This window comes from Mesorhizobium sp. Z1-4 (assembly GCF_004000235.1).
In the GTDB taxonomy this organism is placed as follows: domain Bacteria; phylum Pseudomonadota; class Alphaproteobacteria; order Rhizobiales; family Rhizobiaceae; genus RCIO01.
The window spans coordinates 1-115343 of the sequence record NZ_RCIO01000003.1 but is presented as its reverse complement, the minus strand read 5'-3'; the positions used below and the strand labels follow the sequence as shown (position 1 = coordinate 115343).

Sequence of the window (115343 nt, the reverse complement as noted above, 5' to 3'; positions counted from 1 at the left end):
ACCCTCTGCCACGCGTCACATCCGGTCACCCCGCTGTCACCCGCATGTCATGCCCCGGCGCTAGCTGCATTCAACTTCGTTGAGAGGGCAGCGAATCATGACCGACCTTTCCGTTGATATCGGCCTGCGCAAAAACAGGCGCCTGGGCGAAGCGCTTTACCAGCACAACGCACTGTCCAAATCGGGTTTCTCGGAGCGGCTGTTCGCTTTCCTTTTCTCCGGCCTCGTTTATCCGCAGATCTGGGAAGACCCCGATGTCGACATGGCAGCGATGCGGCTTGATGCCAGCCACCGCGTGGTCACCATCGCATCCGGCGGCTGCAACATCCTCGCCTATCTCACCCGCTCGCCGGCGAAGATCGATGCCGTCGACCTCAACCCGCATCATATCGCCCTCAACAGGCTCAAGCTGGCGGCGCTTCAGCACATGCCGGGCTTCGACGAATTCGAGGCGCTGTTCGGCGGCGCCGGCGACCGCCGTTCGGCACGGCTTTATGATCGCCACGTGGCGCCGCATCTCGATGTCGCAACGCGATCTTATTGGGAAAGCCGCCGCTGGACCGGTCGTAGACGCGTTTCGGCGTTCAAAGGCAATTTCTACCAGACCGGCTTGCTCGGCGCCTGCATCCGCAGTGGCCACTGGATCGCCCGCCTGCATGGCGTCAACCCGGCCGAGATCATGGAAGCCAAGACCCTGCGCGACCAGCGCCACTTCTTCGAAGACCGGCTGCGCCCGCTTTTTCAGCGCCCCTTCATCCGCTGGGCAACCAGTCGCCGCGCCTCGCTCTACGGGCTGGGCATCCCGCCGCAGCAATATGATGCGCTGATCGGCACCGAAGGCCATTCGATGGCCGAGGTGATCTCGCGCCGTCTGGAAAAACTCGCCTGCGATTTCCCGCTGCGCAAAAACTATTTCGCCTGGCAGGCCTTCGCGCGCCGCTACGCCAGACCCGGCGAAGGCGACCGCCCGGCCTATTTGGAACCGCGGAACTTCGAAACGATCCGCGCCGGGGTGAGCCGTGTCAAAATCCACCATGCCAACTTTGCCGAACTGCTGCGTGTCCGCCAGGCAGGCACCGTCGACCGTTTTGTACTGCTCGACGCCCAGGACTGGATGACCGACCGGCAGTTGGAGGAGCTTTGGCGCGAGATCACCCGCACCGCAGCGCCCGGCGCGCGCGTCATCTTCCGCACCGCCGACGAGCCGTCTCTGCTGCCCGGCCGCGTGCCAGCGACGATCCTCGACAAATGGCGCTACGAGGCGGACGAGTCCGCCCTCCACACCGCCAGCGACCGCTCGGCGATCTATGGCGGCTTCCACCTCTACGTGCTGCGCGACGCATGAGCCTGACAGACGCACCATCCGGTCACGCCGCGCTGATGGACGGCGTCTACCGCAATCAGCGTCACATCTACGATTTGACGCGCAAATATTACCTGCTTGGCCGCGACCGGCTGATTGCGGAGCTCGATGTTCCGGCCGGTGGCAGCGTACTGGAAATCGGCTGCGGCACCGGGCGCAATATGCTCAGGGCGATGAATCAGTTTCCCAACGGTCGCTATTACGGCCTTGATATTTCCGAGGAAATGCTAGCCACCGCGCGTGCATCTCTGGAGCGCCATGGGCCTTCTTCGCCGGTCAAGCTGGCCGCGGCCGATGCAACCGCGTTCGACGCCCACGCGCTGTTCGGCGTCGAAAAATTCGACCGCGTCTACATCTCCTATGCGCTTTCCATGATCCCGGATTGGCGGCTCGCGCTGGCCCGCGCGGCAGATTGTATTGCCGAAGGCGGATCGCTGCATGTCGTCGATTTCGGCCAGCAGGAGCGCCTGCCCGGCTGGTTCCGCGCAGTGCTGCAAAGCTGGCTGGCAAAGTTCCATGTCGAGCCACGCGCGGAACTTTTCAGCACCATGAACGACGAAGCCGTCCGCATCGCCGGACGGGCGCACTGTAGGCCGCTCTATCGTGGCTATACCTGGTATGCCGTGCTCACGCGCGCGGCGCACACACCCTAGTCGAGCGCCTCCACCAGCGCCTGCACCATGGCCTGCGGTTTGTAGCCGCGATTGGCCGGTGTCAGCCCCAGGCGCACGACCACCAGCCCCCTGGACGGGATAATCGTCGTGGTCTGTCCGTCATGGCCGAGCATCCAGTAGGCGTCGTCCGGCAGCGTGAACCCGGTATCGGAATGCTGATCCTCCGGCGTTGTCCCGCGCGGCCCATGCAACCACACCTGCCCGCGCCCGTAACCGCCCTCGGATGCCGGCGCCTCTTCATGCATCCATTCCACAAAGCCGGGCGGCAATACCAGTTGGCCGTTCCACACGCCGTTCTGCAGAAGGAACTGGCCGAAACGCGCCCAGTCATGTGCGTTGGCATATAGATAGGACGATCCGACATAGGTGCCGCGCGCATCCGTCTCCAGTACGGCACTTGTCATGCCGAGCCGCCCGAACAGCGCCTCGTGCGGCCAGCGAAGTGCGGCCTGCGGGTCCTCGAACGTGTTTTGCCAGATGCGCGAAAGCATCACGGCTGTGCCGCTCGAATAGTTGAAATGCTCGCCCACCGCCGCCACCATCGGCTTGTCGGACGCGAAAGCCGCCATGTCCGGCTCGAGATAGAGCATGCGTGTTACGTCGGCGACGTCGCCATAATCCTCGTTGAATTCGAGTCCGCTCGACATCGCCATGAGATCGGCAAGCGCGATCTCGTCCCTGTCGTCGCTGCTCCAGATTTCGAGCAGGCTACGCTCGGCCAGATCGAGATCGCCTGCATTGATCACCGTGCCGACGATCGCGGCATTCACGGTCTTGGTCATCGACCAGCCGACCAGCGGGGTTTCGGCGGTGACCCCCTCGCCATAACGTTCGCCGACAATACGCCCATTGTGCACCACCACCACCGCGCGCATGCCGGGGCCGGTCATCTGCGGATCGTCCAGAATGGCGTCGACCGCCGGGTTCTGCGACGGCTCGACACGATTGCCGAGCGGCCAAAGCGCAGCGAGCGGCGCGGGCCGGTCGATTTCAAGCGAAGCGGCTTTCGCGGCGGCAATGTCGCCATCGGGCGCGGCAGCGCAGCCAAGCCCCGCGCGATGCACCGAGGTCGCGGAGCCGAAAATCCCGAACAAAGCCGCCGAGACCGTTTCCGCCTCGCGATCCACGTCGATATCGATCAGCCGCAGGACCGGATGTCCCGGCGCCTGCACGTCATTCACCAGCACATCGTCGGCGTCGCGGCCCGCAACGAAAACGTTGGAGCAGACGATCTTCGACGCATAGCCCGTGCCCACAAGGATCAGCGCCGGCGGCGCGATGAACATCCATGCAGCGACGCCGACAACAGCGGCAACAACCAGGATAATCATCCATTTCAGGATCTTGGCGGCGATGCCCATGTCATTCTCCCTGCGCTGGCCGGAATCATGCCCCGCAATGCGTCGGATACCATTGGGCGGCGAAAGCCAAAAAGCAATCGCATTCGGGCATCCAAAGCCGCCGCTCGTGACTTCCTCGCCAACCCGCCCTATTTCGGACCACTGTGGCCGCTAGCCGATTCGGCGGCCAATGGGCGGAGGTGCATATGTGGAGAGGCAGAATTGCCGCTACCGCAATCGTTGCGGCAATCGCCGCCGCCTGCACCTCGTCCGGTTACGACATTTCCGATCTCGCGCCTCAGGCATCCGGCCGCACCTCGGCGCCGGTCGGCGGCCCGCGTTATGCCGACAACGACCCGCATGAATGGGCCGGCCGCACGCCCTGGACTTATGCCATACACGGCACCGACGTCGCCAAATACCAGAACGAGGTCGACTGGCGCGCCCTGCGCCGCAACGGCATTTCCTTCGCCTTCATCAAGGCCACCGAAGGCGGCGATCTCGTTGACGAGCGTTTTGCGCAAAACTGGCGTGGAGCAAAGGCGGCGGGCATCCCGCGCGGCGCCTATCATTTCTATTATTTCTGCCGCACGGCGCAGGAACAGGCCGCCTGGTTCATCCGCAACGTGCCGCGCGAGGCAGCTGCGCTGCCGCCGGTGCTCGACATGGAATGGAACCCGGCCTCGCCGACCTGCAGGCTGCGACCGCCGCCCGCCACGGTGCGGGCCGAGATGCGCACCTTCCTCAACATCGTCGAGCGTCACTACGGCAAGAAGCCGATCATCTACACCTCGATCGATTTCTACGAGGACAACGGGCTGGCGAGCTTCCACGGGTACCCGTGGTGGCTGCGCTCGGTCGCCGCCCACCCGATCGAGCGTTACGGCGGCCGCTCCTTCCTGTTCTGGCAATATACCGGCACAGGCGTGCTGCCCGGTGTGGAAGGCGACGTCGACATCAATGTCTTCCACGGCTCCGCCGGCGAATGGCGCGAATGGTTGCGCAACAACACCCGCTGACCGCGACTGGACCCATCACATGGTCATGCTAGGGTCAGCGTTGATTTGAATTGGTACCCGCACCCGAGAGGTTGAACATGAAAATTCCCGCCCTGGTTCTTTCCGCCACGCTAGGCCTCTCGGCCCCGGCCTTCGCTCAGCAATGCGGTGGCGATTTCGGCGCCTGGAAAAATCAGGTCACGCAGGAAGCCCAGCAGGCGGGAATTGGCCAGCGCGGCATGACTGCGCTCGGCGGCGCGCGCATCGACCAGAAGGTGCTGTCGCGTGACCGTGCGCAGGGTGTCTTCAACCAGACCTTCACCGAATTTGCGGGCCGCATGATCAGTTCCTACCGGCTGAAGAACGGTGCCGCGAATATCAGGAAATACGCCTCCGTATTCGCCAGGGCGGAGGCCGATTACGGCGTGCCGGCCGCCGTCATCACCGCCTTCTGGGCGCTCGAAACCGATTTCGGCGCCGTCCAGGGCGACTTCAACACGCTGAACGCCATCGTTACCCTGGCGCATGATTGCCGCCGCCCCGAAATCTTCCGGCCGCAGATCTTGCCGCTGCTCAAGCTGATCGATTCCGGTGCCTACCCCGCCAACGTCACCGGCGCCTGGGCCGGCGAGATCGGCCAGACCCAGATGCTGCCCTCCGACATTCTGACCAAGGGAGTGGACGGCGACGGCGACGGCAGGGTCGACATGAAGAACTCGGTGCCGGATGTCATTCTGACCACCGCCAGCAAGATCAAATCGCGCGGCTGGCTTCCGGGTGTTCCGTGGATGGAGGAGGTGCGCGTGCCCGCCTCTCTGCCATGGGAACAGACGGGCATTGTCACCCGCCTGCCGGTCTCGCAATGGGCCGCCTGGGGCGTGACCAGACGCGACGGCAGCCCGCTCACCAACACCAATCTTGAGGCCGGGCTGGCGCTGCCGATGGGCCACAAGGGCCCCGCATTTCTGGTCTACCCGAACTACAACCTCTATCTCGAGTGGAACCAGTCCTTCATCTACACGCTGACGGCTGCCAACCTTGCGACCCGTTTCACCGGCGCACCGAAATTCGACCCGCGCAATCCCGAACGCGGCCTCGACACCGCGTCGATGAAGCGGCTGCAATCGACGCTTGAAGCCCGTGGCTACGATGTCGGCGGCGCGGACGGCATTCTGGGCGAAAAGACCCGCGCCGCCGTGCGCGACGAGCAGCTGCGCCTCGGTTTCCCCGCCGACGGCTGGCCGACGCCTGCTCTGCTTTCGAAGCTTTAGAAAGTAATAACCGAATCCGCTTTTACGCGAATTCTTTCTACGCTTACAGCGATCCGACGCTATGATAAAATTGATCTAGCGGAGATTGCGACAATTTGTTTCGGATAATTGTTCGGCTATTGTTTGGAGGCTTGCGGCGAGAACGCCGCAAGTCACTGGTAGTCGTAAGTCGAGAGGTCCAGCCCGCTAGACCTGAAACGATCATTCGCGGGCGCTGTTGGGTCATTGACGGCGACACAATCATAATCGACAAAATTCGGATTCGACTTGCCGGGATCGACGCTCCGGAACTCGAGCACCCTTGGGGCAAGAAGTCGAAGTGGGCGCTGGTCCAGCTTTGCAGAGGCCAGATTATTACGGCACACGTTCGGCCGGACTTGTCTTATGATCGTGTCGTCGCCGAATGCTACTTGCCGGACGGTCGCGACCTGTCGGCAATTTTGGTCAGTTCCGGGCTTGCGCTCGACTGGCCCAAATTTTCAGGCGGCAAGTACCTGCATCTGGAAACGGCCGACGCACGACGGAAACTATGGCGCGCCGATGCGCGGCAAAGAGGCCGGCTTCGTTTGTAGAGCCGTGGCCCGCTGCCAGCGGACGGCTGGCCGACGCATGCCCTGTTTTCGAAGCTTTGGAGCCGAACCTGAGCTGAAGCCGGCAGGCTCAGCCACATGCCTGTAAAAGCCGGTACGGGTGCAAAGGATCCCGTCCGGCGGACAGGATCATGTCTTCTAGCGCCGTTGCATTCGAGTTATCCGCGTCTTCGCCGGAACTCGCGGCAACCACCCCGCTTACCCATTGCCCAAAGCTCATTTCACGGCCGGACTCGGGGTCGAGGTGGTCCTGTGCCCACGCAATTCCGGGTCGGATACGCTTCGACGCCAGTGGTTCGACCTCGCGTAGCCGCAGCTTGGCGAGAAAGTCGTCCGACAACGCGTCAATGATCTCATCGAGCTCCGAAAGCCGCGCATACAAAACTGCGGCATCCGATCGAAAATACATGCGCGGATGGGCCAGAACCTTGACTGCGTAGTCCTCCGCGATGCTGTCGATGACATCCACCAGACCGGTCAGCACAGTCGGGGCCGCCGATGGCGAAATCGCGAAATAGACCTTGACCCGTTCCGCAACTGGCACGCTGGCAAGCCCGCCTTTGGCTGCGGACATGAAACCGGGCGATTGCGTGAGCGAAAACGCCAACGTCTGCGCATTGTCGGGTCCGCATGTTTCATTCGCCCGGCTTCGGCAGGTGAAACTCCTTTGCCCGCCTGCGAAATTGCCGCCGGCCACACAGGCAGCGGATTTGAGCGATGTCGCACGATAGACCGATACCCCGCTCGCCACCCAGTTCACGAAATCGCCGTCGAGGAACGAGACGGGGATGTTCCTCAGATTGCGGCGCGCCGAGTAGACGGAAAAATAGACATGCCGAAGCATCTCGCTTTCTGATTTGAAGCTGGAGCGAAGCGCCGAAGAGCTCGCCTGCATGATTGCATCCTGCAGCTGCTCCAGTGAGTGATCCGGCATACCGCCCATCGACTAACCCATGTGCAACTTGCTCTGCCCGATATGCTTCACGACTTCGATCACGGCCCGGTCCAGCGGGTCGAGCTGCCGCTTGAACATCAGCCCGGAGGCAACCTGTTCGAGCATGTAAAGCTGGACCATCGTCGCGAACGAGTGTGTACTTGGCGCTGGAAGTCCGTGTCGATCCAGCAGTTTGGCATATTCGTGAAAGAGTTGCTGTGCCGCCGCGAACATCTGGGAGAACGAGGGCGTTTCCTCTTTCGAGGCGATCGTCGCGGCAAAAAACACCATCCCGACGCAGCTGGCGATGCTCCATCCCGCCGGCCCGCTGGAAAAGAGTTCCCAGTCGATGAGGAAGACGTCGCCGCCCCGAAGCAGAACGTTGTCGAGCTTGATATCGCCGTGGGTCGGCGCAAGCGGCAAATCATCGACGAGGTCAACCGCCTCTTGCGAGACGATGCCGCCTTCCTGGATCGTTCTGAAAAGCTCCTCAAGGGGTGCATTGCAATCCAGAACCTGGGAACAATCAGGTTCCGGAAAACAAAACGGAACCGCGCGTTTCGGCACTCGGTCCACGAGATCCCGCCGCACATCGAGCACGGCGAGCGAAGCCGCCATGCTGTGGATCGGTGCGAAGAAATCCTGCAGCCCGTTCAACACCGTATCCCTCAGCGTTGCAGCGTCGGGCAGGAACGGAATAACCGAGACGTCATGGGCCGCAATCGAGCGGACACCCTCAATCAGCCCTGGCATTCCAGCGATTGCTTCATATGCGAAGGCTTCGCCCCCATTCGACTTGCCGTTCGATTGCTTGACGAGATAGCTCCGTCCGTCTGCGGTCTCGCACACGAACATCCGGTTGCGGCCGCTTTGCAGGTGAGGCCGAACGCCGGTCACTCGCGAAGCAGGACAGAACGTGCCGACGATCGAGCGGGCCCGTCGACTGTTAAGCCGAAAGGCGCCCGCCGACGATTCAGCAGCCAACTACCGTTCTACTACTTGCAGGTGATGATGGGATGGCTCGCGGTTATCGTGATCGTGGTGGTAAGTGTGATCGTTGGACCGATCACAATTTCGCCGCCGACCTCGTTTTTGGCCTCCGCGAGCAAGATGTCGAGCTCCGCAAGATCGGACTTGGAAGGCCCTGCCGCCTCCGGCCCCGAAGCGATTGCTTGAATGTCTGTCTGCGCTGCAACAGATTCCAGCAAATCTGAAAGCGCTTTCTGCTCTGCCTGGTTGAGGTCTGAATAGAAATTCTGCAGCTTGCTTGAAAGCGATTTAGCGGTTTCGAGGCTACTCGGCATAGTTTCCTCCCAACAGATGAAGCTAATATATGCAAGTTGGTCGAGACATGCAGAAAATGCAATCCCCAATTACCGCAAGAAGCAATCTTGAATTTAAGAATCTCCCAAAACATCCAGCTTTGAAGATCAGTCAGAAACTAGTCATCATAATAACTTAACGATGCATCACTATGTTCACCAGCCGGCCAAACGGGTCGCGTACGTAGAAGCGGCGCACGCCCCATGGTTCGTCGGCAGGGCCGTACTCGACTGCAAATCCGGCTGACCTGCAGCGCCGCAGGGCCTCTTCGACATCGTCGACCTCGATTGACATGTCCGGCACCGGCGTGCCGGACCCGCCTTCGCTCATGACGCTGATCTGAACCTTCATGCGCTCTTCGGCGCCGAAGGTGACGATCCAGCCCATGTCCATGAGGACATCAAGCCCGAGTACGTCTTCGTAGAATGCGCGGGCGGCTTCCACTTTGTCAGCCGCCAGATTGGTAACGATCCGCTTGACCTTCATCGTTCGAACCTCCGGCAGCTGCGTTGAGATTAGGACCGGCCTGAAATGAATGACAACACGCGCTAATCCGCCATCGTTTCCAGGCTGGCGAAGCCCTGCGGTGCGTCGCCCTCCTCGAAGGAAGTCGTCACTTCCACGAAAGTGTCGGGATAAAACCCGTTGAAGCGCGTCCTGAGTGACAGTGAATACGCGCCGATATGGCCGATCTCGATCCAGTCGCCGGTGTCGATCGTTTCAGGCAGCCAGAACGGCCGCGACAGAATATCGACGCTGTCGCAGGTCGCCCCGCACACCTTGAACGGCACGATGTTTTCCGCCTTGCCGTTGCGCGAGCGGATCGCGGGGTCGGGGATGAAACGCGCCGGCAAGGTGATCTTGCCGGTCCAGCTGTCCGACAGCGAGGCCCAGATACCGTCATTGATGTAGAGCCGCCTGCCCTTGCGCAAAAGCACGCGCACAATGAGCGAGAAGGCCCGCGCCACAATCACCCGCCCCGGCTCAGCCACCAGCGGTACCTCGTCGAAACCCCATTCGGTAATGTCGGCTCTCAGCCGCGCCATCAGTTCGTCCTGCGAAGGCAGGTCCGGCGCCTTGCGGTTCGGGTCATGGCCGTATTCGGCCGGGAAACCGCCACCGACATCGAGCCCGGCAATCGGCGCATTGCAGCGGTTGCGCACCCAGTCGGCCGAGGCCAGCGCCCGCTCGTAAGTTTCCGGGTCGTTGATCTGGCTGCCGACATGGAAGCAGATGCCGACCTTGTATCCGGTGCGCGCCAGCCGGTCGATGAGCTCCACCGCGGCGGCCGGCCCGGCGCCGAACTTCTTTGACAACTCGTATGCGGCACTGCCCTTGGTTTGTATGCGCACGAACACCGTCATCGAGCCCGGATCGATGTCGAGCGCCCGCACGACCCGCGTCAGCTTGGTGACTTCGTCTTCATGGTCGATTGCGATGACACGGATGCCGTAATGCTCCAGCGCCAGCCTTATGTCGGACTGTGCCTTCACCGGGTGCATGTAGAGCATCTCCGCCGTGGGCGCGACCGAGCGCACGGCGGCGAACTCTGCCGGCGAGGCCACATCGAACGTATCGACCCCGGCTTCCGCAAGCGTCTTCAGCACCAGTTCCTCGCCATTGGTCTTCACCGCATAGGCGGTCTTGCCGGGAAACAGCTCCATGAAGCGCCTGGCATCGGCCTTCAGCACCTGCGGGCGAAAACAGTAGACCGGGTCGTCGGGCCTGAGAGCCAGGGCGGTCTCGCGGGCGTTTTTGAACGTCTGCACGGGAATCCTCTGATGGTGCGTCGAGCCTATCAGCAGCCCGCGCTGCGAAAAAGACGCCTCTGCCAGCCATGCACCGCTGGCTGGCCCTGTTCCGTTTTCGGGTGGTACGGGCAAAGGCACGCGCTACGATCCCTCTTCCCGTATCGACCACTGGCTATCAACGTGACACCTCAACCGTCCATTTCCGCCCGCGACTGGTTCCTGATCCTGCTGCTCGGGGCCATCTGGGGCGGCTCGTTCTTTTTCGCCCGCATCGCGGTTCAGGAAATCCCGCCGCTGACGCTGGTTCTGTTGCGTGTCTCGCTCGCGGCTGCAGCCCTTCATCTCTACCTGGCGCTGCGCGGGCCGTCCTTCCGCGCCGCATTGCCGCTGGCGCTGAGCTTCGTCGGAATGGCAATGCTCAACAACGTGATTCCGTTTTCGCTGATGTTTGCCGGTCAGACGGCGATCGGCGCCGGACTGGCTTCGGTTCTCAATGCCACCACACCGTTCTGGACCATGCTTCTCGCCAATGCCTTCCTGGCAGACGAGAAGCTCACGCGCCTCAAGGTGATCGGCGTCGTGCTCGGCATCACCGGTACTGCGGTGATGGTCGGTCCGGGCATCGTCGCCGGGCTTGGCGGCCCCGTATGGGCCAAGCTGGCGCTCGTCGGCACCGCACTGTCTTACGGATTTGCGTTCATATTCGCGCGCCGGTTCAAAGGCGTAGCGCCCGAACTTCTGGCCACCGGCCAGCTCACCGCCTCGACCATTATCATGATACCCGTCGTGCTGGCGCTGGACGGCGTATCTGGCTTCATCGGTGTCTCGGCGGGCGCATGGTGGTCGGTCGCCGGCCTCGCGCTTCTCGCCACGGCATTCGCATATATCCTATATTTTTCAATACTTTCGTCGGCCGGCGCCACCAATGCATCGCTGGTTACGCTGATTGTCCCGGTAAGCGCGATCCTGCTCGGCACCGCCTTTCTGGGCGAACGGCTGGAGCTGTTCGAAATTGCCGGCATGGCGCTGATCGGCTTCGGACTCGTCGTTGTGGACGGCCGTCTCTTCACCAGCCGCCGAAATGCGAAACCGCAGGCAGGCTGACGTTGGGGAACCGTTTTTTCGGAGCTCGGACTAAAGAAAATTGTCAACAGCTGCCAATCCGGGAATTTCACAATGAATTGGCGCGCCTAGACGAAAGTCTTAGACGGAATTTCCCTGGCCGCGCTGCATTGCAGCATAATATCCGCTTGTTTGCCGCCGCTTCTGACTTAGACTCGCACGCATAGTCGATAGAGGAGGCTATGACATGGGACTTTCCAGACCTATCAACGCACTGGTGTTCTGTGCCGTATTCGCTTTCATAGGCGCAGCCGTCGTGGGGCTGCTTCCCTGAGGCCCACCAATCAGGGACTGAAATCAGGAAAGGCCGGCTTGAAGCCGGCCTTTCTCATTCAGGCGGCCGCGGCGTCCGACCCGCCATTGGCCGGCTGCGGCCTGATCCCGATCATATGGCAGATGGCGAAGGCCAGATCGGCACGGTTCATCGTATAGAAGTGAAAGTCTGAAACGCCGCGCTCGATCAGGTCCAGCACCTGCTCGGACGCAACCGCAGCCGCGACCAGAGCATGCGTCTGCGGGTCGTCCTGAAGCCCGTCGAACCGCTCCGCCAGCCATGCCGGCACATGCGCGCCGCAACGCGTGGCGAAACTGGCCACCTGTTTGAAATTGTGCACCGGCTGGATACCCGGCACGATCGGGATGTAGATGCCGGCGCGGCGCGCACGCTCGACATAGCGCTCGTAAAGATCGTTATCGAAGAAGAACTGGGTGATCGCGCGCGTCGCGCCATTGTCGACCTTGCGCTTCAGCATGTCGAAGTCGGTCGCGAAATCGGGGCTTTGCGGGTGCTTTTCCGGGTAAGCGGCGACCGAGACGTCGAAATCGCCCTGCTTGCGAATCGCGCCAACCAGCTCGGCGCCGTTGGAATAGCCGTCGGGATGCGGGCGATAGCGCGCGCCCACCCCCTCCGCCGGATCGCCGCGCAGCGCGACGAAGTTGCGAATGCCCATCGCGACAAACTCGGCGATCACCTCGTCCACCTGGCCCCGGCTTGCGTCGACGCAGGTCATGTGCGCTGCGGGCACGAGGCGGCTTTGCGTAAGAATGCGGTTGACCGTGCGGGCCGTGCGTTCCCGCGTCGAGCCGCCGGCGCCATAGGTTACCGAAACGAAATGCGGCGCCAGCGGCTCAAGCCGCTTTACCGTCTCCCAAAGGCGCGTTTCCATTGCCTCGCTCTTCGGCGGAAAGAACTCGAATGACACACGCACCCCGTCGCCAAGATCGGGGCGGCGGGAAAATCGAAACTGGGACATGTCAGGCCGTCTCCGTAGGCGGTGATTGGGGTGTGTCGGTGTCGGCGATCAGCAGCCTGCGGTCGCGCGCGAACCAGAGTTTTACCGTGAGCCCGGGGGCTGCGGCGGCGCGGCGGTCGAAATCGCGCTTTTCGAGAAGCTCCAGGCCGGCCTCGGAAAGCCATTCCTCGATCTGGCGGTCGGAAAAGCCAAGCTTCACATGCGCATGTTCGTCGCGCAGAAATTCGAGCCCGTGCGGAGCGAAATCGACGATCAGCAGCCGTCCGGCGGGCCTCAGCAATCTTGCAGCCTCGGCCACCGCAAGCGCGGGATCGTCCAGATAATGCAGCACCTGATGCATGGTCACCAGATCGGCGGAATCGCGCTCCACCGGCGGTGCGTAGAGGTCGCCCTGCCGCACCTGCGCGTTGGTGATGCCGGCACTGTCGAGATTGGCGCGTGCGACCGACAGCATCTCGCGCGACAGGTCGATGCCCATACCGCGCCGGTAGAGCGGCGCAAACAGTTCCAGAAGCCGGCCGGTGCCCGTGCCGAGATCGACCATCGACTGGAAAGGCGCTTCGCCGACCAGTTTCAGCATCGCCGTCTCGACGGCCTGGTCGGGCACGTGCAGCGAACGGATACGGTCCCAGCTTGCCGCATTGGCACTGAAATATTCCGACGCGCGCTTTTCCCGCCGCTTCTTGACCGCCGAAAGACGCTCAAGGTCGCGGCTTACCACGGGATCGGCGAGGTCGATCCGCGCAACCACACCGCCGATGAACTCGCGCGCTGCCTCGCTGTCCGACAGCCGGAAATAAGCCCAGGAGCCTTCCTGGTACCGGTCTATCAGCTGCGCATCGAGCAGCAGCTTGAGATGGCGCGAAACGCGCGGCTGCGACTGGTTGAGCACCTCCGTCACGTCGGAAACCGTGAGGTCGCCGCGCGACAGAAGCGTCAGGATGCGCAGGCGGCTGGATTCGGCTGCCGCCTTCAAGGTATCAACCATCGCATCGAGCGCGACGGAGGTCCGGCTAAGCATGGCTTCTCCCATCAGATATAAAGATATCTTTATATCATTTTCAAGCGAGCGGCAAGACCTGTCCGGAATGCGACGGGGAATAGCGCAATGAGCCAACGGCGCGAAGGCGAGACAGCCCTTGATTTTGACCCTGCCGAGCTGCAGGGCGACGGCCATATTGTCTTCATCGGGCGTGTTTCATCGCCATGGAAAAGCCGGGACGAGTGCCCGAAGAACATGGCCGACGCGCGCGAGACGGGCAAAACTGCCAGCCTCACCATCGATGCGCCCTACCGGCGAGGGCTCTCGGGTCTGGAGCGCTACACCCACGTCGTGCTTCTGAGCTGGTTCGACCGCTCGCGCCGTGACCTGATCCTGCAGAACCCGCGCCATGCGGATACGCCGCGCGGCACCTTTTCGCTGCGCTCTCCGGTGCGGCCCAACCCGATCGGCATGCATGTCGCAAAGCTCGTCTCGCTGGATATCGAGACCGGCATTCTCGAGATCGACGCAATCGACCTTCTCGACGGCACGCCGATCATCGATGTGAAGCCCTATTTCGCCTCGATCGACGCTTTTCCGGATGCCGCGAAATCATGACCGCACGCACCGGCCGGCAGCGCGCAATTGCGAAGGCGCTGACCGCACTCCTGCCAATCGCGCCTTATGCCGACATCGAAGCGATCCGTGAGGCGGCACTTGCACGCAAGATGCGCGAACTGCCGCCGTCGATCGCTGTGTGGATCGCAACGGTGGCGCATGTGCGCCATGTTCACACGCAATACGACCAACTGCTCGACGAGGGTTACGACCGCGATGCCGCGCGACACTTCGTAATCGACGAGATCAACCAGGTCCTGACGGCTTGGAGGGCGACACGGTTGGTGGAGGAAGATGAAGACTAAGGCAGTAGGGCGGTATTTGATGAATGTTGAACATCGCAACCTTCAGCCAACTCAATGCCTTACTGACTTACTGCCCTATTCCCCTATTCCCCTACTCCCCTAACTGTAGATCCACTGCTCCGGTATCCGCACCGAGACCTTCTCCCCGCGCTTGACCGTGCCGGGCTTTTCCACCCAGCCGACCAGCCCGCGCAGCCTTTTTGCAGCCTTTGGGAAAAGCAGCGAGCCCGCCTCATGGTCGCGCATATGTGCGTTTTCAGCTACCGCGCGTCCGGCGACACGGCACGGGCCATTCTGCGCGTCGACCTTGATCGTCACGCCGCCTGAAAAGAACAGCAGCGTGCCGGCCGGCAGCATGGAAAGCTGCGGCACGCCTGAGATCAGGAGATTGGCGCCGACCCATTCCGGCCGCACTTCACGGATTTCCATACCCCGCGCGATCTGAGCCAGTTCGTCGGGCGCGACGATCGAAATCTGCCGTTCGTTGCGTATTTCCGTCCCGCGCGGGTACCAGGGCTCGCGACCGCCCGAGCGCCGCGTGGTGCCGGCATGAAAGTCGCCCTCCACGCCTTCGAAGGTAAGCGTGAGCTCATCGACCTCGCGGCTCTGGAAATGGCCGAAGGGCGCGTCGTAGACACCCGCGACCTCACCCAACAGCTTCTTGGCCGGAACGATATCGGGACCATCGTCCCGGCGCGCGAATGTATCGAGCATCGAACTTCCTCCTTTGACGGCGTGCAAGATGCCACGCAGAGGCGTCAGGTCCAGCGAATATGATTGATGCGTAGCGGCGCGCCGGCTGATGGCTCACATCATGCGCAGCAGCGCACCGCCGATCGAATAGCCGGCGCCGAACGCGCACAAAAGCCCGTGCTCGCCGGGCTTCATATCGGCATGTGTGCGCTCCATCGCAACGATAGCACCGGCGGCCGCCGTATTGCCGAGTTCCTCCAGCACCGTCGGCGCCCTGTCCTGGCCGACCTCGTGGCCGAAAGAGAGTTTGAGGATCATTGCATTCATGCGCGCATTGGCCTGGTGCAGCCAGAAGCGGCGGATGTCCTGCGGCTTGTGACCGTGTTCGTCGAGAAAATCGACGATGAACTTGTGGCCCGCCACCGTCACTTCCTTGAAGACCCGGTTGCCGACCTGCTTGATCATGTTGCCGGCCATCGGCACCGACGAGGTATCCTCCTGTGCGGCGCGGTTCAGGAAGCCGAAATTGGTGCGGATATTGTTGGAGAACTGTGTCCAGGTGCGCGTGTCGACAATCTCGAACCGCCCTGCCCGCTCTTCCTCGCCCTCCAGCGCCTCGACGAGCAGCGCCGATGAGGCGTCGCCGAAGATGAAATGCGTCTGCCGGTCGCGGAAATTGAGATGCCCGGTGATGATCTCCGGCGTCACCACCAGCACACGCTTCTGCGCGCCCGTGCGCACCAGATTGAACGCCATGTGCAGGCCGGCCGCGGCCGACGAGCAGCCCAGGCTCATGTCGAAGGCCGAACCCGACGTGCCGAGCTCTTTCTGGATTTCGATGGCAATTGCCGGATAAGGCCGCTGCTGATGCGATGCCGAGCAGATCACCATGTCGACTTCGGACGCCTCGACACCGGCGTGTTTCAGCGCCTTCCTGGCGGCTGCGACGCCGAACTCCGCCATGATCGAGATCTGGTCGTCGGGCCGCTCGGCAATGCGCGGCGTCATACGGTCGGGATCGAGAATGCCGTCCGGCACCAGCACGTGGCGGGTTTTCACGCCTGATGCATATTCGATGAATTCGGCGCTGGAACCCGGCAGCGGCTCCAGGCCATCGGCCTCGCGCTTCACATTCTCCTTGGCGACCCAGGCATTGAAGCTCGCCACGAGCTCGTCATTGGTGATGACATGCTCCGGCACTTCGACGCCGATGCCTGAAATGCAGGCGCGCTGCAGAAGCCTGTGTTCCCCGTGCCCGGCGCCGCCTGCCAGCACCGTGTCGTCAACCCGCCTCAACATATTCATCGCCTGTTGCTGCCCTTCTCCGCATTCGCATCGCGGCGCACGGAGCTACACGTCCCACTCGGCTGTTAACAACCTAGTGCGAAACGCCCGTGAAATTCCAGGCAATTCTTTCATACGGCCGTATGCAAAGCGTTACCGGGGGCGAGGCTCGTAGGAGTCCCGCAATGCCTAAGTTAAATCATTCATTGATTGTTCAAAAAAGATCTGAAAAGATCGGGTCCGTTCAGATCGCGGGAGGCGAGAGGTGAGCCAACAAAAGCAGATTCCAATCAGCATAGAGGTGTTCGCAGCAATTTGGCGCAATCACCGTGCCGGAGAGCAGACTGAGGATGAGATCCTAAGAAGACTGCTGCTTGCTGACAGCGGCCGCAACCGCCAGGGGCAGCAAACTCCAAGAACTCGACGAAAATGGATCGATGACGTTGTCGACGGGTTTCGACGTATAGGCGGGAAAGGCTCCTATAACGCCATCTATGAATCAGTCAGGATCGTACGCAAAGAGAGCGGCTACCGGATACCGCCCTCCTTTGAAGCGATCGTTCGACGAGAAGTCGAAAACCACTCCTCAGATTCGGACGCCTTCCTAGGCGGACGCGATCTATTCCACGCCCCTAAGGGAAAGGGCTCAGGTTACTGGGCCCTTCGCTAACCTACCTTGTCAGCCGCTTATACGTCACGCGCTTCGGGTTGACCGCGTCGGGTCCCAGCCGGCGTACCTTGTCGGCCTCGTAATCCTCGAAATTGCCTTCGAACCACTCGACATGGCTGTCGCCCTCGAATGCGAGGATGTGAGTGGCCAGACGATCGAGAAACATGCGGTCGTGGCTGATGATGACGGCGCAGCCGGCGAAATTCTCCAGCGCGTCCTCAAGTGCCGCCAGCGTCTCGGTGTCGAGGTCGTTGGTCGGCTCGTCGAGCAGGATGACGTTGCCGCCCTCCTTCAGCATCTTGGCCAGATGCACGCGGTTGCGCTGGCCGCCCGAAAGATTGCCCACCTTCTGCTGCTGGTCGCCGCCCTTGAAGTTGAAGGACGAACAATAAGCGCGGCTGTTCACCTCGTGCTTGCCGAGCTTGATGATGTCGTTGCCGCCCGAGATTTCCTCCCACACGGTCTTCGACCCGTCGAGATGATCGCGGCTCTGGTCGACATAACCGAGATGCACGGTGTCGCCGATGACGATTTCGCCGGCGTCCGGCGCTTCCTTGCCGGTCAGCATGCGGAACAGCGTCGTCTTGCCGGCGCCGTTCGGCCCGATCACACCGACAATGCCGCCGGGCGGCAGCTTGAAGGTCAGGTCGTCGATCAGCACCTTGTCGCCATAGGCCTTGGTCAGGCCGTCGATCTCGATCACCTGGTTGCCGAGGCGCTCGCCGACCGGAACGATGATCTGGGCGTCGCCGGGCCGCCGGTCGGCAGCCGCTTTGACCAGCTCGTCATAGGCCCGGATACGCGCCTTCGATTTTGCCTGACGCGCCTTGGGGCTCGCCGCGATCCACTCACGTTCGCGCGACAGCGCCTTCTGGCGGGCGCCCTCTTCGCGCTCCTCCTGCGCCATGCGCTTGGACTTCTGCTCCAGATAGGCAGAGTAGTTGCCTTCGTATGGAATGCCGCGGCCGCGATCGAGCTCGAGGATCCAGCCGGTGACATTGTCGAGGAAGTACCGGTCGTGGGTGATGATCAGCACGGAGCCCGGATATTCGCGCAGGTGCTTTTCCAGCCACGCCGTTGTCTCGGCGTCGAGATGGTTGGTCGGCTCGTCGAGCAGCAGCAGGTCGGGCTGTGACAAAAGCAGCTTGCACAACGCAACGCGGCGCTTTTCGCCGCCCGAAAGCTTGGATACGTCGGCATCGCCCGGCGGGCAGCGCAGCGCTTCCATGGCCATCTCGACCTGGCTGTCGAGGTCCCAAAGGTTCTGCGCGTCGATCTGGTCCTGCAGCTTGGAGGCCTCGTCGGCCGTCTCGTCGCTGTAGTCCATCATCAACTCGTTGTAGCGGTCGAGGATCGCCTTCTTGGCCGCGACGCCTTCCATCACATTGCCCATCACGTCCTTGGACGCATCGAGCTCCGGCTCCTGCGGCAGATATCCGCAGGTTGCGCCCTCCGCGAGCCAGGCCTCGCCGGTGAACTCCTTGTCGAGACCGGCCATGATCCTGAGCACTGTCGACTTGCCGGCGCCGTTAGGCCCCAGAATGCCGATCTTGGCGTCGGGGTAGAAGGAAAGGTGGATATTCTCCAGCACCTTCTTCTGGCCATAGGCCTTGGAAAGTCCGGACATGTGATAGATGAACTGGCGTGCCATGGCGCGCGCGATCCTCGTCGAGCAATGAATGGGAATTCGGTCGCGGCGTATGTAGGCGATGTAAGGCGCCGGAGCAATGCGCTGAATTGCAGCGCGGAACGCGTCACCCTTGGGCCTGTCCCAAGGGTCTGCTCGGCTTTCAGCTCCAAAATCGCTGGCGGCTTGCCGGTTTCACCTCAGCAGATCCTCGGGACAGGCCCGAGGATGACGGCCGTAACGAACGCTACCTGCCCACCACTTCGTCCAGCAGCCATTTGCCGATCGGCCACGTCGCCTTGAAGTGACCCTCTGCCACATCGGCAAAGTCGCGCTTGGTTGCGGCTGAAAACGGCAGCTCCAGCCCGGCGTAGAGTCCTTCGTGAAGCAGATAGCCGGCGCGGTCGTGGGCCGCGTCGTAGCCACGCGGCACCGTCTTGCGGCTGGCGCCGCCGATATTATAGGGCCTGGCCTTCTCCACCCTGGCTACGGCCGCTTCGAGCGCCTTGCCTGAACGCTCATTCACGACGGCATCGCGGTATTTCGCGATCAGCTCCTTGTTCAGCACATGCATGCCCGAGCCGAGGAAAAGCGTCGCCGCCGTCACCCGCAGGTAGAATCCTGGCTGATCCCACCCACGCTTGTCGCCATGCCAGAACCAGAGGTCGAGATGGTCCTTGTAGGGCGTCTTGTCCTTGGAAAAGCGCGTGTCGCGATTGATGCGCGAGATCGAGCCATTGATCTTCGGTTCGGCTCGAACGCCCGGCGAGATCGCCCGCAGGCGCGGCCCCATCTCGTCGACAAACGCCCTGCCCGCTTCCACATAACCCGCTTCGTAGCGGTCGCGATTGGCCTCGAACCAGTCGCGTTCGTTGTTTTTGGCAATGTCGGTCAGAAAAGCTGCCGTCTCGGCTGGAAACGAAAATGCCATGGCGTGCCTCCGCTGGCTCGTCGCGTATTCACCCCGACGGCTGCGGCGCGGTCAATATGGCCCTCACATCACTGCTGACACCGACCGCGTAGCTTTGCGGGGTGTCGGGTCGAATGTAGCGGCGCACCGAGATATGCGGCGAACCGTCCACTGCAATGCGCGCAATGTCGTCGGGAATGATCGCATAGCGCCCGCGCGCAAAGCGCACCGGAATGCCAAGCTCGGGAAACACAATCGCGATGAGTTCGGCACAGGTCAGTCGCGCGCCGTCGCGCACGTCGAAATTATAGTCGAACGGCGTTCCCAGATATTCGAACAGCGCCGCATATTTTGCCCTTTGCCATTGAGCGCCCCGGTTGCGCAGGCGCAGGATCACGATTTCGTCGACATCGATGAGTTCCGAAAACGGCGAAAGCCGCACCGCATCGCCGGCCGATTCCAGAACCGGCCGCCCGGCCGCGAGTTCTTTCGTGAAAGGCCGCACCTGCGGCAGCGACAGTGCGCCCGCATGCCGCATCTCATCTTCCGTTCCCAGCCACACTATCGCGTGCGTGAAATGGCTGGTGATGAGAGCCCGCGTCAGCGCCGGGCGCGAGCGCACCAGCACAATGTCGAGCGGCTTGAGTTCGGATTTGACGAATTCGGTCAGACCCTCACGATAGATCAGTTCGCCATGCGGCGCAGCAAGGTTGCGCACCACTGGCGACAACGCACCGCCGAAGGCCTGCGTCAGCGCAAGCAGCGGTCCGGTGCGTCCATCCCTTGCATAGGCAGGCGCGTCATCCTCGACGAAATAGATCTTCTGTGTCGCGCATCCTGCAAGCAGGAGCGCAAGCAGCACAGCCCCAAGCCCCGGCCCGAGGTGATATCGAGCACCCTCCGCCATGTCGAAAGGCTAGCATCGGCCGCGACCGCCGTCACGCTGCGGTTCCGCAGCATCTTGGTCATGGATTGCAACAGCGCATGGTGTTAGCGTCGGCGCAACCGCCGAACAGCTGACACCGGGAGACAACCATGAACATACGCCACATTTTCCTTGCAGCAGCCCTCGCTTTGGGCACGTTCGGATTTGCCGGTGCAGCAGAGGCTGCAAAAAGCTGCAAAGCCTCCGTCACCGCCCCGCGTGTAAAAGGCCACCCTACCCGCGTCACGGCCGAAGTCGCTGCTGCCACGGTCTGGTCGACCAGGGTCGCTAGCATTTACGGCACCCGCTACGCCAACTGGACAAATGCGAGCAACAGAAGCTTCGCCTGCTCGAAATACACGACCATGCTCGGCATCAACGCCTGGCGTTGCCGCGCTACAGCGCAGCCTTGCGTTTACAACTGACAGGCGGCTGATCCGCGGCGGGAAGGACCAGATGCCGTTTACTTCGCAGCAATCGCTGCTCTCCCCGACCGGCGCGCAGCTAAATCTCTATACGCGCGAAGCGGATGGTGCGGCGCGTGGCGTGGTGCAGATCAACCACGGTCTGGCCGAACACGCCGCACGTTACGCGCGCTTCGCCGACTTTCTGGCGGCGCGCGGCTTAGCAACCTACGCGCACGATCATCGCGGCCATGGCGGTACGACCGCGCCCAATGCACCGCCGCGCATGTTCGGGCCGCACCCTTCCGGCGACAAGGTGATCGCGGACGTGGAAGCCGTTCATGCCCTCATCGCCGAACGCCATCCCGGCCTGCCGGTCGTCACCTTCGGCCATTCCATGGGCGGGCTGATCGCGATGAACCACACGCTGCGCAATCCGGGGCGTGCCGCCGCTGCAGCCCTCTTCAATGCGCAGTTCACCCCAGGCCTCGCGGTTGCCGGCGCAAAGGCAGTGCTTGCCTGGGAACGGTTTCGCCTTGGCTCCGATGCCGCCTCACGCATCATCCCGCGGCTCACCTTCCGGGCATGGGCAAAACAAATCAGAAACCGGCGCACCGAATTCGACTGGCTTTCGCGCGACGCGGATGAGGTCGACAAATATGTCTCCGACCCGCTGTGCGGCTGGGACGCCTCGGTCGCGATGTGGACCGACCTTTTCGGCTTTATCGCCTATGTCAACGACGACACCCATTTCAACGGGCTGCCGCAAGACAAGCCTTTCTATCTGGTCGGCGGAGCACACGATCCGTCCACGGAAGGCGGCAAGCTGGTCACCCGGTTTGAAAAACGTCTTCGCGCAAAGGGCTTTTCGAATCTGGTATCAAGGGTTTATCCCGAAACCTGCCACGAATGCCTGAACGACATTAACCGAGACGCCGTGATGCAAGATTTCGCTTCCTGGGTCGAAAAAATTATCGGATAGGCACAATTGGCCCAGTGCATGCACCCGCCGGCATGCTATGGCCCGCCCATACCGCAACCAACTGACTGCATTATGTCAAAACCTCCCCTTCACGGAATCCGCGTCGTCGAACTCGCCCGCATCCTCGCCGGCCCCTGGGCCGGCCAGCTGCTCGCCGATCTCGGCGCCGACGTTATCAAGGTCGAAAACCCCGACGGCGGCGACGACACGCGCAAATGGGGCCCACCCTTTGTGAAGGGCAAGGACGGCGAAGACCTTTCGGCCGCCTATTACCATTCGGCCAATCGTGGCAAGCGCTCCGTCGCCATCGATTTTTCGACACCCGAAGGCACCGAAAAGCTGAAGCAGCTTGTCGCCTCGGCTGACGTGCTGATCGAGAACTTCAAATTCGGCGGGCTGAAGAAATACGGGCTCGACTATGAGAGCCTGAAACCGCTCAACCCGCGCCTGGTCTATTGTTCGATCACCGGTTTCGGGCATTCGGGCCCATATGCGCCGCGTGCGGGATACGACTTCATTATCCAGGGCATCGGCGGACTGATGTCGATCACCGGCGAGCCTGGCCGTGAACCTCAGAAGGTCGGCGTGGCCGTCTCGGATATCTTTACCGGTCTCTACGCTGTCATCGCGATCCAGGCTGCGCTGCGCCATGCGGAAGCGACCGGCGAAGGCCAGTTTATCGACATGGCCCTGCTCGATTCGCAGGTGTCGGTGCTCGGCAACCAGAACCTCAACTACCTGATATCGGGGAATCCGCCGGGGCATATGGGCAACGCCCACATGAACATCGCCCCCTATGAGGTGGTGCCGGTGAAAGACGGCCACATCATTCTGGCGGTCGGCAATGACGGCCAGTTTCAGCGCTTCTGCAAGGTCGTCGGGCTGGACCAAATGGCCGGACAGGAAGAGTTTGCCACAAATCCTGCCCGTGTCACGCACCGGGTGGCCCTGCGCGAGAAGATCGTCGAAGCGCTCGCCACCTGGAACCGCGACGATTTGCTGCCGAAACTCGATGCCGCGTCGGTACCGGCAAGCCCAATTAACAACATTGCGCAGATGTTTGCCGATCCCCAGGTCGTTGCCCGCGGCATGCTCATGGACCTGGATGACGGGCACGGCAACAAACTGCCCTCGGTGCGCGCACCGATGGTCATGCATGGCACACCTTTGAACTATGAACGCCCCAGCCCTCGGCTGGGCGAACATACGCAGGAGATATTTGCCGAATTGGAGAAGAAGAAGAAATGAAGTCCGGCGGCAAGCTCATAGTCGAAGCATTGGAAGCAAACGGCATCAACCGCATTTTCTGCGTCCCGGGTGAAAGCTATCTGGACGTTCTGGATGCGCTTCACGATTCGCCGATCCAGACCGTCGTGTGCCGCCAGGAAGGCGGGGCGGCTATGATGGCGGATTGCGCCGGCAGACTGACGGGAAAGCCCGGCATCTGTTTTGTGACCCGCGGTCCCGGCGCCACCAACGCCTCGGCCGGCGTCCACATCGCGATGCAGGATTCCACCCCGATGATCCTTTTCATCGGCCAGGTCGCACGCCACGCGCGCGACCGCGAAGCCTTCCAGGAAGTAGATTTCCGCGCCTTTTTCGGGCCGATCGCGAAATGGGCGGTCGAGATCGACGACGCAAGCCGCATCCCCGAGATCGTCACCCGCGCCTTCGCGGTCGCCACTTCCGGACGGCCGGGTCCGGTGGTCGTGTCGCTGCCGGAGGATATGCTCAGGGACGAGGTCGATGCCCCGGCGGCACTGCCTTACACCCCGGTCGAGACTTTCCCGGGCCCTGCCGCGATGGAGCAGCTTGGCAAACTGCTTTCCAGTGCCGAACGCCCCTTTGTCATCCTCGGCGGATCGCGCTGGACCGACAAGGCCGTTGCCGGTCTGGCGGACGCGCTTCAAGCCTGGAACCTGCCAGCTGGCTGCACATTCCGTCGCCAGTCGCTGTGCGATCATCTGCATTCGAGTTATGCCGGGGACATCGGCATCGGTCCCAATCCGGAGCTGGCGGCAGCCATCAAGGAAGCGGACGTGGTGCTGATGATCGGCGCCAGGTTCGGCGAGATCCCGTCATCGGACTATTCCCTGCTCAAGTCGCCCTATCCCGACCAGAAGCTCGTGCATGTCTATCCAGACCCGGAAGAGCTCGGCCGCGTCTACAGACCCGAGCTCGCCATTAATGCTTCCCCCGCTGCCTTTGTCGAAGCTTTTGCCGCACTTCCTGCACCGGCGTCGCCCCGCTGGGCGTCCCGCACCGAAAAGCTGCACGCCTCCTACCTGAAATGGTCGACGCCGCCGCAGACCGGGCCCGACGACGTCCATATGGGCCCCATCATGGAGTGGCTGGAATCCACGTTGGCGCCCGACACCATCATCTGCAACGGCGCCGGCAATTTCGCCACCTGGGTTCATCGCTTCCACCGCTTCAGGGGATTTGCCACCCAGGCCGCGCCGACATCGGGATCGATGGGCTACGGCCCGCCGGCCGGCGTTGCCGCCAAGATGCAGTTTCCCGAGCGCGACGTGCTGGTCTTTGCCGGCGACGGCGACTTCATGATGCACGGACAGGAGTTCGCGACCGCGATTCAGTATGATGTTCCGCTGGTCGTTCTTGTCATCAACAACGGCATCTACGGCACCATCCGCATGCATCAGGAGCGCGACTATCCCGGGCGCGTATCCGGCACCGACCTCAACAACCCGGATTTCGCCGCCCTGGCCAGGGCCTATGGCGGCCATGGAGAAACCGTCGAAGCCACGGCCGAATTCATGCCGGCATATGAGCGCGCGCGCGCCAGCGGCAAAGCGGCAATCATCGAGATAAGGCTGTCGCCGGAAGCCATTACCCCGGTGCGCACCATGACGCAGATCAGGGAGGGTCGCTGACCGCCGATATTTCTCCGCTGGTGCCTTGAAACGCCGTAATTCGCGCGGCATGTATAGGCCCTGTCACCCGGGCCGGGCCCCTCTGGCAGGCGAGGCGTCGCCTGTGATGTCGGCTTGATCGACAACGCGCTTACGCGGCGCGACCTGAAGCATCATCTTGTCGACACCTCCTTCCATCCATGGCGCTGCCGCCCGTGCGGACGGCGATGCGCCCTTTGCGCAGTTGTTCCGTTTCACCGCGCAGCAGTGCCTGCGCCTGCCGGCGAAAGGCTGACGCATGGACCTTTTCACCCATGAGGGCTTCATCGCGCTCCTGCAGGTTATCGCCATCGACCTGGTGCTTGCCGGCGACAACGCGGTTGTCATCGGGCTTGCGGCTGCCGGCCTGCCGCCGCAGCAGCGCAGCAAGGCCATTCTCGTCGGCATCATAGCCGCTACCGTACTGCGTATCGGTTTTGCGTCGGTAACGGTGCACCTGCTCCAGATCATCGGGCTTGTGCTCGTCGGCGGGCTGCTGCTGCTTTGGGTGTGCTGGAAGATGTGGCGCGAACTGCGCACCAGCCATGCCGAGGTCCATGCCGCACAGGAGGCACTGGCCAATGCCGACCTCAATGCCGACGGCACCATTGCCGCTGGAGCGCCCCAGAAGACCTTCCGTCAGGCGGCCATCCAGATCGTCATCGCCGACGTTTCCATGTCGCTGGACAACGTGCTCGCCGTCGCCGGTGCCGCCAGGGACCATCCCACCGTCCTGGTCATCGGGCTTGTCTTGTCGATTGCGCTGATGGGGTTGGCGGCAGCCTGGATCGCGCGGCTGCTCGAGCGCCATCGCTGGATCGCCTATATCGGCCTTGCCATCATATTCTACGTGGCGATCGACATGATCTACCGCGGCTCTACCGAGGTTCTGCCGGTTATGACTTCGATGCTTTGACGGTCAGCCGCTGCTGCCGGAAAACGAGATCGCCGCCAACAGTCCGGCGGCGATGCGAAGTCCCGCGCCTGCCGCAACGGTCATCTGCGGCAGGATGAGCCATTCGAGTGTCCAGGCAGCGCCCGAACGCTCGTTTTCATGCACCAGAGCCTGATGCATGCCGGCGACAAGCGTCGCATTGAAGCGGGCCAGTGCAACAAGCGCCTCGGCTCCCACCGGATTGACCTTGTGCGGCATAGCGGACGACCCGCCACCGCTGGCAAGCCGGATTTCGCCGACTTCGTTTTGCGCCATGAGCGCGATGTCCTGCCCCGTCTTGCCAAGCGAGCCTGTGACGAGTGACAGCCAGGACGCATACGCAGCGATCCCGTCCCTCTCGCTGTGCCTTGGACGCTTTGGGGCGCCAAGCCCCAGCTTTGTGGCAAGTGCCTGAGAAACCGCGTCCGCCTTGTCTCCAAGCCGGTCCAACGTACCGGCAGCGCCGCCGAAATGGAGGATCGCAACGTCGCGGCGAATATCCGGCAGGCGCTCACCGCATCGCGCCAAAGGCTCGCGCCAGCTGGCGATCTTGCGCGATGCCGGCACCGCAATTGCGGCCTGCATGCGGGTATGCGCCATAACCTCCAGTTGCCCGAAGCGTTTATCGAGACCGGCAAGTGCCGCATCGATCGTTCCCAGTCTCTCGGCAAACAGGGCGAATGCCTTGTTCAGGCGCAGTGCGAGGCTGGTGTCGATGACATCCTGGCTGGTTGCGCCGAAATGAACGTGCTTGCCGTGTTCGCCCGCCGCCGCGCGCAGCTGCCGCACCAGCTCCGGCACGACCACACCATCGCGGGCGGTAGCCTCGCGCAGCGCCGAGGTGTCTGCCCGAAACCCGGCTACGGCTTTTTCGATCGCAGCCGCCGCATCTGCCGGAATGACGCCTGCCGCCGCTTGCGCGCTCGCAAGTGCGGCCTCGAATGCCAGCATGGCGTCGAGATCGGCTTTCGCCGAAAACAGTTCCGCGGTTTCCGCGTCGCCCAGGAAACCGGCCAGAAATGGGTGGTCGAAGCTCGAAACCGTCAATGTGCCGCGGCTCAGATGTCGAAAAACACAGTTTCTTTGTCACCTTGCAGGTGAATGTCGAAACGGTAGCCGTTTCCGTCGCGCGGCGCCAGCAAAGTGGGCACCCTCACGCGATGTTCGATCCGAGCCAACACCGGGTCCTCGGCATTCGCCGCTTCTTCATCGGCGAAATACATGCGCGTGGATAGCCCTAGATTGATGCCCCGCGCTACGATCCAGAAGGTGATGTGCGGAGCCATCAGCCGCCCGTCGCGAAACGGAACGCGCCCGGGTTTGATCGTCTCGAAGCGGAATTCGCCGTCCTGCATATTGGTCGGGCTGCGCCCCCAGCCGGTGAAGTTCGGATCGGCCGAGCCGCGCATTTCAGCCGGGCTGTTGTAGAGCCCCTCGGCATCCGCCTGCCAGATTTCCACCATCGCGTCTTTCAGTGCTGTGCCGGAGCCATCGAATATCTGTCCGGTGACGGTGATGCGTTCGCCCCTGGTCTTGTCGTTGACCATCGATATGCCGAGGTCGGCCTCGTATACGCCCTCTATCTCGGCGAAATTGGGCGTCAGCCCGATATGCACATAAGGCCCGGCGGTCTGCGATGCCGATTCCTTCAACCTGCCCAGCGGCTGCGCCATCTCAGCTTCCCTCCAGACGGTTTTCGAACATGGTGGAGCGCCGTCCCCGCAGCACGATGTCGAACTTGTAGGCCCGCGCGTCCATCGGCAGCGTCGCTTCCATGTCGAGCGCCGCGACCAGTCCCTCGATTGCCTCGCGTCCGGGGATCGTATCCACGATCGGGCATTTCCAGATCAGCGGATCACCCTCGAAATACATTTGCGTGATCAGCCGCTGCGCAAAGCCGTGGCCGAATATCGAAAAATGGATATGCGAAGGCCGCCAATCGTTCACCCGGTTCGGCCAGGGATAAGGCCCGGGCAGAATCGTCCTGAAGCTGTAATTGCCCTCCTCATCGGTGATCGTACGGCCGCAGCCGCCGAAATTGGGGTCGAGCGGCGCGATGTAACCTTCCTTCCTGTGCCGGTAGCGGCCGCCAGCATTGGCCTGCCAGAATTCAAGCAGCGCGCCGGCGACACCCTTGCCGCGTTCGTCGAGCACGCGGCCGTAAACGATGATGCGCGGTCCGATCGCGCTTTCGCCAGGTTTGGCAAAGTTGTGGATCAGGTCATTGTCGAACTCGCCCAGAATGTTATGGCCGAAAACCGGGCCGGTGATTTCGGATAGCGTGTTGTCGAGCGAAATCAGCGCTTTTTGCGGCGCGCGCAGCACCGAGGTCTTGTATTGCGGCGCGAATGCTGGCGGGTGCCAGCCCAGGTCGCGCTGGAAGAACGATCCCGTTTCGGGTTTGCTGTTCGATAATACGCTCATACGCTGCCCCCATCGAGTTCTTCGAACACCTGATTGACGACCTTCATGGCATGGTTGGCGCGCGGCACGCCGGCATAGATCGCCACATGCAGCATCGCTTCCATGATGTCGTCGCGGCTGGCTCCGGTGTTCACGGTGGCGCGCGTGTGCAGCGCAAGCTCCTCGAAGTTGCCGAGCCCGGCGAGCAGCGCCAGCGTGATCATCGAGCGCTCGCGCTTGCTGATTGTGCCGCGCGACCACACGTGCCCCCATGCGGCTTCGGTGATGAGTTCCTGAAATGGCTCGTCGAGCGGTGTCTTGGTTGCTTCCTTGCCGTCGACATAGGCAGCGCCCAGCACCTCGCGGCGTGTCTGCATGCCCTGCCGGTAGCGTTCGTTTCGTTCCTTGCTCATTCGCTTCTCCTGACGCGGCGGCCTAATAAGGCAACCCGACATAATTTTCGGCCAGCGCGGTCCGGGCCGCGCGCGAGCTGATGAGGTAGTCGAGCTCGGCTTCCTGAATGCGTTGGCCGAACGCACCCTGCTCGTCAAAGCGGTGCAGCGTGGTGGTCATCCACCAGGAAAAACGCTCGGCTTTCCAAATGCGCGACAAAGCCTTTGCCGAATAGGCATCGATGCCCGCATCGGATTTCTCGGCGTAATGCTCGCGCAGCCCATCGAAGAGGTACCGTACGTCGCTGGCGGCGAGGTTGAGCCCCTTCGCCCCGGTTGGCGGCACGATGTGCGCCGCATCGCCTACCAGAAACAGCCGCCCGAAACGCATGGGCTCAGCCACGAAGGAGCGCAGCGGCGCGATGGATTTTTCGAATGATGGAGTGGTCTTCATGCGCTCCGCAACATCGGCGGGCAATCGCCGGCGTATCTCGTCCCAGAAACGCTCGTCGCTCCAGTTTTCCACCCTGTCGTCCAGCGAGCACTGCACGTAATAGCGGCTGCGCGTCATCGACCGCATCGAGCACAGCGCGAAACCGCGCGGGTGGTTGGCGTAGATCAGCTCATGGCTGACCGGCTCGACCTCGGCCAGGATGCCCATCCAGCCGAACGGATAGACACGCTCGTAATTGGTGATCGCGTCGGCAGGCACTGATTTGCGCGAGATGCCGTGAAAACCGTCGCAGCCGGCGATGAAATCGCAGTCGAGCCGCTGTTCCTTGCCGCCGTGCTCGAACGTTACAAAGGGCGCGTCGCCATCGAAGCCCTGCGGGCTCACATTCGCGGCTTCGTAGATGGAAGTGCCGCCGGTCGCCTCGCGCCTGTCCATCAGATCGCGGGTCACCTCTGTCTGCCCATAGACCATGACGCGCTTGCCGCCGGTCAGGCCATGCAGGTCGATGCGGTGATGGGCGCCATCGAACGCGACATCGAACCCGTCATGCGGCAAGCCTTCGGCGTGCATGCGCTCGCCCGCACCTGCCTCGTCCAGCATGGCGACCATGCCCTCCTCGAGCACGCCGGCCCGCACCCGGCCAAGCACGTAATCTTTCGAGACGCGCTCCAGAATGACATTGTCGATGCCGGCGTCTGTCAAAAGCTGCCCCAGAAGCAGCCCCGACGGACCGGAACCAATAATCGCGACTTGCGTCCGCAAACCGCCCTCCTCTGCGACCCGGGAATTACCAGCTTGCGGCGATCACCCGCGCGCGGCAATGGACAATTCCGTCATTCGATTGCACTAATGGAACATGGACAAACATCGCAATCGGGTTCCGAACTATCGTCTATACCGCGAGGAACGTGGAGAAACCGGGGATTTCTGGCTGCATTGCGAGACGATCCCCGAACGCACTTCGCTGCACAATTACGAGATCACGCTGCACCGGCACGACACGCTGTTCCAGCTTTTCCTGCTCACGGCGGGCAGCGGCGAAGTTGGCGGCAACGACAGGATCGGGCGCATCGAAGCGCCGTGCGCGCTGCTGATCCCACCCGACGCGGTGCATGGCTTCAGCTTCGCCCGCGACGTTGACGGAGTGGTGATTACCGCCCTGGCGGACAAGCTGAAGGCCGTCGCGGCGGGAGACCGGCGCGTGGCGGAATTCGTTTCGCATATGCGCGCTGTGCCGCTCGTATCGCCGGCAGGTGCGGCGGCAATTCGGGCATTGAAAGCACTGGAGGCGGAGCTCGCCGCGCCCGCCGCCGGGCGGCTGGCCATGCTGGAAGCACTGATGACGCAGGCGATCGTCAGCCTCGCGCGCGCGGCTATCGCGAGCAATCCGCAGAATTCGCAGGCAAGCGGCGCACGCGCGCAGCGCATCGACGACCTGATGGCCCTCGTCGGCGCGCATTACCGCCAGCACCGGCCGGTAACCTTTTACGCCGAGCGGCTGGGCATCACCCCCACCCATCTCAACCGCGTAGCGCGCGCTGAAACCGGACTTTCGGTGCAGGGACTGCTGACGCAGCGCCTCGTGGAGGCGGCGCAGCGCGATCTCGTCTTTTCGCCGACCCCGGTCAACAAGATCGCATATGCCCTGGGTTTTGCCGACCCGGCCTATTTCAACCGCTTCTTCCGCCGTGCGGTAGGCACGACGCCCGGCGCATTCCGTGCTGCCGAGCACCGGCGCATGGCTCTCCAATAAAGAAAGGGGCGGTTGCCCGCCCCTTTCAGCTTCCGGCATTCCGGAATTTTACATCGCGTCTGTGATGTCCGACGTCCAGGCGCCTGACGGCTCTTTCTCGATGATGCCCTGCTTGAGCACGGCATCGGCGGTGCGCTCATAGGCGTCGACCGGCAGCTTCGCGTCCGGCTCGCCGATCAGCTTGGCCACCTCGCCCATCATGCGGACCTGGTGGTTTTCATCCTGGCCGCCATTGTCCATGACGATCGAGGCAGCTTCCTCGGGATTGGCGATTGCATACTCCCAGCCCTTCATGGAAGCGCGCACGAAACGCACCATCTTGTCCTTGAATGCGGGGTCGGCAAGGTCACCTTCCATCGCATAGAGACCGTCTTCAAGCAGGTCGACGTCCAGCGCCGAATAGTTGAAAACGATCAGGTCGTCGGCCTGGTAGCCGGCATCGATGAGCTGCCAGTACTCATTGTAGGTCATGACCGAGATGCAATCCGCCTGCTTCTGGATCAGCGGTTGCACGTCGAAGCTCTGCTTCAGCACGGTCACGCCATTGTCGCCGCCCTCGGTCGAATAGCCGAGCTTGTTCATCCAGGCATAGAACGGGTACTCGTTACCGAAGAACCAGACACCGAGCGTGTGTCCCGGGAAGTCCTCGACGGTCTGGACCGGTCCGTCTTTCGGGCACACAAGCTGCATGCCGGCGTTCTTGTAGGGCTGCGCGATATTGACCAGCGGCACGCCCTTGTCGCGCGCGGAAAGCGCACCCGCCATCCAGGTCACGATCACGTCGGCGCCGCCGCCGGCGATCACCTGCTCCGGCGCGATATCCGGACCGCCCGGATTGATCGTCACATCAAGGTCTTCCTCGGTATAGAAGCCCTTGTCCTTGGCGACGAAATAGCCGGCAAACTGAGCCTGCGCGACCCATTTAAGCTGCAGCGTCACCTCATCGGCGGCAAGCGCCTGCGCTGCGGCCAGTGAGAATGCACCTGCCAAAGCTGAAATCATAAGTTTTTTCATCATACTTACCCTCTGAAGTTGGCCTATCCACCACGGATAGACGGGTGCCAGAACGTGACCGCTCTTTCTGCGAGAGCAATCACGCCATAGAAGACGGAACCGGCGAGTGCGGCGACCGCGATTTCCGCCCAAACCATGTCGACATTCATGCGTCCGACTTCGGTCGAGATGCGGAACCCCATACCCACCACCGGTGTGCCGAAGAATTCCGCAACGATAGCGCCAATCAGCGCCAGCGTGGAGTTGATCTTGAGTGCATTGAAGATGAATGGCGCCGCCGCCGGCAGCCGGAGCTTCAACAGTGTCTGCCAGTAGCTGGAGGCATAGGTGCGCATCAGGTCGCGTTCCATGCTGCCGGAAGCGGCGAGTCCCGCGACAGTGTTCACCAGCATCGGGAAGAACGTCATCACAACGACGACCGCAGCCTTCGACTGCCAGTCGAACCCGAACCACATGACCATGATCGGCGCGATGCCGATGATGGGCAGCGCCGAAACCATATTGCCGATGGGCAGCAGCCCGCGCCGCAGAAACAGGAAACGGTCGGCCAGCACCGCAACAACAAAGCCCGCACCGCAGCCCATGATATAGCCTGACAGCACGGCCTTGAAGATGGTCTGATTGACGTCGGCGGCAAGGATCGGGATCGAATTGGCCAGCCGCGCGCCGATAGCGCTCGGCGGCGGCAGCAGCACGAACGGCACGCCGGCGCCGCGCACGATGGCCTCCCACATGATCAGAATCCATATTCCGAACAGCGCCGGCACAATGAGCCTGATGGCGTAGTCCGGCAGCTTTCCGGCCGGACGCATCGCCGAAAGCACGGTCACGAGTTGCCAGGCGAGCAGCCAGGCCGCGATCAGCAGGAGGAAGTATGCCGTTCCGGCCGTACCTTCGCCGCCCGCTATGCCGTTGATCAGCATCCACGCGGTTCCGTGGGCGGCGACGAACAGCGCGATCGCAGAAACAAGCGGCCCCGGCCGCAGGCTGGCCACAAGCGCACCGGCAAGCAGCAAAATGACGGCCGACAAGGCGAAGCCGCTGCCGGCCATCGACGCCGTGCCGCCGGCCGCGGGCAGCGCGATCAGCGCCGCCAGCGCAGCAAGCGACGCGAGCATAACCTGCCAGGAGGGGCGCAAACGCGTCATGCCGGCCTCACCCCCATGGCGCGCTCCGTCATCCGCCCGACGGCGCCGACCGTGGTCACGAGCAGAACCGCGACCACCGAACCCGCGACCAGCGCTGCAAAAATGTCGATCGTCTGGCTGTAATAGGCGCCGCCGAGAAGCTTGGCGCCGATACCCGCCACGGCGCCGGTCGGCAACTCGCCCACAATCGCTCCGACAAGGCTCGCCGCGACGGCCACCTTCATCGAAGCGAACAGAAACGGCACCGATGCCGGCAACCGGAGCTTCCAGAACACGTTTGCGCGACTGGCATTGTAGGTGTGCATCAGATCGAGATAGGCGGTTTCGGGCGACCGCAGGCCCTTCACCATGCCAACGGCCACCGGGAAAAATGACAGATAGGTCGATATCAAGGCCTTGGGGATCAGCCCTGTCAGCCCGACCGCCGCCAACACCACCACGATCATCGGCGCCAGCGCCAGAATGGGGATGGTCTGCGAGGCAATGATCCACGGCATCAGGCTGCGGTCGAGCGCCAGCACGTGTACGATGCCGACAGCGATCAGAATGCCCAGCACGGTGCCGAACAGAAAGCCCAGCAACGTCGACGAAAGCGTCACCCAGGAGTGGTAGACGAGGCTGCGCCCGCTGGTCACTTTGCGCAGGAACGTGTTTTCAAAGAAGTTCACCGCCACCTGGTGCGGCGCCGGCAGTGTCGGCTTCGGCTGCGACATGGTCTGTCCGACAAACTCGGTAAATGTGGTTTCCGTGCCGGTGCGCTCATTCAGGTTGCGCTGAAACGGCGCGTTCATGAAATAGGCGCCGAGATACCAGACCACCACGATGCCAGCGAGGATGGTGAGAACCGGGAGGTACCTGCTCATGCCGCGCTCCGCCAGCGCATGAGAAGGGTCGGCACGCCCTCCTCGGTGTCGTCGTCGCGCCGTTCGGGCACCTCGTGAAAACCCTCGCGTTCGTAGAACCGCCTGGCAGCCACGTTGAGCTCGAAGACGGTAAGTTCGAGCTGCGCCGGATATTGCAGCTTCAGCTCATCCAGCAGCATTTTGCCCAGCCCGCTCCGGCGATAGCCGGGTGCGATGTAGATCGCATACAGAAAGCCGTCCGCAACGGAGACATAAGCTGCAATTTCGCCGCCCACATCGGCAACGAGCACGGTGCGCTTCTGCAAAAGCTCGGGCGTAAAGAAGCCGGCAAGCTCGTCGCGCGATTTGGTGCGCGACAGCCACTCGGTCTGGTCGATGTAATCGTTGATGATCACCGCGCATGCCGGCAGATCGGCCGCCGTCGCAGGGCGGATTGCGGGCAGCCTCCCCTGAGCGCACTCAATCGTCATAGCTGTGCCCTGCCCTCAGACCATCGCGCACGCGCGCCGCAATGGTGAGGAATTCCGGCGTCTCGCGGATGTCCAGCGGCCGCTCCGCCGGCAAAGTCGATTCGATCACGTCCGTCACGCGCCCCGGCCGCGGGCTCATGACAACGATCTTTGTCGACAGATAAACCGCCTCGGGAATGGAATGGGTAACGAAGCAGATCGTCTTTTGGGTGCGCGCCCAAAGCTCAAGAAGCTGCTCGTTAAGATGATCGCGCACGATCTCGTCGAGCGCGCCGAAAGGTTCGTCCATCAGGAGCAGGTCGGCATCGAATGCAAGCGCGCGCGCAATTGATGCGCGCTGCTGCATGCCGCCCGAAAGCTGCCAGGGAAACTTCTTTTCGAAGCCGGTCAGGTTCACCAGCTCCAGCGTGGCTGCCACACGCGAACGCTGCTCGGTTTTCGACAGACCCATGATCTCGAGCGGCAGCGCAACGTTGCGCTCGATGGTACGCCACGGATAAAGGGCGGCTGCCTGGAAAACATAGCCATAGGCACGGTTTTCCCGCGCCTGCGACGGAGTCATCCCGTTGACGGAGATACGGCCGGCGGTCGGCTGTTCGAGGTCGGCTATGACGCGCAAAAAGGTCGTCTTGCCGCAGCCGGACGGGCCGATGAAAGAGACAAACTCGCCCTTGCCGATCGTCAGGCCAACATCGGAAAGCGCGTGCACCGGCCCGTCATTGGTCTGGAACGTCAGCGAAAGGTCTGCAGCCTCCACGACGGTCGGCGTTTCCTTGCTCGCTGGCATGACGGTGCTGGCTGGCGCGTTCATATGTCCCCTTGCCCTATCCGTTTCTATCCGCCGGCACCCGCAACTGCGCCGCTTTCATCCAAGAACTTTCGCGCCAGCGGAAACATCCGGTTCTTCGTAAGCGGCGCGAGCTCAAGCCCGGTCTCGATGCCCACCTCTACCCAACGCGCATCCTCGATCTCGGCTGCCGGCGTCACCGGTCCGGCGACGCGCATGGCAAACGTATGCGCAACCACATTTGCGTCGGGTTCGTTTGCCGCAACCTCGGAATAGATTCCGAGGAACTTCATACTGTCCGCCTCGGCGTGAAGCGCAATTTCTTCCTGCAGTTCCCGCGTCAGTGCTTCCGATGGCGTTTCACCCGCATCGATCTTACCGCCAGGCTGCATGAATGCCCGGGTGCCGCGCTTTCTCACGAGAAGCATCTCGTCGCGGTCATTGAGCAGTATCGCTGCCGATATGGCGATTTGCGTTTGGGTCAATTACACCCCCGACGCCGGAATTCCGGTACGTTCCACCTTGCGCGGTGCGACGACTTCCTTCCACTGCGACAATGCCTTGCTGACGGGCCCGCTCGCTTCGCGCGGAACGAACTCGCCATGGCCGGGCTGCGCCTTGACTTCGAAATTGTCGACTGCGATCTCGCCGCGCGTCAGAACATATTTCGGCAGGCCTTTGACCTCGATGCCTTCGAAGACGTTGTAGTCGATCGCCGACTGCTGGTTCTTGGCCGAAATGGTCTTCTTCTTTTCCGGATCCCAGACCACGATATCGGCGTCCGCGCCTTCCACGATCGCACCTTTCCTCGGATAAAGGCCGAAGATCTTGGCTGTATTGGTGGACGTGACGGCGACGAACTCGTTCATCGTCAGCCGCCCGGTGCCCACACCATAGGTCCACAGCACCGGCATACGGTCTTCGAGGCCGCCGGTGCCATTCGGGATCTTGGTGAAGTCGCCGACGCCGTAGCGCTTCTGTTCCGTGGTGAAGGCGCAATGGTCGGTTGCCACCACCTGCAGCGAACCGGCGGCAAGCCCGGCCCACAGCGAATCCTGATGCTGCTTGTTGCGGAACGGCGGGCTCATCACGCGCCGCGCGGCATGGTCCCAGTCGGGATTGGAGTATTCGCTCTCGTCCAGCACCAGGTGCTGCACCAGCGGCTCGCCATAAACGCGCATGCCCTTCTGCCGCGCCCGGCGGATCGCCTCGTGGCTCTGCTCGCAGGAGGTGTGCACGACATAGAGCGGCACGCCCGCCATGTCGGCGATCATGATCGCACGGTTGGTGGCCTCGCCTTCGACTTCCGGCGGGCGGGAGAAGGCATGCGCTTCGGGCCCGTCATTGCCTTCGGCAAGAAGCTTCGCCTGCATCTGCGCGACCACATCGCCGTTTTCGGCGTGAACCATCGGCAAACCACCGAGTTCGGCGCAGCGCTGGAACGACGAATACATCTCGTCGTCATTCACCATCAGCGCGCCCTTGTAGGCCATGAAGTGCTTGAAGGAGGTGATGCCCCGTTCGATGACTTCGGGCATCTCGTTGAATACCTGTTCGCCCCACCAGGTGATCGCCATGTGGAAGGAATAGTCGCAGCAGGCACGGGTCGACTTGTTGTCCCAGCGCTTGATCGCATCGAGCAGCGATCCGCCGGGATCGCCCAGGCAGAAATCGATCACCGTGGTCGTACCGCCGGAAAGGGCGGCGCGCGTGCCGCTCTCGAAATCGTCCGAGGAATAGGTACCCATGAACGGCATTTCGAGATGGGTATGCGGGTCGATGCCGCCCGGCATCACGTAGCAGCCGGTCGCATCGATCTCATGGTCGGCGTGCAGGTCCGGGCCGATCCCCACGATCTTGCCGTGCTTGATCAGCACATCCGCCTTCCATGTGCGGTCGGCGGTGACGATAGTGCCGTTCTTGATGACTTTGGACATTCCGGAACTCCCACTGCTTTAGTTGCTCGACCCGACGTAGAACGCTGTTCCAGCGGATCGAAATTATTGCCCGCTTGCGACCCCCAATCGGAATGGCGCCGCGACAAGCTGAACAATCGCCAGCGGCACAAAAGGCGCGAACAATGCCGTTGCGACCGTTTCGAAATTCATGCCGCGCGGATCGATTGCAAAAACAAGCGCCAGGGTGATTGCACCAGCTGCCACTGCCCCGATGATGAAATTGTATTTGACGGTCAGGAACACCCCGAATGCCATGGCCAGCCAGTACGGCGATACGACCAGCATCGTGAGAGGCGCCAGAACGAGTTTGAGTTCAAGCGCGAACATCAGACCCGCGAGCGCCAGAACTGCAAGGGGCAGGTAGACCTTGAGGAGCATCACTCCACGATCTCCGCGGTCTCGATCACCGCATGCATCAAAACGTCTGCGCCGGCGCTCGCCCACTCCTTGGAAATCTCTTCCGCTTCGTTGTGCGACAGCCCGTCGACACAGGGGCACATCACCATCGCGGTCGGCGCAACGTCGTTGATCCAGCAGGCGTCGTGCCCCGCGCCCGACACGATGTCGCGATGTGAGTAGCCGAGCCGCTCCGCCGCATCCCGCACCGCCTTCACGCAATTCTCGTCGAAGGCCGGTGGGTCGAACTGACCGACGATCTTGCTTTCGAACTGGACGCCGATCGCTTCGCACAGCTTCGGCGCCTTCTCGTTGAATTCATCCAGCATCGCATTAAGCACATAGATCAGATGCGAGCGGAAATCGATGGTGAAGACCACCTTGCCCGGGATGATGTTGCGCGAGTTGGGGTAGACATCGACATGCCCGATCGCGCCCACCGCGTTGGGCTGATGTTTCATCGCGATCTCGTGCACAAGTTCGGTGATCTGCGCCAGCCCGCGCCCGGCATTCCTGCGCATGTGCATCGGCGTCGAACCGGTGTGACTTTCCTTGCCGGTCACCGTGCATTCGATCCAGCGCAGCCCCTGGCCGTGCGTCACGACGCCGATATCGATGCCCTCGGCTTCGAGGATCGGTCCCTGCTCGATGTGCAGCTCGAAGAAAGCGTGCATCTTGCGTGCGCCGACCTTTTCATCTCCCAGCCAGCCTATGCGCTTCAGCTCGTCGCCGAACTTCTTGCCCTTGGCATCCTCGCGGTCATAGGCCCAGTCAAGCGTGTGTTTGCCGGCAAACACGCCCGAAGCAAGCATGGCCGGTGCAAAGCGCGTGCCCTCTTCGTTGGTCCAGTTGGTGACGACGATGGGGTGCTTGGTCTTGATGCCGAGATCGTTGAGCGTGCGGATGATTTCCAGGCCGCCGAGCACACCGAGAACGCCGTCATATTTGCCGCCGGTCGGCTGCGTATCGAGATGCGACCCGACATAGACGGGAAGCGCGTCGGGATCTGTGCCCTCCCGGCGCGCAAACATGGTGCCCATCTCGTCGAGGCCCATTTCGAGCCCCGCGTCCTCGCACCATTTTTTGAAGAGCGCCCGGCCCTCACCGTCTTCGTCGGTCAGGGTCTGGCGGTTGTTGCCGCCGGCAATCCCCGGTCCGATCTTGGCCATCTCCATGAGTGTGTCCCAGAGACGGTCTGCATTTATACGAAGGTTCTCGCCGGGGGCTGCCATCAGTTCTCCTAGTCGATTGATCTCAACACTTCGCGCACGTGGTCGATCAACTCCGCGATCTGCTCCTTCGAGATGATCAGCGGCGGCGACATGGCAATGATGTCGCCGGTCGTGCGGATGAGCGCTCCGCGCTCATATGCTTTGAGGAAGGCCGAGAAAGCGCGCTTCGTCGGCTGCCCGGCGATCGGCTCCAGTTCCACCGCGCCCACCAGGCCGATATTGCGCACGTCGATCACATGCGGCTCCCCCCTGAGCGAGTGAAGCGCGTCTTCCCACACGGGAGCGAGCTCTGCGCCGCGCGTGAGCAGGCCCTCTTCCTTGTAGGTCTCAAGCGTGCCGAGACCGGCGGCACACGCAATCGGATTGCCCGAATAGGTGTAGCCGTGGAAGAACTCGATCATGTGCTCGGGGCCGTTCATGAACGCGTCGTGGATTTCCGACTTCACGAACACCGCACCCATAGGGATTACACCGTTGGTCACGCCCTTGGCAGTGGTCATGATGTCGGGAATGACGCCGAAATAGTCGGCAGCGAACGGAGTTCCCAGACGGCCGAAGCCGGTGATGACCTCGTCGAAAATCAGCAAAATGCCATGCTTGTCGCAGATATTGCGCAGCCGCTGCAGATAGCCCTTCGGCGGAATGAGCACGCCGGTCGATCCGGCGACAGGTTCCACAATCACCGCCGCAATCGTCGAGGCGTCGTGCAACGTGACGATACGCTCCAGTTCGTCCGCCAGATCAGCGCCATGCTCGGGCACGCCGCGCGTAAATGCATTCTTCGCCGGCAGATGCGTATGCGACAGATGGTCGACGCCGGTCAGCATGTTACCGAACATCTTGCGGTTGGCGACGATGCCGCCCACCGAGATGCCACCGAAATTGACGCCGTGATAGCCGCGTTCGCGGCCGATCAACCGTGTGCGCGAGCCCTCGCCGCGGGCGCGGTGATAGGCAAGTGCCATCTTGAGCGCGGTATCGACGGACTCAGAGCCCGAATTGGTGAAGAAGACATGGTCCATGCCCTCCGGCGCGATCTCGACAAGCCGGTTGGCGAACTCGAATGCGATTGGGTGGCCCATCTGGAACGCCGGGGCGTAGTCGAGCTCACCCGCCTGCTCCTGGATCGCCTGAGTGATCTTCGGCCGGCAGTGGCCGGCATTCACGCACCACAGTCCCGCCGTGCCGTCGAGCACCTGGCGCCCGTCGCTGGTGGTATAGTGCATGTCCTTGGCGCCGACGAGCATGCGCGGCGTCTGCTTGAACTGCCTGTTTGCCGTGAACGGCATCCAGAATGCATTGAGATCGTTAGGCGCTACCTTGAGCCTGTTTGACATGACCAAGCCTTTCTTCAAACCCCTGCATTATTGCGGCCAACGCTTGGTTTTCGGCGCATATCTGTGATACGCAATTTTTGACCGATTGGACAAACGTTAGCATCGCCACTATGGCGGTCAAGCGAATAGTAGGGGATTTGCAACGCGTGAAGAGCGCTCCACATGTTCGGAACCTCTGGTCCAAGAGTTTGGTCCAGCGTGGTGCGAACGTGGTGGTCATCATCTAGGCCGGCTATGGACGCAGCAGCCAAACCCCGCACCACCCGCATCCAGGTTCAGAAGCGCGAGTTGATACTGGACGCCGCGCTCGATGTATTCTCCACCAACGGGTTCCGCGGCTCGACAATCGACCAGATCGCAGATGCGGCGGGCATGTCGAAGCCCAATCTGCTCTATTATTTCAAATCCAAGGAAGACATTCACACCACGCTCATCGAGCGCCTGCTGGAGACCTGGCTGGCGCCGCTGCACGAGATCGACGATATCGGCGACCCGATGACGGAGTTGAGGGCCTATATCCGCCGCAAGCTGGAGATGGCACGCGACTACCCGCGTGAAAGCCGCCTCTTTGCCAACGAAATTCTTCAGGGCGCGCCGCGCATCATGCCGCTGCTCGAGGACCAGCTGAAATCGCTGGTCGATGAAAAGGCGCACATCATCAAGGGCTGGATGCGCGACGGCAAGATTGCCCAGACCGACCCCAGGCACCTGATTTTCGCGATCTGGGCAACAACCCAGCACTACGCCGATTTCGATGTGCAGGTGCGCGCGGTGCTGGGCCCGGACCGCGGCGGCGATGGCCGCTTTGACGACGCTGCGCGGTTTCTTGAGCAGCTGTTCCTCGAGGGATTGCGGCCCTGACCGGGCAGCGAACCTAAGGTCGGCTGGGCCCGCACGGACCGCCCATGGTGCGGCCTATGCCTGCCTGACCGGGTGAATGGCATGAAACGACACGCAAAGCCTGTTCCAGATATTGATCATGCCGACCGCGACGGTGAGTTTCGAAAGTTCCTCCTCGGAGAAATGCGCCAGCGCGGCCTTGTACAGCCCGTCACTCACGCCTTCGCCGGCGATCAGTGTCACTGCCTCGACCCAGGCAAGGGCGGCACGTTCGCGTTCGGAAAAGAGCGGCGATTCCTTCCAGGCGGCAACGAGATAAAGCCGCTGTTCACTCTCTCCGTCCTCGCGCGCCTCGTTGCTGTGCATGTCGACGCAGTAGGAACACCCATTGATCTGCGACGCACGTAGCTTGATCAGGTGCAGCAGGCTCGGTTCCAGACCGCATTCGTTGACGGCGGTGTTGAGCGCCATTACCCGTTTCATCAGGTCGGGCGCCTTTTCGTAAAAGTTCAATCGCGGTGTCATCTCCGCTCCTTTCCTCGCTGATTGTTGGAGGGTTTCTGGGGACGCTGGTTGCGGGCCGCAAAGGCGCAGGCCCGTTCGACCACCCGCGGATCCGCGCCGACCACGAACTCATCGACGATGTCGCTAAGCTTTTCGCGGCGGAGCGCTGCCCGGTACGCAGCTTCCGCGCGCAGCATCGCCGCGTTGATGCCGCAGGGTTTCGGGTATGCGGACGCTGGAAGCGGCGCGGGCCCGCGGCGGCGTATCTCCATGCAGCGAAAGCCCGGCTGCGGGCCTTCGACGGCAACAACAATGTCGAACAGCGTAATCCGGTCTGCGGGCCGGGCGAGCCGGTAGCCGCCCGCCGGGCCGGGTACGGATTCCAGAATGCCGGCAGCCGACAGCGCCTGCAGGTGCTTGAGAAGATAGCTCGGCGAGAGGCCGAACTGCGTTGCCAGCGCGCTGGCCGGCAGCGTTGCGTCTCCATCTGCACCCGCAAGAGCTGCCGCGCAGTGAATTGCAGCTTCAACGCCTTCGTTCAGTTTCATCGTCGAGTTCCCAGTCTAAGTGTCTCTATCATCGATAATAATTATCCACGATAGAGACAATGCCGACGGCCGGTTGATCCAGCGACCCGGCTCGGAGAGCGGTTAGCCGTCCGGCGCCAGTGCGAGAACGATGAGACCCAATACCGTCAGGGCAGCGCCAGCGGCGATGCTGAGCGGCGCCCAGCCATGGCCCAGCAGCCCCTCGAAGAGAATGACGAATGACGGCGTGAGGTAGTTGTAGGCCAGCACCTTGGCGGCGGGAATGCGCAGAGCCGCGAACTGCAGCAGGAAAAACGTGCCAGCGGTAGTGAATATGGAAAGATAGGCGATCACGACCCAGACCACCGCCGGCAGCGAAACCCAGTCGGTGGCGGCAATCTCGCCCGCACCCCAAAGCGCAATCCACAGCCCGGTTGCCACAAGCGTCCAGAAGGTGAAGGCCAGCACGGGGTCGCCGCGGTTGAACTTCTTCACCAGCGGCGCATAGGCCGCGTGGCAGGCAACCCCGGCGATAAAAATCAGCTCGCCCTGCCCGATCCGGAACCCGAGCAGCGCATCCAGATCTCCGCCGAAGATCACCCACACCGCACCGCAGCCCGCGATGACCAGCGACACCACCACCAGCGCGCGCGGCACCTGCCCGAGAAACAGGTAACCGAAGACAGCTGCCAGAACGGGCATGAGCGTGAACACTGCGCCCGTCGAAACCGGCGTCGTCAGCCGCAAGGCGACGAACATGGTGACGAAAAACACAGCCATCAGTGCGCCGAGCAATGCAAAGCGCCAGGGACTGCCCGCCACGCGGAGCCCGCCGCGCAGCAGCAGCATGCCCGCCGCCGCCATCAGCGCGACGGCGACGGCGAACCGAACAGCATTGATCGCCGAGGGCCCGAGGTGAGGCGCCGCAATCGCGCCCAGCGAATAGGAGCCCGAAACCAGCGCCGCAAACAGCAGCATGGCCAGATGCGCCAGCAGCTTTTCGCTGCCGACCGCATGTAGGTCTCTTGTGAGCGTGTCAGACACGGGCGGGTCCGCAGACTGAACCAACGATGCGAACCCGCCCGGTCAGGGAGGAACCATACGGCAGCGACTTGCGCCGCCGGCTAATCGAGATGCCCGGCAATCCATTCCACCGACATGGGAACCATCTCTTCGTCGATCGTCTGGGGGCCGACGAATGCATTCCAGACATGGTCGGAATCGATAACTGCCAGGGATTCCTCGCCGTCATGATAGGTCATCAGAACTTCGCCCAGCGCGGGCTGCGGCCAGACCACATCGTCGCGCGTACCCACAATCACCTTGAGCGGACCGTCATAGTCTGACACAGCGCCCACCGTGCTTGTGGTCGCGAGTTCGTGGAAGAAGCCCGCATTGAGTGTCGTTTCCGCACCCCAGGGCAACGTGAAGGTGAAGGGCGTATCGGCCTGCGCCTTCAGCGCCTTTGCGAGTGTTTCGGCGCCGACCATCGGCTCGAAATTATGCAGCGGAAACACCGCCGGCGCCCACAAGACCAGAGCGTCGACGTCATCCTCCCGCGCGGCAGCGGCATGTGCGCCGACAAGTCCGCCCTGCGACCATCCGATGATGGCCAGCTTCGAGCCGTCGACATCGGCGTGCACCTTCAGCCAGTCGATCGTTGCAACTGCATCTGCGATCTGACCGCTGAAGGTGGTGTCTTCCCACTTGCCTTCGCTCTCTCCCGAGCCGCGGAAATCGATGCGCAGGCTGGCATAGCCCGCCTCCGCCAGAAGACGGGCACTGCGCGAAAACACCCCTTCCTCCGTGCCCGCGACCGGCAGTTCGTCACGCGTCCCGGTGAAGCCGTGCAGCAACAGCACCACAGGTGCCCCGCTCACGCCGTCGGGCGTTTCCAGGACGCCGACGACCGTTCCCTTGTCGGTTGCGATGTTGACTGTCGTTTCCGCCGCCTGAGCGCCAAACGCGACTGCCGAAAGCAGCCCGGCGGCCGCAAAAGTCGTTCTCTTCAATTCTGCCTCCCCAGCATTACTCCGCAGCGACTTTAGCCATCGGATTGTTCGGATGTGTCGTCCAGTTTGCGTAATCCGCTTCGACCACCTTGCCGGTACGCTCGTCGACCGCACCCGGCTGCAGCTCTTCCATGGTGATGCAGCCCTCCACCGGACACACGTCCACGCACAGATTGCACGCCACACATTCGGCATCGATCACCTCGAAGCCGCGCTGGCCGTCTATGGTGTTGGCGATCGCCTGATGCGAGGTATCCTCGCAGGCGATGTAGCAGCGGCCGCATTTGATGCAGAGGTCCTGATCGATGCGCGCCTTGGTAATGTAATTGAGGTTGAGAAACTGCCAGTCGGTCACGTTGGGCACGGCGCGCCCGACGATGTGGTCGAGGTTCTTGTGGCCTTTCTCGTCCATCCAGTTCGAGAGGCCCGAGATCATCTCCTGCACGATCTTGAAGCCATAGGTCATGACAGCGGTGCAGACCTGCACATTGCCGGCCCCGAGCGCCATGAACTCGGCCGCGTCGCGCCAGGTGGTGATGCCGCCGATGCCCGAGATCGGCAGCCCCTGCGTTTCCGCATCGCGCGCGATCTCCGACACCATGGACATGGCGATCGGTTTCACCGCCGGCCCGCAATAACCGCCATGCGTGCCCTTGCCGTCGATGGTGGGCTGCGGCGCAAAATTGTCGAGATCGACCGAAGTGATGGAGTTGATCGTATTGATCAGCGAAACCGCATCGGTGCCGCCGGCATGCGCGGCGCGGGCCGGCTTGCGGATATCGGTGATGTTCGGCGTCAGCTTGGTGATGACCGGCATGCGCGTATTGGCCTTGCACCAGCGCACGACCATCTCGACATATTCGGGCACCTGGCCGACCGCCGATCCCATGCCGCGCTCGCTCATGCCGTGCGGGCAGCCAAAATTGAGCTCGATGCCGTCCGCCCCGGTCTCTTCCACCACCGGGAGAATCGCCTTCCAGCTCTCCTCCTCGCACGGCACCATCAGCGAAACTACGATCGCGCGGTCCGGCCAGTCCTTCTTGACCTGCTTGATTTCGCGCAGATTGGTCTGCAACTCGCGGTCGGTGATCAACTCGATATTGTTCAGCCCGAGCAGCCGGCGGTCTGCGCCGTAGATCGCGCCGTAGCGCGGACCGTTGACATTGACGACCGGCGGGCCCTCCTCGCCGAGCGTCTTCCACACCACACCGCCCCAGCCGGCCTGGAAGGCGCGAATGACGTTGTATGCCTTGTCGGTCGGCGGCGCCGAAGCCAGCCAGAACGGGTTTGGCGATTTGATTCCGACGAAATTGCTTCTGATGTCTGCCATGCTCATGCCCTCCCGTTCGAGGTTAGAGACCGGTGGATGGATTCGGCTGCGTCGCGTCCGTGCGCGACGGCCGACACGGTCAGGTCTTCGCCTCCAGCGATGCAATCGCCGCCTGCCCAGACCTTCGCCAGCGAGGTGCGGCCTTCGCCATCGACCTTGATGCGTCCGCCCTCCAGTTCGGGAGCGGCATTGCCGCCGCCGTTCAGCGAACCGGCATCGAGTGTCTGGCCGATCGCCATAAACACCTGGTCGGCTGAAAGCGTCAGCGTCTCGCCTGTACCCGAAAGCTTGCCGCCGGTCTCAGCTGTATATTCAAGCTCGATGCCGGTGACCTTGCCCTTGTCTGCGATCACCTTCTTGGGCTGCAGCCAATGGCGGATCGTCACGCCGTTCGCGGCAGCCAGGTCCTGCTCATATCCGGAAGCGTTCATGCGGTCTTTGCCGCGCCGGTAGCAGATCGTGACGTCTTCGGCACCGAGCAGCTTGGACTGGATGGCGGCGTCGATTGCAGTCATGCCGCCGCCGATAACGACCACACGGCGGCCCACGGGCACGCTGCCCAAATCCTGAGCTTGTCGAAGGGCAGCGATGAATGCCACCGCATTCTCCACGCCATCGGCATCTTCGCCGTCCGCCCGCAACGCGTTGACGCCCGCAAGCCCCATGCCGAGGAACACGGCGTCATATTCACCAGCCAGAGATGCGACGCTGAAGTCGCGCCCCAGTGCCTGGCCGTAGCGGATTTCGATGCCGCCTATGGCAGTTACATAGTCGACCTCGGCCTGCGCAAAACCGTCGACAGTCTTGTAGGCGGCGATACCGTATTCGTTGAGCCCGCCGGCCTTGGGTTTCGCTTCCAGGACGACGACATCGTGCCCGTTGACGGCAAGCCTGTGCGCGCAGGCAAGGCCCGCGGGCCCTGCCCCGACGACGGCGATCTTCCGGCCGGTGGACGCCGCGCGCTTGTAGAACTGCTTGCCCTGCCGCATCGCCTCGTCGGTGGCGTAGCGCTGCAGCCGGCCGATCTGCACCGGCTTGCCTTCGGCGGTCTCGCGCACGCAGACCTCTTCGCACAATGTCTCGGTGGGGCAGACACGTGCGCACATGCCGCCGAGAATATTCTGATCGAAGATCGTCTTTGCGGAGCCGATGGGATTGCCCGTCGCTATCTCGCGAATGAACATCGGAATGTCTATCGATGTTGGACAGGCCTGCATGCAGGGCGCGTCGTAGCAGAAATAGCAGCGGTCGGCCTCGACCAGTGCCTCATGGCCGTCGAGCGGCGGGTGAAGATCGGAAAAGTTGTCCGCGTATCGCGCAGGCTCCAGCCTGCCCGCAGCAATGCCATCTTTGAACTGGCCAGTCGTCATATGCGTTCCCCGACTGTTGTTGTTTCGGGAAAAGCTAGCACGCTTTCATTTTTTATCAATCGGTCAAATTTTGGGTTGTCGAAGCGCTGAGAGGTTCAATCTGCGAGCATTGATTCGATCATTGAACGTTGCGGCTGGCGGCATGGCTTCGAACGCCCCATACCGCGGCAGCGACAGACATTTTTCGACATTCCTGTAGCAGCACCACAATCACATCGGCGTGATAAGAACCGGAAGCGCTTCCAGCCCGGGCGCAAGCGCCTACACTGCCGCAGTTCCAACCCGGAGGCCTTCATGCGTTATGCCCTAGCCATGCTGTTCGTCACCGCTGTCCTTGCCGCTGTCCCGTTTTCTGGCCGGCTGGAGGCACAGGAATGCACCGGCCCCGAATGTGCAACACCGGGCGGCCATCAGTGCGAACGCACGAAAAACGAAACGCCGACAGCCTGAATCCGCCTCAGTGAACGCGGTTGGCGTCGGTCAGCAAAATCCGGTGTTCACCGCCCTGTGACGTGTCGACCTCGCCAATGAGTTCGCCGCCCTGCGCCCTGTCGGCAACTTCCCAGTTGACCCGAGAAAAGACGTACCATCTGGCACGTGGAATACGCTCGAAGGTGAAATTGCCCTGCGCGTCGCAAGTTGCAATCCGCGCCACTTTCTTGAACCGTTCGTCGGCACCAGCCATGGGCATCGGCTGTTTGCCCTCGCGCGCCGTCTCGACCGCCCGGTCGAATGTCGGCGTCTTCGGAAACAGCACCACCGGCGCGCCGGCGCAAACCACAACGCCTCCGCCACGCTGCCTCAGGAATGCCTGCCCGGTTACGGTGGCATCGCCATCGATCGCGTAACGGCCGAACTCGTCATCCGTATAGATGAACGCGAGCTCCTGCACCGGAGGTCCGGTGACGCAGGAGGAAAGTGTAACAACCGCAATCACGAGAACAAGAGAATTGAAACTTCGCACTGAATCCACCCGGTATCGAATGGACGTCAGTATAGAGACAGTTTCTACTTCGCCAATGCTTTTGTCGCCGTCGCCCCGGGCTTGCATCGCATGCGCGATCGCAACCTGTGTGCTTCCTCGGCTTTCAATGCCACCAACGTCGGGGCGAAGGGCGACGTTTTTAGCGGCCCATCGCAACTGGCAGCCCGGCCTGACGCCTGGTTTCGGCGACTGCCGCCTGGATTGACGGCTTCGAGCGCACCGCCTGGCGGCCTGCTTCAATCACCAGTTCCACCTGCTTTTCGTTCAGGGCAAGCCGCGTCGGCACATCGTTCAGCGCGGCATGGCTGCGCGGGTCGGCATCGCGGAACGAGAGATGCTCCACTGTGACGTCGATGTCGCGGCAGTCCCAGCCGGCCGCCGATCCCCTGATGCGCCGCACCTGCGCGCGGCTGAGCCCGCACCGGTAGGCAACGAGCTCGTTCTTCCACTCTTTGATCGCCAGTTTCAGGGCGTCGTAGCCGTCTCTCATCGACGACGTGATTGCGGTGTGGCTCAGCGCCGGAAGCAACTCCCTGATCCTGAGGTCGGCACTGGATGCACCCCAAGCCGGTGCCGCTTCGCGCCCGGCATCGGCAACGATGTAAACGAGCCGCCGCATCCGCACGGCTTCCTCCGGCGACAGCGGTCCGTGGCGCGTTTTCGCCGCCGCGCGTTCCATCGAAAAACCCGCCAGCCCGTTATTGTCGGTCAAACCGCCATCGAGCAGACGCAGCCTTTTGAATTCCGATCTGTCGCGGTAGGCAACGAGCGACCGTGCATAGGCCTTCAGCCGCAATGACGCATCTGGGTCCTCCAGCGCCCGGTCCAGCCAGGCCGGCCGCTGATAGCCGCACTCCGGCGCTTCCGCCGAAACGACGATCGGCGTGAACACCAGCGGGAATGCGGCGGACGCGGCGACGGCGTCGGCCAGCTTGACCTTGTCCAGATCGCTGCACAGCGCCGCGAAAGTGTCGTAAGTGAACAGGAACGGCGTGCCGTGATAGATATCCGAGGCCGTAAGCCAGACAACCGGCGCGTCGGCGCGCTTGAGGCTCTGGAATGTGCTTTGGTCGAACAGGTTCTCGTCCAGCCAGCGCGCGAACTTGCCGCGATCGTTTACCCCGCCGCGCAGAATCCGCACGACGTTGGACGGAACGACGGCCGTACGCATGCTCGCTTCGGCGTTCGCACCCAGGAAACGCTGCCTGAAATCGTGGTATCCGCCCTTGCCGCGATAGCCGAAATAGGCGGCAGCGATCGCGCCGCCCGAAGTGCCCGAAACCATACGCACATCATCGACCAGCGTCCGCTCATAGGGATCGAGGTCGATGACATAGCTGTCCAGTTCGCGCAGAACGCCATAGGCAAAAGCCGCAGCGCGCGCGCCTCCGCCCGAGAAGGAAAGACCCACGACGACGGAACCGTCATCGCCGGAATCGGGAATGTATTCCGGAGAGGCCGGTCCCACTTCCGCAACGAAGCTGTTTATGGGTCCTCGGTCGCCGTTGGCGCAGGCCGACAATAACGCGGACGCGAGCACCGTCAGCGCCGCTGCAAATCCGCTTCTTGTTCCCATCCTGTGGCCCCCGCCGCGACTGCTGGAAGTTAAACAAGCGAATAGACGGCGAACTTAACGAAATCCCTAATACTCGCGTGGAGAAATGGCCGGCACGAGCACGAAACCACTTCGAGGAACCCCGTTGACCGCCATTTTCTTTCTTCCCGGCCCTGCCATGTTCGCCTGTTTTGTCTTGTTCGGTGCGATCACCTATGGGCTGGCAAGTCTTGTACTCGGCATGTTCGAGCGCAGGGCAGCCGCGACACCCGCTTCCGTTCCGGTTGCGCCGTTTTTCACGGCGGTCACTTCTGCCTGGGCTCTTTCGCTCGGCTTTGCTGCGGCAGACATCTGGTCCGTCCGGGCCGACGCGCAAAACTATGCCAGCGCCGAGCACTCGGCGCTCACGCGCCTTGCTGGCATGGCTGCCCCCGACGCGCTCGACGTTCCCGCAGTTCTTTCTGGTCTGGCACGCTACCGGGACGAGGTGCTCGCACAGGAATGGGGAAATTCCAGCCAGGAGCCTTCCGGCGCGGTCGACAATGCGATCCAGGATATCCGGCTGGCCATCATATCCCTTGCCCGTCAGGATACGCCGCCATCCCTGGTCGAGAGTTTCGCACGTGACTTCGATGAACTGCAGGACGCCCGCAATCTCCGTCTGGCGAACGCGGAAAGCTCCGTGAGCGAGTACAAATGGTATCTGCTGCTGTTTCTGACCGTTTTGTCGACGGTAGCCATTGCATCTGTGCACGCCGACCGCCCGGCCGCTGGGCGCAGCGCCCTGGTGATCTACATCGTGGCGGCCACGGTCAGTCTCTGGATACTGGCCATCCATGCCAATCCGTATGGCGGCATGGCCCGCATTGATCTGGATCCGGTCAAGCTGTCACTGAACGGCCGCTAGCGGGGCGCTATCGTGACGTCTTCGCCAGCGCCTTTGCCTGCTTCACCCAGTCCTCGCGCTCGATACGCCCGTGGAATTTGAGCTTGCCGTCCACCCATTCGCGTTCGGCCTTCTTCCAGCCGGCGACCTGCGCATAGGTGTAGATGCCGAGCCCGTTCAGAATGCCCTCGATCTTCGGCCCGACGCCCGAGATCATTTTCAGGTCGTCCGGTTTCGCCGGCTTCTTGATCGCGGCAGGACGGCCCGCATCGGCGGCTTTCGCAGGCGCTTTCGCGGTGCGTGCAGCGGCAGGCTTGACCCGCGTGCTCGCGGCCGAGCGGCCGCTGCCCGCCTCCGCCATTGTCTTTTTGGGTGAAGACGTTCCACGCTTCGCCGACGCGCTTGCGGAGCGCGACGAAGCCGCCTTGCGGGCTGCCGTTGCCGGCTTGCGTTTCGTACCGCGTGCCTTGGCCGGTGACGCTTTGTTGTCCTTGAAACTGATCACCGGCTCCATCGAAGCCAGCGACTTGTCATCCAGCCAGCACATGCTCCAATGGCCGTTGCCGAGGTCCTTGTGCGGCGGAACTTCCGTTTCGCATTTGTTGCCCGGCACCTTGTCTTTCCAGCGGCAGCGCGTCTGGAACGGGCAGCCCGTGGGCGGGTTCATCGCCGAGGGAATATCGCCCTCCAGAACGATGTGCTTTTTCTCGACGCTGGTATCCGCGATCGGGATCGCCGACAGCAGCGCCTCCGTGTAGGGATGGTAGGGCGGCGAGAAAATCTGGTCCGTCGAGCCTTGTTCGACGATATAGCCGAGATACATCACCACAACGCGGTCGGCGAGATAACGCACCACAGACAGGTCGTGGCTGATAAACAGCATCGTCGTCTTGTTGGTCCGCTGAATGTCCATCAGGAGCTCGGTCACCGCTGCCTGGACGGACACGTCCAGCGCCGAAACAGGCTCGTCGGCCACCACCACTTTTGCGTTTCCGGCAAAAGCGCGTGCCACGCCGATGCGCTGCTTCTGGCCGCCCGAAAGCTGGCGCGGCATGCGCGTGGCAAATGCGCGGGGCAGCTTCACCAGATCGAGCAGCTCCAGCATCCGCTTTTCGCGGTCGGCCTGCGTCGCGCCGACCTTGAACTTCTCCAGTGACCGGATGATCTGCCCACCGACCGAATGGCTCGGGTTGAGCGTGTCGAAGGGGTTCTGGAACACCATCTGGATGGCACCGACGGTGCCCGCGTCCCGGTCCTCCACCGGCCGGTCTTCGATCTCCTCGTTGCCCAGCGTCACAGAGCCGGACGTGGCGGTTTCGAGGCCCAGCAGCACCTTGGCCAATGTGGATTTGCCGCAACCGGATTCACCGACAATCGCCACGGTTTCGGACTCGCGCGCTTCGAACGAAATGGACTCGTTCGCCTTCACCGTGCGGCCCTCGCCGCCTCCGAAAACGCCGCCCGATGACACATGGTAATATTTCTTCAGATTGTCGATCTTCAGCACAGGCGCGCCGGGCTTCACCGGCTTGCTTTCTTCCTTGGCGCCCGCAGGCAGCTCCGCCCAGTCGATCTCGTTGAACCGCACGCAGCGGCTGAAATGATTGTCGTGGCCGCTGACCTCCACCATCGGGATTTCCGCGGCATCGCAGACCCCGGCTTTGAAGTGCTGGCAGCGCGGGCCGAAATTGCAGCCTCTCGGCCGCTCGTGCGGCAGCGGCAGCTGGCCGGGTATCGAGATAAGCGGCCTTGAGTTCTTGTCGGCGCCGGGCAGCGGGATGGAACGGAACAGGCCCTGCGTATAGGGATGGCGCATGCGGTCGAACACGTCTTCGATGCGTCCGGTTTCCACCGCCTCGCCCGAATACATGACCGTGATCCGGTCGCAGGTTTCGAGGATCAGCCCGAGATTGTGCGACACGAAGATCATCGACGTGCCGAATTCCTTGCCGAGCCCTTTGATCAGCTCCACGATGCCCGCCTCGACCGTGACGTCGAGCGCCGTTGTCGGTTCGTCGAGCAGAAGCAGAGCCGGGTTCGACAAGAGCGCCATCGCGATCACGATACGCTGTTGCTGGCCGCCCGAAAGCTGGTGCGGAAACGAACGCAGCATGCGCTCCGGATCCGGCAGCCGCACAGCTTTCACCATCTCCAGCGCCCGGTTCCAGGCCTCTTCCTTCGACACCTTGTCGTGAATGATCGGCACTTCCATCAGCTGCTGGCCGACTTTCATCGCCGGGTTCAGGCTTGCCATAGGCTCCTGGTAGATCATCGCGATCTTGTTGCCGCGGATGGCGCGCAGTTCCTCTTCCGACATGTCGGCCATGTCCCGGCCCTGGAACTTGATGCGCCCGCCGACAATCTTGCCGACATTGGAAAGGTCGCGCATGATTCCGAGCGACACGGTCGACTTGCCGCATCCCGATTCGCCGACGATCCCCATCGCCTCGCCGGGCATGACGGTACAGGAGAAATCCATCACCGCCGGAATTTCGCCCTTGCGGGTGAAAAACGAGATCGAGAGGTTTTCGATCTCTATGATCGGGTCGGTCTTTTTGGCGATGTTCGTGGCTTTGACGGCTTCGTTCATCAGAATGCACTCAGTCCTTGAGGGATTGTTCGCGCAGGGCATCGGCCAGAAGGTTGAGACCGAGCACGAATGACATCAGAGCGACGACGGGCGGCAGCGCCGGGTGCACATAAGCGCGCAGCAGCCTGCTCGATTCCTTGATTGCCGTGCCCCAGTCCGGACTTTCAGGCGCCAGCCCGAGACCGAAATAGCCTAGCGTACCCAGCAGGATCGTCGTGTAGCCGATGCGCAGGCAGACATCGACGATCAGCGGCCCGCGCGCGTTGGGCAACACCTCCCACAACATGATGTACCAGGGGGATTCGCCGCGCGTCTGCGCCGCCGCAACATAGTCGCGTGTCTTGATGTCCATCACCAGCCCGCGCACGATACGGAACACACCCGGGCTCGACGCGAACACAACGGCCACGAAGATGTTCAGCTCGTTGGGCCGGATCGAAATGATGCCCAGCGGGTCGGCGTCGAACACGAGGCCGGCATATATCCAGCCGCCGATCAGCACCGTCAGTACGACCTGGACGGCGAGCAGCCGCGGCCGGCTGCGGAAGCGCGTGTAAAACAACGCGCAGAAGAAGATGATCGGAAACAGGAAGAACACGCCGGCCATCGCGTAGGGGATCGGCGTGTCCATGATGCCCGGGGTCACCAGCAGGTAGAACAGCAGGATAACCGGGAATGCCAGCACCAGATTGGCGAGGAAGGACAGGACGGAATCTACCCGCCCGCCGTAATAGCCGGCGGGAAGGCCGAGCGTGGTGCCCACCATCAGCGCGAACAGCGTCGCCGCCGGCGCGATCACGAGCACGATCTGGCTGCCGAACACCATTCGGCTGAAAACGTCGCGTGCCAGCCGGTCACCGCCGAACAGGAACGCCTGCCCGGTTTCGGGCTCGATGGCGCCGGGCAGCGCATCCTTCATAACGAAGACCTGCGTCAGCGGATCGAAGGGCGACACGATGTCGGCGAAAATCGCCGTGAAGGCCCAGAACAGGCAGATAACGACGCCAGCGACGCCGACCCCGGTATCGAAGAGCTGGCCGTAGAGGCCGAGCCGCGGCTTGAATGCGTAGCTGAGCACCAGCACGATCGCCAGCGCCACCCAGACCGGCCAGAACCGCCACAGGACGCCGAGCAGAATCTGGAAGACGCCGAGATATTCGAGTTCCATGCTTGCCGCCCCCTAGCTAACGCGAATGCGCGGATTGAGATAGGCGTATCCCACATCCGAAATGAGCTGCGTGAACAGCACGACGAACACGGATACGAGCGAGCACCCGAGCAGCAGGTCGATGTCGTTGTTGCCCGCCGCCTCGACGAGCGTGTAGCCGAAGCCCTGATAGCGGAACATCACCTCAACGATGACGACGCCTGTCAGCAGCCACGGGAACTGCAGCATGATGACTGTAAACGGCGCGATGAGCGCGTTTCTGAGCGCGTGCTTGATCACCACCGCGTTGAACGCCAGGCCCTTCAGGCGCGCTGTGCGTATGTATTGCTGCGTCATGACCTCGACCATGGAGGCGCGGGTCATACGCGCGATGTAACCGATGCCGTAGATCGCCATGGTCATGACCGGCAGCGTGAAGTTGGAGAAGGTGATGCCCACCCGAGTGGCGCTGGCGGCCGACCCGTTCAGCCAGCCCAGCCAGGACGCGAATATGACCGTGAAGATGACGCCTGAAACATATTCCGGTGTTGCGGTCGTTGCGATTGAGGCGACCGACAGACTTCGGTCCGTTCGGGTCCCCTCGCGCATGCCCGCAAGTACGCCGATGAGCAGCGCCACCGGAACCATGACCACCATCACCCAGAACATCAGGATGCCAGTGGCGCCGAGCGCGGGAAACAGCTTGGCGGCAACGGTGGTCTTGAATTTCGTCGAGCAGCCGAAATTGCCTTGCAGAATGCCGCCGTAGTGAGGCTCCGCGGGTTCGTCGCAATAACCGAAGCGCGGTGTGACCGCGCCGGTGTCGGGGTCGACATAGGGCTGCTTCTGGACCACGCCGAGCCAGCGCCCGTAGCGGACAAAGAAATTGTCGCGGTAGCCGTTCTTGACCAGCCAGCTTTCGATGTGTTCGTCCGACGAGCGCATGTCCAGCTGGCTAATCGCGAGCTTGCGCAGGTTGGGCTCCAGATTGACCATGAAGAAGACGACCAGCGTCAGGCAAAGCATGGTCAGAGCCATGGTGCCGAGCCGCCGTCCGATGAAAGCGATCATGTACAGTCCCCTGCCGCTCAGGTTGGGGAGAGCACGCAATGTCCGTACGCACAGACGGTGTTCGACAGTCCTGAAATGCCGCAAGAAGCGCGGTTGCGCGTCGCACTCTTGCTGTCAGCTTCGTCGGGCCGGTTTGTCCGGCCTCAGTTTCCCTCTGAACGGCACGCCATCAGGCGCTCTCTGAATTGAAGCGGGGGCGAAAACGCCCCCGCCTCTGGTCGATTTACGCGTTGATCCAGACCTTGCCGAAATCATGCTCGAAGGTCGGATGCATCTCGAAGTTCATCACTTCGGGCGCATGGTGGTTGTAGAGTTTGCGCCAGTAGGGCTGGATGATGATGCCTGAATCCTGCAGGTGCATCTCGATCTTTTCCATGACCGCCTTGCGCTTGTCGGCATCGGCGATGGTCAGCGCCTCGTTGATCCAGCCGTCGAGTTCGGCGTTGGAATAACCGGCCTCATTCCATGCCTCGCCGCTGCGATAGGCCAGCGACAGAACCTGCACGCCGAGCGGCCGCATGTTCCAGTTGGTCATGGAATAGGGATATTTCGTCCAGTCGTTCCAGAAGGTTGACCCCGGAAGAACCGTCCGCTTGACCTTGATACCGGCCTCGCGGATCTGCGCGGCGATGGCGTCGCCGGTGTTCTTGTGCCAGTCCTCGTCGACGGTAATGAGCTCGTGCTCATAGTCCATCTGGCCGGCCTCTTCCATCATCGCCTTGGCGCCCGCCACGTCGCGTGCCTGCGCCGGAAGCTTCACATATTCCGGATGGATCGGCGCAACGTGGTGGTTTTCCGCGGGGTCGCCCGCATTGCCGTAGCCGAGACCCAGAACCTGGGCGTTGTCGACCGCCATCTGCAGCGCCTTGCGAACCTTCTGGTTGTCATAGGGCGCATTGTTGACGTTGGTGCGTGCCACGATGGTCGCCGCGGTAACGGCTTCCGACGTTTCCATGCCGACACCCTCGAGAATGTCGACGAAGTCGGCCGACGTCTCGTGGTTGGCATGAACCTCGCCGGATTCGAATGCACTCACCATGGCAGACGGGTCGGTGCCGTAATCGATGAATTCGACACCGTCGAGCAGGGCTTCGCCGCCCCACCAGCTGCCGTTCTCGCGGCGCTTGTAAACAACGCTCTGACCGACATCGTAAGACACCAGCTCGAAAGGCCCGGTGCCGATCGGGTTCGCGACGAAGTTGGCGCCCGTCTCATCGAAGCTGCGGTGCACGATGAGCGCCGGGTAGTCGGTGAGGTTCGGGATCAGCGCGATGTCCGGTGCCGTCAGATGCAGCTTGACGGTCATGTCGTCGATCTTTTCGACTGCGCCTTCACGCAGCGTCTTGGTGTCGGCGTCGGCCAGCGAACCGAGGCGGCCGGGCATGGAGTTGCCTTCGGCGTTGCGGTCGGCCCAGCGCGTGAAGTTGAAAATCACGTCATCGGCATTGAAGGTGTCGCCATTGTTCCAGGTCACGCCCGGACGGATGTGCAGCACGTATTCGGTCGCATCGTCGTTCACTTCCCAGCTCTCAAGCAGGTAAGGTTCGATGGTGTAATCGTGCGTGTACTTCACCAGCGGCTCCAGCGTCTGGCGCTGGGCATTGGCGATCTCCGACCAGTCGGCCGTGCGCGGGTCTTTCGGATCCTTGATCCACATCGCGACTTTCAGCACACCGCCCTTCTTGGGCTCCTGGGCCATCGCTTTCGTCGGCGCTGCAAGGCCGATCATCGAGTATGCGAGTGCGGTGCTTGCACCGAAGGTACTGGCCAGCGCTAGAAATTCGCGCCGGTCCATACGGCCTTCACGCACTTCCGTCGCCATGTCTTCGACGTGGGACGGCACGCGGTCGCCGTTGCTTCTGAAAAATCTCATAATGCTCTCCCGGTTGGATTAATGTTTTGTGGTCAGCATTCCCCATCTGCTGCCTGATGTCAAAAGCCATCAGGACGAATGTCAGCCTGAGAAAGCTGCATTTTTGGCCTGCGTTCGGATGCCGCAAATGCGACAAGATTGTCGCAAACGTTCAAATCGAAACGCCTAATCGGTCCCGCATGTGTCACAGGAGTGACGCGGGGGAAACTTTGCCCGTCGGTAGCCACCGTCGGGCTGGCGCGAGTCGGCCATGGCCAGGTGCCGTAATCGCGTAATCGTGATGGCGTTTCAACCCCTGCCGGGGATTTTCGGCGGCATCAATATTCGCGCTCGTAGAAAATGCCGCCGCCGGTCTCGCCGCTGTCGCTTGCTTCGCCGCGCAGTTTGATGCCGCCGATATTGAGATCGATGACCGCCTTGCCCGACCCCGGCTGCGAACCCTTTTCGATAGAAAGGTAGGTTCGGTCGTTGAGATATTTGCCGACCGAGACAGACGTGTCACCGGTTTCTTCGTCCGTCCTGACGTCGATATCGTCAACGCCGACCCGCTCGCGCAACCGCTGCAGCAGCGTTGTCGACCCGCCGATGCCGGCGAGCTGGGCGGCGGCGGAGGCAAGCTGCGCCACCTGTACAGCGGAAAGGTTCGACATCGCTTTGCCGAACAGCAGCCGGGCCAGAATTTCGTCCTCGGGCAGGCTGGGCGACGATTCGAAACTGAAAGACGGATTGTTGGCGGAGCCGGTGACCCGCACGGTAACCGTCGCGTCCTCGGCCACCGTGGAGGCGACGAAGTCGAGGTACGGCACTAGTGAACCCGAGAAGGTCAGCAATCCGCTTGTGAAGTCGAGCCTGCGTCCCAGAATTTCCAGCCGCCCGCGCTGCAACTCGAACTGCCCCACCGCGCGCACCGCGTTGGACGGACCGGTGACACGAACGCTGCCGGTGAGCACCGCATCGAGCCCCCTGCCCTGAACGATCACGGATTGCGCTGCCCGGATCGTAAGGTCGAGCGACACCGCGCCGCTGCCGCCCTCGCCGGTCGAAGGGTTGAGTGCAGCCTGCTGCTGCTCCACAGCAGTTGAAGCGTTGCGGTGTTGCACGTCGAGCTGCGACAGGCTGGTCGGCAGGCTCTCGGGAATGGTGATCACCGAACGGCCGAGATTGATCTCGCCGCTCAGCAGCGGGTTGCCGGTGAGCGAGCCCTGAAGCGCCATTGCGCCGTCGAAATTGGCCGTCACCACGCGTCCGTCCGTATATCGCCCATTGTCGACCTTGAGGTTGAGGTCGGCCGGGAAGCCCTGCGCCGGATCGATGCCGACGTAACCGCTGCCCACGATCGAGCCGCCCGTCGAAAGCCTGCCGTCAAGCGCCCGGATCGTTGCGCGCCCGTCGCCGACATCGATCGTTGCCGCCAGATCTTCGACGGCGAGTCCGGTCGCGGCGTGCACCAGCCGGGCACCCGACGAACGAACCGTGCCGTTGACCTGCGGCGCGCCGAAGCCGCCGCCGACCTTGAGGTTCACATCAGCGCCGCCGTTGAGCGAAATGCCCTGCGCCGCCAGCCGGCTCGCCAGCATCGCGAAAGGAACCCGGCCGGCAAAGGCAGCGTCCAGCGAGCGTGCAACGACATCGACAGCGCCGCCGCCATTCATCGTCAGGCCCGAGCCTTCGCCGACATCGGCATCGAAGCTCAGGAGGTCGTTCGTATAGGTCCCCTTGGAGGTGATCTTCATCGCCCCGAGGCCAGCGGCAAGCGTCTGCGCCGTGCGTCCATCGGACCAGACAAGATCATAGGCGACTTGCGGGTCGGCCGGCGTGCCGCCGATACGCACCGTTCCCGAAATCGTGCCGCCGGCGCCCAGCGACGGCGCGAAACCGTTGGCCGCGCTCGCTGGCAAGCCGGCTATGCTGGCGCGCACATCGAGCGCGTCGCCGGCGCTGCCGGAAATCGTCGCCGTGCCGCCGGCAGCCGATACCACCAGCCCGTCGAAGAACGCCGTCCCGTCACGCACGACAATGACGGTTGGCGCCTCGAGCGCGGTTCGCATGCCGCGATACTGGGCATCGGCGTCCGCGATCTCCGCTGTCACCGTTCCGTCTTCGAACTTAACCCGCCCGGACGTCGACGCCGGGGTGCCGTTTGCCGTGGCGCTGCCCTCGAATTCGGTCCAGATACCTCGGCTCACCAGTGACAGCTGCGCATCGCGAATATCCGCGCTGTCGGTGCTCAATCCGGTCGCCGTAAGCCGGCCCGACAGCACCGGCGCCTCCAGATAGTTGTCGGCAGATGCCGACACGAACACGCCGTCGGCACTGATCGCATCCATCACCAGGCGCGGCAGGTTGCCTTCGATCATCACCCGGGGCGCATCGCCGTCACGCGAAAAGCGGATCGCGCCGGCGGCCTCGCCGGTCACGTCGACAAGCGCCAGTGCGGCCAGCGGGCCGATATCGGGAAAATCGAACTGGATCGAACCTTCCGGCACGAAGGCGCTGTCCAGTGTCAGCGTTCCGAAAAGCTTGTTGTCGCCGAGGTCGAGCCGCAGGTCGCCGATCTCGCTGCGCCCGCCGCTGGTCGAAAGCGTAGCCTTGCCGTCGAGCCGGTCGTCGCCGATCCGCCCTGCAAGCGTGATGTCGCCGCTCGGGGCATCGGGATCGGCGATCGCGGCAGCATCGAGCGAAAGACCGGTCAATTCCCTGCCGGCCACCGTCATGCGGTCGCTGGCGACATTGGCTGTGATTTCGGGTTTGCCGAGTTCGCCGCTGGCAGCAAGCGAAAACCGCGCTTCGCCCGCGGCTGCTTCCGCGAGTTTCGAAAGATCGGCAAAGGTGCCCTCGAGCTCAGCAGCAACCGTTTCGCCATCGATCGCCGCCGATCCGGCGACTGCGAGCGCGCCGGACCTGACTTCGCTGTCGGCGAGCGATATCCGCCCTTCGGCATCGCGCTCGACGGTACCGGTCACGGTGACCATCTTGTCGAGAAAACGCCCCGCCGGCGAAGGCAGGACCGCCGCAAGCACGCTGCCCGAAAGCTTCAGCGCGAAGCTGTTATCGGCAACGCCGTAGCGGCCGCTGGCTTCGGCCTGCAGCGTGCCGCTGCGCGCCGAAAGCCGCTCGAATGCGGCCTCCGACCCATCGGAGATGACACCGTCCGCCGTAAGCGAAACAGCGCCGGCCAGCAGATTGGCTACGGTGGGGATGGTGCTGCCAACCGCTGCCGATTGCGCATTGAGCGCAACCGGGCCTGACAGTGTCTTGAGGTCGAAACTGTCCGAACTGGCCTCGATCGCGATGTCTTCCGCCGCGATACCGCTCGCGGCAAACCGGCTGAGATTGCCTGCGATGTTGAAGCCCAGCGCATCGCCGGGGCCGAAGGCACGGCCAGCCATCGCCTGGAATGCGAGTTGTGTCTGCGCCTCGCCCGCGCCGAATGCCAGCGGCACGGCATCGCCGGTCGCGCTTGCGGTGAACTGGAAATCCGACACGCCTTCAGGGTCGAGGCTGCCGCGCGCATCCACGGCGATCGTTTCGCTGCGCAGCGTCAGCTCTTCGACGGTGAATGCATCCCATGGGCGCACCAGCCCGTTGAACACGAAGCTGGTTGAGCCTTGTGCAATGGGCGCCAGCCCGTCGGGCAGGAAAGGCGCGAATGCGCCGTTGCCGTTGGTCGTGATCCGGCTGCCCTGGTCGGTGAGCTGATGTCTCAGCTTCACCTCCGCCGCCGGTGCGCCACTGACCAGAAACATGCCTCGCGCCTGCCAGTCCGACAACGGGCCGCTGCCGCTGACCTCGATGCCCACCGGCGGTGTTCCAGGCAGCCGCAGCAGCGTGGCGAGCACACCGCCTTCGGGCTCGCTGCTCTTGATCTCCAGGTCGAGCCGGTTTTCGTCCGGCACGAAGGCCACTTCGGCATGCAGCGATCCTTCGGGACCGTCAGTGCGCTTCAGCGAAAGTTCGGCGGAAGCATTGAGCGGCGCGTTGTCCACCTTGACCGAGCCGGTCGCCGCAAGCTGCGCCGCACTCCCGGCAACGCTGGCTCCAATTCTGATATCCGGAAGTTCGATCGCTTTTACATCGATCGTGACGGGCAGATTGAAACCCCCGCCCTCCTCGGTCTCGACAGGCACTGGCCGGCGTGGAACCTCGATGCGCTCTGCTGAAATCCTGTCGGCGTCGAATGAGAAACCGAGCAGGGCATGCGGTGACCACTCGATGGCTGCGTTGTTGACCGCAAGCCAGGTGCCTGCCTCGTCCGCGACGACAATCTCGCTCGCGGTCAGATGACCGCCCAGAATGCCGTTCAGGCCGGAAATGCGAACCTCGCGCCCCGTGCCTGACGCCAGTCCCGACGCGATGCCGGCAAGGCTCGCACGCCCGCCCTCGGTCTGTGTGAAGTAAACAAGCGCACCGCCCGCCAGCACGAGGGCAAGCAGCAGCAGATAGAAAACGGTGCGAAGTGCTTTTTTTAAGAATCGCATGGCGGCGGTCAGAATGCCTGCCCGATACCCGCATAGACGCCAAAACTCGGATCGCCGGGACGCCGGTTCAGCGGGACTGCCGCATCGACCCTGAGCGGGCCGAACGGCGTCAGGTAACGTAGGCCGAGGCCCGCGCCGAACTGCAGCGTTGAAAGGTTGGGCACCGTCGCAGCCGACACCGTGCCGGCATCGATGAAGGGAACCAGTCCGACCTTTTCACTGACCTTGATGCGCATTTCGAGCGATGCCTCCGCGAATGACCGTCCGCCGGTCGGTTTCCCGGTCGCGTCGCGCGGGCCCACGCCCTGAAAGGCATATCCCCGCACCGAACCGCCGCCGCCCGAATAGAACCGCCTGTCGGCGGGTATTGCTGCCAGCGGCGCACCCACGATCGATCCCGCAGCGGCGCGCGCCGCAAAGACAATGCGTCCATCGCTGTCGAGCGACCTGTAGATCGAGGCTTCGCCCCGTACCTTCAGGAAATTGGCGCCCGAAAACAAATCGCGCGTCGGCTCCGCATAGACCAGGAAACGCTGGCCCCGCTTCGGATCGAGTCGGTTGTCGCGACCGTCATAAACATATTCCAGCGGAATACTGACCAGAAGATGGCTGCGGGGCACGACGGGGCTGAAACTGTCCGTGACGCTCGACCAGGCCACACGCACCTCAGCCGAAACCGTCTGTTTCGGTGTCAGATCGCGGCGGATGCCGGCCCGCGCATCGACGGTGAAGCTGTTATAGGCGTTGGGATGCTCGAACGATGCCCTGACGCTCGAAATGAACTTCGAAGCCGGCCCCATCACGCCCGGCTTCTCGAATAGAATGGCGGCGTTGTAGTTGAGCATGCCAAGGCTCGGCGCGCTGCCGATACGGCTGATGGAGCCCTCGATGCGCAGCTTCTCCGCCCTGCCGAACAGGTTGCGGTGCCCCCAATAGCCTTCGATACCGGCGCCGTCGGTGCTCGATATTGTGGCGCCAACGCCGAAATAACGGTGCTTGCGCTCCGAAACGACGACATTCATGGGGATCGAGCCGTCAGGGTCGAGCGCATCGGCTTCTGCCACCGAAACGCTGCTGAAAACGTCGAGGTTCTGCAGCCGCTCGCGTGCCCGGTCGCGCTCTTCGGGCGAATAGGTCTCGCCCGGTTCGAGCCCAGTCATATAGGCAATGAATTCGCGGTCGACCTGCTCCGCGCCCTCGACATTTGTCCTGCCATATGGCGCGATCGGCCCGGCCTCGATGCCGAAGCTGATATCGAGCTCTTTCGTGGCGCTGTCAGCCACCACTTCGCGCGAAACGACGCGCGCCAGCGGCCTGCCTTCCTGCTTCAGGGCGCGCACCATGTCGCGCTCGGCCCTGAGAATGGCGGTCGAGCCGGCGTCGCCGCCCGGCATCAGCCCGAATCGCGCCGGCGCAAGGCTGGCAGCGTCGCCTGTCAGGCTGATATCCCCGAGCACGAACTTGTTGCCGGGATCAACGCTGATCGAAACCGGCACCGGTCCGCTCGTGTTGAACTGGGCGTCCGGCGCGATGTCGTCAAGCGATCTGCCTGCGATACGGATCGTCACAACGCCGTCATAGCGCGCCTTTTCGTAGAGTGCCGCTACCAGCCGCTCGCGGTCGTTGCGTGCCTTGGAAATCAGCCCCAGCGAACCCGAAACCGCCTTGCCCTCGTCGCCGACCAGCAGCGATGCGTCTCTCAGGCTGTCCGAAAGCTCTTCGTTCGATACCCCGGCATCGAAAGTGGCCGAATAGAAGACGGGGTCGACGATCTCCGTCTTCGTTTCGTCCTTCTTGCCGAACAGCCGCAATCCGAACAGTTCGAAGGCGTCAGCCGGAGCCGTAGCGGCGCCGGCAAAGGATGCCGCAAGAACGAGCGCAGCCATCAGGCGCGCGAAACGCGCGCCCGGCCTGACAGTGCCCGTAACTGGCATTTCTTCCGGTCGCATTACTCTAAGGTAACCACAATTCCTGAATGCAGACTGAACTCAATTGCACCTAATGCGGCCACATTCCCACGCTCACATTCCGTTACCGGATGCAACCGAGTATGAAATGCACGGCATCGGTAGTCCCGGACCTGCAATAACACGGCATCGGGGCGGGGCAAACGTGAACCGCGCATTGCAGATGGCGGCAGCCGCCGCCGTTGACAACAGCCGTATCACAGGCGCCACATGAACGGGATATCCGAAGGGACGCGGATAGTGTTGGAGGAGCGGCAGGCCATGCGCGCAGTTCGGTTTTTTTCTTTCCTGATTCTGGCAGTCTTTGTTTCAGCTTCATCTGCGATGGCGCAGGAGCGGCGCATCGAGCTGACCCAGGACGGTGACTATTTCGGGTTCGACCTCAGAACCGAGAAGGACGTCTCGCTCGAACAGTGTTCGGCGGCTTGCCTGGGCGACGGGCAGTGCCGCGCATTCACATACAATACCAGCGCCAGCTGGTGCTTCCTCAAATCCGACTATGCCTTCGTCAATCCTTTCCCCGGTGCGGTGGCCGGGCGGGCCGTTGCAGCCACGGGCGAGCCCGACATCGGCGCACCGCCGGCGCTCGCCTTCCTGCCGCCGAATGTCGGCGACGAGGCGATCCGCTACCGCTCCGACATCGCCGCCGAACCGCGCCCCGATCCCGGCATGGGCATCGGCGTTCTCACCACCATCGGTGAAGATGCGCTCAACGCGGGCAATGCGCGCGAGGCCGTACAGGCCTTCCGCGAGGCGCTGCGCATCGACGCGGATATCCGCCCCGTCTGGTCGCAGCTCACGGCCGCGCTGCTCGCCGTAACAACTGAAAACAGTTTCGAGAAAGGCGCCTTTGCGCGCGCCGCCACCTCGGCGGCTCTGAACGCATACCGGCTCACGCGCGGCACAAATGAACGCGCCGAGGCGCTGGCCGCCATGGCGCGTGCGCTCGATAATCGCGACCTCTATCGCCCGGCAATCTCGGCCTACAATGCCAGCCTTGAGCTGGTGAACAGCGCCGCAGTGCGCGCGGAGATGGAGGATCTGCGCGCCCGCAAAGGCTTCCGCGTCGTCGATCACACAGTGAATTCCGACACCGTTTCGCCGCGCATCTGCCTGCAGTTTTCAGAAGCTCTGGTGAAAGCCGGCACCGACTACGCATCTTTCGTCACTGTTGACGGACGCGCTCCAAAAGCAGTCGACGCAGGCGAGCGCCAACTCTGCGTGGAAGGTCTCGACCACGGCGAATATTACGACATCGTCGTTCGTTCCGGCCTGCCTTCGGCCATCGGCGAGGTGATTGCGAGCCCGGTCACGCTCAATATCTATGTACGCGACCGTTCGCCCTCGCTGCGCTTCACCGGCGAGAACTTTGTGCTGCCCTCCACCGCGCGGCGCGGCATCCCGCTGATCAGCGTCAACACCGAAACGGCGGATCTGAAGCTCTACCGTGTCGGCGACCGCGCTCTGACGCAGCTTCTGTCGGGCTTCCGCTTTTTGAGCCAGCTTGACGGTTACGGCCTTTCCGAAATCGGCGACGAGCTCGGCCAGCCCGTATGGCAGGGCGAAATCGACATTCGCTCCGAGTTGAACTCCGAAGTCACCACCAGCTTCCCGGTCGATGAGGCGCTGCCCGAGCGCGAGCCCGGGGTTTATGTACTTTCGGCAGCACCCAAGGGCGAACAGCAAGACTATTGGAACGCCAAGGCCACGCAGTGGTTCGTGGTGTCCGACATCGGCCTCACCACCTTCACCGGCGCGGACGGACTGACGGTATTTGCCCGCTCACTGGCAAACGCCATGCCGCTTGAGGGTGCAGAACTCACGCTGCTCGCGCGCAACAATGAGGTGCTGGGCACCGCCACCACCGACGCCGCCGGCCAGGCGAAATTCACGCCCGGCCTGACGCGCGGCACCGGCAGCCTCGCCCCGGCAGCGCTGCTGGCGAAGAACAGCGGCGGCGATTTCGTCTTCCTCGACATGACCCGCGCCGGCTTCGATCTGTCGGACCGTGGCGTCACCGGCCGTGCCGCGCCCGGCGCACTCGATGTGTTCGCTTGGACCGAGCGCGGCATCTACCGTGCCGGCGAGACTGTGCATACCGCAGCACTCGCAAGGGATGACGCGGCGGTGGCGGTCGAAAACCTGCCGCTCACCTTCATCTTCACCCGCCCCGATGGCGTCGAGGATCGCCGCATCGTCGACGATGGCGCAGCGATGGGCGGCTACGCGGTGGAACTCGACCTCCAGGCAAACGCCATGCGCGGCACCTGGAACTACCGTATCCATGCCGATCCCGACAAAGCCTCGGTCGCGAGCGGCCGCTTCCTGGTCGAGGATTTCGTGCCCGACCGCATCGAGTTCGACCTTACCTCGCCCGACAGCGAGATAACGGTCGGCGAACCTGCTTTGGTCGAGGTCGACGGGCGCTTCCTTTATGGTGCGCCGGCTTCGGGCCTTTCGATGGAAGGCGAAGTCGCGCTGACGACGACCCGCGAATGGGACGCCTTCCCCGGCTATCAGTTCGGCTTGGCCGACGAAAAGACCAATGAATACGCCAACATTACTCCCTTGTCGGACCTTCCGGTCACCGACGAGAACGGCAAGGCGAGCTTCGAGGTTTTCGTCAATGCGATCCCCTCCACCACGCAGCGCATCGACGCCAATGTCGTGGTCCGCATGCGCGAAGGCGCCGGCCGCGCCGTCGAGCGCTCGCTGGTAATCGGCGTTGCCTCCGAGACTGACCTGATCGGTGTGCGGCCGGAATTCACCGGCGGCTCCGTGCCCGAGGGCGCGGTCGCGTCCTTCCGTGTCATCGGCGCCTCCGCCGGCGGCGAGCGCGCGGAGATGGATGGCCTGATCTGGACGCTCGAAAAGCTCGAGCGCTCCTACCAGTGGTATCGCAACGGCTCGAGCTGGTATTACGAGCCGATCACCTACGAAACCAAGGTCGCCGATGGCCGGCTTGATGTCGCCGCCGACGCGGAAGGCCGAATTCAGTCGGCGGTTCAGTGGGGCCGCTACCGCCTGACCGTGGAGACGCCAGACCCGGCAGGCCCGCAGACCTCCGTCGAGTTCGACGCCGGCTGGTATGTCGCCGCAAGCTCGACCGAAACGCCGGACGGCCTCGAAATCGCGCTCGACAAGGAACAATACGCACCGGGCGAAACCGCGCGGCTGCAGATCTCGCCGCGCTTCGCCGGCGAGGTTCTGGTCACGGTCGGCGCGGACCGCCTGCTGGAAACCTTCACCGCAAGCGTGCCCGAGGGCGGTGCAGCGATCGACATTCCGGTCAGCGAAAACTGGGGCGCGGGTGCCTATGTCACCGCCACCCTGTTCCGTCCGGGCGACGCGGAAGAAACCCGCATGCCGGCCCGCGCCATCGGCCTGAAATGGCTCTCGGTCGATCCGGGTCAGCGCAAGCTCGATGTCGCGCTGGAAGCCCCGGCACAGTCCAAGCCGCGCGGCCCGCTTACGGTGCCCATCTCCGTGCCGGGTGCGGCTGGCGAAACCGCCTATGTCGCGCTCGCCGCCGTCGATGTCGGCATTCTCAATCTCACCAGCTACGAAGCTCCGGATGCGAGCGGCTGGTATTACGGCCAGCGCCGGCTCGGTCTGGAGCTGCGTGACCTCTACGGCCGGCTGATCGACGGTTCGCTCGGCGTCACCGGACGCCTGCGCACCGGCGGCGACGGCGGCGGCATGGCAACCGAGGGCAGCCCGCCGACCGAAGAGCTTGTCGCCTTCTTCTCCGGCCCCGTCGAACTCGACGGCGACGGCCGCGCACTCGTCACTTTCGACATTCCGCAGTTCAACGGCACGGTGCGCCTGATGGCCGTCGCCTGGTCGAAAAACGCGGTCGGCAATGCCGAAACCGACGTCATCGTGCGCGAGCCGGTCGTAGTCACCGCCGGCCTGCCGCGTTTCATGGCGCCCGGCGACACCGCGACGCTGCGCCTCGACATCGCCAATACCGATGGTCCGGCAGGCGAATACAGCCTTGAGGTGCTTACCGACGGCCGGGTCACTGCGACGTTTGCGGACGCAGTCACCTTCGCTTCCGGCGAACGCAAATCCGTCACCGTGCCCCTCACCGCCGAAATGACTGGCCGCTCGGCAATAACGGTGCGGCTCGCGCATGCCGACGGCACGGCGGTCGAACACGCGCTGTCGATCCCCGTGCGGCCCTCCGCCCTCCCCGTCACGACACGGCGCATCGTGTCGCTGGCGGCGAACGGCGGCTCGATCCGGGTCGACGAGGAGCTTCTGGGCGACAGCCTGCTCGACGGCGCGTCGGTCTCGATCGGCGTCTCGCCAGTCGCGGCATTCGACATACCGTCGCTGCTCGTCAGCCTCGACCGCTACCCCTATGGCTGCGCCGAGCAGACGACGAGCCGCGCACTGCCGCTGCTTTATGTTGCAGAGCTTGCGGCACAATCGGGCCTGGACCCCGATCCTGAGGTCGGAAAGCGCGTGCAGGACGCGATCCTGCGTGTTCTCTCCTACCAGTCATCGTCCGGCAGCTTCGGTCTCTGGGCACCGGGCTACGGCGATCTGTGGCTCGATTCCTATGTCACCGAGTTCCTGACCCGCGCCCGCGAGCTCGACTATCAGGTGCCCGAAGAAGGCATGCGGCTTGCGCTCGACAATCTGCAGAACTCGATCTCGTATGATCTCGACATCGAAGAGCGCGGTGCCGAAATCGGCTATGCGCTCTACGTGCTGGCGCGCAACCGCCGGGCATCAGCCGGCGACTTGCGCTACTACGCCGACACGCGGCTCGACGAGTTCGATACGCCGATGGCCCGTGCGCAGATCGCAGCGAGCCTCGCGCTCTATGGCGACACGCTGCGTGCAGAGCGCGCCTTCCGTTCATCCCTGGAGCTGGCCCGCAGCGGACGGCGGAACATCTATCGCTCGGACTACGGCTCGGCTCTTCGCGACGGTGCCGCCATTCTCGCACTGGCAGCCGAAACGCGGCCAGTACCGGGCATGGTGCCGGAGATGATCTCCTTTGCGGCCGAGGCGAGCCGCGTCGACCGCTATATGTCGACGCAGGAACAGGCCTGGATGCTGCTCGCCGCCCGCGCATTGGTGGAAGGCAGCGAAGCGCTTCAGCTCGAGGTCAACGGCTCCGCTCACATGGGCGGCTACGCGGCCGAGCTCGATGGCCTCGACCTGCCCGGCAATCCGGTCACCATAATCAACCGCGGCTCGGCTCCGGTCGATGCGGTGGTGACCACGGTCGCCGCTCCGGCTGAGCCGCTGCCCGCTGGCGGCGAAGGCTTCGCCATCGAGCGCAACTACTATCATCTCGACGGCTCGCCAGCGAATGTCAGCTCGGTGGCGCAGAATGAACGCCTGGTCGTCGTCCTCAAGGTGACAGAGAAGAACGACTGGGGTTCGCGCGTTCTGGTGACGGACCTGCTTCCCGGCGGCTTCGAGATCGACAATCCGAGCCTGGTCAGCAGCGCCGAACTGAAGAACTTCGACTGGCTGCCGAACACCGACTACGCGCATGCCGAATTCCGCGATGACCGTTTCGTCGCGGCGTTCGATCGCTCGGGCAACAGCGACCGTGAGATCGTCATGGCCTATGTCGTGCGGGCGGTCACACCCGGCGTCTATGCGCACCCGGCGGCGAATGTTGAGGACATGTATCGTCCGCAGTTCCGGGCCCGCACCGCCGACGGCTTCATGGAAGTCGTCGCGCCCTGATGCGCCGGCTTTCGCCCGGCAAAGTGCTGCCGCGCGCCGCTTCGGCGGGCGCGGCGGCGGCTGCACTGGCGATGCTGGCGCTGGTCGCGCTCGTCCAGGCCGACCGCGCCTTCCCGCCACCGCTCGACGAACCGCCAATCTCGGCGGAAGTCGTGGGCCGCAATGGGGAACTGCTACGCGCCTATGCGGCCCCCGATGGCCGCTGGCGAATGGCGGTCGAACTGCGCGATATCGACCCGCACTTCCTCGACATGCTGATCGCTTATGAGGACAAGCGCTTTCGCGATCATCGGGGTATCGATGTCTTCGCCATGGCGCGTGCAGTAGGCCAGTTGGCCACCAATGGCCGCATCGTGTCGGGCGGTTCGACAATCAGCATGCAGCTTGCCCGGCTGGTCGAGCCGCGCGAGCGCCGCTCCGTCCCCGCGAAGCTGCGTCAGATGTTCCGCGCCTGGCAGATCGAGCAGCGGCTGTCGAAGGACGAAATCCTGCGCCGTTATCTCACGCTGGCGCCCTATGGCGGCAACATCGAAGGCTTGCGCGCAGCTTCGCTCGCCTGGTTCGGCAAGGAACCCCGCAGACTGACCGTCGGCGAGGCGGCACTGCTGGTTGCCTTGCCTCAGTCGCCCGAGGCGCGCCGGCCCGACCGGCATCCTGAAAACGCACAACTGGCCCGTGATCGCGTGCTTGCCCGCATGTCCAATGCAGGCCTGATGGACAGCGCGGAGGCAGCGCGTGCGGCTGCCGCGAACATCGTGCCAACCGGACGCTACGAACTCCCTGCCCTCGCCGCACACGCGGCCGACGCCGCCCGTCTGGCCGACCCCGCCGCACAGCGCATTGAGCTCACGGTCGACGGCAAGGTCCAGCGGCGGCTGGAAGCGGTTGCAGCCGAAGCCGCCACCCGTATCGGAGACAAGGTCTCCGTTGCCATGGTGATGGCCGATGCCCGCACCGGCGCGATCATCGCAGAAGTCGGCGCTGCCGACTATTTCGACGCCGGCCGCAATGGCTGGGTGGACCTGACCCGCGCCGTAAGGTCGCCCGGCTCGACGCTGAAGCCATTCATCTACGGTCTCGCCTTCGAGGAAGGGTTGGTCGCACAGCAGACCTTGATCGAAGACCGCCCGGCCGATTTCGCCGGCTATCGCCCACGCAATTTCGATATGGCCTATATGGGCGACGTCAGCGTACGCGATGCGCTGCAACTCTCGCTGAATGTGCCGGCGATCCGGCTGCTTGACGCGCTCGGGCCGACGCGGCTTGCCGGCCGCTTCCGCGACGCGGGCGTCACACCTGAATTGCCGCGTGGCGAAAAACCCGGTCTGGCGATGGGGCTGGGCGGCGTCGGCGTCACCTTGCGCGACCTCGTGCAGCTCTACACCGCGCTGCCCAATTCCGGTTTCGCGACACCGCTTCATATCAAGCCCGCCCAGCCGCAGCCGGTGCGCCTGCTCGACCCCGCGGCCAACTGGCAGGTCGCGGACATCCTCTCGGGCGTTGTGCCGCCGCGCGGCGCGCCGGAGATCGGCATCGCCTACAAGACCGGCACCAGCTACGGCTATCGAGATGCCTGGTCGATCGGCTTCGATGGCCGCCATGTGCTGGGTGTCTGGATTGGCCGGCCCGACGGCGGTCCGGTGCCCGGAATTTCCGGTTTCGAAACCGCGGCACCCGTTCTTTTCAACGCTTTTTCGCGCTCCGGGGTGGCATTTGCCGAACACGCGTCGCCGCCGCCGGGCGCGGTGCGTCTGCCGCGCGGCGACCTGCCCGTCACGCTCCGCCGCTTTCGCGCAATCGACGACGACGCCGTCACGCCCGGAATTGTGGAGGCCTCGCCGCGCATCGTCTTCCCGCCTGACGGCGCAAGGGTCGAACTCGCGGCCCAGGGGGCCGCCCCGCTCATTCTCAAACTGCAGGGGGGCCGTGCCCCTTTCCGCTGGCTGGCAAACGGACGGCCGCTGAAGGACACAGTGCGCCGGCGAACCGCAAGCTGGCATCCCGACGGCGCCGGCGCATCGACCCTCACGGTCATCGACGCGGTAGGCAGGGCGGCCACTGTCAATGTGTTCATCGAGTGAGCGATTACGGCAGTTCATGCACAAAACGTGCATGAACTTCCTCGTTGCGTGCATTGCTCGAAGAAATCGTGCATTTCCGCAGCGTGATGTTGAAGCGCACATAAGCTGCTTGAATTCTGGTCTGGCTGATGATCAGATGCGCGCGCCGTGACCGATCCACAAAAAACGGGCGGCGGGGAATAATACCCGGTGGCCAACACCGGAACAGTCAATGGGGTAGGCCCATAAGTCAGGTACTCGAAGTGCGTGACCTGAAGACCATCTTTCACACGCAAGATGGTGCGGTCCACGCGGTAAACGGCGTTAGCTTCCATGTCGAGGAAGGCGAGCTGCTGGCCGTTGTCGGCGAAAGCGGCTCGGGCAAAAGCGTCACGATGATGTCGCTGCTGCAGCTCCTTCCCATGCCGCCGGCGGAAGTGACTGCAGGAACGGCCATGTTCCAGGACCGCGACCTCGTCCGGCTCTCGCCGAACGAAATCCGCGATGTCCGCGGCGCGCGTATCGGCTTCATCTTCCAGGATCCGATGACGTCTCTGAACCCGGTCTTCACGGTCGGATTTCAGATCATGGAGCCGCTGCGCAAACATATGGGCCTGTCGAAGGCGCAGGCCCGCAAACGCGCGGCCGAGTTGCTTGAACTCGTTGGCATTCCCTCCGCCAGCGACCGGCTGGACGACTACCCGCACCAGTTTTCGGGCGGCATGCGCCAGCGCGTCATGATCGCGATGGCGCTGGCCTGCGATCCCAAGGTTCTGATTGCCGACGAACCGACGACCGCGCTCGACGTGACGGTCCAGGCGCAGATACTCGAGCTCGTGCGCGAACTGCGCCAGAAGCTCGGCATGGCCATTATATGGGTCACGCATGATCTCGGCGTCGCCGCCGGAATCGCCGACCGCATCATGGTCATGTATGGCGGCCAGATCGTCGAACAGGCGCCGATCGCGGAACTGTTCGACCGGCCACGCCACCCCTACACGGAAGCGCTGCTGGAATCGCTGCCCGGCCGCCACCAGGCCGACGAACGGCTTCGCTCCATCAGCGGCCAGCCGCCGCTGTTGATGGCGCACCCGACCTCCTGCCCCTTCGCGCCGCGCTGCCGGCACAAATTCGACAAATGCACGGCCGCGAACCCGCCGCTCGTCCGCGTCGGCGGCGTGCATGATGTCGCGTGCTGGCTGGAATCGGCAACGGCGGAGGCAGCGGAATGAACGCCGACCCCTCACTCGGGAAAGGTTCGCTCAAGCCGGAAAAGCTTGTCGACATCGAAGACCTGACGGTCCATTTCCCGGTCTTCAGAGGCCTGCTTCGCCGCCAGGTCGGCGCGGTAAAGGCAGTCGACGGCCTGACCTTCGACATCCGCCGCGGTGAAACGCTTGGCCTTGTCGGCGAAAGCGGCTGCGGCAAGTCCACGACGGGCCGGGCCTTGCTTCGCCTTTACGAACTCACCGCCGGCCGAATTCTTTTCGACGATAGAGACATCGCCAAGCTGGATGCCGGCGAGTTGCGCGCCGTCCGCCCCAGCATGCAGATGATTTTCCAGGATCCTCAGGCGTCGCTCAATCCGCGACTGACGGTTGGAGCGATCATCGCCGAGCCGCTGATCGAACACGGCGTATTGAAAGGCAAGGCGCGCCGCGACCGCGTGCGCGAGCTGCTGGACGCGGTCGGTCTCAACCCCGATTACATCAACCGCTACCCGCACGAATTCTCGGGCGGCCAGCGCCAGCGCATCGGCATTGCGCGGGCCCTTGCGCTGGATCCGAGCTTCATCGTCTGCGACGAGCCAATTGCCGCGCTCGACGTGTCGATCCAGGCGCAGGTGGTGAATCTGCTGGAAGACCTGCAGAAGAAACTCGGTCTCACCTACCTCTTCATCAGCCACGACCTGTCGATGGTCCGCCATATCGCCGACCGCGTGGCGGTGATGTACCTCGGCAAGATGGTGGAGCTCGGGACCGTCGACCAGCTCTTCAACAAACCCAAGCATCCCTACACCAAAGCGCTGTTATCCGCCGTGCCGGTGCCCGATCCCAAGGTCGAGGCGACTCGCAGGCGCATACTTCTGACCGGCGAAATACCCAACGCCGTCAATCCGCCCAAGGGGTGCAGATTCTGCACGCGCTGCCCGGACGTTATCGACAAGTGCCGAACTGTCGAACCGGAGTGGCGCGAGCTCGATGGCGGCCGCAAGGTCGCGTGTCATGTTGCCGAATAACGCCAAGAGAAAAACCGGGAGTGATTGCCAACGACAAAGACTTGTGCGGAAATGACAGCAGGCCGCAGCGAACGGAAGACACAATGCACCGAAATGCAGCGGACTGTATTCCCCTACGGGTAACAATAAATGGGAGTATGAAATGAAAACCTTCAAATCACTGTTGATCGGTACGGTGGCGGCAGCCGCCGTAACGAGCGCAGCGTATGCGGAGCGAGGCTCCGACGGCGAAGTCAAGATCATCTACTGGCAGGCGCCGTCGATCCTCAATCCGTATCTGTCGAGCGGCACCAAGGACATTGAGTCCGCATCGCTCGTTATCGAGCCGCTTGGCCGCTTCGACCAGGATGGCAACCTTGTGCCTTATCTGGCCGCCGAAATTCCGACCGTCGCCAATGGCGGTGTTTCCGATGACCTGACCACCATCACCTGGAAGCTCAAGGAAGGCCTCGTCTGGTCGGACGGCACGCCGCTCACCTCGGCCGACGTCGTCTTCACTGCCGAATACTGCATGCATCCCGAAGGCGGCTGCGCACAGGCTGCCAAGTTCGAAGGCGTGACCAATGTCGAGGCCCTGGACGACCTGACGATCAAGGTCACCTTCGGCGAGCCGAAGCCCTACCCCTATCAGGCATTCATGGGCGGTCAGTCGCCGATCATCCAGAAGGCGCAGTTCCAGGACTGCTTGGGCGCCAAGGCACCTGAGTGCACGGAAGCCAACTTCAACCCGATCGGCACCGGGCCGTTCAAGGTCGTCGAGTTCCGTCCCAACGACGTGATCACGATGGAAGCCAATACGAACTATCGCGATCCCGACAAGCCGGCATTCGCCACGCTGACCTTCAAGGGCGGCGGCGATGCAGCGGCTGCCGGCCGCGCAGTGCTCGAAACCGGCGAGTTCGACTACGCCTGGAACCTGCAGCTTGCTCCCGATGTGCTCGCCAACATGGCAGCCGCCGGCAAAGGCAAGCCGATTGCCGCCTTCGGTTCGCTCGTCGAGCGCATCGAAATGAACATGACCAACCCCTCGCCCGACCTTCCAGAAGGCGAGCGTGCAACCGCCAAGCATCCGCACCCGATCCTTTCGGACATGAAAGTGCGCAAGGCACTTTCCATGGCGATCGACCGCGATCTGCTCGTTGAGATCGGTTACGGCCAGGCTGGCCGTCCGACCTGTAACCTGGTGCCTGCTCCGGAACTCTACGCTTCCGACAACACCGACTGCATGACGCAGGACATCGAAGGCGCCAAGGCGTTGCTTGAGGAAGCCGGCTGGACCGACTCCAATGGCGATGGCGTCCGCGACAAGGACGGCATGAAGCTGTCGCTCACCTACCAGACCTCCACCAACGCCGTGCGTCAGGACTTCCAGGCGCTGATCAAGCAGTGGTGGGCGGATATCGGTGTCGAAACCGAACTGAAGAACATCGACGCTTCGGTCTATTTCGGTGGCGACCCGGGTTCTCCGGACACCTTCCAGAAGTTCTACGCGGACGTTGAAATGTACGCCAACAACTTCGACGGCACCGATCCGGAAGCCTATCTGGCGCAGCACACCTGCGAAAAGGCGCCGCGTCCGGAGACCCAGTGGCAGGGTGAAAACATCAACCGCTACTGCGACGCGGAATATGATGCGCTCGTGGCCGAGCTCGGCAAGACCGCCGAACTCGAGAAGCGCGGCGAGATCGGCCGCAAGCTCAACGAGATGCTGACCAAAGACAGCTACGTCGTCGTGCCGCTGGTCGACCGTGGTCGTGTCTCGGCTCACTCCAACTCGCTGGGCGGTGTTGTCCTCAACACCTGGGACAGCGAGCTCTGGAACGTGGCTGACTGGCACCGCGTCAAGTAAAACTTGATCGGCAACACGCCCCGGCAACCGCCGGGGCGTGTTGTTTCCGGCAAGACAAGGCGACCACACCTTGCTGAATTATATTATCCGCAGGCTCCTGATCGCGGTGCCGACACTGCTGTTCATCAGCCTTGCGATCTTTTTGCTTCTCGACCTGGCGCCCGGCGACCCGACGGCACAGATGCCGCTCACGGTACCGCCGGAGGTCAGGGAGAAAATTCGGCTGGCGCTGGGTTTGGGCGAACCCATGCACGTCCGCTACCTGCTCTGGCTGAAGCAGTTCCTGATCAACGAACCGCTGCACATCTTCTCGGATGCGACAGGCTGGGATATCGCCGGCGACAGCCAGCGCGTGATCTCCTGGCAAACGCGCTCGCCGGTTTTCGACATCATCGTGCAGCGCCTGCCGCAAACGCTGTGGGTTGTCGGTATGTCCTATGTTGTCGGCATCCTGATCGCCATTCCGATCGGCATCATCTCTGCCTATCGGCAATATTCATGGTTCGACCAGACCGGCACCTTCGTCACCATGGTCGGCTATTCCGTACCGCCCTTCTTCACCGGCGTGCTGGTCATCGTCATATTCTCCGTCCAGCTCGGCTGGTTCCCCTCGATCTACGACACCACACACCGGGTAACCGACTGGGACAGCTTCATGTTCCAGCTCCGGCAGATGATCATGCCCGTCATGGTGCTGGCGCTGCAGACGACGGCGCAGATATCGCGCTTCATGCGCGCGTCCATGCTCGACAATCTCAATCAGGACTATGTGCGCACCGCGCGCGGCAAGGGCATGACCGAAAGGGTCGTCCTGCTCACACACGTGCTGCGCAATTCGCTGATACCGGTCATCACGGTCATCGCGCTCGGCGTACCCGGGATTTTCGGCGGGGCGATCATCACCGAGCAGATATTCAAGGTGAACGGCATCGGACAGCTGCTGATCACCGCCATCTATGCCTACGATATTCCGATGGTGCAGACGCTGACCTTCATCTTCGCGGTGCTGATCGTGGCCTTCAACCTCATCGCCGACGTCCTCTACGGCATACTCGATCCGAGGATTCGTTATGACTGATGTGACCGCGGGCCCGCCCGCCTCCCCTTCGGCCATGCCGCGTCCGGTTCGCTCGCAATGGCGCGACGTGTGGGATCAGTTCAAGACCCACCGCGGCGCGCTGGTCGGCGCCGGCATCTTCATGTTCATCGTGCTGGCGGTGGTGATCGGGCCGCTGATCTGGCCCTATGACGCGCAGTTCATCGATATTCGGGCCCGCAACCAGGGTCCGAGTTTTGCCCACCCGCTGGGTACTGACCAGCTCGGCCGCGACATGCTTGCCCGCATGATGGCGGGCGGCAAGGTCTCGGTGGCCGTCGGCATCACGGCGATGCTGCTGTCGCTGGTGCTGGGTACGGCAATCGGTGTTCTGGCAGGCTTCTTCCGCCGCCTAGACGGTGCGCTTATGCGCGTGACCGACCTCTTCCTGGCCCTGCCGCTTCTGCCGCTGCTGCTGGTCATGGTGATGCTTTTCCGCGAAGCGCTGTCTTCCCGCTTCGGACCGGAGACAGGCATCTTCATCCTGATCGTGGTGGCGATCGGCGTCACCTCATGGATGCAGACCGCGCGCATCGTGCGCGGCGACGTGCTGGCGCTGAAAGAGCGCGAGTTCGTGCTTGCCGGCCGCTCGATCGGCACGCCGCCGCGCCGCATCATCTTCCGCCACATTCTGCCCAACGTGCTGTCGCCGATCATGGTGTCGGCAACGCTTGGCATCGCCAACGCGATCATCACCGAATCCGCGCTGTCGTTCCTCGGCCTCGGCTTCCCGCCTGACTTCCCGACCTGGGGCCGGCTGCTGTTCGACGCGGTCGATTACCTGCAGCAATATCCCGAGCGCGTTTTGTGGCCGGGCCTGGCGATTTCGCTGACGGTGTTGTCGGTGAACTATGTCGGCGACGGCCTGCGCGACGCGCTCGATCCGCGCATCAGGGGCCGGTGACGGTGGTTCCCTCCCCGTAACGGGGAGAGAAAAAACAACTCAGCCCAGATCGCCGAGATCGCGCACCGCGCCTTTCGCAGCGCTGGTCGCAAACGCGGCGTAGGCCTTGAGCGCCGTGGTCACGTTGCGCTTGCGCGGTGCTTCAGGCTTCCAGCCCTTCTTGTCCTGCTCGGCGCGGCGGCTGGCGAGCTCGTCGTCCGACACAGCAAGGTTGACCGTGCGGTTGGGGATGTCGAACTCGATCACATCGCCGTCCCGCACCAGGCCGATCGCGCCGCCGCTGGCGGCTTCGGGCGAAACATGGCCGACCGAGAGGCCGGACGTCGCACCGGAGAAACGGCCGTCGGTGATCAGCGCACAGGCTTTGCCCAGCCCTTTCGATTTCAGGTAGCTGGTCGGGTAGAGCATCTCCTGCATGCCTGGCCCGCCTTTCGGGCCCTCATAGCGGATAACCACCACATCGCCGGCCACGACTTCGTTGCTCAAAATGGCCTTCACGGCGGCATCCTGGCTTTCATAGACCTTGGCCTTGCCGGAGAATTTGAGGATCGAATCGTCCACGCCTGCGGTTTTCACCACGCAGCCGTCTGCGGCGATATTGCCCTTCAGCACCGCGAGCCCGCCATCCTTTGAGAATGGATGCTCGGCGCTGCGGATGACACCCTTTTCGCGGTCGAGATCGAGTTCACTCCAGCGCTTGTCCTGGCTGAAGGCGACTTGCGTCGGTACGCCGCCGGGCGCGGCCATGAAGAAGTTGCGTACGCTTTCCTGGTTCGATCGGGAGATATCCCAGCGATCGATCGCGTCGCCCAGTGTTGCAGAGTGCACGGTCGGTGCATCGCGCCTGATAAGCCCGGCTTCGTCGAGCTGGCCGAGGATCGCCATGATGCCGCCGGCGCGGTGCACGTCTTCCATATGCACGTCCGACTTTGCGGGCGCCACCTTACACAGCACCGGCACCCGGCGCGACAGAACATCGATATCGTCCTGGTCGAAATCGATCTCGCCTTCCTTGGCGGCGGCCAGGATGTGCAGCACGGTGTTGGTCGAGCCGCCCATCGCGATGTCGAGCGACATTGCGTTTTCAAACGCCGCCTTGCTCGCCACATTGCGCGGCAGCACGCTTTCGTCCTCCTGCTCGTAATAACGCTGGCACAGATCGACGACCAGATGACCCGCCTCGACGAACAGGCGCCTGCGGTCGGCATGCGTTGCGAGCGTCGAGCCGTTGCCCGGCAGCGAAAGTCCCAGCGCCTCGGTCAGGCAGTTCATGGAATTGGCGGTAAACATGCCCGAGCACGATCCGCAGGTCGGGCATGCCGAACGTTCGATGACGGCGACCTGTTTGTCGCTGACGCTGTCATCCGCGGCCGCAACCATGGCATCCACGAGGTCCAGGGCGCGCTCCTCGCCGTCCCAGACCACCTTGCCAGCCTCCATCGGCCCGCCGGATACGAAAACCGCGGGAATGTTCAGCCGCATTGCGGCCATCAGCATGCCGGGTGTGATCTTGTCGCAATTCGAGATGCAGACCATGGCATCGGCGCAGTGGGCATTGACCATGTATTCGACCGCGTCGGCGATCAGTTCGCGCGAAGGCAGCGAATAGAGCATGCCGTCATGGCCCATCGCGATGCCGTCATCCACCGCAATCGTGTTGAATTCCTTCGCCACACCGCCGGCGTTTTCAATCTCGCGCGCCACAAGCTGGCCGAGGTCTTTCAGGTGCACATGGCCGGGCACGAACTGGGTGAAGGAGTTGACCACGGCAATGATCGGCTTGCCGAAATCGCTGTCCTTCATGCCGGTGGCGCGCCAAAGGCCGCGGGCGCCGGCCATGTTGCGGCCGTGAGTGGTGGTGCGTGAGCGATAAGCGGGCATCTCTCGTGATCCTGTACAAAAATGTTGGGGCGCAGTGGCGCCCGATCGGCAAATATGCCGAAAAATATGGGTCAGGTCGCGTTGTTTGCCACTTCCGGGCGGGCAAGAGCAAGGACCGAAACGTTCAATTCGGTTCGCCTTCGGCCGCGATTCCGCGCGCATAGGCGGCTTTTTCGGCCTCTGTTGCCGCTACAAGCGGCGGTTTTACCCGGCTCAGGCTGGTATCATGGTGAAGCGCGGAAAGCGCTGCCTTGACCCCGGGGACGAGCGCCTTGCCGTCGAACAGCGCGCGAATGCGCACCGCTTTCGCCAGCGCCGTCTCGTCGCCTTCGTGGAAGGCACGAGCACAAAACCCGGCGTTGAGATTGGCGGTCGCGGAGATGCAGCCGGCAAAGGCACCTTGCCGCGCTTCGATCAGCACCGCCTCGTTGGAAGGGAAGACCGCGAGCTCGTCGCCGATCGCCGCGATTTCGCGCGCATAGGCAAGATCGCCGGAAGAATCCTTCAGTCCGGCAATCCGGCCCGGCAGTGCCTCCATCAGCGCGCGCACAAGCTCAGGCGTATAGGTCACTCCACTCAGGGCGGGAAAATTGTAGAGGTAAAGCGGCAGGCTTCCGCTTGCCGCCGCGATTGCACGGAAATAGTCGACGATGCCTGCGTCCGGTACGCCCTTATAGTAGAAAGGCGGCAGAACGAGAGCGCCGGCGAAGCCAAGCCCGGCCGCCGCTGCCGTCAGCGCCACTGCATCCCCGGTTGCCGATGCGCCCGTGCCGACCATCATGCGGCTCAGATCGAGGTCCGAGCCAGCGACGGCCCGCATCAGGGAAAGCCGTTCGTCGACCGTAAACGAGGTCGCCTCGCCCGTAGTGCCAAGCACGTTGAGCCCGTCGCAGCCATTGTCGAGCAGGTGACGTGCAAGCGTGAGAAACCGGGCCGCGTCGGGCTTACCGCTATCATCGAGCGGCGTCGCGATCGCAGCGATAACGCCACGCAGTTTTGCCGCGTTGCCCATGCCTTGTCTCCTCTCGGCCGGCGCCCGGCTAGCCGTCCTGAATTTCGCCGGCGACCGGCTCGATGTCGAACCGCGTCTGCTCGGCATGTCCTGTCAAAAGATCCGCCGCCTGGTCGGCGGCATCCTGGAACGGCTCAAGCACCAGATCCGCCCCCGCCGCAAGCAAGTCGGCCACCTCGGCATCGCGGTGCGAGGAAATCGCGATGCGCCCCGAAAATCCGGCATCCTTCAGCGCCTGCACGATCGCCACTCGCGTATCGCCATGCACGACACCGGATTCGTGCACCGGTACGGTCGAAACAACCCATTTCGCGCCGTCGAGCGGAAGGTGGCGTACGAATTCCGGGTCGCTTGCGTCGCCATACTCGACATCCAGGCCGTGCGAACGGCCGCGGCGCACAGCGGCGGGGTTGAAATCGACGCCAAGCACCTTCAGCCCCCGCTGTTTCAATCGGAGCCCGATCGCCGTTCCGTATCGTCCAAGACCCAGCAGAACGATCTCATGCGCCTCACCGGCTTTTTTGCCTTCCGCCGCGATCTCCCTGCTCGGGTTGGCGCGCTCGAAAACGCCAAGCAAGGGTTCGAGCCATTTGTACAGCGAGCTGCAGAACGAGATCATGTAGCTGGACACCGCGATAGTGATCAGCCCGACAAGCGTGATCAGCCCGAGTGTGTCCTTGGAGAGGTGACCGAGCGACAGCCCCAGCCCCGCCAGGATCAGCGAAAACTCGCTGATCTGCGCCAGCGCAACGCCGGCCTGAAAGCCCGTGCGCTTGCGGAAATTCATGAAACGCGCCACCGACATGACGATTAGCGGTTTGCCGATCAACACGAACAACGACAGCACCAGCGCCGGGACAAGACTTGCCCCCAGCCCGCGAAGATCGATCTCCGCGCCAAGCGAAACGAAGAAAAACAGCAGCAGGAAATCGCGCAGTGGCGCAAGCCTTGAGCCAATGGCCTCTCGGTAGCGTGTCGAGGCGAGTGCCACACCCGCCATCAGACCGCCGATCTCCTTGCCAAGGCCGGCAATGTCCGAAACCGCGGCGAAAATTGCAGCAAGCGCGATCGCAAAGCAGATCAGCAGCTCCGGTACTCGCGCCATGTAGTCGGTTAGCGGCTCGGCAATGAAGCGCACAAAGACAATAACAAACGCCAGCAGAGCAAAACCGGCAAGCAGCACCCACACGGCATCGCCGGCACTGCCTTCGTCGCCGGTACCCACGCCGAGCGCCGACAGCGTGATCATCGCCAGTACGACCACGAGGTCCTGCACGATTAGGAAGCCGAGCGCCAACTGCCCGTGCAGCGCATCGATCTCGCGCTTGTCGGACAGCATCTTGACCACGATGATGGTGCTCGAAAACGCCAGCCCGATGCCGACATAAAGGCTTTCGAGGCTGCCCAGACCCGCCGCCAGTGCAATCAGATAGCCGATTGCGGTCGTCGCCGTCACTTGCACCGCGCCGGAAATCAGCGAAACGGTGCCCAGCGACCTGATCAGGCCGACATCGAGCTTGAGCCCGACCAGAAAGAGCAGAACCGCGATGCCGAGCTCCGACAGCAGCTCGATTTCATGTTCGGCATGCACGAGGTCGAGCACCGAGGGCCCGGCGACCAGCCCGACCACAATGAAGCTCACGATCAGCGGCTGGCGCAGCAGCACGCCAACAAGGCCAATGACCGAGGCGATGGCCAGCAGCGCAGCTATTTGCGCAAATGCGCTTCCGGTAACGAATTCTGTCATGTCCGCCGCCAGTTAGACCGCCCGCGGGCAACATCGCCCGTGCGCCCGGCAATGTAATTGCGCCGGCACAGGCTTGTGTCAATCGAACCGGAATTCGAAAGGCTCGCCCTCGAACGCGTCTGCCCCGCGCCCGATGGCCGCAATGGCATTCACCATCCGGCCATCGCGGCCAAGCAGCTTGTCGGCGATGGCGACCAGGCGCGCATTTGGCGTCGCGGACGGCGACGCAAGCCGCAGCTCTTGGGCAAGCTCGGCCTCGTCACGGTGCGGCGCTAGCTGGCAACCGATGATGTAAGCCGCCGCGGTCGAGCGGCTGACGCCAGCAAAACAATGAACCACCATAGGCTTGATGCGGTCCCATCCCATGGCAAACAGAAGCAGCTCTTCGACATGCTTCTGGCCGGGCGGCACCATGTCCGGCTCCACCTGCACGATGTCGTGCATGGAAAGCAGCAGATGATTGTCTTCGTGAATGGCCTCGGGACGCTCGACCGGCGTGCCTGCGCTCAGCAGCGATATGAGGCGCTGCGCCCGTACATTGCTGACCACAGACGGCATGCGCGGCAGCGAACAGACATAGAGCATGGCGTTACCTTTCCGGGGAGCCGCGAAACACCGACAACGCCTCTTCGAGGCGAGACCAGCTAACCTCGTTATCTGGCAGACCGAAACGCAACAATTGTTGATCCCGGTCAAATGGCCGCACCAGAATGCCGTGCCTTCCCAGTGTTTCGAACAGCACGGGTGCCTGCGGATGCGAGATGAGCTGAAACAGGCTGGTGCCGCCGACGAGCTGAGCACCGGTCCCGCAAAGCATCTCGCGCAGCCGCACCATGTCTTCGGCAAGCCGCACGCGCTGCGCGTTTCGCCAGTCATCGTCCGTAAGCGCCTGCATGCCAACCGCAATAGCCGGTCCCGAAACCGCCCACGGCCCGAGCTCCCGCCGCAGCTTTCCTGCCGCTTGCACGCCGGCGATGGCGAAACCAAGCCGCACGCCCGCCAGCCCGTGGAACTTGCCGAACGACCGGAGCACGACAACCGGTAATTCATCGACGGTGCAGCCGAGGCTCGTTGCCTCGGGTCCAACCTCCATGAACGCCTCGTCGACGATCAAAAGCCCTCCCCGCGCCTTCAGCTCGCCGGCAATCGCGAGAAGTTCCGCACGCCCAAGAACGCGCCCGTCGGGATTGTTGGGGTTCACAACTACGGCGATGTCGGCGGCGGCCAGCGCCGCCGAGTCGTCGACTTCCACGCATTCATGGCCGCACATCGCCGCGCAGCGGGCGTGCTCGGCATAGGTTAGCCCGAGCACCGCTGCCTTGCCCGGCGGCCGCAACCGAAACAGATGCGGCAGCAGGATCTGCGTTCCGGGCGCCGCAACGAGGTTGTCGGCCGAGCCAGCGCCATAGGCGCGGGCCGCCGCCAGCCGCAGCGTGGCCTCGTCCTCCGGCTCCGGCAGCCGCTCGAAGGCGGTGGCGGCAATCGGCGAATGCGGATAGGGAAACGGGCTGATCCCTGTCGAAAGGTCGATCCATGGTTCGGGAGCATCGGGAAAGCGTTTGCGTGCGGCAGCGATATTGCCGCCATGTACCGCTGCTTCCGCGATTTCCCTTTCAACGGACGGCATGATGGCTTTCCCGCTTGCCTTCCTGGCGCTGATCATCGAGCGCGCGCTCGGCTACCCGGACCGGCTGGTCCGCCTGATAGGTCATCCGGTGATCTGGATTGGCGCGCTGATATCCCTGCTCGATCGCAACTTCAACCGCGATAGCTATTCGCCGGCGCGCCGCCGCCTGCTCGGCTTTGTGGCGCTGGTTGTCATCTGCCTTGTGCCGGCATTCGCGGCCGCGATGCTGATGTGGCTCGTGGGGCCCACGCTTCTCGCACTCGTCGTAACCGCGTTCTTCGCCTCTTCGCTGCTCGCGCAAAAGAGCCTTGAAGATCACGTCATGGCGGTCGCGGTAGCGCTCGACGAAAACGGCCTGGAAGCCGGCCGCGATGCCGTTGCCCGCATTGTCGGTCGCGACCCGGCCGCACTCGACGAAGCAGGCGTTGCCCGCGCCGCAATCGAAAGCCTCGCCGAAAACTTCTCTGACGGCGTGGTCGCGCCGGCCTTCTGGCTCGGGCTCCTCGGCCTGCCGGGCGGCGCGGCCTACAAGGCCGTCAACACGGCCGACAGCATGATCGGCCACAGGACCGACCGTCACCGCGAATTCGGCTATGCCGCCGCCCGCTTCGACGATCTGATCAACCTGCCTGCCTCGCGCCTCACCGCACTGCTGATCGTAGCCGCCGCCGCGCTCAACAGGGGAACGAGCGCCAGAGCCGCCTGGCGCGCGGTGCTCCGGGATGCGCACCTCCACCGTTCGCCCAATGCGGGCTGGCCGGAGGCGGCTGTCGCCGGCGCGCTCGGTCTGGCGCTGGCGGGGCCACGTGCCTATGGCGGCAAGATCGTTGACGACGCGGTTATGGGCGTTGGCGGCAGGCTCGACCCGGACGCCTCCGACATCGGCCGCGCGCTGCAGCTCTACCGCACGGCGGACCTTTTGCTGATCGCGCTCTTCGGCGCGCTGGCGCTGCTCACCTGGCAATTCTGATCAACGCATCGATGTCGAGATGCGCCTCCAGATGGGCGGCCAGCGCATCTAGCGCTGTTTCAACGCCTGCCTCATAGTTCAATCCCGACACCGCACCGCCGAGCCGGGTAATCCAGGCCGCGCGCTGGCTGTCATCGGCGAAAAGCCCGTGCGTATAGGTGCCGGCCACCAGCCCGTCAGCCGAAATCGCGCCTTCGGGCTGGCCGTCGATGGTAGCGAACGCCCGCGCGGTGTCCGGCCCGCTCGTCTCGCCAATGTGCATTTCGTAACCGGAGAAGCCGACCCCGTCTGAAGTCTGGCCCTGCACGGCGACAAGCTTCTTGTCGCCGGTGAGCCGCGTTTCGATGTCGAGCAGCCCGAGCCCTTCAACCTCGGCCGGCGGACCTTCGATCCCGTCAGGGTCGCTGATGGTTCGGCCGAGCATCTGGTAGCCGCCGCAAAGTCCGAGCACACGTCCGCCGCGCCGCACATGCGCGGCAATGTCGATGTCGAACCCGGCGGCCCGTAGCGCCGACAGGTCGGCAATTGTGGCTTTTGAGCCCGGAAGCAGGATGAGGTCCGCATCGCCCGGCAACGCAGTACCCGGCTTCACGCGAACCAGCTCCACCTCGGGCTCCGCCTCCAGCGGGTCGAGATCGTCGAAATTTGCAATATGCGGCAGCACCGGCACGGCGATCCTTATTCGCGCCCCCGCCTTGCGTTCCCGCGCGGCATTCAGCGCCAGCGCATCCTCGGCAGGCAGCCGTGCGGCGTCCGGCAGATGCGGCACGAGCCCGATCGGCACCCAGCCCGTCAGCTCCGCCACGTGCTTCATGCCATCTGCAAAAAGCGCGGGATCGCCGCGAAACCGGTTGACGATGAAGCCGGCGATCAGCGCGGCATCTTCGGGGTCCACCACGGCTTTCGTCCCGACGAGGCTGGCGATCACCCCGCCCCGGTCGATATCTCCGATCAGGATGACGGGCACGTCAGCTGCGCGCGCAAAGCCCATATTGGCGATGTCGCCCTTGCGAAGATTGACCTCCGCCGCGCTGCCCGCACCTTCCACCAGCACGAAATCGGCTTCGCCCTTCATGCGGCCGAAGCTTTCAAGCACGCGCGGCATCAGGCCGGGTTTCATCTTCTGGTAGTCCGCGGCGCGCGCATTGCCCTCCATGCGGCCCTGCACCACCACCTGCGCGCCCGTTTCGCTCTGCGGTTTCAGCAGCACCGGGTTCATATGAACCGACGGATCCACCCGCGCGGCGCGCGCCTGCAGCGCTTGCGCCCGCCCAATCTCGCCGCCATCGGCGGTCACAGCAGCATTGTTCGACATGTTCTGCGGTTTGAAGGGCCGCACCGTGTGCCCACGCGCAACCAGCGCCCGCGCCAGCCCGGCGACGATCAGCGATTTGCCGACGTCGGACCCCGTGCCCTGAAACATCAGCGCCCGCGCGGACACCTCAGAACTCTATGCCCTGCTGCGCCTTCACGCCGGCGGCGAAGTGGTGCTTGGTCTGCCCCATCTCGGTCACCAGATCGGCGGCCTCGATAAGCGCCGGCTTGGCGTTGCGCCCAGTCACCACGACATGCAGGTCCGGCCGCCGCGCTTGCAGAGCCGCCACCACCTTGTCCAGATCGAGATATTCGTAGCGCAGCGCGATGTTCAGCTCATCAAGCACGACGAGGCTGATACTCGGGTCGGCCATAAGCTCCTTCGCCTTCTCCCAGGCGCGCCCAGCCGCGGCGACATCGCGCTCCCGGTCCTGCGTTTCCCAGGTGAAGCCTTCCCCCATCGTGTGCCATACGATCTTGTCGCCGAATGCCGCGAAGGCATCCTTCTCGCCCGTGTGCCAGCCACCCTTGATGAACTGCACGACACCGACACGCTTGCCATGGCCGAGCATGCGCAGCGCCAGCCCGAAAGCCGCCGTCGTCTTGCCCTTTCCGGGGCCGGTGTTGACGACGAGCAGCCCCTTTTCGATCGTTTTCGATGCCACTTCGGCATCCTGCACGGCCTTGCGTTTGGCCATCTTCGCCTTGTGGCGGTCGGCTTCGGTTTCGCTCATTTCATTTCACCTTTACGGGCAGGCCCGCCACGACGAGCACAACCTCATCGGCAAGGGCTGCAATCTTCTGGTTGAGCCGCCCTGCCTCGTCGCGAAAGCGGCGCGCCAGCGCGTTTTCGGGTACGATGCCGGACCCGACCTCGTTCGAAACGAGGACCCAGTGTCCGGTAGGCCGCGAAACCGTGTCCGCGAGCGCCTCGGTTTCGGCCGCGATATCCGCATCGGCCAGCATCCTGTTGCTCAGCCACAGCGTCAGGCAGTCGACAAGCACCGGCTGCCCTTCCGGGCACGCGGCCAATGCCTGCGCAAGGTCGTGCGGCGCATCGACCGTTTGCCAACGCTCGTCGCGCCGCGACCGGTGCGTTGCGATGCGTTCTTCCATTTCATTGTCGAAGGCCTGCGCCGTGGCGATGTACCGCCACGGCGATGGCTTTGCCGAAATCAGGCTCTCGGCGTAGGTGCTCTTGCCCGAGCGTGCGCCACCCAGAACGAGCGTCAGGGAACCCTTGTCAGGCAAAGCTCTTCTGCGCGGCGTCCGCCTCGTCAGCGAAGCGTGCGCGAAGCGCCCCCGCCACTGTGCCGAGCACGGCCCAGAACAACAGGTTGGTCACCGTCACCGCAACAACGAAGTCATGGTGCAGAGCAGCCGGCACCGGCGTTTCGAAGCTTGCCGGTTGCGGCGCGCCGACGATATGCGGCGCCGCGATCAGCACGAGGCCGAGGGCGGCAAGCGCCGGTGTGCGGCGAAAGACGATGAGCGCCAGACCGACACCCGTAGCCGCGACGGTCGCAAGCCACCAGGTCTGCCGGGCGCCGAGGTCGGCGGCAGGCATCGCCGGCAGTTCCGGCGGCAGGCCGAGCCCGGGCGCCAGCGTGAACACGGCGAAGCCGGCAAGTCCCCAGAACAGTCCCTGGCGCCAGCCGGCGATACCGCCCGCGAATTCCGACACCACCACCAGCACGAGGCCGAAGCCGATTGCGGTCACGATATTGGCCATCGACGTATAGAAGAAGCGCTCGAACCCGTCAGCCGGCGCCCAGCCTTCTTCGCCCTCGGCGGCTTCCTCTCCATGCGAATGGCCCTCTGCCGCTTCCTCGCCGTGATGGTGGTGGCCGTCGCCCGCGCCTTCGAAGCTCTCGGCCTGAATGATCAGCGGCACGGTGGCATATGCCTGCATGGCAGCCATGAAGAGGCCGGCCACAAGCCCGGCCAGCGCCGCCACGAAGACGACGTTGCGAAACAATGTCATGTCAGCAACTCCCTAGTGGCAGGGAAAAGCCATGGAATGCCGGTAGTCGTGGCCGGCATTGTGCGCCGCCTCGACATGGCTGAAACCGACAAAACCGATCACGAATAGGCCGAGCAGGCCGGCGAGTGCGAGCTGCATAAGCCGCGACTGCGCCGAAACGTCTGTGCCGAAAGTGCGGATCGAACCGTTCATATTCTTCCCTCCTGCCCTCCACCCGAGGGCGCCGGTGTTTCAATCATCGCCGGCAGGTCTCCTGGCTCGCGGCTTGGGCGCCTGTTCCACCTTCCCGGGTCACCCCAGTGGTTATAGGAACCGGCTCGCCGCACACAGTTGCGGGGGCAGCCACGGCATCGGGCGCTCGCCCTAACCGTATTCCCTCTCGGCCCCTGACGGGCACCAACGATGCAACCACACTTACCGGATTTCTTTTTGCCCGAAAACCCAAAATGCGACGCGTTGACTCTATCCCGCGACGGCGAATAGATAGCGGGCGACGGTCCGCTTTCTTTCGGGAACGCGGCTAAGAGGGAACGCGGTGCGCATCTGACGTGCAATTCCGCGGCTGTCCCCGCAACTGTGAGCGATGAGCCGGACGCCGAGTGCCACTGGGATAACCCGGGAAGGCGGCAACCGGCGGTGACCCGCGAGCCAGGAGACCTGCCGTCGAACGATGAATTCCAACCGCCCGGCGGGTGACCCGGGCATGGAGACGAAATGACGAGTGAAATCCCCCAAGACGGCGCGCCCAGCCTGGCTTCTTCGTCCGTAAGCGGCGCTGCGCCTGCAAAAACCACCATCGTTGTCTGCCATTCCTGCCGTGGCCCCGACGGGCCGGACGATCTCCCGCGTCCCGGTTCGCGTCTCGCCGAGGACACACGTCGCGCCGCGCGGGGCAAAGATGTATGCGTCACCAGCTTCGGTTGCCTGGGCAACTGCAAGCGCGGCCTGAGCGCGGCAATCCTGAGCGGCGGCTCATGGAGTTACATGTTCGGCTGGCTGAACGAAGACAGCGGCGATGACCTCGTCGCCGGGGCCGAACTTCTCGCCGCATCCGAAGACGGTTTCATGCCGTTTCGCGCCCGGCCCGAATCGCTCAAGCGCGGGCTGATCGCCCGCATCCCCACAACCCTTCACCTGGACAACAATCAATGACCGCTTCGCTAAACCGCGTGCCCTGCACCGTCGTCACCGGCTTTCTCGGTGCCGGCAAGACCACCCTCATCCGCCACCTGCTGCAGAATGCCAATGGCAAGCGCATTGCGGTCGTCGTCAACGAATTCGGCGATGTCGGCATCGACGGCGAAATTCTCAAAGGCTGCGGCATCGAGGATTGCCCGGAAGAAAACATCGTCGAACTCGCCAATGGCTGCATCTGCTGCACCGTGGCCGACGATTTCGTGCCGGCGATCGACCAGATTCTCGCCCGCGAGCCCAAGGTCGATCATATCCTGATCGAGACTTCCGGCCTGGCTCTCCCCAAGCCGCTCGTGCAGGCCTTCCAGTGGCCGACGGTGAAAAGCCGCGTCACCGTCGATGGTGTCGTTGCCGTGGTCGATGGCGCGGCCCTTGCCGACGGCATGGTCGCTTCCGACATGGACGCGCTTGCCGCCCAGCGCGAGGCCGATGAGCAGCTCGACCATGACGATCCGATCGAAGAAGTATTCGAGGACCAGATCGCCTGCGCCGACCTCGTTATCATGTCGAAGTCCGACCTGATCGACCTGGCTGGCCGCGAGCGCGCCGAAAAAACCGTTGCGTCTCATCTGCCCCGCGCCGTCAAGGTGGTCGCAGCGAAGGAAGGGCAAGTCGATCCGGCAATCCTGCTCGGTCTGGGCATGGCAGTTGAAGACCAGATCGACGCCCGCAAGCCCCATCATGACGGGCTCGAAGATCACGACCATGACGATTTCGACACCTTCGTCGTCGAGATCGCCCCGATCAGCGACCCGGCCGAGATCGCGGCGCGCGTCGCGACGATCGCGGAGACAGAAAACGTGTTGCGCGTCAAAGGTTTCGTGCCGGTCGACGGCAAGCCGATGCGGCTTCTCGTTCAGGCCGTTGGCGCCCGCGTGAACCACTATTTCGACCGCGCCTGGGGTCCCGCGGAAGCCCGCGTCGGCCGTCTCGTCGTCATCGGCGAAAAGGGCCTGCGGCAAGACGCCATCGCTGCCGCTCTGGCTGGCTGACGGGCGGCAATGCACCTCCTCGCCACATCATCCGCAACGCTCGACGATCTCGCCGAGCCTATCGACCTGGCTCAGAAGCCGGCGGATGTCGTGGCGCTTTCCTTTTCCGATAGCGATCTGGCCGGAATTGCCGCCGCCTGGCGTGCCGATACCAGTTTGCCGTCGCTGCGCCTCGCGGCGCTGCGCGACCTGCGTCACCCGATGTCGGTCGATCTTTGGATCGACAGTGTGGCTAGCAACGCAAAGGTCGTGCTGGTCCGCATTCTCGGTGGATATGACTGGTGGCGCTACGGCTGCGACCGGCTCGCGGCAGTCGCCCGCGAAAAGGGCATTGCTTTGGCACTTCTGCCGGGCGAATGCTGCGAGGAAGATGCGCGCCTCGACGCGGCTTCCACCGTCGCGAAGGATGAGCTCGACCGGCTGCTTGCATTCTTCCGCGAAGGTGGCCCCGACAACATGGCTGGCCTCGCCGCGCGGCTGTTTGTACTGGCTGGCGGCGCCGCGGATGCGCCCGAGGCAAAACCGGTTCCCAAAGCCGGATACTATCTGCCCGGCAAAGGTGTGGTGGAATTGAAGGCGTTCTTCTCCCCGTTCACGGGGAGAAGGTCCCGGCATGGGGATGAGGGGCAGGATCGACTTTCGAGAGTAGCACCGCCCCTCATCCGACCCTTCGGGCCACCTTCTCCCCGCGAACGGGGAGAAGGGAAAGCAATCATCCCCATCCTCTTCTATCGCTCCATGCTGCTCGCCGCCGACGCCGCGCCCATCGACGCGCTGTTCGCCGCACTTGAAAAACGCGGCATGGAGCCGGTGCCGATCTTCGTCGCCAGCCTCAAGGATCGAACCTCGCTCGCCTTCGTGGAAGACGCGATCGCGACGCTCGCTCCCGCCGCCATCGTCGCCACAACGGCCTTTGCCAGCGGTGCCGAGCCCGGCTCTGAGACGCTGTTCGACCGGGCCGGCGTCCCCGTCTTCCAGGCGATCGTCGCCACCACGCGCAGGGAGGCCTGGGCGGAAAATCAGCGTGGGCTAGCCCCGGCCGATCTGGCCATGCATGTCGTCCTGCCGGAGCTCGACGGCCGCATTCTGGGTGGTGCCATCGCCTTCAAATCGGAGCGCCCGCTCGACGAGGAACTGGGCTTCCGCGGTCAGGAAAACCGGCCCGAGCCCGACCGTGTCGAAAGCCTCGCCGATCGCCTCTCGGCGATGATCCGATTGACGCAAACGCCGCGAGGCGAACGCCGTCTCGCCATCCTCATTCCCGACTACCCGAACGCTACCGGCCGCACGGGTTATGCGGTCGGCCTGGACGTGCCCGAGAGCGTGCTCGCCATGCTCCGCGACTTGCAGGCCGCGGGCTATTCGGTCGGCGGCATACCTGAATCATCGCGTGAACTACTTGAATCACTGCGTGAACCTTCAGCCGGCTCAGGATTCGAGGACTATCGCAACTGGTTCAGCCAACTGCCCGAAAAGACTCGCGAAAAGGTCATCAGTGCATGGGGCAACCCGGAGCCGGCAAACGATTTGGCCTTTCGCTTTGAGCAGTTCGGCAATGTCACTGTGGCTCTGGCCCCGGACCGCGGCCGCTCCGCCGACCGGCGCGCCGACTATCATGATCCCGAGCTGCCGCCGCGCCATGAGCTGCTGGCATTCGGCCATTGGCTGCAGGCCGATCGCGGCTGCCATGCGATCGTCCATGTCGGCGCGCACGGCACGCTTGAATGGCTGCCGGGAAAAGCCGTCGCGCTGTCCTCCGATTGCTTCCCCGAGATCGTCACCGGCGGCCTTCCGGTCGTCTATCCCTTCATCGTTTCGAACCCTGGGGAGGCCGCCCACGCCAAGCGCCGCATCGCCGCCGTCACTCTCGGCCATCTGCCGCCGCCGCTGGTCGGCGCGGAGCTGGGCGAGGCCGAACGCAAGCTCGAACATCTGGTAGACGAATACGCTCAGGCGGACGGGCTGGACCGCCGCCGCCGCGACCGGCTGGCGAAACTGATCGCCGACACCGCGCGCGAAACGGGCCTCGCCCGCGAAGCAGGCATCGCCGACGATCTCGACGCCGATGAAGCACTGCAGAAGATCGATGCCTGGCTTTGCGACATCAAGGATTTCGCGCTGAAGGACGGCCAACATGTCTATGGCCGCGCCGCGCCCGGCGAAACCGACCCGCTGCGGCTTCAGTCCGCCGCGCGCGAGCGTGAGGCGCTGATCGCCGCGCTCGACGGCCGCCACATACGCCCGGGCCCGGCAGGCGCCCCGGCGCGCGGCCGCACCGACGTGCTGCCCACCGGCCGCAACCTCTTCACCGCCGACCCGCGCACAATGCCGACGCCGACAGCCTACGAGCTCGGGCGTCTGGCCGCCGACGAGGTCGTGCGCCGTTTTCTACAGGACCATGGCGACTGGCCGCGCTCACTGGTGATGGACCTTTGGGGTTCGGCCAGCCTGCGCACCGGCGGCGAGGAAATCGCGCAGGGGCTCAACCTGATGGGCGTGAAGCCCGTCTGGGATGCTGCTACCGGCCGCGTAACCGGCGTCGAGGTCCAGCCACTGGCGCAACTTGGCCGTCCGCGCGTCGATGTCACATGGAAGATCTCCGGCCTCTTCCGCGACATGTTCCCGGCCCAGATCGCGCTGCTCGACGCTGCCGCCCGCGCAGTCGCCGCGCGTGACGAGGATGGCGCGGAAAACCCGCTTGCCGCTGAAGCACGCCAGACCGGCGCAGTCCCGCCTCGCATTTTCGGCGGTTCGCCCGGCACCTATGGCGCTGGCGTGGAAGACCTGCTCGCTACAGGCGACTGGCAGGAGCGCGCCGAGATCGGCCAGGCCTACCTTGACGCCACGAGCCACGCCTATGGCGGCGCCGAGGGCGATGGTGCGGAAGCACCCCAGGCGTTTTCGCGCCGCGTGGCCGAAGCACAGCTCCTCGTTCACACCGGCGACGATCCGGGCCGCGACATCCTCGACGGCTCCGCCGATGCCGCGCATGTCGGCGGCTTCGCCGCAGCTATCGCAGCGCTTGGCCGCTCCGCCGATCTGATCACGCTCGACACCACCGACCCGGCGCGTCCCCGCGCCCGCACAGTGGCCGAAGCGGTTGCCCGTGTTGTGCGCGGCCGCGCCGTCAGCCCGCGCTTCATCGAGGGCCAGTTGCGCCACGGCCCGCGCGGCGCCGCCGAATTCGCGGAGACCGTCGACCGGCTGGTCGCCTTCGCCGAGACCACGCTGGCCATTCCCGAAACGCTGCTGGAAGCCGTCCACGACGCCTATCTGGGCGACGAGCGCGTGCGCGATTTCCTGCTGCGCGAAAACCCGGCCGCTGCCCGCGCCATCGCCGAGCGTTTCGCCGCAGCGCGGCGCCGGGGCCTTTGGCACCCGCGCCGCAACTCGATTGACGATGGCCTTGCCGAACTCATCGCGGAAGCCCGCGCCAGGGAGGCCGCGTGATGTTCCGCCGTGGCGCCTGCCCCGCCCTTTCGGCCCCCATGCAGACCGGCGACGGACTGCTGGTGCGGCTCGCCGCCGCCGGCGAAGCTCTTTCGGCGGACAGCGTGCGCGCGCTGTGCGACGCCGCACGCCGGCACGGCAACGGTCTTGTGGAGATCACTGCGCGCGGCAACTTCCAGATACGCGGCCTGACCGAGACGAGCGCCGCAGCACTCGCCAAGGATATCGCGGCGATGGAATTGGGCCTGCGCGACGGCGTGCCGGTCGAGACCAATCCGCTCGCCGGCCTCGACCCGTCCGAGACAGCAAACGCCGCACCGCTCGCCGTCGCGATCCGCCAGGCAATCGACTCTTCCGATCTGAAGCAGCGCCTGGCGCCCAAGGTCTCAGTGGTTGTCGATGGCGACGGCGCCATCACGCTTGCCGATATCGCTGCCGACATCAGGCTAAACGCCGTGGCGGCAACCGACTGGCTGGTTTCGATCGGCGGCGACCGTCAAACCGCACGACCGCTTGCGGTCGTTGACGAAGAAGTGGCGGCAGATGCAGCGATGGCAATTCTGGAGGCCATCGCGACACAGGGTGCCCATATCCGTGCCCGGGATCTGGCACCGGAGAACATAGCCGCCATACTTTCCGAGCACTTTGCTTCATCACCCCCTCATCCGGCTGCTTTGCAGCCACCTTCTCCCCGTGGGGGAGAAGAGGAGAGCCGGTATCTCGGCCTGGTCCCATCTCCCCTGGGGGAGAGGACGCGAGCGGGTGAGGGGGCAACGCCCCACTCTCTCACCGACGGCCGCTTCGCCATCCGGGTTGCCCTGCCCTTTGGCAGCATCGAAGCCGGTGAGCTGAACGCCTTCCTCGACCGCGCCGGAGAAATCGCTGAGCTGCGTTTCGCGCCGGGCCGCGCGGCGGTCCTGCTTTGCGAATCCGAGGCAGTCGCGCTGCGCCTTCGCGACCTTGCGGATCAAGCCGGCCTGATTACCTCGGCCGATGACCCGCGCGCCCGCATCTTCGCTTGTCCGGGCACGCAGGGCTGCGCGTCGGGCTTCATCCCTGCCCGCGAAATCGCACGCGAAGTCGCCACTGCCCTACCCGCCGATTTAGCCAGCCTGCACATTTCAGGATGCGCCAAGGGCTGCGCCCACCCGGCCAGGGCGGCCTTCACGCTCGTCGGCACGGAGAACGGCGTCGAGCTGGTGGAAGGCGGCACTGCGCGCCAGACGGGCGAACACTTCGGCAAAGGCGACATCGCGCGTCGCCTGGCAGGCCTCATGGCGGCGCGTCGTCAGGGCAAAGCACCGGCGAAAACCGCGCGAACATTCGAACAGGCATCGGCCGGAGACTGAATTGACTACCTATGACTATATCCGCGCCGGCGACGCCATCTATGAGCGCTCCTTTGCCATCATCCGCGAAGAGGCCGATCTCGCCCGCTTCACGCCGGGTGAAGCCGATGTCGCGATCCGCATGATCCATGCCTGCGGACAGGTCGAGGCCGCATCGCATTTCGCCTTCGCTCCCGGTTTCGTGGATGCCGCGCGGGCCGCACTCGCCGCCGGCGCGCCGATCCTTTGCGACGCCGAAATGGTGGCGCGCGGTGTAACCCGCGCCCGGCTGCCGGCCGACAATGACGTGGTCTGCACTTTGCGCGACCCGCACACCCCGGAGATCGCGAAGAAGATCGGCAACACGCGCTCCGCCGCCGCCATGCATTTGTGGGGCGACCGCCTGGAAGGAGCGCTTGTCGCCATCGGCAACGCGCCGACCGCGCTCTTTCACCTGCTCGAAATGCTGGATGAGGGCGCACCGCGTCCCGCAGCGATCATAGGCATGCCGGTCGGCTTCGTCGGCGCAGCGGAATCGAAAGATGCGCTCGAGGCAAGTACTTACGGCGTCCCCTGGGCGATTGTGCGCGGCCGGCTGGGCGGTTCGGCCATGACGGCCGCAGCAATCAACGCGCTGGCGAGGCCCGGCCTGTGAGCAGCAACGCAAGAGCCCGCTTGTTCGGTGTCGGCACCGGTCCCGGCGATCCCGAATTGCTGACGCTGAAAGCCGCACGTGTTCTGGCTGAGGCCGATGTCGTTGCGCACTTTGCCAAGAAGGGCAACGCCAGCAATGCGCGCCGCATTGTCGACGCCCACATTCGGCCGGACACAATCGAGCTCCCGCTGCTCTACCCCGTCACCACCGAGGTCGAACGCACGCATGAAGACTATCGCTGCGCGATCACTGGCTTCTTCGACCGCTCGGCGCAGGAAGTCGCAGCGCATCTCGAAGCCGGCCGCTCCGTCGCGGTGCTGTCGGAAGGCGACCCGCTTTTCTACGGCTCCTACATGCACCTTCATGTGCGGCTCGCACACCGCTTCGACACCGAGGTGATTCCAGGCGTCACTGCCATGTCGGGCTGCTGGTCGCTGGCCGGCACGCCGATCACGCAGGGCGACGATATTCTGTGCGTCCTGCCAGGCACGCTGGATGAAGCGGAGCTCACGCGCCGGCTGACCGAGGCCGATGCCGCGGTGATCATGAAAGTCGGGCGCAATCTGCCCAAGATCCGCGCCGCTCTTTCGGCCGCCGGCAAGCTCGACCGCGCCGTCTATGTCGAGCGCGGCACGATGGCCAACGGCTTCGCCACGCCGCTGGCCGGCCGCGACGATGCCCCGGCGCCCTATTTCTCGATTGTGCTGGTTCCGGGCTGGAGCGGGTGGGTATGAGCGGCCGGCTTACAGTGGTAGGCCTCGGTCCCGGCAATCCGGACCAGACGACGCCGGAGGTCGCTCGCGCCATCGCCGGCGCCAGCGACTTCTACGGTTACGCGCCCTATCTCGACCGGCTGTCGCTGCGGCCGGACCAGACGCGCCACGCCTCCGACAACCGGGAGGAACTGGACCGCTCGACCGCCGCGCTCAACCGCGCATGCCAGGGCGGCAATGTCTGCGTTGTATCGGGCGGCGACCCCGGTGTGTTCGCAATGGCCGCCGCGATCTGCGAGGCGGTAGAGAACGGGCCGGACGCGTGGCGGCAGGTCGAAATCTCCGTGCTGCCCGGCATCACCGCGATGCTGGCTGTCGCCGCCCGCATCGGTGCGCCGCTCGGCCATGATTTCTGCGTGATTTCGCTGTCGGACAATCTGAAACCGTGGGAGCTGATCGAAAAGCGGCTTGCCGCCGCTGCCGAGGCCGGTTTCGTGATGGCGTTCTATAACCCGATCAGCCGGGCCCGACCGTGGCAACTCGGCAAGGCGTTCGATTGCCTGCGCGCCGTGCTTCCGGGAGATACGGTCGTGGTGTTCGGCCGCGCAGCGGGACGCCCCGACGAGCGCATCGAGATCACCGACCTCGCTGCCGCCGACCCCGCAAAAGCCGACATGGCGACTTGCATCATCGTCGGCTCGCCCGAGACGCGCAGCATCGCCCGACCGGGATTGCCACCGCTGGTCTACACGCCGCGCTTCGCTAAAGGGGCGAGCAGATGATCGACCTGCATAACCGTCTCATCGACCGATCCCCCCGAGGGCACATCGGGCAGCGCCGGTCGTGCGATCATTACGACCTCGAGCCCCAACGCACGCGCCGCCGCGATCTTGCCATAAGCTGCGGCACCGCCGGAATTCTTGGAAACGATCACGTCAATACGGTTAGCCTCAAGCAACCACTTCTCGTCGGCTTCTTCGAACGGCCCACGCGCCAGAATGTATTGCGCGTCCGGCACGCCGAGCGGCGGCTCGACTGGATCGACGGAGCGTATGAGGTAGCTGTGCTGCGGCGCGGCCTCGAAAGGCGCGAGCTCCTGCCGGCCAAGCGCAACCATCACGCGGCGCGGCTTCTCACCCAGCACATCCACCGCCCCAGCGACGCTTCCGACAAGCGTCCAGCGGTCGCCGGCGGCTTGCTGCCAGGCCGGACGGCGCAGCGCGATCAGCGGCACGCCAGCCTGCTTTGCGGCCTGCGCCGCATTGTGCGAAATCTGCGCGGCGAAGGGATGAGTTGCATCGATGAGCAGCGATATCCCTTCCGCCTTGAGATATCGCGCGAGACCTTCCGCGCCCCCGAAGCCGCCAACCCGCACGGGAACCGGCTGGGCGACAGGGTTTGCGGTGCGTCCGGCCAGCGACAGGGTGACCGCATAGTCCTCATGCGAGCCGAGCCGGCCGGCAAGAGCGCGCGCCTCGCTGGTGCCGCCCAGTATCAGGATATGGTGCTTCATCATGTCCGCTGATCCCATGCCCGTAACTGCACCAGCAACGCCATGGCTGTCCATCGTCGGCATCGGCGAGGATGGCGTCGCGGGCCTCGGCGAGAACGCGCGTAACATGATCGCCGGCGCGCAGACCGTCTTCGGCGGCAAGCGTCACCTTGAGCTCGCGGCCTCCCTGATCGCCGGTGAAGCGCGCGCCTGGCCAAGCCCCTTCGATCAGGCGGTGGCGGCAGTGATGGCGCTACGCGGCGGTTCCGTCTGCGTGCTCGCCTCGGGCGACCCGATGTTCTACGGCGTCGGTGCCACGCTGGCACGACATGTGCCCGCCGCCGAAATGTGGATCGTGCCGGCTCCGTCCGCTTTCAGCCTCGCTGCGGCGCGGCTTGGATGGGCGCAGCAAGCCGCGACTTGCGTGTCGCTGCATGGCCGCCCGCTCGCCCTGCTCCGCCCCCACCTGCAGCCCGGCCGCAAGCTGCTGGTGCTGACCTCCGACGCCGACGGTCCGACGGCGATTGCGCAAATGATCACCCGGCTCGGCTTCGGCCCCTCTCGCTTCACCGTGCTCGAAGCGCTTGGCGGAGCGCGTGAGCGTATCGCCGAAACCACCGCGGCCGCTTTCCAGCCGCGCGAAATCGACCCGCTCAATCTCATCGCCATCGAAGTCGACGCCACTCCGGACGCCCGCGCCATGCCGCTGGCTCCCGGCCTGCCGGACGACTGGTTCGAGCATGACGGCCAGATCACCAAACGCACCGTACGTGCGGCCACGATCTCGGCCCTCGCACCCAGTCACGGCGAGCTTCTGTGGGACATAGGCGCCGGCTCGGGCTCCATCTCGATCGAATGGATGCTACGCGATCCTTCGCTGCGCGCCATCGCCGTGGAGCGAGACGCCGAACGCGCCGCCCGCGTTGGCCGCAATGCCGAAGCGCTCGGCGTTCCCGGCCTCGAAATCGTCGCCGGCGAAGCCCCGGCGGCGCTCGCCGCCCTGCCCGAACCCGATGCGATCTTCATTGGCGGCGGTTGCGACGCAGCCGTACTCGACACCGCCCTCGCCCGCCTCAAGCCGGGTGGCCGACTGGTCGTCAACGCCGTCACTCTGGAAACCGAGGCGCTGCTCCTCGCCACGCATCAGGATCACGGCGGCGACCTTCTGCGGCTGGCGGTGGCGCATGCCTCTCCGGTCGGCTCGCTCACGGGCTGGCGCCCGGCGATGCCGGTCACGCAATGGTCATGGAGCAAGCCATGATCGTCGCCGGCATCGGAGCCCGCAAGAATGTCACGGCCGACGAGGTGCTGGCCGTGCTCGACGCCGCCTTGGCGACGCAAGATCTGCCCCGCGCCGCGATATCGGCGCTCGCGTCGAACAGTGCGAAATCCGCCGAGTCGGGTATCGCGGAAGCCGCAACCCGGCTTGGCATCGCCTGTCAGGGCCTGAGTGACGAGCTGTTGCGCGTGGCCGATTGCGACACCGCCACACGCTCCGACGCCAGCATCGCTGCAACCGGCCTTGCCAGCCTCTCCGAAGCTGCCGCGCTGGCCGCCGTCGGCCCAGGCGGCTCCTTGCTCGGGCCGCGCGTCGCGCTCGGCCCGGTCACCTGCGCGCTCGCCCGAACGGGAGGCGCGTCATGACGGTGCATTTCATCGGCGCCGGCCCGGGTGCTGCCGACCTCATCACCGTGCGCGGGCGCGATATCCTCGCGCGCTCGCCGGTGTGCCTATATGCCGGCTCCATCGTGCCGAAAGAGCTGCTCGATTATTGCCCGGCAGATGCGCGTCTGGTCGACACCGCACCGATGTCGCTGGACGAGATCGAGGCCGAATATGTCGCTGCCCACCGCGCCGGCTACGATGTCGCGCGCCTCCATTCTGGCGATCTTTCGGTATGGAGCGCGGTGGCGGAGCAGATACGCCGTCTGCAGCGCCGCGCCATCCCCTATACGCTTACGCCGGGTGTGCCGTCATTCGCCGCCGCTGCCGCGGCGCTCGGTCGCGAACTGACAATTCCTGAGATCGGCCAGAGCCTCGTGCTCACTCGGGTTTCAGGCCGCGCCTCGAAAATGCCGGACGGCGAAAGCCTCGCTGCCTTCGGCGCCACGGGCGCCACGCTGGCGATCCATCTGGCAATCCACGCGCTTGATCAGGTGGTGGCCGAACTGACCCCCCATTATGGTGCCGATTGCCCCGTCGCCATCGTTGCGCATGCCAGCTGGCCGCAGCAGCAGGTTGTCAAAGGCACGCTCGCCGATATCGCGGACAAGATAGCGGCGGATCCCATCGAGCGCACGGCAATCATCTTTGTGGGACGCACGCTCGGCGCCGCCGATTTCCGCGAAAGCTCGCTCTACGACCCCGCCTATCAGCGCCGGTTTCGCGGCCGGGAGGCCTCATGAACGGGTTTGAACGGCGCTTCGCCGTGCCGGTTTCCCTCGCGGTCGAAGATCAGGATTTCGAGCTCGGTGTCGGCAGGCGCCAGCGCCTCGGCCGCAGTCTCCCACGCACCTTGCGCAACCGCGTCGCCCAGAGCCACGCCAACCTCGGCTGCGTGGTCGAACGCCTCGGCAACCGTGTTGGCGGCGCGAACCTTCGCCGCCAGCGCTTCGCCGCCGCCGGCTTTCAGCGCCACCTCGGCCAGCGCGTCGAGATCGGCCTGGCCGCGCTTGGAATGCAGGTCGAGCATGCCCTGCGCGAGCTTCGTCATCTTGGCGACACCGCCCGCGATGGTCACTTTGGGCACCGGGTGCGCGCGCAGATATTTCAGCATGCCGCCGGCGAAATCGCCCATGTCGATCAGCGCCACCTCGTGCAGCCCGTGATGCTTTTGCACCGCGTTCTCGGAAGCCGAGCCGGTCGACCCCGCGACATGGTCGAGCCCCATCGCCCGCGCCACATCGATGCCGCGATGGATGGAATGGATCCAGGACGAGCAGGAAAACGGGATCACGATGCCCGTGGTGCCGAGTATCGAAATGCCGCCCAAAATGCCGAGGCGCGGGTTGAGCGTCTTCGTCGCGATTTCCGCCCCGCCCGGTACCGATATCTCGACTTCGAAGTCTGCGCCCTCCCCGGCGATCTCCGCGATCGCCTTCGCGATCATGATGCGCGGCACGGGGTTTATGGCCGCCTCGCCGACCGGGATCGGCAGGCCGGGCCGCGTGACGGTGCCCACCCCCTCGCCCGCGCGATAGGTGATGCCGGTGCCCGCAGCCCCGCGCCGCACCGTGGCAATGATCAGCGCGCCATGTGTGACGTCGGGGTCGTCGCCGGCGTCCTTCACGATGCCCACGCGCGCAAAACCCTCGCCTCGCTCGGTTTTCGCCAGCGCAAAGCCCGGTCGCTGGAGGCCGGGCAGCGTGATTTCAACGGGATCGGGAAACGCGCCGCCGCCGAGCGCCGCGCAGGCTGCTTTCGCCGCTGCCGCAGCGCAGGCGCCGGTGGTCCAGCCGCGGCGCAGGTTTCGAGCTTCGTCATCCATCACGCGATCTATAGTGGCCGCCGCGCCGCCCGTCACGAGCTGGAGATGCGCCCATGACCGGATCACAACGCATAGCCGCACTTCTTGACGCGCGGGCCAAGCTGGAGCCCGGTCATGTCTGGCTGGCCGGCGCCGGTCCCGGCGACCCCGGCATGCTTACGCTCGACGTGCTCTCCGCGCTCGCCCAGGCCGATGTGGTGGTTTACGACGCGCTCGTCGACAAGAGCATTCTCGACCTTGCCGAAGGCGCGGAACTGGTCTTTGCAGGAAAGCGCGGCGGCAAACCTTCCGCCACCCAGGACGACATCACCGCCCGCCTCATCGCCTATGCGCGCGATGGCCGCCGCGTGCTGCGGCTCAAGGGCGGCGACCCGTTCATCTTCGGCCGAGGCGGCGAGGAAGCACTTGCGCTGGTCAAGGCCGGCATTCCCTACCGCATCCTTCCGGGTGTCACCTCCGCGCTGGCTGGTCTGGCCGAGAGCGGCATTCCGGCCACCATGCGCGGCATCAACAAGGCGTTCACGCTGGCCACCGGCCACGCTGCCGGCACGCCGGACGATCTCGACTGGGGGGCGCTCGCCCGTACCGGCCAGCCGATCGTCGTTTATATGGGCCTGAAAAACCTGCCGATCATCGTCAAAGCGCTTCTGGGCGCCGGGCTCGGGCCCGACACACCGGCAGCCGTGATTGCCTCCGCCACCACGGCAGCAAAACGCATCGTCACCGGCACCCTGTCCACCATCCATGCCGATGCGACCGAAGCCGGGCTCGAAGCACCGGCGATCATCGTCATTGGCGACATCGTTTCCATGCGCGACATGCTTCTCGCACTGCCGACCGAGCCGACGGCATGACCGCACGCGGACTGATCATCGGCGCGCCGCGTTCCGGCTCCGGCAAGACGACGATCACAATCGGGCTGCTCCGCGCGCTGGCTCGTCGGGGGCTGACGCTGCGCGGCGCGAAGTCCGGTCCGGACTATATCGATCCCGGCTTCCACGCTGCCGCCACCGGCACACCCGGCCTCAACCTCGACAGCTGGGCCATGCACCCCGAGCTTCTGCGCAGCCTTGCGGCGGAGGCGGCACACAGCGCCGATGTCCTAATCATCGAAAGCGCGATGGGCCTGTTCGACGGCATTCCTTCCGACAGCGGCCGCTCGGGCGCTGCCGCCGATCTCGCCCGCGATTTCGGCATTCCGGTGCTTCTGGTTCTCGATGTTTCCGGCCAGTCGCAGACCGCCGCCGTCGTCGCATCGGGATTTGCCGGCTTCGACCCGCGCGTCCGGATCGCCGGCGTCGTGCTCAACCGCGTCGGCAGCGAGCGGCATGTGCGCCTCGCGGGCGAGGCAATCGAGAAGCGCGGCATTCGTGTCGTCGGCGCGGTGCCGCGTGACGAGGCAATGCAACTGCCGGAGCGCCATCTCGGTCTCGTCCAGGCCGAAGAGCATGCCGGCATCTCGGATCACATCGATCGCCTCGCCGACGCGATTGAAAATGCGATCGACCTAGACGCCGTGCTCGAGATCGCCGCCCCGGTAGCAATCCCGTCCGGCAGCGATGGAGCCGCCCTTTCTCCTCCCGGCCAGCGCATCGCTATTGCACGCGACGCCGCCTTCACTTTTGTCTACCCGCATGTCGCCGCACATTGGCGCGCGGCGGGCGCGGAGCTCGTCCCGTTCTCGCCGCTTGCCGACGAAGCACCGGCGCAGGATTGCGACGTCTGCTGGCTGCCGGGCGGCTATCCCGAGCTTCACGCCGGAAAAATTGCATCTGCTGCGCGCTTCAAGACCGGCATCGCCGACTTCGCCCGCACGCGCCCGGTCCATGGCGAGTGTGGCGGCTACATGGTTCTCGGCAAGGCGCTGGAAGATGCGGACGGCGTTACGCACGAAATGCTCGGCCTGCTCGGCCATTCCACCTCATTTGCAAAGCGCAAGATGAACCTCGGCTACCGCCGCGCGACGCTCGCGCATGATTGCGTGCTTGGCGGTAAGGGCGAGGTCGTGCGCGGCCACGAGTTCCACTATGCGCGCGTCACCCAGGCCGGCAACGATGAGCCACTGGCATCGATCGCCGACGGTCAGGGCCGCGAAATCGGGCCCTCCGGCGGCAGGCGCGGCCATGTCAGCGGCAGCTTCTTCCATGCCATCGCCCGCGACGAGACAGCCCGATGAGCGGCCCGTTGTCCGATTTCGCAGCCTGCGTCGGCTTCTACACCCGCCTGCCGGTCGCGGTTCTCGGAACCCCTTCGGAAGATTTCGCCCGCGCGCAATGGGCGGCTCCGCTGGCCGGTGCCGCGGTCGGCGTTATCGGCGGCTCCGCGCTTCTCGTCGCCGCATGGGCGGGCCTGCCGCCGCTCGTCTGCGCGTTGCTGGCCGTCGCCGCCACGATGCTGGTCACCGGTGCGCTGCATGAGGATGGTCTGGCAGACACGGCAGACGGTCTCGGTGGCGGCGCGACCCGCGAGCGCAAGCTTGAAATCATGCGCGACAGCCGCATCGGCACCTATGGCGTGGCAGCCCTCGTCTTCTCGATCCTGTTGCGCGTTGCTGCCCTCGCCGCACTAGCGCCTGTTCCCGCTATTGCTGCACTCATCGCCGCGCATATGGCCGGCCGCGCAATGATCCCGCACTTTCTGGGTTCCCTGCCCCCCGCCCGCGATGACGGCCTTTCGGCCAATGTCGGCGCCATCGGCGAACGCACCGCCGCAATCGCGCTCGCCATTGGAGCGGCGGCTCTTCTCCTGCTGCTCGGCCCCATGACGACGCTCGTCGCCGCGACCTTGCTCGCCGCCTGGTTCGTATTCCTCAAGGCACTCGCACAGCGCCAGCTCGGCGGCCACACCGGCGACATCTGCGGCGCGCTGGAACAGGGCGGCGAAATCCTCGTGCTTTTGGCCGTCGCCGCGGCTTTTCATTAGACCGGAAGGTGGAAGGACATCTGATGACCGAATTTGCCAGTCTCGAAGCCCTGCGCGAGGCCTGCCTTAACCTTCCCGAAGGTGACGAAACCGCCGCCCAGGCAACGCGCGAGCGGCAGGGCACGCTCACCAAGCCGCCAGGCAGCCTCGGCCGGCTGGAAGATCTCGTTGCGTGGCTCGCCTGCTGGCAGCACCTGCCGCGCCCGCGGCTCGATCATGTCGAAATACTCGTCTTCGCCGGCTCGCACGGCGTGGCCGCCCGCGGCGTCTCCGCCTTCCCGGCCGAAGTCACCGCGCAGATGGTGGCGAATTTCGCCGCCGGCGGCGCCGCCATCAACCAGCTCGCGAAAGCAGTCGACGCCGAACTCTGCGTCGTGCCGCTCGATATCGAGCACCCGACAGCCGACTTCACCCAGGGGCCCGCAATGACGGAGGCTGAATTCCTGGCCGCGGTCGCAACCGGCTATGACGCGGTGAAGGATCATGCCGACATCGTCTGCATCGGCGAGATGGGCATCGCTAACACCACCGCCGCGGCGGCGCTGTCGGCCGGTCTTTTCGGCGGCGATCCTTCGACATGGGTCGGGCGCGGCACCGGCGTCGACGATGCCGGCCTGAAGCGTAAGGCGGAGGTCGTCGGCGAGGCGCTCGAGCTCCACCGCAACCATCTCGGCGATCCCCTGCAGGTGGCGATGCGCCTCGGCGGGCGTGAAACCGCGGCCATGATGGGCGCCGCACTCGGCGCACGCCACCGCTGCAAGCCGCTCATCGTCGACGGTTTCGTTGCGACGGCGGCGGTCGCGCCGCTGGTCAAGCTCAATCCGCGCGCCACCGGCCACATGGAGGCTGGTCACGTCTCGGCCGAAGCCGCGCACCGCGCCTTGCTTGAACATCTCGGGCTGAAGCCGTTGCTCGACCTCGGCATGCGGCTTGGCGAAGGCTCGGGCGCCGCCCTTTCGGTCTCCATCGTCCGCGGCGCGCTCGCCTGTTTCGACGGCATGGCGACGTTCGACCATGCCGGCGTATCCGACAAGAGCTGAATTTCTTGGAAATAATAGATGTTCGAATACTTGCATCTATTGATCATCTTCGCGCCACTGCCAAGACTCAACATTCACAGCGTTTAACTATATTATGCCTTCAGTTTAATTTCTGACGGGAGGCGGAGTATGGCAGACAAGGAGATAAAGAACCCCACCTACATCGAGCACATTCGGCATTTCTTTGAAGAAATCGACCACGCCCACATGTGGGCAAAAAACATCGATCTTTCGACATATAAAGGTCTCTTCGATCAGGGACCGAATGTCTATTTCCAGACGCTTCCCCCCAATGCAAACATGCCGAAAGACCCGGCGCGCAAATGGAGCCAGCAGCGGTCGGACACTTACAAGAACTGGATAGCGCAAGGATATCCGTTCGGCACCGCCAAGCCCGCTCCGCTTAAAGTCGACAAGGCGCCGCGTATCCGCAAGGATGTCGACAGCCTATCCGAACAGGAGATTGCCGACCTGTCGAAGGCGTTCAGCGGCATCATGGCGCGCGCACCCGGCGACAGCGACAGCTATTTCGCGCTTGCCGGCCTGCACTGGTATCCGGCGCCCACCTTCTGTCAGCACCATGTCGACAAATACAATCCCTGGCACCGTGCATACCTGCTCAGGTTCGAGGATGCGCTGCGCTCGGTCGAGGGGTGTGAAAACGTAACACTGCCGTACTGGGACATCACGAAACCGCCAGCCGATTTTCTCTTCAAGGCGCCCTTCTCGGGCTACAAGCTGCCGCAAGACATTCACCCTGCATACCCCGCCGGCTACCAGACCAGCCGTTTCACCAAGAGCCGCATCGTCAAGAACGTCGCCGACGAGGACATCGCGGACAAGATCGCCAACGCCATGGTCCAGACCACCTGGGGCGACTTCATTTCCTACACGAGCGACGGAATTGAGGCCGCCCATGACCACGGCCACGGCGCCATCGGCGAAACGCTTTCGACACCGGATGCGGCCGCTTTCGACCCGATCTTCTGGTTCTTCCATTCGAATTGGGACCGGCTTTGGTGGGAATGGCAGAAACGCTTGCAGGCCACGACTTACTGGACGTTCCGCAGCACGATCCAGGGCAGCACCGTGTTTCTGGAACCGCCCTTCGACGACCTGCGCCCCTTTGCACTGACGTCTGGCCAGACTATCGATTCCATCGCGCTGGGCGTGGGCTATGAACTGCAGAAAGCCGGGGCGGAGAGCCTCGTGGCCATGCAGAACAGGTCCGTTGGCAGCCTCGCTGCTGGCAAAGTCATGGCCATACACGATGAGTCACTGACCTCCATTCGCCTCAAAGGCATCGACCGCACAAAGATACCCGGCAGCTTTCGCGCCGAACTCAAGGCCGACGGCAAGAAGGTCGCGCATCGCACCTTCTTTCAGTCGACACAGCCGCAAACCTGCGAAAACTGCCGCAAGAATGCGCTCATCAACCTTGACTTCAGGGTTCCGCTGAAGGCCATCCGCAACAAGCGGCTGGATGTGGAGATTCATACGCTGGTGACACAGGAAGGGCTCGGCTCGCGCTTCCCGCTGCATGCTTGCGGCAACCCGACCCTCAATGCGCGGCTTCTGCTCGAAGGCGGTTGATCGGTCCGCCCGGATTCCTGTCGCAGGTCCGAGCGGTTATCATCTCCCCCGATTGCGATTCGAACCGGGCGGCGCATTGCGGGAAACCTCACTCTACGAGCCGGTCAAGGCTTTCCTTGAAGGCCTGGGCTTCGCCGCGAAGGGCGAAATCGGCGGTTGCGACATCGTCGCCGTCAATGGCGACGATCCGCCGATCCTGGTCATCTGCGAGCTCAAGCTACGCTTTAATCTCGAACTGGTGCTGCAGGGTGTGGAGCGCGCCGCCGCCTGCGACGAGGTCTGGCTCGCCGCCAAGCTTTCCGCCGGCCGCAAGGGTCGCGAAAGCGACACCCGCTTCCGTGCGCTGTGCCGGCGTCTGGGCTTCGGCATGCTGGGCGTTGCCGACAGCGGCGAAGTCAGCGTCATCGTAAGCCCCGTCTCGCCCTTCCCGCGCAACAACCGAAAAAAGCGCTCCCAGCTTTTTCAGGAATACACCCGCCGCCGGGGCGACACCGCGCGCGGCGGTTCGACACGACAGCCGATCATGACGGCATACCGGCAGGAAGCCATTGCATGTGCCAACGCCATGCTCGACGGCCCGCTGCGCCCGCGCGATCTGAAACCGCTTTCAGCCCGCGCACAAAACATCCTGCGGCACAATTTCTATGGCTGGTTCGAACGTGTCGACCGGGGGCTCTATGCCCTCACTCCGGTCGGACGCGAAGCGATCTCGAACTTTCAAGAGCCGGCTGACGCGGCCTGAAAACACGGGTCGAGCTACTGATCGAGGCTTGACCCCGCCCACGCGCGGGATTATCCGTTTCTCAAAATATCGAGAAACTTGGATATATGGATAAGAGTTCATCCCTCGCCGCGCTTGCCGCTCTCGGCCAGAAAACCCGGCTCGACGTGTTCCGTCTTCTTGTTCGCAGTGGCGCCGAAGGCCTGCCGGCTGGCGAAATCGCCCGTCAGCTGGGCACGGTGCAGAACACCACCTCAGCGCACCTCAAAGTGCTTGACCACGCTGGGCTGATCCGCGCCAAGCGCGACGGGCGTACCATCCGCTACGTCGCCGACATGACCGGCTTCCGCGATCTGCTCGCCTACCTGATGGAAGACTGCTGCAACGGCCGGCCGGAGCTGTGCCGGCCTGTCATCAATGCGATTGCCTGCGACTGCTAGGTCTCACGGAGGAGACATGCCATGAGCGATCAGACCTATAACGTGCTTTTCCTGTGCACCGGAAATTCGGCCCGCTCCATCATCGCCGAAGCGATCATCAACCGCGTCGGCATGAGCCGTTTCAAGGGTTATTCGGCGGGTTCCCAGCCCAAGGGCGAGGTGCACCCCTACACGCTGGATCTGCTGAAAAGCCTCAACCACGACATCGCCTTCGCGCGCTCCAAGGATTGGCTGGAATTCGCCGAACCCGGCGCGCCCGAGCTGGATTTCGTTTTCACCGTTTGCGACAACGCCGCTCAGGAGGCCTGCCCGGTATGGCCCGGCCAGCCGCTGACCGCGCATTGGGGCGTGCCTGATCCCGCGGCGGCGGAAGGCAGCGAAGCCGAAAAGCGCTTTGCCTTTTCCGATGCCTACCGCATGCTCAACAACCGCATTTCGATCTTCACCTCGCTGCCGCTCGCTTCGCTCGACCGGCTGGCGCTGCAAAAGCGGCTCGACGAAATCGGCAGCGAACGCCAAGAGGCCGGCTGACATGCAATTCGACATTTCGCGCCGCCTCGCTGCCGAGGCGCTGGGCACGCTGCTGCTCGTCTGCACCGTCGTCGGCTCCGGCATCATGGCCGACAGGCTCACCGACGATGTCGCCCTTGCATTGCTTGGCAACACCATCCCCACCGGCGCGATCCTGGTCGTGCTGATCACCATTCTGGGGCCGGTGTCGGGCGCGCATTTCAACCCGGCGGTTACGGCGGCATTCCTGATGCGCCGGGAGATCGAGCCGGTTGCCGCCCTCGCCTATGTCGTTGCGCAGGTCGCGGGCGGAATTCTCGGCGCAATCGTCGCGCACGCCATGTTCGAGCTGCCGCTGCTGCAGGCCTCCATGACGGCGCGCACCGGCACGGCCCAGTGGTTTGCCGAAATCGTCGCCGCCTTCGGCCTCGTCTTCACGATCTTCGCCGGCATTCGCTTCCGGGCCGACTCGGTACCCTGGCTGGTCGGTTTGTACATCACCGCGGCGTACTGGTTCACCGCCTCCACCTCCTTCGCCAATCCCGCGGTGGCCATCGCGCGCGCCTTCACCGACACCTTTTCCGGTATCCGCCCGGTCGATGTGCCGGGCTTCATCGTCGCCGAACTTGCCGGCGCTGTGCTCGCCGCCCTGCTTGCCGGCTGGATGTTTGGCGGGCTCTATGCCAAACCGCAGGCGGAGGCAGCCGAATGACCGTCACGATCTACCACAATCCGAAATGCGGCACGTCGCGCAACACGCTGGCGATGATCCGCCAGTCTGGCGAAGAACCCGAGATCATCGAATATCTGAAGACCCCGCCGTCACGCGAAAAGCTGGTCGAGCTGATCGCGGCGATGGGTATCGCGCCGCGCGATCTGCTGCGCCGCAAGGGTACGCCCTATGACGAACTCGGCCTCGATGATCCCAAATGGAGCGACGACGAGCTGATCGACTTCATGGTCGAACATCCGATCCTGATGAACCGGCCCGTAGTGGTATCGCCGCTCGGCGCCAAGCTCTGCCGGCCGTCCGAAGCAGTTCTCGACATACTGCCCGATGCGGATATCGGCTCTTTCACCAAGGAAGACGGCGAGGTGGTCGCACCGAAGGCCGGTTAGGCCAGTGCGTCAGACGCCGAGATAGCGGTCCTGCAGTTCGCCGGTCAGGTCGCCGGGCTTTCCGGCCCACACCGTCAGCCCGTTTTCCAGCACCGTGCAGCGGTCGGCAACCGGCAGCAGTTCCGGCAGCGTCTTGTCGACGATCAGGATCGCTTCGCCCTCCGCTTTCAGCTTGCGGATCGACGCCCAGATGTCGTTGCGGATCACCGGCGCCAGACCCTCGGTCGCCTCATCGAGGATCAGCAGCTTCGGGTTGGTCATCAGCGCCCGCCCGACCGCCAGCATCTGCTGCTCGCCGCCCGACAGCGTGTTCGCCATCTGGCTGCGGCGCTCCGCAAGCCGCGGGAAGAGCTGCGTGACGGTTCTGAAATCCCATTTGCCCGGGCGGGCGGTGGCAACGAGGTTTTCCTCCACCGTGAGCGCCGCAAAGCAGCGGCGCCCTTCCGGCACAAGACCTATGCCGAGCTTCGCCACACGGTGCGGCGCCATACCCTTTAGCGCTCTACCCGCGAAATGCACTTTCCCGCCAAACGGCGGCGTCAGGTTGCAGATGGCGCGTATCGTGGTGGTCTTACCCATGCCGTTGCGGCCCATCAGCGCCACAACCTCGCCCTCGGCGACTTCGAGGTCGACGCCGAACAGCGCCTGGCTCTGGCCATAGCCGGCCTCGATCCTTTCGAGTTTGAGCAGCGTCACGCCTCGTCTCCCAGATAGGCCCTGCGCACTTCCGGATCGGAGCGGATTTCGTCCACCGTGCCGGTGGCGATCACCCGGCCGTAGACCAGCACCGAAATACGGTCGGCCAATGCGAAGACGGCGTTCATGTCGTGCTCGACAAGCAGGATCGGCGCTTCCTCGCGCAGCCCGTCGAGAAACCCGGTCAGGCGGCTGGATCCTTCAGGCCCCATGCCGGCCATCGGCTCATCCAGCAGAAACGCCTTGGATTTCATTGCCAGCGCAATGGCGATTTCCACTTGCCGTCTTTCGCCATGCGACAGCTCGGCCACTGTCACGTTGGCGCGCTCGGCAAGCCCCGCGCGTTCAAGCGCCGCCATCGCCGGCTCGATCAGCGAGCGGTCGCGCATCACAGGCCGGAAGAAGCGAAAGCTCGACCCGGAAACTGCCTGCACCGCGAGCATGACGTTTCTGAGCGCGGAGAATTCGAGCGCCAGCGACGAAACCTGAAACGTTCGCCCGAGCCCGAGCCGCGCCCGCTGTGCCACGCTAAGCGCGCCGACGTCGCGGCCGTCGAAGCTGATACGCCCCCTGTCGGGCCTGATCGTACCGGCGATCTGGCTGATCAGGGTCGTCTTGCCGGCGCCGTTCGGCCCGATCAGAGCATGGATCTCGCCAGGCTTGAGGTCGAGGGTGACATGGTCGGTCGCCCGCAGCGCGCCGAAATTCTTCACCAGCTCGTCGATGGCAAGGATCGCCTCAGCCATGCCGCGCCCTCCCCGCCACAAGCCCGATCACGCCGCCGCGCGCAAACAGCACCACTCCGAGCAGGATCAGCCCCAGGAAGAACTGCCAGCGCTCGGTGATGCCGCCCAGCCAAAACTCCAGAAGCACGTAGAGTGCTGCCCCCACCACCGGCCCAAACAGCCGCCCGACACCGCCCAGAATGATCAGCACGATCAGCTCGCCCGACATCTGCCAGGACAGCATCGACGGGCTGACAAACCGGTTGAGGTCGGCAAACAGCGCCCCTGCGAGCGCGGTGAACATGCCTGAAATGGTGAATGCGATCAGCCGGACCCGGTAGGGTGGAATGCCCACCGAGGCGACACGCACATCGTTCTGCCGCGTCGCCTGCAACGCTGCACCGAAGCGCGAGTCCGCGAGCAGCCTGAACAGCAGCAGCGCCAGTCCCAGAAGCGCATAACACAAAAGGAAGTAGGACAGCGGATTGAGTGTATTGAGGCCCGGAAACTGGTTGCGCACGTAGATCGGCAGTCCGTCTTCGCCGCCATAGGCCGGCCACGAGATGGCGAAGTAGAAAATCATCTGGGCGAAGGCCAGCGTGATCATGATGAAATAGACACCCGCCGTGCGCAGCGTGATCAGCCCGATCAGAAACGCCGCGAAGCCGCCGAACAGAACCGCGACGATCCAGATGACCGGCATCTGCTGTGTTCCGGGCAGGCCGAAGATCAGCGGCGTGCCGGCAAATGCGTGGCTGGCCAATATGCCCGCCGCATAGCCGCCAACGCCGAAAAAGGCTGCATGGCCGAACGAGACGAGGCCGCCAAGCCCGAGCGCGATGTTGAGCCCGACAGCAGCGAGCGAGAGGATCGCGATGCGCGTCGCCAGCGTCACATAGAAGGTCTCGCCGGCATAGTTCGCGGCAATGGGCGCGGCGAGCAAAAGCAGCGCAATTACGATGTTGAAGGCCGTTTCGCGGGTCATCATCGTCACGCCTGCGCCGGGAAAAGGCCGCGTGGCCGCACCGCCAGCACCACCGCCATCAGAAGGTAGATCAGCATCGAGGCAACCGCGCCGCCGATAAGTGCTGCCTGCGAGGGCGGCAGAAACAGCGTCAGCATCTGCGGCAGCAGAAAGCGCCCCATCGTATCGGTAACCCCGACCAACACCGCGCCGATCAGAGCGCCGCGGATCGAGCCGATACCGCCGATCACGATGACCACGAAGGCGAGGATCAGCACCGGCTCGCCCATGCCGACCTGCACCGACTGGATTGCACCGACCATCGCTCCGGCGAGCCCGGCAAGTGCTGCCCCGAGCGCGAAGACCAGCGTGTAGAGCGTCGCGACATCGACGCCGAGTGCCGCGATCATCTCGCGGTCGTTTTCGCCGGCCCGGATGCGCATGCCGAGCCTCGTCTTCGAGATCAGCAGGTAAAGCCCCACCGCAACTGCTACGCCGACGCCGATGATCGCCAGCCGGTAAAGCTGGTAACGCGAACCGCCGGGCAGCGGCACGGTGCCCTGCAGCAGCGGCGGAATGTCGAGATAAAGCGGCACCGAGCCGAACAGCCAGCGTGTACCTTCAGACATGATAAGTATCAGCGCGAACGTCGCCAGCACCTGATCGAGGTGATCACGCGCATAAAGCCGGCGGATAACGGCAAGTTCGATGATCGCCCCCGCAGCTGCCGCGGCTGCCATGCTGGCAACAAGGCCGAGCCAGAACGAACCGGTCCAGGCCGCGACGACCGCACAGGCAAACGCGCCGACCATGTAGAGCGACCCGTGCGCCAGATTGATCAGCCCCATCACGCCGAAAATCAGCGTCAGCCCCGCCGCCATGAGAAACAGCATGACGCCGAATTGCAGGCCGTTCAGCAATTGCTCCAGGAAAAGTGCCAGCGTCACGCCTCGCCCGCTTTCTGGATGATCGCATTCGGAGCGGCGACATTCGCCCGCGCTCCGGTCACGACCGGCACGCAGCCGGTCCTGGCGATTGGTTCGGAGGACATCTGCGGACGCTGCTTGCGCGCCCGCAGATCGGTTTCAGGTAGCGCCAGCCGGCTTACATGCCGCACTGGGCAGCGTAGGCGTCCTGATGGTCCTCGAAGGCGGTGGCGACGATCTTGTTGGTGATCACGTCGCCTTCCTTCACCACCTCGCGGACATAAATGTCCTGGATCGGGTGGTTGTTGTTGCCAAACTTGAAGTCGCCGCGAACGGACGCGAACTCGGCAGCCTTGAGAGCTGCGCGGAAGGCGTCGGCATCGCTCACCGAGGCCTTGCCCATGGCGGAGATGATCAGGTTGGCCGTGTCGTAGCCCTGGCTCGCATAAAGCGAAGGCAGACGGCCATATTCGGCCTGGAACGTCTCGACGAACTTCTTGTTGGCTTCGTTGTCGATGTCCTTGTTCCACTGCGAGGAGTTCTTCACGCCAAGTGCCGCTTCGCCGACGGCGCCGAGAATGTCCTGGCTGAACGAGAAGGCCGGTCCCATGGCCGGGATGCCGACATCCGACTGCGCATATTGCTTCATGAAGGCGATGCCCATGCCGCCGGGCAGGAAGAAGAACATGGAGTCGGCACCCGAAGCGCGGATCTGCGCGATTTCGGCTGCGTAGTCGGTCTGGCCGAGCTGGGTGTATACTTCACCCGCCAGTTCGCCCGTGAAGAACCGCTTGAAGCCGGCGAGAGCGTCCGTGCCCGCCGGGTAATTCGGCGCCATGATGAAGGTCTTCTTGTAGCCGGCATCATTCGCATATGCGCCCATCGCCTCATGCAGATTGTCGTTCTGCCAGGCGACGTTGAAATAGTTTTCATGGCACTGCGCACCGGCCAGCGGCGACGGGCCGGCATTGGGCGACAGGTAGAATTTGCCCTGCGCCGTCACGCTCGGAACCACGGCCATGGCGAGGTTCGACCAGATGATGCCGGTCAGAATGTCGACCTTGTCGCTCTGGATCATCTTGTCGGCGAGCTGAACCGCGATTTCAGGCTTCTGCGCATCATCCTCGATCACGACCTCCAGGTCGCTGGCGCCCGCGTTCTTCACAGCCAGCATGAAACCGTCGCGCACGTCGATGCCAAGTCCGGCGCCGCCGCCCGAAAGCGTCGTGATCATGCCGACCTTGACCGGTTCGGCGAACGCCTGGGCCGAAAGGCCTAGCGAAAGTCCGAGCACTGTTGCTGCCAGAATCTTCTTCATTTGTTGCTGCTCCCATTTGCCACTCGATACGCATCTTCGCGAACGCGATGCGTGCGCCCATTGTTTGTAGATTATTGCGGGCTCGTTGCGTAGCTTCCACAGTTCCGCAAAAATATCCAGATATTTTATGCTTAAAGCGATAATTTCCTGCGTGCCCAAAATGACGTTGAACCGCCCCGGACGCCTTGGCCTGCGCCTTGGCGGGCGCTATGCAATCGCACGCATACGAAAGATCGGGGCCCGCAGATGATCCTCCATTCAGTGACCGACTGGGATGCAGCTTACGCCAATATGCCGAACATACCCGGCGGCGAAGGCTACCCCGATATCTGGGCGCCCGCCGCCCAAGCTTACCGTTCCGAGCTGGAATCGAAAAGCCGCGCCAGGCTGGGTCTCGTCTATGGCGATGGGGAGCGCAACCGCTTCGATCTGTTCATGCCAGTGGGCGAACCGGAAGGCCTCGTCGTCTTCGTGCATGGCGGCTACTGGATGCGCTTCGATGAAAGCTTCTGGTCCCACCTTGCGCGCGGCTCGGTCGAAACCGGCTGGGCCGTCGCGATGCCGACTTACACACTGACGCCGCAGGTGCGTGTCTCGGACATCACAAACGAGATCGGCAAGGCAGTGGAGACGGCAGCCGGCATGGTCGGGGGGCCGATCCGGCTGACGGGTCACTCCGCCGGCGGCCACCTTGTCACCCGTATGATCTCCGCCACATCGCCGCTGCCCGCCCCTGTGCAGGCGCGTATTGCCCACACCGTCTCGATCTCGGGCGTTCATGATTTGCGGCCGCTGCTCAATACAGGGCTGAACGAAACGCTGCGGCTGGACGATGCCGAGGCCGCGTCCGAAAGCCCCGTGCTGCTTGCCCCTGCCCCCGGCGCGCGCCTCACTTGCTGGGTCGGCGCAGGCGAACGGGCGGAGTTCCTGCGCCAGAACGCGCTGCTCGCCAATGTCTGGACCGGCCTGGGTGCCGCGACCGCAATCTATGAGGAGCCGGATCGCCACCATTTCAATGTCATCGATGGGCTTGCCGAGCCTGCCCATCCCCTCACCCGCACCTTGCTTACGGCCTGAAAAANGCCTGACGACTGGCATTTGCATTTGCGGGATGGGTCGATGCTGGAAGCGGTGCTGCCGTACAGCTCGTCCGGGTTTGCCCGCGCCATCATCATGCCCAATCTGGTGCCGCCGGTGGTGACGGTGAAGGACGCGGTGGCCTATCGCGAGCGGATTGTTGCCGCCCTGCCCAAAGGTCATGACTTCACGCCGCTGATGACGCTCTATCTGACCGAGCAGACCGACCCGGCCGATGTCGCTGCAGGTTTTGCGGATGGGGTCGTGACAGCGGTGAAGCTCTACCCGGCAGGTGCTACCACCAACTCGCAGTCGGGCGTGCGCGATATCGAAAAGGCCATGCCCGTCCTTGAGAAGATGGCCGCGATCGGCATGC

Annotated in this window: 105 protein-coding genes, 1 pseudogene and 2 riboswitches; of the genes and pseudogenes, 47 read left to right on the top strand and 59 right to left on the bottom strand. The window is 63.7% G+C overall.

The genetic code is table 11. From position 1 onward, the window contains the following. The first annotated feature begins 97 nt into the window (after positions 1-97). Both EP165_RS11960 and EP165_RS11955 read left to right on the top strand, forming a co-directional pair. Complete coding sequence (locus tag EP165_RS11960) at positions 98-1345, top strand: BtaA family protein (RefSeq protein ID WP_127522837.1); 1248 nt, start codon at positions 98-100, stop codon at positions 1343-1345. After that, a complete protein-coding gene (locus EP165_RS11955) occupies positions 1342-2016 on the top strand; it encodes a class I SAM-dependent methyltransferase (RefSeq protein ID WP_127522835.1) in 675 nt (224 codons plus the stop codon). Before EP165_RS11960 ends, EP165_RS11955 begins: the two co-directional genes overlap by 4 nt. Here EP165_RS11955 and EP165_RS11950 read toward each other — a convergent pair. Beyond that, a complete protein-coding gene (locus tag EP165_RS11950) occupies positions 2013-3398 on the bottom strand; it encodes a serine hydrolase domain-containing protein (protein ID WP_127522833.1) in 1386 nt (461 codons plus the stop codon). The two genes, EP165_RS11955 and EP165_RS11950, sit on opposite strands and share 4 nt — an antisense overlap. Positions 3399-3583: 185 nt before the next feature. Between EP165_RS11950 and EP165_RS11945 the strand changes: the two genes are divergently transcribed. The 3 genes from EP165_RS11945 to EP165_RS20840 all read left to right on the top strand — a co-directional run bounded on the left by EP165_RS11945 (position 3584) and on the right by EP165_RS20840 (position 6218). Next, positions 3584-4396 carry a glycoside hydrolase family 25 protein gene (locus EP165_RS11945; protein WP_127522831.1) on the top strand — a complete coding sequence of 271 codons (813 nt, stop codon included), beginning with the start codon at positions 3584-3586 and terminating at the stop codon, positions 4394-4396. Between the two features lie 77 nt (positions 4397-4473). Further along, entirely contained in the window at positions 4474-5646 is a 1173-nt protein-coding gene (locus tag EP165_RS11940) for a lytic murein transglycosylase (protein WP_127522829.1), read from the top strand. Between the two features lie 95 nt (positions 5647-5741). After that, a complete protein-coding gene (locus EP165_RS20840) occupies positions 5742-6218 on the top strand; it encodes a thermonuclease family protein (RefSeq protein ID WP_501981677.1) in 477 nt (158 codons plus the stop codon). Between the two features lie 88 nt (positions 6219-6306). Here the strand turns inward: EP165_RS20840 and EP165_RS11930 are convergent, their stop codons facing one another. The 5 genes from EP165_RS11930 to EP165_RS11910 form a co-directional block, all read right to left on the bottom strand. Further along, on the bottom strand, positions 6307-7179 hold the full coding sequence (locus tag EP165_RS11930) for a T3SS effector HopA1 family protein (protein ID WP_127522827.1): 873 nt from the start codon (positions 7177-7179) through the stop codon (positions 6307-6309). 3 nt (positions 7180-7182) lie between these two features. After that, a complete protein-coding gene (locus tag EP165_RS11925; protein WP_164743021.1) occupies positions 7183-8019 on the bottom strand; it encodes a phosphotransferase in 837 nt (278 codons plus the stop codon). A 146-nt stretch (positions 8020-8165) separates the two neighbouring features. After that, the gene (locus EP165_RS11920) at positions 8166-8474 is read right to left on the bottom strand and encodes a hypothetical protein (RefSeq protein ID WP_127522823.1); all 309 of its coding nucleotides are present in this window, start codon (positions 8472-8474) and stop codon (positions 8166-8168) included. 154 nt (positions 8475-8628) lie between these two features. Further along, the gene (locus EP165_RS11915; RefSeq protein WP_127522820.1) at positions 8629-8979 is read right to left on the bottom strand and encodes a VOC family protein; all 351 of its coding nucleotides are present in this window, start codon (positions 8977-8979) and stop codon (positions 8629-8631) included. Between the two features lie 62 nt (positions 8980-9041). Further along, positions 9042-10262: an alanine racemase gene (locus EP165_RS11910; RefSeq protein ID WP_127522818.1), complete on the bottom strand. Its 1221-nt coding sequence runs from the start codon at positions 10260-10262 to the stop codon at positions 9042-9044. A gap of 162 nt (positions 10263-10424) precedes the next feature. Between EP165_RS11910 and EP165_RS11905 the strand changes: the two genes are divergently transcribed. Next, positions 10425-11348, top strand: coding sequence for a DMT family transporter (locus EP165_RS11905; RefSeq protein WP_245440119.1), 924 nt, complete (start codon positions 10425-10427; stop codon positions 11346-11348). A 350-nt stretch (positions 11349-11698) separates the two neighbouring features. On the opposite strand, the gene metF is transcribed toward EP165_RS11905, so the two are convergent. Continuing rightward, entirely contained in the window at positions 11699-12619 is a 921-nt protein-coding gene (gene metF / locus EP165_RS11900) for a methylenetetrahydrofolate reductase [NAD(P)H] (RefSeq protein WP_127522814.1), read from the bottom strand. 1 nt (position 12620) lies between these two features. Next, positions 12621-13640, bottom strand: a complete 1020-nt coding sequence (locus tag EP165_RS11895) for an ArsR/SmtB family transcription factor (protein WP_127522812.1) — start codon at positions 13638-13640, stop codon at positions 12621-12623. Between the two features lie 87 nt (positions 13641-13727). Here EP165_RS11895 and tsaA point away from each other — a divergent pair, with 87 nt between their 5' ends. Both tsaA and EP165_RS11885 read left to right on the top strand, forming a co-directional pair. Beyond that, on the top strand, positions 13728-14219 hold the full coding sequence (tsaA, locus tag EP165_RS11890) for a tRNA (N6-threonylcarbamoyladenosine(37)-N6)-methyltransferase TrmO (RefSeq protein WP_127522810.1): 492 nt from the start codon (positions 13728-13730) through the stop codon (positions 14217-14219). Continuing rightward, a complete protein-coding gene (locus EP165_RS11885) occupies positions 14216-14524 on the top strand; it encodes a DUF2293 domain-containing protein (protein WP_127522808.1) in 309 nt (102 codons plus the stop codon). The genes tsaA and EP165_RS11885 overlap by 4 nt, the downstream gene beginning before the upstream one ends. Positions 14525-14623: 99 nt before the next feature. Here EP165_RS11885 and EP165_RS11880 read toward each other — a convergent pair whose 3' ends face one another. From EP165_RS11880 to EP165_RS11860, 5 genes are all read right to left on the bottom strand, one after another. Next, positions 14624-15238: an MOSC domain-containing protein gene (locus tag EP165_RS11880; RefSeq protein WP_127522806.1), complete on the bottom strand. Its 615-nt coding sequence runs from the start codon at positions 15236-15238 to the stop codon at positions 14624-14626. A 93-nt stretch (positions 15239-15331) separates the two neighbouring features. Continuing rightward, positions 15332-16453, bottom strand: coding sequence for a beta-ketoacyl-ACP synthase III (locus EP165_RS11875; protein ID WP_127523510.1), 1122 nt, complete (start codon positions 16451-16453; stop codon positions 15332-15334). A gap of 719 nt (positions 16454-17172) precedes the next feature. Next, entirely contained in the window at positions 17173-18822 is a 1650-nt protein-coding gene (ettA, locus tag EP165_RS11870; protein ID WP_127522804.1) for an energy-dependent translational throttle protein EttA, read from the bottom strand. 223 nt (positions 18823-19045) lie between these two features. Beyond that, positions 19046-19729, bottom strand: a complete 684-nt coding sequence (locus tag EP165_RS11865; protein WP_127522802.1) for a DUF2461 domain-containing protein — start codon at positions 19727-19729, stop codon at positions 19046-19048. Between the two features lie 28 nt (positions 19730-19757). Continuing rightward, entirely contained in the window at positions 19758-20615 is an 858-nt protein-coding gene (locus EP165_RS11860) for a YiiX/YebB-like N1pC/P60 family cysteine hydrolase (RefSeq protein WP_127522800.1), read from the bottom strand. Between the two features lie 128 nt (positions 20616-20743). Between EP165_RS11860 and EP165_RS11855 the strand changes: the two genes are divergently transcribed. The 5 genes from EP165_RS11855 to EP165_RS11835 all read left to right on the top strand — a co-directional run bounded on the left by EP165_RS11855 (position 20744) and on the right by EP165_RS11835 (position 25847). After that, entirely contained in the window at positions 20744-21058 is a 315-nt protein-coding gene (locus EP165_RS11855) for a hypothetical protein (RefSeq protein ID WP_127522798.1), read from the top strand. Between the two features lie 31 nt (positions 21059-21089). Then, positions 21090-22019, top strand: a complete 930-nt coding sequence (locus tag EP165_RS11850) for an alpha/beta fold hydrolase (protein ID WP_127522796.1) — start codon at positions 21090-21092, stop codon at positions 22017-22019. A gap of 72 nt (positions 22020-22091) precedes the next feature. Beyond that, positions 22092-23267, top strand: a complete 1176-nt coding sequence (locus EP165_RS11845; RefSeq protein WP_127522794.1) for a CaiB/BaiF CoA transferase family protein — start codon at positions 22092-22094, stop codon at positions 23265-23267. Beyond that, the gene (locus tag EP165_RS11840; RefSeq protein WP_127522792.1) at positions 23264-24913 is read left to right on the top strand and encodes a thiamine pyrophosphate-binding protein; all 1650 of its coding nucleotides are present in this window, start codon (positions 23264-23266) and stop codon (positions 24911-24913) included. Before EP165_RS11845 ends, EP165_RS11840 begins: the two co-directional genes overlap by 4 nt. Positions 24914-25190: 277 nt before the next feature. After that, entirely contained in the window at positions 25191-25847 is a 657-nt protein-coding gene (locus tag EP165_RS11835) for a TerC family protein (RefSeq protein ID WP_127522790.1), read from the top strand. Between the two features lie 3 nt (positions 25848-25850). On the opposite strand, the gene EP165_RS11830 is transcribed toward EP165_RS11835, so the two are convergent. Genes EP165_RS11830 through pobA form a run of 5 tightly spaced genes read right to left on the bottom strand, consistent with a single transcriptional unit; the run spans position 25851 to position 29876 of the window. Beyond that, positions 25851-26912, bottom strand: a complete 1062-nt coding sequence (locus EP165_RS11830; protein WP_127522788.1) for a 3-carboxy-cis,cis-muconate cycloisomerase — start codon at positions 26910-26912, stop codon at positions 25851-25853. Positions 26913-26923: 11 nt separating this feature from the next. Further along, positions 26924-27538 (bottom strand): protocatechuate 3,4-dioxygenase subunit alpha, encoded by a 615-nt coding sequence (gene pcaG, locus EP165_RS11825; RefSeq protein ID WP_127522786.1) that lies wholly within the window; start codon positions 27536-27538, stop codon positions 26924-26926. Position 27539: 1 nt separating this feature from the next. Continuing rightward, entirely contained in the window at positions 27540-28289 is a 750-nt protein-coding gene (gene pcaH, locus EP165_RS11820; RefSeq protein ID WP_127522784.1) for a protocatechuate 3,4-dioxygenase subunit beta, read from the bottom strand. After that, the gene (gene pcaC / locus EP165_RS11815) at positions 28286-28681 is read right to left on the bottom strand and encodes a 4-carboxymuconolactone decarboxylase (protein ID WP_127522781.1); all 396 of its coding nucleotides are present in this window, start codon (positions 28679-28681) and stop codon (positions 28286-28288) included. Before pcaC ends, pcaH begins: the two co-directional genes overlap by 4 nt. Positions 28682-28703: 22 nt before the next feature. After that, on the bottom strand, positions 28704-29876 hold the full coding sequence (pobA, locus tag EP165_RS11810) for a 4-hydroxybenzoate 3-monooxygenase (RefSeq protein WP_127522779.1): 1173 nt from the start codon (positions 29874-29876) through the stop codon (positions 28704-28706). Positions 29877-29970: 94 nt separating this feature from the next. On the opposite strand from pobA, the gene EP165_RS11805 reads away from it, so the two are divergent. After that, on the top strand, positions 29971-30867 hold the full coding sequence (locus tag EP165_RS11805; RefSeq protein WP_127522777.1) for a helix-turn-helix domain-containing protein: 897 nt from the start codon (positions 29971-29973) through the stop codon (positions 30865-30867). 48 nt (positions 30868-30915) lie between these two features. On the opposite strand, the gene EP165_RS11800 is transcribed toward EP165_RS11805, so the two are convergent. The 10 genes from EP165_RS11800 to aptA form a co-directional block, all read right to left on the bottom strand. Then, entirely contained in the window at positions 30916-31881 is a 966-nt protein-coding gene (locus EP165_RS11800; protein ID WP_127523509.1) for an ABC transporter substrate-binding protein, read from the bottom strand. A gap of 23 nt (positions 31882-31904) precedes the next feature. Further along, positions 31905-33029, bottom strand: coding sequence for an ABC transporter permease (locus tag EP165_RS11795; RefSeq protein WP_127522775.1), 1125 nt, complete (start codon positions 33027-33029; stop codon positions 31905-31907). Then, positions 33026-33892: an ABC transporter permease gene (locus EP165_RS11790; RefSeq protein WP_127522773.1), complete on the bottom strand. Its 867-nt coding sequence runs from the start codon at positions 33890-33892 to the stop codon at positions 33026-33028. The genes EP165_RS11795 and EP165_RS11790 overlap by 4 nt, the downstream gene beginning before the upstream one ends. Continuing rightward, on the bottom strand, positions 33889-34362 hold the full coding sequence (locus EP165_RS11785) for a GNAT family N-acetyltransferase (RefSeq protein WP_127522771.1): 474 nt from the start codon (positions 34360-34362) through the stop codon (positions 33889-33891). Before EP165_RS11785 ends, EP165_RS11790 begins: the two co-directional genes overlap by 4 nt. Further along, on the bottom strand, positions 34352-35173 hold the full coding sequence (locus EP165_RS11780) for an ABC transporter ATP-binding protein (protein WP_245440118.1): 822 nt from the start codon (positions 35171-35173) through the stop codon (positions 34352-34354). The genes EP165_RS11785 and EP165_RS11780 overlap by 11 nt, the downstream gene beginning before the upstream one ends. Positions 35174-35196: 23 nt before the next feature. Further along, the gene (locus EP165_RS11775) at positions 35197-35634 is read right to left on the bottom strand and encodes an NUDIX hydrolase (RefSeq protein ID WP_127522769.1); all 438 of its coding nucleotides are present in this window, start codon (positions 35632-35634) and stop codon (positions 35197-35199) included. Beyond that, positions 35635-37086: a dihydropyrimidinase gene (hydA, locus tag EP165_RS11770; protein WP_127522766.1), complete on the bottom strand. Its 1452-nt coding sequence runs from the start codon at positions 37084-37086 to the stop codon at positions 35635-35637. 63 nt (positions 37087-37149) lie between these two features. Further along, on the bottom strand, positions 37150-37488 hold the full coding sequence (locus EP165_RS11765; RefSeq protein WP_127522764.1) for a hypothetical protein: 339 nt from the start codon (positions 37486-37488) through the stop codon (positions 37150-37152). Next, positions 37485-38735 (bottom strand): Zn-dependent hydrolase, encoded by a 1251-nt coding sequence (locus tag EP165_RS11760; RefSeq protein WP_127522762.1) that lies wholly within the window; start codon positions 38733-38735, stop codon positions 37485-37487. Before EP165_RS11760 ends, EP165_RS11765 begins: the two co-directional genes overlap by 4 nt. An 8-nt stretch (positions 38736-38743) precedes the next feature. Then, entirely contained in the window at positions 38744-40072 is a 1329-nt protein-coding gene (aptA, locus tag EP165_RS11755; protein ID WP_127522760.1) for an omega-aminotransferase AptA, read from the bottom strand. Positions 40073-40306: 234 nt separating this feature from the next. Between aptA and EP165_RS11750 the strand changes: the two genes are divergently transcribed. After that, positions 40307-40933 (top strand): TetR family transcriptional regulator C-terminal domain-containing protein, encoded by a 627-nt coding sequence (locus tag EP165_RS11750; RefSeq protein ID WP_127522758.1) that lies wholly within the window; start codon positions 40307-40309, stop codon positions 40931-40933. 54 nt (positions 40934-40987) lie between these two features. Here the strand turns inward: EP165_RS11750 and EP165_RS11745 are convergent, their stop codons facing one another. The 6 genes from EP165_RS11745 to EP165_RS11720 form a co-directional block, all read right to left on the bottom strand. Then, a complete protein-coding gene (locus tag EP165_RS11745; RefSeq protein WP_127522756.1) occupies positions 40988-41437 on the bottom strand; it encodes a carboxymuconolactone decarboxylase family protein in 450 nt (149 codons plus the stop codon). Continuing rightward, positions 41434-41964: an RrF2 family transcriptional regulator gene (locus EP165_RS11740; protein ID WP_127522754.1), complete on the bottom strand. Its 531-nt coding sequence runs from the start codon at positions 41962-41964 to the stop codon at positions 41434-41436. Before EP165_RS11740 ends, EP165_RS11745 begins: the two co-directional genes overlap by 4 nt. A 102-nt stretch (positions 41965-42066) precedes the next feature. Next, positions 42067-42987, bottom strand: a complete 921-nt coding sequence (locus tag EP165_RS11735) for a DMT family transporter (protein WP_245440117.1) — start codon at positions 42985-42987, stop codon at positions 42067-42069. A gap of 80 nt (positions 42988-43067) precedes the next feature. Then, positions 43068-43955 (bottom strand): alpha/beta hydrolase family protein, encoded by an 888-nt coding sequence (locus tag EP165_RS11730; protein ID WP_127522752.1) that lies wholly within the window; start codon positions 43953-43955, stop codon positions 43068-43070. Between the two features lie 16 nt (positions 43956-43971). Beyond that, positions 43972-45285, bottom strand: coding sequence for an NAD-dependent dihydropyrimidine dehydrogenase subunit PreA (gene preA, locus EP165_RS11725; RefSeq protein WP_127522750.1), 1314 nt, complete (start codon positions 45283-45285; stop codon positions 43972-43974). 2 nt (positions 45286-45287) lie between these two features. Then, positions 45288-46655: an NAD(P)-dependent oxidoreductase gene (locus EP165_RS11720; RefSeq protein ID WP_127522748.1), complete on the bottom strand. Its 1368-nt coding sequence runs from the start codon at positions 46653-46655 to the stop codon at positions 45288-45290. Between the two features lie 294 nt (positions 46656-46949). Here EP165_RS11720 and EP165_RS20385 point away from each other — a divergent pair, with 294 nt between their 5' ends. Further along, the gene (locus EP165_RS20385; protein ID WP_164743020.1) at positions 46950-47105 is read left to right on the top strand and encodes a hypothetical protein; all 156 of its coding nucleotides are present in this window, start codon (positions 46950-46952) and stop codon (positions 47103-47105) included. Between the two features lie 7 nt (positions 47106-47112). Here EP165_RS20385 and EP165_RS11715 read toward each other — a convergent pair whose 3' ends face one another. Both EP165_RS11715 and EP165_RS11710 read right to left on the bottom strand, forming a co-directional pair. After that, positions 47113-47619 carry a hypothetical protein gene (locus EP165_RS11715; protein ID WP_127522746.1) on the bottom strand — a complete coding sequence of 169 codons (507 nt, stop codon included), beginning with the start codon at positions 47617-47619 and terminating at the stop codon, positions 47113-47115. 160 nt (positions 47620-47779) lie between these two features. After that, complete coding sequence (locus EP165_RS11710) at positions 47780-49216, bottom strand: patatin-like phospholipase family protein (protein ID WP_127522744.1); 1437 nt, start codon at positions 49214-49216, stop codon at positions 47780-47782. A gap of 124 nt (positions 49217-49340) precedes the next feature. Between EP165_RS11710 and EP165_RS11705 the strand changes: the two genes are divergently transcribed. Further along, positions 49341-50102 carry a bestrophin-like domain gene (locus EP165_RS11705; RefSeq protein ID WP_127522742.1) on the top strand — a complete coding sequence of 254 codons (762 nt, stop codon included), beginning with the start codon at positions 49341-49343 and terminating at the stop codon, positions 50100-50102. A 7-nt stretch (positions 50103-50109) separates the two neighbouring features. On the opposite strand, the gene EP165_RS11700 is transcribed toward EP165_RS11705, so the two are convergent. The 6 genes from EP165_RS11700 to EP165_RS11675 form a co-directional block, all read right to left on the bottom strand. Further along, entirely contained in the window at positions 50110-52671 is a 2562-nt protein-coding gene (locus EP165_RS11700; RefSeq protein ID WP_127522740.1) for a dipeptide ABC transporter ATP-binding protein, read from the bottom strand. 10 nt (positions 52672-52681) lie between these two features. Next, positions 52682-53839: an ABC transporter permease gene (locus EP165_RS11695; protein ID WP_127522738.1), complete on the bottom strand. Its 1158-nt coding sequence runs from the start codon at positions 53837-53839 to the stop codon at positions 52682-52684. 12 nt (positions 53840-53851) lie between these two features. Beyond that, a complete protein-coding gene (locus tag EP165_RS11690) occupies positions 53852-54889 on the bottom strand; it encodes an ABC transporter permease (RefSeq protein WP_127522736.1) in 1038 nt (345 codons plus the stop codon). 223 nt (positions 54890-55112) lie between these two features. Then, complete coding sequence (locus tag EP165_RS11685) at positions 55113-56762, bottom strand: ABC transporter substrate-binding protein (RefSeq protein ID WP_127522734.1); 1650 nt, start codon at positions 56760-56762, stop codon at positions 55113-55115. A gap of 317 nt (positions 56763-57079) precedes the next feature. Continuing rightward, a complete protein-coding gene (locus EP165_RS11680) occupies positions 57080-61240 on the bottom strand; it encodes a translocation/assembly module TamB domain-containing protein (protein ID WP_127522732.1) in 4161 nt (1386 codons plus the stop codon). 8 nt (positions 61241-61248) lie between these two features. Then, complete coding sequence (locus tag EP165_RS11675) at positions 61249-63174, bottom strand: autotransporter assembly complex protein TamA (protein WP_245440116.1); 1926 nt, start codon at positions 63172-63174, stop codon at positions 61249-61251. Between the two features lie 294 nt (positions 63175-63468). Between EP165_RS11675 and EP165_RS11670 the strand changes: the two genes are divergently transcribed. From EP165_RS11670 to EP165_RS11640, 7 genes are all read left to right on the top strand, one after another. Beyond that, positions 63469-68922 (top strand): alpha-2-macroglobulin family protein, encoded by a 5454-nt coding sequence (locus EP165_RS11670; protein ID WP_127522730.1) that lies wholly within the window; start codon positions 63469-63471, stop codon positions 68920-68922. Further along, the gene (gene pbpC / locus EP165_RS11665; RefSeq protein WP_127522728.1) at positions 68922-71003 is read left to right on the top strand and encodes a penicillin-binding protein 1C; all 2082 of its coding nucleotides are present in this window, start codon (positions 68922-68924) and stop codon (positions 71001-71003) included. The genes EP165_RS11670 and pbpC overlap by 1 nt, the downstream gene beginning before the upstream one ends. Positions 71004-71245: 242 nt before the next feature. Beyond that, positions 71246-72214: an ABC transporter ATP-binding protein gene (locus tag EP165_RS11660; protein ID WP_245440115.1), complete on the top strand. Its 969-nt coding sequence runs from the start codon at positions 71246-71248 to the stop codon at positions 72212-72214. After that, a complete protein-coding gene (locus tag EP165_RS11655; protein WP_127522724.1) occupies positions 72211-73221 on the top strand; it encodes an ABC transporter ATP-binding protein in 1011 nt (336 codons plus the stop codon). Before EP165_RS11660 ends, EP165_RS11655 begins: the two co-directional genes overlap by 4 nt. Before the next feature lie 142 nt (positions 73222-73363). Continuing rightward, entirely contained in the window at positions 73364-75070 is a 1707-nt protein-coding gene (locus tag EP165_RS11650; protein ID WP_127522722.1) for a peptide ABC transporter substrate-binding protein, read from the top strand. A 70-nt stretch (positions 75071-75140) separates the two neighbouring features. Then, entirely contained in the window at positions 75141-76148 is a 1008-nt protein-coding gene (locus tag EP165_RS11645; protein WP_127522720.1) for an ABC transporter permease, read from the top strand. Continuing rightward, positions 76141-77070, top strand: a complete 930-nt coding sequence (locus EP165_RS11640) for an ABC transporter permease (protein ID WP_127522718.1) — start codon at positions 76141-76143, stop codon at positions 77068-77070. Before EP165_RS11645 ends, EP165_RS11640 begins: the two co-directional genes overlap by 8 nt. Positions 77071-77109: 39 nt before the next feature. On the opposite strand, the gene ilvD is transcribed toward EP165_RS11640, so the two are convergent. The 5 genes from ilvD to cobD form a co-directional block, all read right to left on the bottom strand. Further along, a complete protein-coding gene (gene ilvD, locus EP165_RS11635) occupies positions 77110-78951 on the bottom strand; it encodes a dihydroxy-acid dehydratase (RefSeq protein ID WP_127522716.1) in 1842 nt (613 codons plus the stop codon). Between the two features lie 124 nt (positions 78952-79075). Next, positions 79076-79963, bottom strand: coding sequence for a dihydrodipicolinate synthase family protein (locus EP165_RS11630; RefSeq protein ID WP_127522714.1), 888 nt, complete (start codon positions 79961-79963; stop codon positions 79076-79078). 28 nt (positions 79964-79991) lie between these two features. Further along, positions 79992-81710 carry a cation:proton antiporter gene (locus EP165_RS11625; protein ID WP_127522711.1) on the bottom strand — a complete coding sequence of 573 codons (1719 nt, stop codon included), beginning with the start codon at positions 81708-81710 and terminating at the stop codon, positions 79992-79994. 78 nt (positions 81711-81788) lie between these two features. Further along, positions 81789-82295: a tyrosine phosphatase family protein gene (locus tag EP165_RS11620; protein WP_127522709.1), complete on the bottom strand. Its 507-nt coding sequence runs from the start codon at positions 82293-82295 to the stop codon at positions 81789-81791. Between the two features lie 4 nt (positions 82296-82299). Next, positions 82300-83337 carry a threonine-phosphate decarboxylase CobD gene (gene cobD, locus EP165_RS11615; RefSeq protein WP_127522707.1) on the bottom strand — a complete coding sequence of 346 codons (1038 nt, stop codon included), beginning with the start codon at positions 83335-83337 and terminating at the stop codon, positions 82300-82302. Between the two features lies 1 nt (position 83338). On the opposite strand from cobD, the gene cbiB reads away from it, so the two are divergent. After that, entirely contained in the window at positions 83339-84307 is a 969-nt protein-coding gene (gene cbiB / locus EP165_RS11610; protein ID WP_127522705.1) for an adenosylcobinamide-phosphate synthase CbiB, read from the top strand. Here the strand turns inward: cbiB and EP165_RS11605 are convergent. The 5 genes from EP165_RS11605 to EP165_RS11585 are packed head-to-tail and all read right to left on the bottom strand — an operon-like array spanning position 84291 to position 87797. Further along, complete coding sequence (locus EP165_RS11605; RefSeq protein WP_127522703.1) at positions 84291-85748, bottom strand: cobyric acid synthase; 1458 nt, start codon at positions 85746-85748, stop codon at positions 84291-84293. The genes cbiB and EP165_RS11605 overlap by 17 nt on opposite strands. A gap of 1 nt (position 85749) precedes the next feature. After that, the gene (gene cobO / locus EP165_RS11600; RefSeq protein WP_127522702.1) at positions 85750-86355 is read right to left on the bottom strand and encodes a cob(I)yrinic acid a,c-diamide adenosyltransferase; all 606 of its coding nucleotides are present in this window, start codon (positions 86353-86355) and stop codon (positions 85750-85752) included. A gap of 1 nt (position 86356) precedes the next feature. After that, complete coding sequence (gene cobU / locus EP165_RS11595) at positions 86357-86872, bottom strand: bifunctional adenosylcobinamide kinase/adenosylcobinamide-phosphate guanylyltransferase (protein WP_127522700.1); 516 nt, start codon at positions 86870-86872, stop codon at positions 86357-86359. After that, a complete protein-coding gene (locus EP165_RS11590) occupies positions 86865-87605 on the bottom strand; it encodes a CbtA family protein (protein ID WP_127522698.1) in 741 nt (246 codons plus the stop codon). The genes cobU and EP165_RS11590 overlap by 8 nt, the downstream gene beginning before the upstream one ends. Before the next feature lie 12 nt (positions 87606-87617). Further along, positions 87618-87797 carry a CbtB domain-containing protein gene (locus EP165_RS11585; RefSeq protein WP_127522696.1) on the bottom strand — a complete coding sequence of 60 codons (180 nt, stop codon included), beginning with the start codon at positions 87795-87797 and terminating at the stop codon, positions 87618-87620. Positions 87798-87831: 34 nt separating this feature from the next. Beyond that, positions 87832-88021: riboswitch (cobalamin riboswitch) on the bottom strand. Between the two features lie 61 nt (positions 88022-88082). Continuing rightward, positions 88083-88284, top strand: a riboswitch (cobalamin riboswitch). Between the two features lie 35 nt (positions 88285-88319). Between EP165_RS11585 and EP165_RS11580 the strand changes: the two genes are divergently transcribed. Genes EP165_RS11580 through EP165_RS11550 form a run of 7 tightly spaced genes read left to right on the top strand, consistent with a single transcriptional unit; the run spans position 88320 to position 96719 of the window. Continuing rightward, complete coding sequence (locus EP165_RS11580) at positions 88320-88757, top strand: DUF1636 family protein (protein ID WP_127522694.1); 438 nt, start codon at positions 88320-88322, stop codon at positions 88755-88757. Beyond that, positions 88754-89791, top strand: coding sequence for a cobalamin biosynthesis protein CobW (cobW, locus tag EP165_RS11575; protein ID WP_127522692.1), 1038 nt, complete (start codon positions 88754-88756; stop codon positions 89789-89791). Before EP165_RS11580 ends, cobW begins: the two co-directional genes overlap by 4 nt. A 9-nt stretch (positions 89792-89800) precedes the next feature. Further along, complete coding sequence (cobN, locus tag EP165_RS11570) at positions 89801-93241, top strand: cobaltochelatase subunit CobN (protein ID WP_127522690.1); 3441 nt, start codon at positions 89801-89803, stop codon at positions 93239-93241. Continuing rightward, positions 93241-94590, top strand: a complete 1350-nt coding sequence (cobG, locus tag EP165_RS11565; protein WP_127522688.1) for a precorrin-3B synthase — start codon at positions 93241-93243, stop codon at positions 94588-94590. The genes cobN and cobG overlap by 1 nt, the downstream gene beginning before the upstream one ends. Before the next feature lies 1 nt (position 94591). Further along, positions 94592-95224: a precorrin-8X methylmutase gene (locus EP165_RS11560; RefSeq protein ID WP_127522686.1), complete on the top strand. Its 633-nt coding sequence runs from the start codon at positions 94592-94594 to the stop codon at positions 95222-95224. Then, positions 95221-95958, top strand: coding sequence for a precorrin-2 C(20)-methyltransferase (locus EP165_RS11555; protein WP_127522684.1), 738 nt, complete (start codon positions 95221-95223; stop codon positions 95956-95958). The genes EP165_RS11560 and EP165_RS11555 overlap by 4 nt, the downstream gene beginning before the upstream one ends. Then, entirely contained in the window at positions 95955-96719 is a 765-nt protein-coding gene (locus tag EP165_RS11550; protein WP_127522682.1) for a precorrin-3B C(17)-methyltransferase, read from the top strand. The genes EP165_RS11555 and EP165_RS11550 overlap by 4 nt, the downstream gene beginning before the upstream one ends. Here EP165_RS11550 and EP165_RS11545 read toward each other — a convergent pair. Beyond that, positions 96683-97450, bottom strand: coding sequence for a cobalt-precorrin-6A reductase (locus tag EP165_RS11545; protein ID WP_127523505.1), 768 nt, complete (start codon positions 97448-97450; stop codon positions 96683-96685). The two genes, EP165_RS11550 and EP165_RS11545, sit on opposite strands and share 37 nt — an antisense overlap. Position 97451: 1 nt before the next feature. Here EP165_RS11545 and cbiE point away from each other — a divergent pair, with 1 nt between their 5' ends. The 3 genes from cbiE to cobM are packed head-to-tail and all read left to right on the top strand — an operon-like array spanning position 97452 to position 99834. Continuing rightward, complete coding sequence (cbiE, locus tag EP165_RS11540) at positions 97452-98690, top strand: precorrin-6y C5,15-methyltransferase (decarboxylating) subunit CbiE (RefSeq protein WP_127522679.1); 1239 nt, start codon at positions 97452-97454, stop codon at positions 98688-98690. Next, the gene (locus tag EP165_RS11535) at positions 98687-99073 is read left to right on the top strand and encodes a cobalamin biosynthesis protein (protein ID WP_127522677.1); all 387 of its coding nucleotides are present in this window, start codon (positions 98687-98689) and stop codon (positions 99071-99073) included. Before cbiE ends, EP165_RS11535 begins: the two co-directional genes overlap by 4 nt. Continuing rightward, positions 99070-99834: a precorrin-4 C(11)-methyltransferase gene (gene cobM / locus EP165_RS11530; protein ID WP_127522675.1), complete on the top strand. Its 765-nt coding sequence runs from the start codon at positions 99070-99072 to the stop codon at positions 99832-99834. Before EP165_RS11535 ends, cobM begins: the two co-directional genes overlap by 4 nt. On the opposite strand, the gene EP165_RS11525 is transcribed toward cobM, so the two are convergent. Next, entirely contained in the window at positions 99801-100916 is a 1116-nt protein-coding gene (locus tag EP165_RS11525) for a cobalt-precorrin-5B (C(1))-methyltransferase (protein ID WP_127523504.1), read from the bottom strand. The genes cobM and EP165_RS11525 overlap by 34 nt on opposite strands. A 53-nt stretch (positions 100917-100969) precedes the next feature. Between EP165_RS11525 and cobA the strand changes: the two genes are divergently transcribed. From cobA to arsC, 10 genes are all read left to right on the top strand, one after another. Next, a complete protein-coding gene (gene cobA / locus EP165_RS11520) occupies positions 100970-101770 on the top strand; it encodes a uroporphyrinogen-III C-methyltransferase (protein WP_127522673.1) in 801 nt (266 codons plus the stop codon). Continuing rightward, positions 101767-103092, top strand: a complete 1326-nt coding sequence (locus tag EP165_RS11515; RefSeq protein WP_127522671.1) for a cobyrinic acid a,c-diamide synthase CobB — start codon at positions 101767-101769, stop codon at positions 103090-103092. Before cobA ends, EP165_RS11515 begins: the two co-directional genes overlap by 4 nt. After that, positions 103089-103838 carry an adenosylcobinamide-GDP ribazoletransferase gene (cobS, locus tag EP165_RS11510; protein ID WP_127522669.1) on the top strand — a complete coding sequence of 250 codons (750 nt, stop codon included), beginning with the start codon at positions 103089-103091 and terminating at the stop codon, positions 103836-103838. Before EP165_RS11515 ends, cobS begins: the two co-directional genes overlap by 4 nt. Positions 103839-103861: 23 nt before the next feature. After that, complete coding sequence (gene cobT / locus EP165_RS11505; protein WP_127522667.1) at positions 103862-104878, top strand: nicotinate-nucleotide--dimethylbenzimidazole phosphoribosyltransferase; 1017 nt, start codon at positions 103862-103864, stop codon at positions 104876-104878. Between the two features lie 129 nt (positions 104879-105007). Further along, positions 105008-106471 carry a tyrosinase family protein gene (locus EP165_RS11500; protein ID WP_127522665.1) on the top strand — a complete coding sequence of 488 codons (1464 nt, stop codon included), beginning with the start codon at positions 105008-105010 and terminating at the stop codon, positions 106469-106471. A gap of 76 nt (positions 106472-106547) precedes the next feature. Further along, on the top strand, positions 106548-107213 hold the full coding sequence (locus EP165_RS11495; protein WP_127522663.1) for a DUF2161 domain-containing phosphodiesterase: 666 nt from the start codon (positions 106548-106550) through the stop codon (positions 107211-107213). An 86-nt stretch (positions 107214-107299) separates the two neighbouring features. Then, a complete protein-coding gene (locus tag EP165_RS11490; RefSeq protein WP_127522661.1) occupies positions 107300-107632 on the top strand; it encodes an ArsR/SmtB family transcription factor in 333 nt (110 codons plus the stop codon). A gap of 21 nt (positions 107633-107653) precedes the next feature. Then, positions 107654-108163 carry an arsenate reductase ArsC gene (locus tag EP165_RS11485; protein WP_127522659.1) on the top strand — a complete coding sequence of 170 codons (510 nt, stop codon included), beginning with the start codon at positions 107654-107656 and terminating at the stop codon, positions 108161-108163. A gap of 1 nt (position 108164) precedes the next feature. Further along, positions 108165-108854, top strand: coding sequence for an aquaporin (locus tag EP165_RS11480; protein ID WP_127522657.1), 690 nt, complete (start codon positions 108165-108167; stop codon positions 108852-108854). Then, complete coding sequence (gene arsC, locus EP165_RS11475) at positions 108851-109261, top strand: arsenate reductase (glutaredoxin) (protein ID WP_127522655.1); 411 nt, start codon at positions 108851-108853, stop codon at positions 109259-109261. Before EP165_RS11480 ends, arsC begins: the two co-directional genes overlap by 4 nt. Before the next feature lie 9 nt (positions 109262-109270). Here the strand turns inward: arsC and EP165_RS11470 are convergent, their stop codons facing one another. The 5 genes from EP165_RS11470 to EP165_RS11450 form a co-directional block, all read right to left on the bottom strand. Next, a complete protein-coding gene (locus tag EP165_RS11470; RefSeq protein ID WP_127522653.1) occupies positions 109271-109957 on the bottom strand; it encodes an ABC transporter ATP-binding protein in 687 nt (228 codons plus the stop codon). Next, a complete protein-coding gene (locus EP165_RS11465) occupies positions 109954-110703 on the bottom strand; it encodes an ABC transporter ATP-binding protein (RefSeq protein WP_127522651.1) in 750 nt (249 codons plus the stop codon). Before EP165_RS11465 ends, EP165_RS11470 begins: the two co-directional genes overlap by 4 nt. Then, complete coding sequence (locus EP165_RS11460; RefSeq protein ID WP_127523503.1) at positions 110696-111667, bottom strand: branched-chain amino acid ABC transporter permease; 972 nt, start codon at positions 111665-111667, stop codon at positions 110696-110698. Before EP165_RS11460 ends, EP165_RS11465 begins: the two co-directional genes overlap by 8 nt. A gap of 5 nt (positions 111668-111672) precedes the next feature. Then, positions 111673-112593, bottom strand: coding sequence for a branched-chain amino acid ABC transporter permease (locus EP165_RS11455; RefSeq protein WP_127522649.1), 921 nt, complete (start codon positions 112591-112593; stop codon positions 111673-111675). 157 nt (positions 112594-112750) lie between these two features. Then, on the bottom strand, positions 112751-113890 hold the full coding sequence (locus EP165_RS11450) for an ABC transporter substrate-binding protein (protein ID WP_127522647.1): 1140 nt from the start codon (positions 113888-113890) through the stop codon (positions 112751-112753). A 246-nt stretch (positions 113891-114136) separates the two neighbouring features. Between EP165_RS11450 and EP165_RS11445 the strand changes: the two genes are divergently transcribed. Together EP165_RS11445 and EP165_RS11440 are read left to right on the top strand one after the other, a co-directional pair. Next, positions 114137-114967 (top strand): hormone-sensitive lipase, encoded by an 831-nt coding sequence (locus EP165_RS11445; RefSeq protein WP_127522645.1) that lies wholly within the window; start codon positions 114137-114139, stop codon positions 114965-114967. A 42-nt stretch (positions 114968-115009) separates the two neighbouring features. Further along, positions 115010-115343, top strand: a pseudogene (locus EP165_RS11440) (dihydroorotase); the annotation flags it as partial.

Coding starts and splice junctions, on each gene's coding strand:
- EP165_RS11960 (WP_127522837.1), top strand. CDS start 98: ATGACCGACCTTTCCGTTGATATCGGCCTGCGCAAAAACAGGCGCCTG.
- EP165_RS11955 (WP_127522835.1), top strand. CDS start 1,342: ATGAGCCTGACAGACGCACCATCCGGTCACGCCGCGCTGATGGACGGC.
- EP165_RS11950 (WP_127522833.1), bottom strand. CDS start 3,398: ATGGGCATCGCCGCCAAGATCCTGAAATGGATGATTATCCTGGTTGTT.
- EP165_RS11945 (WP_127522831.1), top strand. CDS start 3,584: ATGTGGAGAGGCAGAATTGCCGCTACCGCAATCGTTGCGGCAATCGCC.
- EP165_RS11940 (WP_127522829.1), top strand. CDS start 4,474: ATGAAAATTCCCGCCCTGGTTCTTTCCGCCACGCTAGGCCTCTCGGCC.
- EP165_RS11930 (WP_127522827.1), bottom strand. CDS start 7,179: ATGGGCGGTATGCCGGATCACTCACTGGAGCAGCTGCAGGATGCAATC.
- EP165_RS11920 (WP_127522823.1), bottom strand. CDS start 8,474: ATGCCGAGTAGCCTCGAAACCGCTAAATCGCTTTCAAGCAAGCTGCAG.
- EP165_RS11915 (WP_127522820.1), bottom strand. CDS start 8,979: ATGAAGGTCAAGCGGATCGTTACCAATCTGGCGGCTGACAAAGTGGAA.
- metF (WP_127522814.1), bottom strand. CDS start 12,619: ATGTCCCAGTTTCGATTTTCCCGCCGCCCCGATCTTGGCGACGGGGTG.
- EP165_RS11895 (WP_127522812.1), bottom strand. CDS start 13,640: ATGCTTAGCCGGACCTCCGTCGCGCTCGATGCGATGGTTGATACCTTG.
- tsaA (WP_127522810.1), top strand. CDS start 13,728: ATGAGCCAACGGCGCGAAGGCGAGACAGCCCTTGATTTTGACCCTGCC.
- EP165_RS11885 (WP_127522808.1), top strand. CDS start 14,216: ATGACCGCACGCACCGGCCGGCAGCGCGCAATTGCGAAGGCGCTGACC.
- EP165_RS11880 (WP_127522806.1), bottom strand. CDS start 15,238: ATGCTCGATACATTCGCGCGCCGGGACGATGGTCCCGATATCGTTCCG.
- ettA (WP_127522804.1), bottom strand. CDS start 18,822: ATGGCACGCCAGTTCATCTATCACATGTCCGGACTTTCCAAGGCCTAT.
- EP165_RS11865 (WP_127522802.1), bottom strand. CDS start 19,729: ATGGCATTTTCGTTTCCAGCCGAGACGGCAGCTTTTCTGACCGACATT.
- EP165_RS11860 (WP_127522800.1), bottom strand. CDS start 20,615: ATGGCGGAGGGTGCTCGATATCACCTCGGGCCGGGGCTTGGGGCTGTG.
- EP165_RS11855 (WP_127522798.1), top strand. CDS start 20,744: ATGAACATACGCCACATTTTCCTTGCAGCAGCCCTCGCTTTGGGCACG.
- EP165_RS11850 (WP_127522796.1), top strand. CDS start 21,090: ATGCCGTTTACTTCGCAGCAATCGCTGCTCTCCCCGACCGGCGCGCAG.
- EP165_RS11845 (WP_127522794.1), top strand. CDS start 22,092: ATGTCAAAACCTCCCCTTCACGGAATCCGCGTCGTCGAACTCGCCCGC.
- EP165_RS11840 (WP_127522792.1), top strand. CDS start 23,264: ATGAAGTCCGGCGGCAAGCTCATAGTCGAAGCATTGGAAGCAAACGGC.
- EP165_RS11835 (WP_127522790.1), top strand. CDS start 25,191: ATGGACCTTTTCACCCATGAGGGCTTCATCGCGCTCCTGCAGGTTATC.
- pcaG (WP_127522786.1), bottom strand. CDS start 27,538: ATGGCGCAGCCGCTGGGCAGGTTGAAGGAATCGGCATCGCAGACCGCC.
- pcaH (WP_127522784.1), bottom strand. CDS start 28,289: ATGAGCGTATTATCGAACAGCAAACCCGAAACGGGATCGTTCTTCCAG.
- pcaC (WP_127522781.1), bottom strand. CDS start 28,681: ATGAGCAAGGAACGAAACGAACGCTACCGGCAGGGCATGCAGACACGC.
- EP165_RS11805 (WP_127522777.1), top strand. CDS start 29,971: ATGGACAAACATCGCAATCGGGTTCCGAACTATCGTCTATACCGCGAG.
- EP165_RS11800 (WP_127523509.1), bottom strand. CDS start 31,881: ATGAAAAAACTTATGATTTCAGCTTTGGCAGGTGCATTCTCACTGGCC.
- EP165_RS11795 (WP_127522775.1), bottom strand. CDS start 33,029: ATGACGCGTTTGCGCCCCTCCTGGCAGGTTATGCTCGCGTCGCTTGCT.
- EP165_RS11790 (WP_127522773.1), bottom strand. CDS start 33,892: ATGAGCAGGTACCTCCCGGTTCTCACCATCCTCGCTGGCATCGTGGTG.
- EP165_RS11785 (WP_127522771.1), bottom strand. CDS start 34,362: ATGACGATTGAGTGCGCTCAGGGGAGGCTGCCCGCAATCCGCCCTGCG.
- EP165_RS11780 (WP_245440118.1), bottom strand. CDS start 35,173: ATGAACGCGCCAGCCAGCACCGTCATGCCAGCGAGCAAGGAAACGCCG.
- hydA (WP_127522766.1), bottom strand. CDS start 37,086: ATGTCCAAAGTCATCAAGAACGGCACTATCGTCACCGCCGACCGCACA.
- EP165_RS11760 (WP_127522762.1), bottom strand. CDS start 38,735: ATGGCAGCCCCCGGCGAGAACCTTCGTATAAATGCAGACCGTCTCTGG.
- aptA (WP_127522760.1), bottom strand. CDS start 40,072: ATGTCAAACAGGCTCAAGGTAGCGCCTAACGATCTCAATGCATTCTGG.
- EP165_RS11750 (WP_127522758.1), top strand. CDS start 40,307: ATGGACGCAGCAGCCAAACCCCGCACCACCCGCATCCAGGTTCAGAAG.
- EP165_RS11745 (WP_127522756.1), bottom strand. CDS start 41,437: ATGACACCGCGATTGAACTTTTACGAAAAGGCGCCCGACCTGATGAAA.
- EP165_RS11740 (WP_127522754.1), bottom strand. CDS start 41,964: ATGAAACTGAACGAAGGCGTTGAAGCTGCAATTCACTGCGCGGCAGCT.
- preA (WP_127522750.1), bottom strand. CDS start 45,285: ATGGCAGACATCAGAAGCAATTTCGTCGGAATCAAATCGCCAAACCCG.
- EP165_RS11720 (WP_127522748.1), bottom strand. CDS start 46,655: ATGACGACTGGCCAGTTCAAAGATGGCATTGCTGCGGGCAGGCTGGAG.
- EP165_RS20385 (WP_164743020.1), top strand. CDS start 46,950: ATGCGTTATGCCCTAGCCATGCTGTTCGTCACCGCTGTCCTTGCCGCT.
- EP165_RS11710 (WP_127522744.1), bottom strand. CDS start 49,216: ATGGGAACAAGAAGCGGATTTGCAGCGGCGCTGACGGTGCTCGCGTCC.
- EP165_RS11700 (WP_127522740.1), bottom strand. CDS start 52,671: ATGAACGAAGCCGTCAAAGCCACGAACATCGCCAAAAAGACCGACCCG.
- EP165_RS11695 (WP_127522738.1), bottom strand. CDS start 53,839: ATGGAACTCGAATATCTCGGCGTCTTCCAGATTCTGCTCGGCGTCCTG.
- EP165_RS11690 (WP_127522736.1), bottom strand. CDS start 54,889: ATGATCGCTTTCATCGGACGGCGGCTCGGCACCATGGCTCTGACCATG.
- EP165_RS11685 (WP_127522734.1), bottom strand. CDS start 56,762: ATGAGATTTTTCAGAAGCAACGGCGACCGCGTGCCGTCCCACGTCGAA.
- EP165_RS11680 (WP_127522732.1), bottom strand. CDS start 61,240: ATGCGATTCTTAAAAAAAGCACTTCGCACCGTTTTCTATCTGCTGCTG.
- EP165_RS11675 (WP_245440116.1), bottom strand. CDS start 63,174: ATGCCAGTTACGGGCACTGTCAGGCCGGGCGCGCGTTTCGCGCGCCTG.
- EP165_RS11670 (WP_127522730.1), top strand. CDS start 63,469: ATGCGCGCAGTTCGGTTTTTTTCTTTCCTGATTCTGGCAGTCTTTGTT.
- pbpC (WP_127522728.1), top strand. CDS start 68,922: ATGCGCCGGCTTTCGCCCGGCAAAGTGCTGCCGCGCGCCGCTTCGGCG.
- EP165_RS11655 (WP_127522724.1), top strand. CDS start 72,211: ATGAACGCCGACCCCTCACTCGGGAAAGGTTCGCTCAAGCCGGAAAAG.
- EP165_RS11650 (WP_127522722.1), top strand. CDS start 73,364: ATGAAAACCTTCAAATCACTGTTGATCGGTACGGTGGCGGCAGCCGCC.
- EP165_RS11640 (WP_127522718.1), top strand. CDS start 76,141: ATGACTGATGTGACCGCGGGCCCGCCCGCCTCCCCTTCGGCCATGCCG.
- ilvD (WP_127522716.1), bottom strand. CDS start 78,951: ATGCCCGCTTATCGCTCACGCACCACCACTCACGGCCGCAACATGGCC.
- EP165_RS11630 (WP_127522714.1), bottom strand. CDS start 79,963: ATGGGCAACGCGGCAAAACTGCGTGGCGTTATCGCTGCGATCGCGACG.
- EP165_RS11625 (WP_127522711.1), bottom strand. CDS start 81,710: ATGACAGAATTCGTTACCGGAAGCGCATTTGCGCAAATAGCTGCGCTG.
- EP165_RS11620 (WP_127522709.1), bottom strand. CDS start 82,295: ATGCTCTATGTCTGTTCGCTGCCGCGCATGCCGTCTGTGGTCAGCAAT.
- cobD (WP_127522707.1), bottom strand. CDS start 83,337: ATGCCGTCCGTTGAAAGGGAAATCGCGGAAGCAGCGGTACATGGCGGC.
- cbiB (WP_127522705.1), top strand. CDS start 83,339: ATGGCTTTCCCGCTTGCCTTCCTGGCGCTGATCATCGAGCGCGCGCTC.
- cobO (WP_127522702.1), bottom strand. CDS start 86,355: ATGAGCGAAACCGAAGCCGACCGCCACAAGGCGAAGATGGCCAAACGC.
- EP165_RS11590 (WP_127522698.1), bottom strand. CDS start 87,605: ATGACATTGTTTCGCAACGTCGTCTTCGTGGCGGCGCTGGCCGGGCTT.
- EP165_RS11585 (WP_127522696.1), bottom strand. CDS start 87,797: ATGAACGGTTCGATCCGCACTTTCGGCACAGACGTTTCGGCGCAGTCG.
- EP165_RS11580 (WP_127522694.1), top strand. CDS start 88,320: ATGACGAGTGAAATCCCCCAAGACGGCGCGCCCAGCCTGGCTTCTTCG.
- cobW (WP_127522692.1), top strand. CDS start 88,754: ATGACCGCTTCGCTAAACCGCGTGCCCTGCACCGTCGTCACCGGCTTT.
- cobN (WP_127522690.1), top strand. CDS start 89,801: ATGCACCTCCTCGCCACATCATCCGCAACGCTCGACGATCTCGCCGAG.
- cobG (WP_127522688.1), top strand. CDS start 93,241: ATGTTCCGCCGTGGCGCCTGCCCCGCCCTTTCGGCCCCCATGCAGACC.
- EP165_RS11550 (WP_127522682.1), top strand. CDS start 95,955: ATGAGCGGCCGGCTTACAGTGGTAGGCCTCGGTCCCGGCAATCCGGAC.
- EP165_RS11545 (WP_127523505.1), bottom strand. CDS start 97,450: ATGAAGCACCATATCCTGATACTGGGCGGCACCAGCGAGGCGCGCGCT.
- cbiE (WP_127522679.1), top strand. CDS start 97,452: ATGTCCGCTGATCCCATGCCCGTAACTGCACCAGCAACGCCATGGCTG.
- EP165_RS11535 (WP_127522677.1), top strand. CDS start 98,687: ATGATCGTCGCCGGCATCGGAGCCCGCAAGAATGTCACGGCCGACGAG.
- cobM (WP_127522675.1), top strand. CDS start 99,070: ATGACGGTGCATTTCATCGGCGCCGGCCCGGGTGCTGCCGACCTCATC.
- EP165_RS11525 (WP_127523504.1), bottom strand. CDS start 100,916: ATGGATGACGAAGCTCGAAACCTGCGCCGCGGCTGGACCACCGGCGCC.
- cobA (WP_127522673.1), top strand. CDS start 100,970: ATGACCGGATCACAACGCATAGCCGCACTTCTTGACGCGCGGGCCAAG.
- EP165_RS11515 (WP_127522671.1), top strand. CDS start 101,767: ATGACCGCACGCGGACTGATCATCGGCGCGCCGCGTTCCGGCTCCGGC.
- cobS (WP_127522669.1), top strand. CDS start 103,089: ATGAGCGGCCCGTTGTCCGATTTCGCAGCCTGCGTCGGCTTCTACACC.
- cobT (WP_127522667.1), top strand. CDS start 103,862: ATGACCGAATTTGCCAGTCTCGAAGCCCTGCGCGAGGCCTGCCTTAAC.
- EP165_RS11500 (WP_127522665.1), top strand. CDS start 105,008: ATGGCAGACAAGGAGATAAAGAACCCCACCTACATCGAGCACATTCGG.
- EP165_RS11490 (WP_127522661.1), top strand. CDS start 107,300: ATGGATAAGAGTTCATCCCTCGCCGCGCTTGCCGCTCTCGGCCAGAAA.
- EP165_RS11485 (WP_127522659.1), top strand. CDS start 107,654: ATGAGCGATCAGACCTATAACGTGCTTTTCCTGTGCACCGGAAATTCG.
- EP165_RS11480 (WP_127522657.1), top strand. CDS start 108,165: ATGCAATTCGACATTTCGCGCCGCCTCGCTGCCGAGGCGCTGGGCACG.
- arsC (WP_127522655.1), top strand. CDS start 108,851: ATGACCGTCACGATCTACCACAATCCGAAATGCGGCACGTCGCGCAAC.
- EP165_RS11465 (WP_127522651.1), bottom strand. CDS start 110,703: ATGGCTGAGGCGATCCTTGCCATCGACGAGCTGGTGAAGAATTTCGGC.
- EP165_RS11460 (WP_127523503.1), bottom strand. CDS start 111,667: ATGACCCGCGAAACGGCCTTCAACATCGTAATTGCGCTGCTTTTGCTC.
- EP165_RS11450 (WP_127522647.1), bottom strand. CDS start 113,890: ATGAAGAAGATTCTGGCAGCAACAGTGCTCGGACTTTCGCTAGGCCTT.
- EP165_RS11445 (WP_127522645.1), top strand. CDS start 114,137: ATGATCCTCCATTCAGTGACCGACTGGGATGCAGCTTACGCCAATATG.